Origin of the sequence: Bacillus sp. Marseille-Q3570, assembly GCF_946151055.1 — a bacterium.
Taxonomy (GTDB): Bacteria; Bacillota; Bacilli; order Bacillales; family Fictibacillaceae; genus Pseudalkalibacillus.
The window spans coordinates 346,028-461,370 of record NZ_CAMGYZ010000002.1; the positions used below are offsets into that span (position 1 = coordinate 346,028).

The 115,343-nt window shown below is 42.0% G+C and carries 105 protein-coding genes and 1 pseudogene (2 of these 106 running past the window's edge); 37 read left to right on the plus strand and 69 right to left on the minus strand.

All coding sequences use genetic code 11. The annotated features are described in order from the left end of the window. The 10 genes from N8M93_RS04990 to N8M93_RS05035 all read right to left on the minus strand — a co-directional run. A protein-coding gene (locus tag N8M93_RS04990; RefSeq protein WP_261130098.1) for an enoyl-CoA hydratase/isomerase family protein crosses the window boundary here: on the minus strand, window positions 1–699 show its 5' portion. Its footprint begins 78 nt before the window's first position; only the first 699 of its 777 coding nucleotides appear in the window; the start codon lies at window positions 697–699; its stop codon lies beyond the left edge, outside the window. Continuing rightward, window positions 692–1,000, minus strand: a complete 309-nt coding sequence (locus N8M93_RS04995) for an EthD family reductase (protein WP_221568215.1) — start codon at window positions 998–1,000, stop codon at window positions 692–694. The genes N8M93_RS04990 and N8M93_RS04995 overlap by 8 nt, the downstream gene beginning before the upstream one ends. Window positions 1,001–1,017: 17 nt before the next feature. Next, window positions 1,018–1,527 carry a 1,2-phenylacetyl-CoA epoxidase subunit PaaD gene (paaD, locus tag N8M93_RS05000; RefSeq protein ID WP_261130100.1) on the minus strand — a complete coding sequence of 170 codons (510 nt, stop codon included), beginning with the start codon at window positions 1,525–1,527 and terminating at the stop codon, window positions 1,018–1,020. Window positions 1,528–1,576: 49 nt separating this feature from the next. Continuing rightward, window positions 1,577–2,362, minus strand: coding sequence for a 1,2-phenylacetyl-CoA epoxidase subunit PaaC (gene paaC, locus N8M93_RS05005; RefSeq protein ID WP_261130101.1), 786 nt, complete (start codon window positions 2,360–2,362; stop codon window positions 1,577–1,579). Then, a complete protein-coding gene (gene paaB / locus N8M93_RS05010) occupies window positions 2,362–2,715 on the minus strand; it encodes a 1,2-phenylacetyl-CoA epoxidase subunit PaaB (RefSeq protein ID WP_221568218.1) in 354 nt (117 codons plus the stop codon). Before paaB ends, paaC begins: the two co-directional genes overlap by 1 nt. A gap of 21 nt (window positions 2,716–2,736) precedes the next feature. Continuing rightward, the gene (gene paaA, locus N8M93_RS05015; RefSeq protein WP_261130102.1) at window positions 2,737–3,705 is read right to left on the minus strand and encodes a 1,2-phenylacetyl-CoA epoxidase subunit PaaA; all 969 of its coding nucleotides are present in this window, start codon (window positions 3,703–3,705) and stop codon (window positions 2,737–2,739) included. A gap of 81 nt (window positions 3,706–3,786) precedes the next feature. Then, entirely contained in the window at window positions 3,787–5,121 is a 1,335-nt protein-coding gene (gene paaK, locus N8M93_RS05020) for a phenylacetate--CoA ligase PaaK (protein WP_261130103.1), read from the minus strand. Between the two features lie 397 nt (window positions 5,122–5,518). After that, window positions 5,519–5,842: a hypothetical protein gene (locus tag N8M93_RS05025; RefSeq protein WP_261130104.1), complete on the minus strand. Its 324-nt coding sequence runs from the start codon at window positions 5,840–5,842 to the stop codon at window positions 5,519–5,521. A 469-nt stretch (window positions 5,843–6,311) separates the two neighbouring features. Further along, window positions 6,312–7,307, minus strand: a complete 996-nt coding sequence (locus tag N8M93_RS05030; RefSeq protein ID WP_261130105.1) for a lipoate--protein ligase — start codon at window positions 7,305–7,307, stop codon at window positions 6,312–6,314. A gap of 62 nt (window positions 7,308–7,369) precedes the next feature. Then, complete coding sequence (locus tag N8M93_RS05035) at window positions 7,370–8,107, minus strand: MBL fold metallo-hydrolase (protein ID WP_261130283.1); 738 nt, start codon at window positions 8,105–8,107, stop codon at window positions 7,370–7,372. 151 nt (window positions 8,108–8,258) lie between these two features. Between N8M93_RS05035 and N8M93_RS05040 the strand changes: the two genes are divergently transcribed. Next, complete coding sequence (locus N8M93_RS05040; protein WP_261130106.1) at window positions 8,259–8,903, plus strand: SDR family oxidoreductase; 645 nt, start codon at window positions 8,259–8,261, stop codon at window positions 8,901–8,903. Between the two features lie 70 nt (window positions 8,904–8,973). Here N8M93_RS05040 and N8M93_RS05045 read toward each other — a convergent pair whose 3' ends face one another. The 5 genes from N8M93_RS05045 to N8M93_RS05065 all read right to left on the minus strand — a co-directional run bounded on the left by N8M93_RS05045 (window position 8,974) and on the right by N8M93_RS05065 (window position 15,316). Then, window positions 8,974–9,798 carry a carbohydrate ABC transporter permease gene (locus N8M93_RS05045; RefSeq protein WP_261130107.1) on the minus strand — a complete coding sequence of 275 codons (825 nt, stop codon included), beginning with the start codon at window positions 9,796–9,798 and terminating at the stop codon, window positions 8,974–8,976. A gap of 12 nt (window positions 9,799–9,810) precedes the next feature. After that, window positions 9,811–10,713 (minus strand): carbohydrate ABC transporter permease, encoded by a 903-nt coding sequence (locus N8M93_RS05050; RefSeq protein WP_261130109.1) that lies wholly within the window; start codon window positions 10,711–10,713, stop codon window positions 9,811–9,813. A gap of 13 nt (window positions 10,714–10,726) precedes the next feature. Next, a complete protein-coding gene (locus N8M93_RS05055; protein WP_261130110.1) occupies window positions 10,727–11,980 on the minus strand; it encodes an ABC transporter substrate-binding protein in 1,254 nt (417 codons plus the stop codon). Window positions 11,981–12,005: 25 nt separating this feature from the next. Continuing rightward, window positions 12,006–14,108: an amylo-alpha-1,6-glucosidase gene (locus N8M93_RS05060; protein ID WP_261130111.1), complete on the minus strand. Its 2,103-nt coding sequence runs from the start codon at window positions 14,106–14,108 to the stop codon at window positions 12,006–12,008. Between the two features lie 191 nt (window positions 14,109–14,299). Beyond that, a complete protein-coding gene (locus N8M93_RS05065) occupies window positions 14,300–15,316 on the minus strand; it encodes a LacI family DNA-binding transcriptional regulator (RefSeq protein ID WP_261130112.1) in 1,017 nt (338 codons plus the stop codon). Between the two features lie 476 nt (window positions 15,317–15,792). Here N8M93_RS05065 and N8M93_RS05070 point away from each other — a divergent pair, with 476 nt between their 5' ends. From N8M93_RS05070 to mraY, 6 genes are all read left to right on the plus strand, one after another. Then, window positions 15,793–17,067: an ABC transporter substrate-binding protein gene (locus N8M93_RS05070; RefSeq protein WP_261130113.1), complete on the plus strand. Its 1,275-nt coding sequence runs from the start codon at window positions 15,793–15,795 to the stop codon at window positions 17,065–17,067. A gap of 118 nt (window positions 17,068–17,185) precedes the next feature. Next, window positions 17,186–18,088, plus strand: coding sequence for a carbohydrate ABC transporter permease (locus tag N8M93_RS05075; protein ID WP_261130284.1), 903 nt, complete (start codon window positions 17,186–17,188; stop codon window positions 18,086–18,088). A 14-nt stretch (window positions 18,089–18,102) separates the two neighbouring features. Then, window positions 18,103–18,915, plus strand: coding sequence for a carbohydrate ABC transporter permease (locus N8M93_RS05080; RefSeq protein WP_261130114.1), 813 nt, complete (start codon window positions 18,103–18,105; stop codon window positions 18,913–18,915). Window positions 18,916–18,926: 11 nt separating this feature from the next. Then, window positions 18,927–19,670: an MBL fold metallo-hydrolase gene (locus N8M93_RS05085; protein ID WP_261130115.1), complete on the plus strand. Its 744-nt coding sequence runs from the start codon at window positions 18,927–18,929 to the stop codon at window positions 19,668–19,670. Window positions 19,671–19,867: 197 nt separating this feature from the next. Beyond that, window positions 19,868–20,653 carry an HAD-IIA family hydrolase gene (locus N8M93_RS05090; RefSeq protein ID WP_261130116.1) on the plus strand — a complete coding sequence of 262 codons (786 nt, stop codon included), beginning with the start codon at window positions 19,868–19,870 and terminating at the stop codon, window positions 20,651–20,653. A gap of 280 nt (window positions 20,654–20,933) precedes the next feature. Next, window positions 20,934–21,890 (plus strand): phospho-N-acetylmuramoyl-pentapeptide-transferase, encoded by a 957-nt coding sequence (gene mraY / locus N8M93_RS05095; protein WP_261130117.1) that lies wholly within the window; start codon window positions 20,934–20,936, stop codon window positions 21,888–21,890. Between the two features lie 83 nt (window positions 21,891–21,973). Here the strand turns inward: mraY and N8M93_RS05100 are convergent, their stop codons facing one another. From N8M93_RS05100 to gnd, 6 genes are all read right to left on the minus strand, one after another. Further along, on the minus strand, window positions 21,974–22,708 hold the full coding sequence (locus N8M93_RS05100; RefSeq protein WP_261130118.1) for an SDR family NAD(P)-dependent oxidoreductase: 735 nt from the start codon (window positions 22,706–22,708) through the stop codon (window positions 21,974–21,976). A gap of 477 nt (window positions 22,709–23,185) precedes the next feature. Continuing rightward, the gene (locus N8M93_RS05105) at window positions 23,186–25,132 is read right to left on the minus strand and encodes a lamin tail domain-containing protein (RefSeq protein WP_261130119.1); all 1,947 of its coding nucleotides are present in this window, start codon (window positions 25,130–25,132) and stop codon (window positions 23,186–23,188) included. Window positions 25,133–25,371: 239 nt separating this feature from the next. Continuing rightward, entirely contained in the window at window positions 25,372–25,938 is a 567-nt protein-coding gene (locus N8M93_RS05110; protein ID WP_261130121.1) for a glycerol-3-phosphate responsive antiterminator, read from the minus strand. Between the two features lie 200 nt (window positions 25,939–26,138). After that, entirely contained in the window at window positions 26,139–27,686 is a 1,548-nt protein-coding gene (gntK, locus tag N8M93_RS05115; RefSeq protein ID WP_261130122.1) for a gluconokinase, read from the minus strand. 25 nt (window positions 27,687–27,711) lie between these two features. Continuing rightward, a complete protein-coding gene (locus N8M93_RS05120) occupies window positions 27,712–29,052 on the minus strand; it encodes a GntP family permease (RefSeq protein WP_261130124.1) in 1,341 nt (446 codons plus the stop codon). A 23-nt stretch (window positions 29,053–29,075) separates the two neighbouring features. After that, window positions 29,076–29,972 carry a phosphogluconate dehydrogenase (NAD(+)-dependent, decarboxylating) gene (gnd, locus tag N8M93_RS05125; protein ID WP_261130126.1) on the minus strand — a complete coding sequence of 299 codons (897 nt, stop codon included), beginning with the start codon at window positions 29,970–29,972 and terminating at the stop codon, window positions 29,076–29,078. Between the two features lie 166 nt (window positions 29,973–30,138). Between gnd and N8M93_RS05130 the strand changes: the two genes are divergently transcribed. Continuing rightward, on the plus strand, window positions 30,139–30,999 hold the full coding sequence (locus tag N8M93_RS05130) for a MurR/RpiR family transcriptional regulator (protein WP_261130127.1): 861 nt from the start codon (window positions 30,139–30,141) through the stop codon (window positions 30,997–30,999). 206 nt (window positions 31,000–31,205) lie between these two features. On the opposite strand, the gene N8M93_RS05135 is transcribed toward N8M93_RS05130, so the two are convergent. Then, window positions 31,206–31,400, minus strand: a complete 195-nt coding sequence (locus N8M93_RS05135; RefSeq protein WP_261130128.1) for a hypothetical protein — start codon at window positions 31,398–31,400, stop codon at window positions 31,206–31,208. Between the two features lie 91 nt (window positions 31,401–31,491). Beyond that, entirely contained in the window at window positions 31,492–32,031 is a 540-nt protein-coding gene (locus N8M93_RS05140; RefSeq protein ID WP_261130129.1) for a helix-turn-helix domain-containing protein, read from the minus strand. Between the two features lie 305 nt (window positions 32,032–32,336). Between N8M93_RS05140 and N8M93_RS05145 the strand changes: the two genes are divergently transcribed. Both N8M93_RS05145 and N8M93_RS05150 read left to right on the plus strand, forming a co-directional pair. After that, complete coding sequence (locus N8M93_RS05145) at window positions 32,337–33,128, plus strand: dioxygenase (RefSeq protein WP_261130130.1); 792 nt, start codon at window positions 32,337–32,339, stop codon at window positions 33,126–33,128. Window positions 33,129–33,156: 28 nt separating this feature from the next. Next, the gene (locus tag N8M93_RS05150; RefSeq protein ID WP_261130131.1) at window positions 33,157–33,585 is read left to right on the plus strand and encodes a DoxX family protein; all 429 of its coding nucleotides are present in this window, start codon (window positions 33,157–33,159) and stop codon (window positions 33,583–33,585) included. A gap of 230 nt (window positions 33,586–33,815) precedes the next feature. On the opposite strand, the gene N8M93_RS05155 is transcribed toward N8M93_RS05150, so the two are convergent. The 4 genes from N8M93_RS05155 to N8M93_RS05170 all read right to left on the minus strand — a co-directional run bounded on the left by N8M93_RS05155 (window position 33,816) and on the right by N8M93_RS05170 (window position 38,566). Beyond that, on the minus strand, window positions 33,816–34,643 hold the full coding sequence (locus tag N8M93_RS05155) for a carbohydrate ABC transporter permease (protein WP_261130132.1): 828 nt from the start codon (window positions 34,641–34,643) through the stop codon (window positions 33,816–33,818). Window positions 34,644–34,665: 22 nt separating this feature from the next. Then, a complete protein-coding gene (locus N8M93_RS05160) occupies window positions 34,666–35,979 on the minus strand; it encodes a carbohydrate ABC transporter permease (RefSeq protein ID WP_261130133.1) in 1,314 nt (437 codons plus the stop codon). A 114-nt stretch (window positions 35,980–36,093) separates the two neighbouring features. Then, entirely contained in the window at window positions 36,094–37,392 is a 1,299-nt protein-coding gene (locus N8M93_RS05165; RefSeq protein ID WP_261130134.1) for an ABC transporter substrate-binding protein, read from the minus strand. A gap of 187 nt (window positions 37,393–37,579) precedes the next feature. Beyond that, window positions 37,580–38,566, minus strand: a complete 987-nt coding sequence (locus tag N8M93_RS05170) for a LacI family DNA-binding transcriptional regulator (protein WP_261130135.1) — start codon at window positions 38,564–38,566, stop codon at window positions 37,580–37,582. 417 nt (window positions 38,567–38,983) lie between these two features. On the opposite strand from N8M93_RS05170, the gene N8M93_RS05175 reads away from it, so the two are divergent. Genes N8M93_RS05175 through N8M93_RS05190 form a run of 4 tightly spaced genes read left to right on the plus strand, consistent with a single transcriptional unit; the run spans window position 38,984 to window position 43,484 of the window. After that, a complete protein-coding gene (locus N8M93_RS05175) occupies window positions 38,984–39,754 on the plus strand; it encodes a DeoR/GlpR family DNA-binding transcription regulator (protein WP_261130138.1) in 771 nt (256 codons plus the stop codon). 1 nt (window position 39,755) lies between these two features. Then, window positions 39,756–41,066 (plus strand): four-carbon acid sugar kinase family protein, encoded by a 1,311-nt coding sequence (locus N8M93_RS05180; protein WP_261130140.1) that lies wholly within the window; start codon window positions 39,756–39,758, stop codon window positions 41,064–41,066. Then, window positions 41,063–42,082, plus strand: a complete 1,020-nt coding sequence (gene pdxA / locus N8M93_RS05185) for a 4-hydroxythreonine-4-phosphate dehydrogenase PdxA (protein ID WP_261130142.1) — start codon at window positions 41,063–41,065, stop codon at window positions 42,080–42,082. Before N8M93_RS05180 ends, pdxA begins: the two co-directional genes overlap by 4 nt. A 31-nt stretch (window positions 42,083–42,113) precedes the next feature. Continuing rightward, window positions 42,114–43,484 (plus strand): GntP family permease, encoded by a 1,371-nt coding sequence (locus N8M93_RS05190; protein ID WP_261130143.1) that lies wholly within the window; start codon window positions 42,114–42,116, stop codon window positions 43,482–43,484. A 149-nt stretch (window positions 43,485–43,633) separates the two neighbouring features. On the opposite strand, the gene N8M93_RS05195 is transcribed toward N8M93_RS05190, so the two are convergent. The 11 genes from N8M93_RS05195 to N8M93_RS05245 all read right to left on the minus strand — a co-directional run bounded on the left by N8M93_RS05195 (window position 43,634) and on the right by N8M93_RS05245 (window position 57,093). Next, window positions 43,634–45,748 (minus strand): 3'-5' exonuclease, encoded by a 2,115-nt coding sequence (locus tag N8M93_RS05195; protein ID WP_261130285.1) that lies wholly within the window; start codon window positions 45,746–45,748, stop codon window positions 43,634–43,636. A 281-nt stretch (window positions 45,749–46,029) separates the two neighbouring features. Beyond that, complete coding sequence (locus tag N8M93_RS05200; RefSeq protein ID WP_261130145.1) at window positions 46,030–46,974, minus strand: ArsA family ATPase; 945 nt, start codon at window positions 46,972–46,974, stop codon at window positions 46,030–46,032. An 18-nt stretch (window positions 46,975–46,992) separates the two neighbouring features. Further along, on the minus strand, window positions 46,993–47,259 hold the full coding sequence (locus N8M93_RS05205) for a cory-CC-star protein (RefSeq protein WP_221568885.1): 267 nt from the start codon (window positions 47,257–47,259) through the stop codon (window positions 46,993–46,995). Window positions 47,260–47,273: 14 nt separating this feature from the next. Then, complete coding sequence (locus tag N8M93_RS05210; RefSeq protein WP_261130152.1) at window positions 47,274–47,579, minus strand: hypothetical protein; 306 nt, start codon at window positions 47,577–47,579, stop codon at window positions 47,274–47,276. Between the two features lie 157 nt (window positions 47,580–47,736). Then, a complete protein-coding gene (locus N8M93_RS05215) occupies window positions 47,737–49,479 on the minus strand; it encodes a carbon starvation protein A (RefSeq protein WP_261130153.1) in 1,743 nt (580 codons plus the stop codon). A 474-nt stretch (window positions 49,480–49,953) separates the two neighbouring features. After that, window positions 49,954–50,934, minus strand: coding sequence for a hypothetical protein (locus tag N8M93_RS05220; RefSeq protein WP_261130154.1), 981 nt, complete (start codon window positions 50,932–50,934; stop codon window positions 49,954–49,956). A gap of 48 nt (window positions 50,935–50,982) precedes the next feature. Beyond that, window positions 50,983–51,831: a hypothetical protein gene (locus N8M93_RS05225; protein WP_261130155.1), complete on the minus strand. Its 849-nt coding sequence runs from the start codon at window positions 51,829–51,831 to the stop codon at window positions 50,983–50,985. 625 nt (window positions 51,832–52,456) lie between these two features. Beyond that, complete coding sequence (locus N8M93_RS05230; RefSeq protein ID WP_261130156.1) at window positions 52,457–53,794, minus strand: S8 family serine peptidase; 1,338 nt, start codon at window positions 53,792–53,794, stop codon at window positions 52,457–52,459. Between the two features lie 608 nt (window positions 53,795–54,402). Continuing rightward, window positions 54,403–55,299 (minus strand): glycine betaine ABC transporter substrate-binding protein, encoded by an 897-nt coding sequence (locus tag N8M93_RS05235; protein WP_261130157.1) that lies wholly within the window; start codon window positions 55,297–55,299, stop codon window positions 54,403–54,405. 9 nt (window positions 55,300–55,308) lie between these two features. After that, window positions 55,309–55,959, minus strand: a complete 651-nt coding sequence (locus tag N8M93_RS05240; RefSeq protein ID WP_314728263.1) for an ABC transporter permease — start codon at window positions 55,957–55,959, stop codon at window positions 55,309–55,311. Window positions 55,960–55,974: 15 nt separating this feature from the next. Continuing rightward, on the minus strand, window positions 55,975–57,093 hold the full coding sequence (locus N8M93_RS05245; RefSeq protein ID WP_261130158.1) for an ABC transporter ATP-binding protein: 1,119 nt from the start codon (window positions 57,091–57,093) through the stop codon (window positions 55,975–55,977). Between the two features lie 341 nt (window positions 57,094–57,434). Here N8M93_RS05245 and N8M93_RS05250 point away from each other — a divergent pair, with 341 nt between their 5' ends. Beyond that, window positions 57,435–59,942: a transglycosylase domain-containing protein gene (locus tag N8M93_RS05250; RefSeq protein ID WP_261130159.1), complete on the plus strand. Its 2,508-nt coding sequence runs from the start codon at window positions 57,435–57,437 to the stop codon at window positions 59,940–59,942. Window positions 59,943–60,036: 94 nt separating this feature from the next. Here the strand turns inward: N8M93_RS05250 and N8M93_RS05255 are convergent, their stop codons facing one another. The 5 genes from N8M93_RS05255 to hemE form a co-directional block, all read right to left on the minus strand. Then, entirely contained in the window at window positions 60,037–61,173 is a 1,137-nt protein-coding gene (locus N8M93_RS05255; RefSeq protein ID WP_261130160.1) for a CapA family protein, read from the minus strand. 459 nt (window positions 61,174–61,632) lie between these two features. Next, the gene (locus N8M93_RS05260; protein WP_261130161.1) at window positions 61,633–62,889 is read right to left on the minus strand and encodes an ATP-binding protein; all 1,257 of its coding nucleotides are present in this window, start codon (window positions 62,887–62,889) and stop codon (window positions 61,633–61,635) included. Window positions 62,890–63,042: 153 nt separating this feature from the next. Beyond that, window positions 63,043–64,437 carry a protoporphyrinogen oxidase gene (gene hemY / locus N8M93_RS05265; protein WP_261130162.1) on the minus strand — a complete coding sequence of 465 codons (1,395 nt, stop codon included), beginning with the start codon at window positions 64,435–64,437 and terminating at the stop codon, window positions 63,043–63,045. Window positions 64,438–64,439: 2 nt separating this feature from the next. Next, entirely contained in the window at window positions 64,440–65,378 is a 939-nt protein-coding gene (gene hemH, locus N8M93_RS05270) for a ferrochelatase (protein WP_261130163.1), read from the minus strand. Window positions 65,379–65,399: 21 nt separating this feature from the next. Then, window positions 65,400–66,431, minus strand: a complete 1,032-nt coding sequence (hemE, locus tag N8M93_RS05275) for a uroporphyrinogen decarboxylase (protein WP_396125369.1) — start codon at window positions 66,429–66,431, stop codon at window positions 65,400–65,402. 307 nt (window positions 66,432–66,738) lie between these two features. On the opposite strand from hemE, the gene N8M93_RS05280 reads away from it, so the two are divergent. Further along, window positions 66,739–67,443 carry a hypothetical protein gene (locus N8M93_RS05280; protein ID WP_261130165.1) on the plus strand — a complete coding sequence of 235 codons (705 nt, stop codon included), beginning with the start codon at window positions 66,739–66,741 and terminating at the stop codon, window positions 67,441–67,443. Window positions 67,444–67,936: 493 nt separating this feature from the next. Here the strand turns inward: N8M93_RS05280 and N8M93_RS22850 are convergent, their stop codons facing one another. Continuing rightward, on the minus strand, window positions 67,937–68,902 hold the full coding sequence (locus N8M93_RS22850) for a methyl-accepting chemotaxis protein (protein ID WP_396125374.1): 966 nt from the start codon (window positions 68,900–68,902) through the stop codon (window positions 67,937–67,939). After that, a pseudogene (locus N8M93_RS22855) lies at window positions 68,894–69,955 on the minus strand (cache and HAMP domain-containing protein); the annotation flags it as partial. The pseudogene N8M93_RS22855 and the gene N8M93_RS22850, both read right to left, overlap by 9 nt. 170 nt (window positions 69,956–70,125) lie before the next feature. Between N8M93_RS22855 and N8M93_RS05290 the strand changes: the two are divergent. Further along, entirely contained in the window at window positions 70,126–70,383 is a 258-nt protein-coding gene (locus N8M93_RS05290; RefSeq protein WP_261130167.1) for a hypothetical protein, read from the plus strand. Between the two features lie 225 nt (window positions 70,384–70,608). Here N8M93_RS05290 and N8M93_RS05295 read toward each other — a convergent pair whose 3' ends face one another. After that, window positions 70,609–72,744: a transglycosylase domain-containing protein gene (locus N8M93_RS05295; protein ID WP_396125370.1), complete on the minus strand. Its 2,136-nt coding sequence runs from the start codon at window positions 72,742–72,744 to the stop codon at window positions 70,609–70,611. Window positions 72,745–72,914: 170 nt separating this feature from the next. Here N8M93_RS05295 and N8M93_RS05300 point away from each other — a divergent pair, with 170 nt between their 5' ends. Together N8M93_RS05300 and N8M93_RS05305 are read left to right on the plus strand one after the other, a co-directional pair. Next, entirely contained in the window at window positions 72,915–73,424 is a 510-nt protein-coding gene (locus tag N8M93_RS05300) for an antibiotic biosynthesis monooxygenase (protein ID WP_261130168.1), read from the plus strand. Window positions 73,425–73,489: 65 nt separating this feature from the next. Beyond that, window positions 73,490–74,395, plus strand: a complete 906-nt coding sequence (locus N8M93_RS05305; RefSeq protein ID WP_261130169.1) for a diacylglycerol kinase family protein — start codon at window positions 73,490–73,492, stop codon at window positions 74,393–74,395. A 55-nt stretch (window positions 74,396–74,450) separates the two neighbouring features. On the opposite strand, the gene N8M93_RS05310 is transcribed toward N8M93_RS05305, so the two are convergent. Both N8M93_RS05310 and N8M93_RS05315 read right to left on the minus strand, forming a co-directional pair. Continuing rightward, complete coding sequence (locus N8M93_RS05310; protein ID WP_261130170.1) at window positions 74,451–74,786, minus strand: DUF3243 domain-containing protein; 336 nt, start codon at window positions 74,784–74,786, stop codon at window positions 74,451–74,453. Then, complete coding sequence (locus tag N8M93_RS05315) at window positions 74,779–75,306, minus strand: type 1 glutamine amidotransferase domain-containing protein (protein ID WP_261130172.1); 528 nt, start codon at window positions 75,304–75,306, stop codon at window positions 74,779–74,781. The genes N8M93_RS05310 and N8M93_RS05315 overlap by 8 nt, the downstream gene beginning before the upstream one ends. A gap of 163 nt (window positions 75,307–75,469) precedes the next feature. Between N8M93_RS05315 and N8M93_RS05320 the strand changes: the two genes are divergently transcribed. Next, window positions 75,470–75,904, plus strand: coding sequence for a ferritin-like domain-containing protein (locus N8M93_RS05320; protein WP_261130174.1), 435 nt, complete (start codon window positions 75,470–75,472; stop codon window positions 75,902–75,904). A gap of 214 nt (window positions 75,905–76,118) precedes the next feature. Beyond that, entirely contained in the window at window positions 76,119–77,318 is a 1,200-nt protein-coding gene (locus N8M93_RS05325; protein ID WP_261130175.1) for a M20 family metallopeptidase, read from the plus strand. Between the two features lie 203 nt (window positions 77,319–77,521). Here N8M93_RS05325 and N8M93_RS05330 read toward each other — a convergent pair whose 3' ends face one another. The 3 genes from N8M93_RS05330 to N8M93_RS05340 are packed head-to-tail and all read right to left on the minus strand — an operon-like array spanning window position 77,522 to window position 80,259. Beyond that, on the minus strand, window positions 77,522–78,262 hold the full coding sequence (locus N8M93_RS05330; protein ID WP_261130176.1) for an EcsC family protein: 741 nt from the start codon (window positions 78,260–78,262) through the stop codon (window positions 77,522–77,524). An 18-nt stretch (window positions 78,263–78,280) separates the two neighbouring features. Further along, window positions 78,281–79,519: an ABC transporter permease gene (locus N8M93_RS05335; RefSeq protein WP_261130177.1), complete on the minus strand. Its 1,239-nt coding sequence runs from the start codon at window positions 79,517–79,519 to the stop codon at window positions 78,281–78,283. A gap of 2 nt (window positions 79,520–79,521) precedes the next feature. Beyond that, entirely contained in the window at window positions 79,522–80,259 is a 738-nt protein-coding gene (locus tag N8M93_RS05340) for an ABC transporter ATP-binding protein (RefSeq protein WP_261130178.1), read from the minus strand. Between the two features lie 784 nt (window positions 80,260–81,043). Here N8M93_RS05340 and N8M93_RS05345 point away from each other — a divergent pair. Beyond that, window positions 81,044–81,466: an HIT family protein gene (locus N8M93_RS05345; RefSeq protein ID WP_261130179.1), complete on the plus strand. Its 423-nt coding sequence runs from the start codon at window positions 81,044–81,046 to the stop codon at window positions 81,464–81,466. Window positions 81,467–82,142: 676 nt separating this feature from the next. Here the strand turns inward: N8M93_RS05345 and N8M93_RS05350 are convergent. Further along, the gene (locus tag N8M93_RS05350; RefSeq protein WP_261130180.1) at window positions 82,143–83,084 is read right to left on the minus strand and encodes a hypothetical protein; all 942 of its coding nucleotides are present in this window, start codon (window positions 83,082–83,084) and stop codon (window positions 82,143–82,145) included. Between the two features lie 92 nt (window positions 83,085–83,176). Between N8M93_RS05350 and serC the strand changes: the two genes are divergently transcribed. Then, the gene (gene serC, locus N8M93_RS05355) at window positions 83,177–84,262 is read left to right on the plus strand and encodes a 3-phosphoserine/phosphohydroxythreonine transaminase (RefSeq protein WP_261130181.1); all 1,086 of its coding nucleotides are present in this window, start codon (window positions 83,177–83,179) and stop codon (window positions 84,260–84,262) included. Between the two features lie 173 nt (window positions 84,263–84,435). After that, complete coding sequence (locus tag N8M93_RS05360) at window positions 84,436–84,957, plus strand: tryptophan transporter (protein ID WP_261130182.1); 522 nt, start codon at window positions 84,436–84,438, stop codon at window positions 84,955–84,957. 34 nt (window positions 84,958–84,991) lie between these two features. On the opposite strand, the gene N8M93_RS05365 is transcribed toward N8M93_RS05360, so the two are convergent. Then, window positions 84,992–85,411, minus strand: coding sequence for a YkvA family protein (locus N8M93_RS05365; protein ID WP_261130183.1), 420 nt, complete (start codon window positions 85,409–85,411; stop codon window positions 84,992–84,994). Between the two features lie 557 nt (window positions 85,412–85,968). Here N8M93_RS05365 and N8M93_RS05370 point away from each other — a divergent pair. From N8M93_RS05370 to N8M93_RS05380, 3 genes are all read left to right on the plus strand, one after another. Further along, window positions 85,969–86,361 carry a YtxH domain-containing protein gene (locus tag N8M93_RS05370; protein WP_261130184.1) on the plus strand — a complete coding sequence of 131 codons (393 nt, stop codon included), beginning with the start codon at window positions 85,969–85,971 and terminating at the stop codon, window positions 86,359–86,361. 458 nt (window positions 86,362–86,819) lie between these two features. Next, on the plus strand, window positions 86,820–87,452 hold the full coding sequence (locus N8M93_RS05375; protein ID WP_261130185.1) for an HTH-type transcriptional regulator Hpr: 633 nt from the start codon (window positions 86,820–86,822) through the stop codon (window positions 87,450–87,452). 439 nt (window positions 87,453–87,891) lie between these two features. Beyond that, entirely contained in the window at window positions 87,892–88,428 is a 537-nt protein-coding gene (locus tag N8M93_RS05380) for a DUF3267 domain-containing protein (RefSeq protein WP_261130186.1), read from the plus strand. Window positions 88,429–89,016: 588 nt separating this feature from the next. Here N8M93_RS05380 and N8M93_RS05385 read toward each other — a convergent pair. Then, window positions 89,017–89,604: a YpmS family protein gene (locus N8M93_RS05385; protein ID WP_261130187.1), complete on the minus strand. Its 588-nt coding sequence runs from the start codon at window positions 89,602–89,604 to the stop codon at window positions 89,017–89,019. A gap of 113 nt (window positions 89,605–89,717) precedes the next feature. Between N8M93_RS05385 and N8M93_RS05390 the strand changes: the two genes are divergently transcribed. Next, entirely contained in the window at window positions 89,718–89,903 is a 186-nt protein-coding gene (locus tag N8M93_RS05390) for a hypothetical protein (RefSeq protein WP_260412613.1), read from the plus strand. A 235-nt stretch (window positions 89,904–90,138) separates the two neighbouring features. On the opposite strand, the gene N8M93_RS05395 is transcribed toward N8M93_RS05390, so the two are convergent. Continuing rightward, a complete protein-coding gene (locus N8M93_RS05395; protein WP_221568841.1) occupies window positions 90,139–90,228 on the minus strand; it encodes a YjcZ family sporulation protein in 90 nt (29 codons plus the stop codon). 96 nt (window positions 90,229–90,324) lie between these two features. After that, window positions 90,325–90,411 carry a YjcZ family sporulation protein gene (locus tag N8M93_RS05400; protein ID WP_221568917.1) on the minus strand — a complete coding sequence of 29 codons (87 nt, stop codon included), beginning with the start codon at window positions 90,409–90,411 and terminating at the stop codon, window positions 90,325–90,327. A gap of 215 nt (window positions 90,412–90,626) precedes the next feature. Between N8M93_RS05400 and N8M93_RS05405 the strand changes: the two genes are divergently transcribed. Continuing rightward, the gene (locus N8M93_RS05405) at window positions 90,627–91,535 is read left to right on the plus strand and encodes a peptidylprolyl isomerase (protein ID WP_261130189.1); all 909 of its coding nucleotides are present in this window, start codon (window positions 90,627–90,629) and stop codon (window positions 91,533–91,535) included. A gap of 370 nt (window positions 91,536–91,905) precedes the next feature. Here the strand turns inward: N8M93_RS05405 and N8M93_RS05410 are convergent, their stop codons facing one another. The 8 genes from N8M93_RS05410 to N8M93_RS05445 all read right to left on the minus strand — a co-directional run bounded on the left by N8M93_RS05410 (window position 91,906) and on the right by N8M93_RS05445 (window position 102,516). Beyond that, complete coding sequence (locus N8M93_RS05410; protein ID WP_261130190.1) at window positions 91,906–92,178, minus strand: sporulation YhaL family protein; 273 nt, start codon at window positions 92,176–92,178, stop codon at window positions 91,906–91,908. Window positions 92,179–92,248: 70 nt separating this feature from the next. Beyond that, window positions 92,249–93,217, minus strand: coding sequence for a 3'-5' exoribonuclease YhaM (yhaM, locus tag N8M93_RS05415; RefSeq protein WP_261130191.1), 969 nt, complete (start codon window positions 93,215–93,217; stop codon window positions 92,249–92,251). A 307-nt stretch (window positions 93,218–93,524) separates the two neighbouring features. Further along, a complete protein-coding gene (locus N8M93_RS05420; RefSeq protein WP_261130193.1) occupies window positions 93,525–94,862 on the minus strand; it encodes a cell wall metabolism sensor histidine kinase WalK in 1,338 nt (445 codons plus the stop codon). Continuing rightward, the gene (locus N8M93_RS05425; RefSeq protein ID WP_261130194.1) at window positions 94,859–95,530 is read right to left on the minus strand and encodes a response regulator transcription factor; all 672 of its coding nucleotides are present in this window, start codon (window positions 95,528–95,530) and stop codon (window positions 94,859–94,861) included. Before N8M93_RS05425 ends, N8M93_RS05420 begins: the two co-directional genes overlap by 4 nt. A gap of 6 nt (window positions 95,531–95,536) precedes the next feature. After that, the gene (locus N8M93_RS05430; RefSeq protein ID WP_261130195.1) at window positions 95,537–98,533 is read right to left on the minus strand and encodes an AAA family ATPase; all 2,997 of its coding nucleotides are present in this window, start codon (window positions 98,531–98,533) and stop codon (window positions 95,537–95,539) included. An 8-nt stretch (window positions 98,534–98,541) separates the two neighbouring features. After that, the gene (locus tag N8M93_RS05435; protein WP_261130196.1) at window positions 98,542–99,771 is read right to left on the minus strand and encodes a DNA repair exonuclease; all 1,230 of its coding nucleotides are present in this window, start codon (window positions 99,769–99,771) and stop codon (window positions 98,542–98,544) included. A gap of 581 nt (window positions 99,772–100,352) precedes the next feature. Further along, window positions 100,353–101,624 (minus strand): ABC transporter permease, encoded by a 1,272-nt coding sequence (locus N8M93_RS05440; protein ID WP_261130197.1) that lies wholly within the window; start codon window positions 101,622–101,624, stop codon window positions 100,353–100,355. Next, complete coding sequence (locus tag N8M93_RS05445) at window positions 101,617–102,516, minus strand: ABC transporter ATP-binding protein (protein ID WP_261130199.1); 900 nt, start codon at window positions 102,514–102,516, stop codon at window positions 101,617–101,619. The genes N8M93_RS05440 and N8M93_RS05445 overlap by 8 nt, the downstream gene beginning before the upstream one ends. Window positions 102,517–102,656: 140 nt before the next feature. On the opposite strand from N8M93_RS05445, the gene N8M93_RS05450 reads away from it, so the two are divergent. Together N8M93_RS05450 and N8M93_RS05455 are read left to right on the plus strand one after the other, a co-directional pair. Next, entirely contained in the window at window positions 102,657–102,842 is a 186-nt protein-coding gene (locus N8M93_RS05450; RefSeq protein WP_261130201.1) for a YhzD family protein, read from the plus strand. Between the two features lie 292 nt (window positions 102,843–103,134). Beyond that, window positions 103,135–103,635: an NUDIX hydrolase gene (locus N8M93_RS05455; protein WP_261130203.1), complete on the plus strand. Its 501-nt coding sequence runs from the start codon at window positions 103,135–103,137 to the stop codon at window positions 103,633–103,635. A gap of 127 nt (window positions 103,636–103,762) precedes the next feature. Here the strand turns inward: N8M93_RS05455 and N8M93_RS05460 are convergent, their stop codons facing one another. The 3 genes from N8M93_RS05460 to N8M93_RS05470 all read right to left on the minus strand — a co-directional run bounded on the left by N8M93_RS05460 (window position 103,763) and on the right by N8M93_RS05470 (window position 107,150). Continuing rightward, window positions 103,763–104,107, minus strand: a complete 345-nt coding sequence (locus tag N8M93_RS05460; RefSeq protein ID WP_261130204.1) for a cytochrome c — start codon at window positions 104,105–104,107, stop codon at window positions 103,763–103,765. A 317-nt stretch (window positions 104,108–104,424) separates the two neighbouring features. Beyond that, complete coding sequence (locus tag N8M93_RS05465) at window positions 104,425–105,912, minus strand: aldehyde dehydrogenase family protein (RefSeq protein ID WP_261130206.1); 1,488 nt, start codon at window positions 105,910–105,912, stop codon at window positions 104,425–104,427. Window positions 105,913–106,274: 362 nt separating this feature from the next. Then, window positions 106,275–107,150, minus strand: coding sequence for a Cof-type HAD-IIB family hydrolase (locus N8M93_RS05470; RefSeq protein ID WP_261130208.1), 876 nt, complete (start codon window positions 107,148–107,150; stop codon window positions 106,275–106,277). Between the two features lie 123 nt (window positions 107,151–107,273). Between N8M93_RS05470 and N8M93_RS05475 the strand changes: the two genes are divergently transcribed. Further along, the gene (locus N8M93_RS05475; RefSeq protein ID WP_261130209.1) at window positions 107,274–108,089 is read left to right on the plus strand and encodes an aminoglycoside N(3)-acetyltransferase; all 816 of its coding nucleotides are present in this window, start codon (window positions 107,274–107,276) and stop codon (window positions 108,087–108,089) included. A 125-nt stretch (window positions 108,090–108,214) separates the two neighbouring features. Here the strand turns inward: N8M93_RS05475 and N8M93_RS05480 are convergent, their stop codons facing one another. Together N8M93_RS05480 and N8M93_RS05485 are read right to left on the minus strand one after the other, a co-directional pair. After that, on the minus strand, window positions 108,215–108,577 hold the full coding sequence (locus tag N8M93_RS05480; RefSeq protein ID WP_221568826.1) for a YlbF family regulator: 363 nt from the start codon (window positions 108,575–108,577) through the stop codon (window positions 108,215–108,217). 64 nt (window positions 108,578–108,641) lie between these two features. Continuing rightward, entirely contained in the window at window positions 108,642–109,781 is a 1,140-nt protein-coding gene (locus N8M93_RS05485) for a DUF445 domain-containing protein (RefSeq protein ID WP_261130211.1), read from the minus strand. 551 nt (window positions 109,782–110,332) lie between these two features. On the opposite strand from N8M93_RS05485, the gene N8M93_RS05490 reads away from it, so the two are divergent. From N8M93_RS05490 to N8M93_RS05510, 5 genes are all read left to right on the plus strand, one after another. Then, a complete protein-coding gene (locus N8M93_RS05490; protein ID WP_261130212.1) occupies window positions 110,333–111,718 on the plus strand; it encodes a YheC/YheD family protein in 1,386 nt (461 codons plus the stop codon). After that, window positions 111,711–113,084 carry a YheC/YheD family protein gene (locus N8M93_RS05495; protein ID WP_261130213.1) on the plus strand — a complete coding sequence of 458 codons (1,374 nt, stop codon included), beginning with the start codon at window positions 111,711–111,713 and terminating at the stop codon, window positions 113,082–113,084. The genes N8M93_RS05490 and N8M93_RS05495 overlap by 8 nt, the downstream gene beginning before the upstream one ends. Further along, window positions 113,081–114,295, plus strand: a complete 1,215-nt coding sequence (locus N8M93_RS05500; protein WP_261130214.1) for a YheC/YheD family protein — start codon at window positions 113,081–113,083, stop codon at window positions 114,293–114,295. Before N8M93_RS05495 ends, N8M93_RS05500 begins: the two co-directional genes overlap by 4 nt. Before the next feature lie 3 nt (window positions 114,296–114,298). Continuing rightward, window positions 114,299–114,496 (plus strand): hypothetical protein, encoded by a 198-nt coding sequence (locus tag N8M93_RS05505; protein WP_261130215.1) that lies wholly within the window; start codon window positions 114,299–114,301, stop codon window positions 114,494–114,496. A 266-nt stretch (window positions 114,497–114,762) separates the two neighbouring features. After that, window positions 114,763–115,343, plus strand: partial view of a CdaR family transcriptional regulator gene (locus tag N8M93_RS05510; protein WP_261130216.1) — the 5' portion only. 313 nt of this gene lie beyond the right edge of the window; only the first 581 of its 894 coding nucleotides appear in the window; the start codon lies at window positions 114,763–114,765; the stop codon falls past the right edge of the window.

Below are 115,343 nucleotides of genomic sequence, written 5' to 3' on the forward strand. Positions count from 1 at the left end.
CATGTAAAAGTTCTTCCGTTCAAATTGCATCGCTTCATATACGGAATGGTCAACGGACTTATTGACTGATTCTTTTATCATCCGTACGGACAATGGTGCCTGTTTCGCGATCTTACGAGCCAGTTTCATCGCTTCTTCAAAAACGAGCTCTGGTGCTACCACTCGATTGACAACACCATTTTCATTCGCATACTTTGCAGTCATATATTCTCCAAGCCATAACCACTCAAGTGCTTTTGCCCGCCCCATCAATTTCGTAAGGCGTACGGTCCCCCCAGCGCCTGGCATGACACCAAGGTTCACTTCAGGAAATCCGAATTGCGCGTTCTCACCCGCGACAATCAAGTCACAGCTTAAGGCAAGTTCGAATGCCCCGCCAAGACAATAGCCGTTTACAGCAGCTATGATCGGCTTTTTGACCCAGGCTAGGCGATCCCATTCTGCGAATTGATTGAGGAGTTCCAGCGAAATTGCATCATCGTCCGCCATTTCAGCAATATCGGCTCCTGCGGCAAAGACTTTCGCGTTACCGGTAACAATCATTACCGATACGCTATCATCATGATCCCACTCCTCCATCGTTTGGAGAATTTCAATGACCATTTTTCGATTCAAGGCATTCAATACTTTTGGACGGTTCAATTGAATGACACCAACGCCATCTTCGGTCCAGGTTTGAATGGTCTCCTTATTACTCACCGTCTACTTCCTCACCAATCATCAGCGTCACCAAGTCACCTGCAAATCCCATGAGGTCCTTTCCGGAAGCCTTAGCTTCGTCTGTTTTCATTGCTGCTTTCAATGCATCATGGTCGTCGTAGTACATTTCACAAAGGAGGTGATAATCACTAGCTCCCATCGGAGATCCGACGATTTTCGTCACTTCCATTTTACGAAGTCCGGGTATCTTAGCTGTAATCGGTGAATGTGTGTTGAAGTAGTGCTCGTCAAATTCTTCTTTGTTTTCAGGATTCTTGTAAAGTGCGATCAATTTTACCATTATATAAACACCCTTTCTTATTCGTCGCCTATGTTGGCAACGGGTTTCATTGCTTCGAATGGATTTTTGCAGCTTCTGCAATAAAGAATGCAGCGGCACGCAGTCGGTCCAAAAAGATTTTCCATTGTCGTGTATACAGAACCGCAATACGGGCATGGGATTTCCCATGGTTCTCCTGGTGTGTGATTTGCCGGAGGAGGCGATATTCCGAATTCTTTCAGTTGTTCTTTCCCCTGGACAGTGATCCGGTCCGTCGTCCAGATCGGTTTGGATAAAAAGGTTACTTCGACTTCAGAAATCCCTTCCACTTCGATGATGGCATTGCTGATATCCCTTTTGATGATGTCGAGTGCAGGACATCCAGTGAAGGTGGGGAGCACGCCAACTTTTGCTTTTGACCCTTCCACTTCGACACCTTCTACCATTCCGAGATCCAAAATACTGACAGAGTCGATTTCAGGGTCTGTAACATCTTGGAGCACGTCAGTAATCGTGTCTACCAATTGTTTTGTTTCAATTCCGGTCATCGTAACCCTCCTCTCAGGTTGAAATTTAGTTGTTTCGTAGTGATAGAATCTACCAGCCAGCAGCTGGATTCGTCTCATAAACTTCAGAAAGTGTAGCTAAGGCTTGGTCAAGGTCTTCTGTATGTTCTCCCTGGCGGCCGTTTCCTTTTGTCATGCCAAGTTCACCAGGTAAAGATGCACCGATTTGTTCGAATGTCTTATCCATATGTGCGAGCCATTTGCTGCGCATTTCCTCTTCACTCGCGATGTATCCTTTGCCTACCATTTCTTCAGCAAGATGCCCTAGCGTAAGGACTCCGTCCATTTCGTTCCAGCATCTCTCAATCGCTGCTGTCATACGCTTTTTCGCTTCATCTGTACTTGTCATCAATTGCTTGAACCAGGTTTCCCAGTGCATCAAGTGATATTGAAGCTCGATCAGTGCTTTGGATGCAGCATCTGTTAGAGGTTCATAGCTTGATTGTTTCAAAGATTGCATGCGGATCTTTTTATGGACGGAATAGAAATAGTTGCGTACGACCGCAAAAGCCCAGTCGAAATTCGGCTGTTCAAGGTAGGTCCCTTCGCCGTTCTTCTCTTCTAAAAGGACTGCGTTCCTGAATTTATCAGTTGTTCTCAAATGGGAGAGCTCATCCGCTTTCCCCTCACCTAATTCTTCAAGCAGACTGTAAAACTTCACCGCGTGCCCCATCATGTCCTGGTTGATCGATGAATAGGCGACATCTTCTTCGATGTGCGGTGCAAGTCCGAGCCACTCTGAACCGCGATACGCTAAGATGAAATCATCATCTGCTAAGGAGTAGAGCAGTTCCACTAGTGCTTTATCCTGTGCCATCACTCTTTTCCTCCCTTGCTGTTGCTAAGTAAACTTTGTTCTGTGAATTGTTCTTGTTGATATTTACGCCATTTTTTCTTCAAATAGCCGTAACCTTTCGTTTCGCGGTACTCTTTATTATTCAGCCGCTTCAACATTTCACGTTCTTCCTGGGTCATCGTACGGATGTTGTCTCTCTTTGCTACCCAGATATCAGCTACTGGTTCACGACGGAAGAAGTTTTCCCTCGCCATGATCAATGCCATTTCTTCATTAGGAGCTAGAAGACTGAATTGATGTTGCAGTGGGCTTTTATCTGTTTTTTTACTGAATACTTCATACACACTGTAAAAACCGTCTTTTTCTTGGCTCAATGGTTTCCCCTCCTCGTCCGTCTATACTGCCTTCGATGTTGGGTTCAAAGCCTCGCGCACCCAGGCATTGTTATCGTAAGAAGTTTTACGAAGTTCAAGTCTCTCTTTCGATTGCGGCCCGTTACCAGTCACGATTTCTTTGAATTCGCTCCAATCAGGGTCCTGATAAATCCACAATCCTTGCTCTTCATCGAAATGGATCGTTTCATCCGGAATCGTCAGGCCGAGTGACCAGATTCTCGGTACGTATTTCGTAAAGAACTCTTGTCGCAGCTCTTCATTCGTCTTTTCACGGATTTTGTATCGGATGTTCTTATCAACGTGAGAAGTTGATGCGTTCTCTTTACTCTTCGGTCCGAAAAACATGAGAAGTGCACTCCACCAGCGGTCAAGGGCGTCTTGAAGCAATTCGCGTTGTTCCGGTGTCCCCTCTGCAAGTGCCATGATGATGCTTTCACCGTGCTGTGCATGGAAGACTTCCTCAGCGCAAATCCGTTTCAAAGCTCTTGCATATGGTCCATAAGAAGAGTTCAGCATCATGCTTTGTGAAATGATAGCTGCTCCATCTACCAACCATGCGATGATTCCAGCGTCTCCCCATGTAGGCGCTTTCATATGAAACACATTATGAAACTTCAATTTCCCTGAAAACAGGTTTTGCATGATGTCTTCACGGTTCATGTCTAGTGGTTCCATCAAATCTTCCGCTACACGAAGCAACAGCTGTCCATGCCCCATTTCATCCTGCACCTTCGCCATGATCGCTAATTTACGGTGAAGAGACGGAGCTTTGGGGACCCATTCCTTTTCTGGAAGCGCTCCCATAATTTCGCTGATTCCATGCATAGAAATCAAACGAATCAAAGATTGACGGTAGTCATCAGGCATCCAATCGTTAGGTTCGATCTTCTCTCCGGCGTCAATCCGGTTCAGGAAGTGTTCGTACTTCTCATCTTCTGTCAACTGATCGAATGATTTCTCGATAGTCATCTATTATCACCTTCCGTATATTACGTTTATTTAACGTCATTATAGAATATCGTCATAATTAATTCAATGCTTTTATTTGATTTACTTCTTCTGTAATACTTTCTCTTCTCTAAGATCTACGATTCTGACAGCCTTTCCTTCAGAGCGTGGGATTGAATCGGGCTCCATGATCTGTATGTGAATGGAAACGAGACAATTCGATTTGATCTGGTACTCGATCCGTCTTTTCAACTCATCCATATCAAGGTGCTTCATGTCTCCGCCGCATTTTTTAAACGTCGATTCATTGACCTCGACCTGAAGTTCGATCATATCCATCGTCCCGTTTTTCTTCAATAAAATTTGATAGTGCGGAACAAGTTCTTCCACCTGCAATAAGCAGTTTTCGATTTCAGAAGGAAAGACGTTCACGCCCCGGATGATCAGCATGTCATCAATACGGCCTTTCACCCTCGACATCCGGACAGAGGTTCTGCCGCATTTACATGTCGTTCGATCGATCGCCGCAATGTCACCTGTACGATAACGAATGATCGGGAATGCTTCCTTTGTCAGACTCGTAAAGACAAGCTCGCCATATTCTCCATCTTTCACAGGTTCAAGTGTCTCTGGATCGATCACCTCGACATAGAAGTGATCGTCAGCTATATGTAACCCGTCTTGTGCTTGATGGCACTCGATCGATACTCCTGGTCCCATGATTTCACTGAGCCCATAAATGTCGATCGCTTTAATATCCATCTTCTCTTCAAGTGTCTGACGCATTTCTTCAGACCACGGCTCTGCACCGAAAATGCCATACTTCAGGCTTGTCTGCCTTGGGTCCTTCCCCATCTTTTCCATGGTTTCTGCGATATTGAGCACATAAGATGGTGTTCCGCAAATGACTTGTGGCTGGAAATCTTCAATAAGGAGAATTTGACGTGTCGTATTCCCTCCGGAAACCGGAACCGTCACCATCCCAAGCTGTTCAGATCCATAATGGAGTCCCAAGCCACCTGTGAACAGTCCGTACCCATAAGCATTATGCAATACATGACCAGGTTCTCCCCCCGCAGCAGCAATCGCACGAGCTACAACTTCGCTCCAGACCTCGATGTCACCTCTCGTATATCCTACGACAGTCGGTTTCCCGCTTGTCCCAGAGGATGCATGTACACGGACCATGTCTTTCTGATCGACAGCAAAAAGACCGAATGGATAATGATCACGGAGATCTTGTTTCTTCGTAAAAGGCAGCTTCTTTAAATCTTCAAGACTTCTAATCTGCTCTGGTGTAATGTTATTCTCAGCAAACTTTTCTTTGTAGAAAGGAACGTTTTCATAGACAACCTGGACGGTTTTTTGCAGCCTATCAAGCTGCAGTTTTTCTTTGTCTTGCGTATTCATCGTTTCTTTTTCAACATTGTAAATCATATTACCCCTCCTTATATATAACGAAAATATCTCGACACATAATATATACGGTATATAAAAATAGTATAAGGAAAGCGTTTTCTTGTGTCAATTTTCAGACAATAGCCTTTTTATCAAATTCACGAGTTATTTCGGATAAACATCAATATATCTCTGAATTGCATCCGTTTCGTCCAGATTATTGCTGAAAACGAACCATTCCTGCCAACATAAAGAAAACTTGGCAAAGACAAGCCCTAGCGCAGACTTAGCCTTAGTTCCTCGAAAAAGCAATCGCTTTTACTTCGTGCGGTGTATTGCTTCCGAAGCCACCAGCTTGTGCGCTTATATTGAAGAACATCTTATACTTTCTTTAAAATATAAAAAAACTCCCTTTCATTAAAAAGGGAGGCTGATATTAAAAATAATAGGGATATGGATAAGGCGCGAAGTAAGGAACCAGTGATAAGGCTGCTAGACCAGCTAACGGTAATAATAACCCGCCAAACCTCCTGAATCTTGGTTGTCGATAGTCTTCCCGGTCATAAGATTCTGGTTCCATCATTTGTGGTACAAGGAGTTCCACCTTATCCTTCTTCATCCCCATGATGATTGCGTCGAATTTCTTTCCGTCCTTCGTTTCAACAATCACATGGTAGTTTTTATATTGCTTACATTTGTCGTACATGTATTTCGCCCGTTCGTCGTCTCGGATTGATTCATCATAATGATGTTCTGCCATCATTCATCATCTCCTTTCTCACAATGTCATGATATTCACCCAGAAGAATGATGTGCCTAATTTTTTCTAGACGTTCCGATTTTTGCGGGATCACTCTCGAAGAAAACCTTTGCCAAGACTTAATGATAAAATTGCAGAGTTTTAAATCAAATAGTTTACGAACCAATTATTAAAGGACACCAAAGACCTTATTAGCCCCATAAACCCCCTCTTCAGAAAATTAGTGGACACCAGGGACCTTATTCGCCTAAAACCTGAGAAAATCATGATCGTTTTCGGCAATTAACGGAACAGTTGTCCTCTAATTTTGGAAATCAATCCTTTATGCCACAGATAGCGGAACAGATGTCCTCTAATTTCAGCAGATTGCCCAAAACTTGGACAGTACTCCTCTGCCTCGTATTCGTGTTCTTGAAGTCCTCGAACAACGCAAATTAAAAAGCACCTGCTCAAGACAGATGCTTTATCATTAATGGATCAGGTCCAAAAACTGTTCCCTCGTTATTTTTCCTAAGTAATGACTGATATCAAGGTCAGCTAATGCTTTTTCGATTTCAGCGTAGTCGTATCGCACACCAGTGATACGTTTTTCGATATCTTCAACATCCCCGACACCAAAGAAATCGCCATAAATTTTACAGGCTTGAATCATGTTCTTCTCCACGTCCAGGCGGACATCAAGTTGTCCTGCTCCCTCGAAACGATGAGAATGTTTCACATTGAATTTAGGAGATTTACCGTAATTCCAGTCCCAATTCTGATATCGGTCTGCCGAAATCTCATTGATGACTTTCCAATCCTCTTCAGTCAGGTGATATTGTGGGATTTCTTCTTCCCCTTCAAAAAGATAACGGAGCAATGTTACCTTGAATTGCTCGGTCGTCATGTCTTGATCAAGATGGTCACGAATATTGGCGACACGGCTTCGGATCGATTTGATCCCCTTCGATTTGATCTTATCCATATTCACATTCAGAGCAGAAACGACATTCTCGATCTGTGAATCGAACATAAGTGTCCCATGGCTGAACATACGGCCCTTTGTTGAAAATTGCGCATTCCCTGAAATTTTCTTGCCTTCGACGAGGATATCATTGCGCCCGCTCAATTCAGCCGGAACGCCAAGTTTATGGAGTGCTTTGATCACTGGTTCGGTAAACTTTTTAAAATCATGAAAGCTGTTTCCATCATCCTTTGTGATGAAGCTGAAGTTCAAATTCCCATGATCATGATAAACCGCTCCTCCGCCAGAAAGCCTGCGAACAACATGTATTCCGTTTTCACGTACATACTCCGAATTGATTTCTTCCACCGTATTCTGGTTCTTTCCGATGATGATCGAAGGTTCATTGATATAAAACAAGAGGTATGTATCGTTGATATGCAAATGTTTCAGTGCGTATTCCTCAATCGCAAGGTTGATCCTCGGATCGGTAATATTTTCATTATCGATAAATAGTAACATGCTTGTCCTCCCATATTTACTTAATATCTAGCTATACAAAAGAAATGAATGCCAGCTTGCATCTAGTCGCCTTCCCACACCAGACCTTCCTCTGCTAAAACGACATCGCCATTGAACTGTGCCTGTGCTTCCGGAACAAGCTGATCGATTTCACCGAAATGAGGCAGGTGGGTCAAGATCAATTTTCCCACACTGGATTCACGGGCGATTTGGCCAGCCTCTTCACTCGTCATATGCCCTACATTCGCCCCATCCATCCCCTTATAAAGATTGGATTCACATAGTAGAAGATCCACTCCTCGAAAAAAAGGATAGAAGGATTCTTGAAAACTCGAGTCAGCGGTGTAACCAATCATGTGCCGTATCCCTTCTATACGCATCGCATAACATGGAACAGCGTGCTTCGTTTGTAAAAATGTGATTTTGAACGGACCCACTGAAATCGGCAGTGCCGGGTTATATTCCTTTGAAGCAGTAAACGTTTTGTATGCAAGTCTATTGAATTCTGTTTCATTAAAACGATGACCGTAAATCGGGAGTTCCGGCAATGTTGTTCCAGTATGTGATTTGACAAGCCTTGCAAATTGCAACGGGCCGATATCTGCAATGTGGTCCGCATGATAATGGGAGATGACAACTGCATCCAGATCTTCTACATTTATATAAGATTGAACTTTCGAAAGGACGCCACTTCCACAATCGACCAATAAATTGAATCCATCTTCCTGTACCAAATACCCTGAGGTTGCTTCACCCGATTTGGGAAAACCACCCCAGCAGCCGACAACAGTTACCTTCAATAAACTCACCCCATTCACTTTTCTACCTATAATTGTATATAACATAAGTATTTACTTCTAGTATACCGCTATGACTCATAACGAACCGTTTATATTCCCGTGTTTTGTGGTAAATAATAATTATGTTTTCACTGAAAGGAGTTTTGATAGGATGAAAGTACTTGTAGTTGGAGCAAACGGCGGTACTGGCCGTCATATACTTAGTATGTTAGGTGAAAGTAATGACCATCAAGCTGTAGCGATGATCCGTGATATTACACAGTCTGCTGAATTGGAGAAGCTCGGAATCAGTGAAACTGTACTAGCTGATTTAGAAGATGAGGTGGATCATGCTGTAGAAGGCTGTGATGCCATCCTCTTTGCAGCCGGGTCTGGTTCGAAGACAGGTCCTGATAAAACAATCACCGTTGATCAGGAAGGTGCGATCAAGCTGGTGCAAGCTGCTGAAAAGCATGGTGTGAAACGATTTGTCATGCTGAGCACAGTCGGAGCTGATAACCCAGAATATGGTTCAGAAGGTATGAAGCATTATTTTGAGGCAAAGAAAAAAGCTGATGATGCATTAAGGGAAAGCTCTCTCTCTTACACAATCGTAAGACCAGGTAGACTCTCTTACGACGCTGGAACTGGTAAAATCAGAGCAGCAACACAACTTGACGACTATTCAGGTGAGATTTCACGTGAAGATGTTGCAAAAGTGATGATCGAATCGCTCAATGTTGAAAATACAAAAGGTAAAACCTTCGAATTCCTCTCAGGCGATACTGAGATCGTCGAAGCTTTGAAGTCGTTGTAAGAAAACGGGGCTTCCCAATATTGGGAAGCCCCTTCCTTTTTATATTGGTTTTGTCCAGATAAACGGATGCTTACTTATCACCCGTAAGCTTGAGCCCTTTTACAAAATACCTGTTGAAGAATGCATAAATGATAAGGACTGGCAGGGTAAACACCATTGATGCCGCCATGATATAGTTCCAGTAACTGATGAATTGGCCTTTGAAGGAATTCAGACCAAGCGGAAGCGTAAACATATCAGGGCTCGACAATATGACGAGCGGTCTGAAAAAATCGTTCCAAAAGGCCATGAAAACGAAAATCGTCTGCGCAGCAAGCGCTGGCTTCGCTAAAGGAAGGACGATTCGGAAAAACGTGCCGAATTTACCAAGTCCATCAATTGCCGCTGCTTCCTCAACCTCTTTCGGAAAATTGATGAAGAACTGTCTCATCATGAAGATGAATGTCGCGTTGACAGCCCCCGGGATGATCATTCCTTGATACGAATCCAGCCATCCGAGCTCCTTCAATATTAAAAAGTTCGGAATCAATGTAACCTGGAATGGAATCATCAATACTGCCAAAACGATCAAGAAAATGCTTTTCCGCCCTGGAAAGCTCAGTCGTGCAAGCGCATATCCTGCCATCGAATTGAAAAGCAGATTCAACAACGTGCCCACGCCTGCAATAACAACGCTGTTGAACAACCATTTCAAAAATAAAGGTTGTCTTGCAAAGATTTCTTTATAATTTTCAAATGTAAATTCTTTCGGAATGAAGTTGATGGAACCGCTGACGATTTCCCCCAATGATTTGAAAGAAGAAGACAGGGCCCATAAAAACGGAATGAGAGTTATGATCGCGTATACGATGAGAACCGTATACAGAAAGATCCTTCCGAATGATCGCTTTTTCATGGTATCCCTCCTTTAGTAAAGTGATTCTTCTTTAGAAAATTTCCTTTGCAGCAACGTAGCGGCAAGGATGACGATCGCCAGCATGAATGCGAGTGCAGTAGCATATCCCATCGTACCTAAAGTTTTAAATGCATATTGATAGATCAAGAGGACGACAGTCAAAGTCGAATTGTTCGGGCCACCTGACCCTCCTGAAAAGATATAGGACTGGTCAAACAACTGGAACGTCCCGATCAATCCCATGATGACTACGAATGAAGTCACTGGTCGAAGGTTCGGTACGGTGATATTCCAGAATTTCTGGATCCCGCTTGCGCCATCCAACTCTGCTGCCTCATACTGACTGTCAGGAATATCCTGGAGTGCTGCTAAATAGATGACCATGAAAAATGGTGCTGTTGCCCAGATATTCATGATCATGATCGCAGTAAGTGCCACATCGGGGTCACCAATCCAGTTATAAGTTGGAAGATTGAAAAACTTCAGTATATGGTTGATCAAACCGTTCTGGTTGTACATCCACATGAATATCAAGGTCAAAACGGCAGAAGAAGTCAACGTCGGGAGAAAATAGATCACCCTGAAAAACTTTTGTCCTTTTAGGCCTGCATTTAACGTAGCTGCAAGGACTAAAGCGAGAAAAGTCTGTGCAGGGACCACGATCGCTACATATAATGCGGTGTTTTTCAACGCGATGATTGCACGATCATCGAAAGTCACCTTCAGATAGTTATCCAAACCACGGAATTCATAAGCAGCACCCCCTATCAATTCCACTTTGTGCAATGAAAGAAATATTGAATAGAGGATCGGTGCAATGACAAATAACCCGAGGATTACGAGTGCTGGTGCCAGGAAAGCATATCCCTGCCCTGCTTCCCGCCATCCCCTTTTTGATAGACTACTCTTTTTCATGGAATTTCACCTCTCATTCTGTCACTTTGATTTCTTTGTTTGCTTGTCTTTGTGCATCCTTTAATGCTTCATCCAATGGTCGATCACCTAAATACGCGCTTAAAAACTGGTTGTTGAAGTTGTTCATGACAATCGGGAGGGATGGACCATCTTGCCATACTGTCGCATATTCAGCACCTTGTACAAGCGGAGCTCTGAGTTCATCCTCATCATACCCGAGTTCTTCTGCGACAGATTTCCTGGTTGGAAGAGCGAATCCCTTGCTCGTCCATTTCTTCATCCCTTTTTTACTGGTCAAATAAGAAATGAGTTCCCAGGATTCTTTCTTGTGTTCAGATTCAGCGTTCATCGCATAGCCGACAGTGAATGCCATCGTGCCTTTTTTACCATTGATGGTCGGAAGCTCCGCGGTTCCATATTCAAGCTCTGGAAAGGTCTCTTCAAGAAATGGAATATTCCAGTTCCCCTCCATCACCATCGCAGCCTTTCCTTGTCCGAACATCTCACCAGCATCACCAGCACCGACTTCGGACGGCTGCACGGCCGTCTTCTCCTTCAAATGCATATCAATGATCGGCTGTATTCCATCGACAACCTTTTCTTCTGCAAATGTTGCACGGCCATCCTTAATAACTTGTCCGCCCTGGGACTCAGCCATATAATACAGACGTGCAAGCTCAGGCATGACGCCCAGACCATAAACACCATCTTCCGCCCTGGTCAGTTTTTCTGCTGCATCTTCCATCTCCCCCCATGTTTGTGGAGGGCCATCAATTCCTGCTTTCTTGAACATTTTTTTATTGTAGAAAAGTGCTAATGTGGAATAATCCTTCGGTAGACCATATATCTTCCCATCAGCTTTAAAAGCATCCAGCATCGGTTCTTCGAAATCTCCAAGGTCGAAATCCTCTGTAATATACTTATCAAGTGGTGCGACCGCCCCTGTTTCGATCAGTGCGGGTGCTTCAAAAGCATCCAGATAGAAAACGTCAGCGGCAGTCCCTCCAATAAGGCGGGTCTTCAGGACATCCATGTATTGATCGCTGATCACATTCAGTTTGACATCAATATGAGGGTGTTCTTTTTCAAAATCCGCAATCACTTCGTTGAGCAATTTTTGCTCGACTGGATTCCCTCCCCAGCCACTTAATACGATTTCAGTCTTTCCTCCACCTGAAGTACTGTCCTTACTACATCCTGCAAGAAGGAAAAAAAGCAATAACGTAGTCAGTCCAATGACAGATATCCATTTTTTATGACTGTTCATGTTTACACTCCTCTTAGTTTTTCTACTAAGCCTGATGATGTTGAATCACTTCATATCCCGTCGTATTTTCCAAAATATCTACCGTAAGAGCTTCATTTTCACGGCGGACATGAACGGATAGGCACCCTTGTCCAACTCGTAAATACTCTACCTTCAACTCATTCATTCCTTCCAGCAGATATGGTGATAAATCGATGCGCTCATTAAGGCTGTCCGGAAATAATCCGAGCAACGTCTGGACGAAGACGAGCGGTGTTCCTGCTGCCCACGCCTGTGGTGAACAAGCTACCGGATACTTCACCGTCCTGCCAAGTGATTGATCATAACCGCAGAAGAGCTCTGGCAATCTGTCATATTCAAAGTCTTTTGAGGCGGTGATCAACCCGGTTATGATGTTATTAGCAAAGGACTGTCGTTTCACTTTGCTCATGCCGAGAAGGATCATACTGTTATCGTGAGGCCAAACGCTTCCGTCATGATAGCTCATCGGATTATAACCTGCTTCTCCTTCTGCCATCGTACGGATTCCATATCCAGAGAAGAAGCTCGGTGAGACCAGTTTCTCGATGACAGCATCGGCTTTCTCATCCTCAAGCATCTCTGCAAACAGGACGTGTCCGGGATTCGATGTCAATGTACCCACCTGTTTTTTATCATTATCAAGGGCAATGGCATGGAAACCCAGATCTGCCATCCAAAAGCTTTCATCATACTTTTCTTTCAGCTGTTGAGCTTGTTTCTTAAGTGTTGCAGCTTCCTTTCCTTTTCCTTGCTTTTCATATATCGCAGCAATCCCCATTTTCGCTTGATAGACATATCCTTGGACTTCTGATAAGGCAATCGGGGTTTCCGCATAATCTCCGTTCCGATGGACGACCGAGTCTGCGGAATCCTTCCAGCCCTGGTTTGCGATTCCTTTGCTGGACTCCTGGTGGTACTCGACGAACCCGTCCCCATCCCGGTCTCCATATTCATCAATCCACTTCAATGCGGCTTTGATGTTCGGAGCCAATTCTTCGACAAGCCGGAGGTCGCCTGTCCATTTCACATATTCCGTAAGTAAAACTAAATACAATGGTGTAGCATCTATCGTCCCGTAGTATGGGGTGAATGGAATTTGGTCGGTTGCAGCGAGCTCTCCATATCGGATTTCATGCATGATCTTTCCAGGCTGTTCATCACGCCAGCTATTCACCTCTTTCCCTTGATAGGCAGCCAATGTCCGGAGTGTACCTTTCGCGATATCCGGGTTGATTGAAAGCATTTGTAATGCGGCGATGAGGCTGTCTCTTCCGAACGGAACGCCGAACCACGGCAAACCTGCCACTGGAAATCTACCAAAACCGATATCCGTCAACAGCACCCGTAGGTCCCCGACTCCCTGATCGACAAGTCTTTGAAGCGGCAGATGATCTGTGGTGATGTTCGTAGTTTCAGAGTTCCATTGTTCGTAGGACTTTTTCAGTTTTTCAAGCGCTTTTTCGGCGGAGATGATTTGTCCCGAATCCCCGTCGATTTCCGGTACGACAGTGAATGTGATCGCATGGGCTTCACCATGCTCCAACTTGCACTTGAAAGAAATGCTCCCTTCTTCCGTCACTTCAGCAGCTTTATGATCCCAACCAATATTTGTGGTCCGCTGGACCTGATCGGCTCCTTCGTAATGGTAAGTGAGCCTTGTTTCGTCATAATCCACTCCTGTCCGTTTTCCAACATTTCCGGTCTGGAAACCGCGGACGATGAACATATCTGCAAAATCTACATCCACATGTAGGCTGAAATAAAATTCAACTGGTTTAGGATAGTAGTTTTTCAGTTGGATGGTTTCATAGAGTACCCCATCATAGATGAAGCGTGTCCGTTCAATTTCTACAGATTCCCTCCATAAGATGAGTTTTCCATCCCCTTCCATGTGTGGATTGGTCAAAAGGATTTTCGCCATATAGTTTTCATCTGCCGAGGATGACAGAAGGATGGGATCCTCGCCATTGATTTTCACATCAAATTTGTTCAAAAACCGGGTATCCTTCGTATATAGTCCAAGACCATACTCGTTTTCGACTGGAATGTTACCTTTATCATCTGTTAATAAAAATAAATCGTTTTCTTTGATTACTCTATAATCCATTGTTGATTCCCCCATTTTGATCAATGCGTAATCCGAAACGTTTTGGAAATTATGTGTAAAAAAACCTTAGCATAGCTATAGTTGTTTATTTTCGTAATACATAATCTGAAATTATATGAGCTCTACTAAAAGGAAATATTGTCTTTTTATGTCACCCGAAACGTTTCGGTAAATGTTGTAATGAAAAACCACTAATTGTGGTTTTTACCTGTCGATTCTCTTTTAATCAGTCTCGTATCCAAGATTTTTTTCTGGTATCCGTCTTTTCCTTCCAGCATATTTGTCAATAAAATTGCGGATTCATAACCTAGCTGATAGCGGTTTTGAGCGATTGTCGTCAGGCTTGGAGTTGTATAAGCAGACAAAATGATGTTATCGAATCCAATGATGGATAGATCCTCAGGCATGTTCTTGCCTGATTTTCTTGCTCCTCTCATTGCACCGATCGCCATCAGGTCACTCGCACAAAATAATGCTGTCATATCCGGAAATTTACTGAGCAATTCTCCCGCTTTTTGTTCAGCCGTCTCTTCAAGAAAGTCTCCGTTCACCACATAATCTTCAACGAAAGGAATGTTCTTTTTCGAAAGTGCCTGCTTATATCCTTCCAGTCTCTCTTTACTGACGAACGCCTGGCCATGGCCGTTTATCATACCAATATGCCTGTGTCCTTGTTCGAGAAGATGATCGACCGCTTTAAAAGCACCTTCTTTGTTATCGACCGACACATAACCGACGGTTTCACTTTCAATCGGAATATCAATCAGTACACAAGGAATATCACTCTCCAGCACTTCCTCTAAATAAGGATCATCTGTTTTGATTCCTTGCAGGATGAGTCCATCTACCTTTCTTTCCTGACAAAGCTGGGTATATGTTTTTTCATGCTGCTTTTCCGAACTCGTACTTAACAACACAAGATCGTAATCTGACTGGGCAGCATAATCGTTTATTCCGCATAAGACCTCGTAGGTGAAATTATCTTTACTCCCCTCGATTCTCATGCCAGAAACCAACAATCCTATGGTCTTTGTCTTATTCATGACCAGGCTTCTTGCCAGAAGATTAGGACTGTACTTCAATTCTTTTGCAACTTGTTTGATTTTTTCTCTAGTCTTTTCGCTTACATCCGAGTATCCATTTAAAGCCCTTGAGACGGTTGTAACTGATACACCAGCATGCTTTGCGATATCTTTGATCGTTGCCAAAACTCTTCCTCCAAAACGTTTCGGATTCTTTCTTTCACTCATCTTACTCTTTATTGGATACGCTTTCAACCCCTCATTTTCAGAAAAATCATTTTTATATGACAGGGATTGGTTACGGCCAACATAATTATGGAAGCTAATCCAAAAAATGATTGCCATTAGACTTGAATTGTTTTATTATTATAAATAATCAAACAATTTAATAGGACATTTATTGTCTTTGGGTAGAGATGAGGAGAACCCTGTGAGCAATAAAGTGTATTACATCTTTATGTAGTACTTTTTATTGTTCATGGGGATTTATTTATTTAAATGATGGCTTTGTTATTCTTATTTGTTGATTTTAACGAAATCCCCCTCCCTTTATGCGGGCGATACATAGTGTCCTCACGCTTATCCGTAGGAGTGCCGGAAATTTCGACTTGTAAATCAACAACTAAGACTAAATTATAAAAGCAATTAAAGGAGGAGTATGAATGAGGGTCAAGTATTTGTCATTACTCACTGCATTGCTCATTGTTCTGGCAGCTTGCAGCAGTGGAGGATCGCAGGATGAAGTTACAGAGATCGACTTTTGGTTCCCCGTTGCTGTCGGAGGTGATGTAGCCAAGATCGTCGATGGTTTGGTTGCCGACTTTGAAAAGGAGAATCCTGATATCAAAGTCAATCCGAGATACGGTGGTAGCTATGCCGAGACGATGACACAGGTAATGGCCTCCGTACAAGGAGGAAATCCCCCTGAGTTAGCGGTATTATTTTCAATCGATTTATTTACATTGCTTGAAAATGATGTCATCGAAGAGATGACACCATTGTTTGATGAAGAATATTTCAATGACTTCTATGATGCCTTTATGGCGAACTCGAAGATCGGCGACCAGGTTTGGAGTCTACCATTCCAGAGAAGCACCATCGTCCTTTATTACAATAAAGATGCTTTTGAAGAGGCTGCTCTTGACCCCGAAGCTCCACCTGAAACATGGGATGATCTAGTTGAATATAGTAAAAAGTTGACTATTAATGGCGGTAAGGATCAATGGGGTCTCGAAATCCCGAGTACCGGTTATCAATATTGGATGTTCCAGGCACTCGCTTTACAGACAGAGAGTAATATCATGTCAGAAGACGGAAAAGAAACCTATTTTGAAGCACCCTACGCTAAAGAAGCAATGCAATTCTATCTCGACTTAAGTAAAGAACATAAGGTCATGCCTGAAGGTACGATTGAATGGGCGACTGTTCCATCTGACTTCTTAAGCGGAAGAACAGCAATGATGTACCACACTACTGGCAACTTGACCAATGTCAAACAAAATGCAGAATTCGATTTCGGCGTGGCATACTTACCGGCGAATAACCAGTATGGTTCTCCAACTGGAGGCGGGAACATCTATTTGTTCAAGGACCTGCCGGAAGAAAATAAAGAGGCTGCGATCAAGTTCATGAAGTTTTTGACTGAACCTGAACGTGTAGCTCAATGGTCCATCGACACCGGTTATGTGGCTACAAGGGAATCTGCTTACGAGACTGATAAATTGAAAGATTATGTTGAGGAGTTCCCTCAGGCGATCATTGCACGTGAACAGCTTGAGTATGCGGATAGTGAATTGGCGACTTACCAGAACGGTGAAGTGCAGAAAATCTTCAACGATGCCATACAGTCGATCCTGACTGGAAAAAACAGTGTTGACGAAGGTATGGAAAAAGCTCAACAAGAAGCAGAAAAAGTTTTGGAACCTTTCCAGGACTAGAATAGAAAACTAAGGGGAGCTCAAATTAGAGTTGAATATTTTGGGCTTCTCTTTACTAAAGATTGGAGGTTTCAGAGGGCTAATGGCTAACAAACAATATACACCTTTAGGTAAACCGATGGCTATCAAACAAAAGACGCCCAGAAGAAAACTCAGTTTCAGTTTCAAGCAGAATATGTTCGCCTATTTACTTTTGTTCCCATCGTTTATCTTCCTATCATTATTCACCTTTTATCCGACGCTTAAATCGATACATCTAAGTTTTTACAGCGGTCCGATGACACGTTTGCAATATTCTGGTCTGGAGCAATATAAAGAGGTTTTCACAGATGATATTTTCAGGAAGGTCATGTTGAATAACATCATTTTCGTGATTGGAACTGTTCCAACAAGTTTATTCCTGGCCATGTATTTAGCGGTTTGGCTGAACAAAAAGATGGCCGGCAGTGCCTTGCTGAGAACATCATTTTTTTACCCTACCGTAATCCCGCTGATCGCTGTGGCGAATATCTGGCTATTCATCTACACCCCACAATACGGCCTATTGGAAAAGTTCTTGAATGCCGTTGGTGCGGATGGACCTAATTGGTTAGGAAGCCAAAGTACAGTCATGATAGCGATGATCATCATGATCATATGGAAAGATACCGGGTTCTTTATGATTTTTTATTTAGCTGGTTTGCAAAATTTGCCGAAAGATGTTTATGAAGCTGCCATGATTGAAGGTGCAAAACCATTTCAAATATTCCGGCATATCACCTTCCCTTTACTGATGCCGACAACATTGTTTGTCATGATCGTGGCGATCACAAATGCGTTCAAAAACGTTGATCATCTCTATATCATGACCAAAGGCGGGCCTGATAATGCCAGTAATCTGTTACTCTACCATATTTACGAAGTCGCCTTTACGAATTGGGATCTTGGTAAAGCTGCGGTCTTGACAGTGGTACTGATTCTCGTCCTTTTAGGCATAACTGCTTTCAATTATTTATTCCTGGACAAGAAAATCCATTACTGAGGGGAGGGCTTCCATTGTATAAAAGAATCAATTATTCAATCATCATCATTTTAGGCATCGTTTTCTTCATTCCGTTGTTATGGGTTTTCATAACCTCATTTTCTACGAGTAAGGAAGTGATCGGCAGCTCTTTCCCTCTCTGGGTGTCCAATCCTACTCTACAGAATTACATAGATGCGTGGAATACTGCTCCATTTCTCACGTATTATTTCAATACGTTCGTCATCGTCTTCGGCATCTTGATTGTTCAGTTATTTACAATCACCCTGGCCGCTTATGCATTTGCGCGAGTGAATTTCAGAGGGAAGAATCTGTTGTTCATCCTTTTCTTACTCCAATTGATGATTCAGCCTGAGATTCTGTTATTTCCAAACTATCAAGTTATGAGTCAACTAGGGTTGGTCGATTCGAAACTAGCTGTGATGCTCCCATACTGGGCTTCAGCCTTTGGTGTGTTTTTATTAAGACAAACCTTCAAACAGGTTCCATTCGATCTGGATGAAGCATCAAAAATCGATGGATGCAAATGGTGGCAAACGTTATGGCATGTTTATGTCCCCTCGGCAAAACCGACCTATATCGCCTTTGCACTGGTTTCTGTCAGCCACCACTGGAGTAACTTCATGTGGCCGTTGATCATTACAAACTCTGATGAAAATCGTCCCTTGACCGTAGGGCTGGCTAAATTCGCCCAATCCTATGAAACAGGAGCTCAGTGGGGGATGGTGACTGCAGGGACAGTCATGGTCATTTTCCCTTTATTAATTGCATTTTTCATCTTCCAAAAGCAATTCGTGTCCAGTTTCATGCACTCTGGAATCAAATAGGTGGTGTTTAAATGGAGATTTATTTTCTAGGGACCGGGAGTGCCTATCCTGGCAAGGGACGGGACAATACCTCCCTTTGCCTTTCTGATAAGGATCACCAGGTGTTGATTGATGTTAGTGGCAATCCGTGTAGGAAGTTGAAAGAAATGAATATCGGATTACAAGACCTTGATTCTGTCATATTCACGCATTTTCATATCGACCATATCTATGGCCTCCCTTCTCTATTATGGGGAATGTGGCTGGATGGACGTCAGAAGCCATTGTCGATTTATTGCGATGATAGGAATGAGGCAAAGCTTAACCAGTGGTTGGACACAATAGCTGTCGATGATTGGGGGATCAATTTTCCGATACATGTAAAAACCTTCAATGGCGATCATGTTGAAGAGCTGATCAAGGTTGAAAATTTGCATATTTCCTGTTTCCCAGCACTTCACTCTGTTCCCACCATCGGATTAGAAATAAAATCTGCGGGAAAAACAATCGTTTATTCAGGAGACAGTGAGGTAAATTCACACATCCAGGCATATGAATATATCGATGTGTTGATTCATGAAACGACATCCGCTAAAGAGATCGATCCAAACCATACGAGCTTACCAGAAATCGTGGATTACTACAATCTAGATTCAATTGGTAGAGTGGTTTTAGTTCATCTTAGCGATGGAGAACCGTATGATGATGAGCTCTCACGACTGAAAATTAGAAGCAAGGTCGAAAAAGCTGAAGAGATGATGTGTATTGAATTATAAGTTGTCTTATCATTGATTGATCCGCGAGCTTTCACGCTTGAGTATCGATCGAACAAAGTCTTTAACAGGGCTTATAAAAAAGAATACCATGCAAGGTTAGAGAACTGGAGAATCCCTTGGGCAATGAATGATCCAATTTTTGAATTGGGTTATTTTGTGAAGCTCAAGGGATTATTTTATTGATAATGGAGGAAGAGATGAGAGAAATCAAAGGATATATTTTTGATTTGGATGGAACGATCTACCTTGGTAATCAGTTGATAAAAGGCGCTGATAAAGTAATTAACACCCTTCAACAAGAAGGAAAGCAAATCTTGTTTCTCACCAATAAAACTATCGAATCCAGAAAGAAGTACGTAGAAAAGCTGAAAAACTTCAATATTGATGTGACGATCGACAATATTTTGAACCCTACCGTTACATTGATCAACTACTTGAATAACAACCACCCAGCCTCGAAACTTTATATCATAGGTGAACAGATCATCAAGGATGAAATCCAGCTTGCAGGGTTTCCAATCGCACTTTCACCTGAAGAAACAGATATTGTGATCCTTTCTTGGGATCGGGATTTTCATTATGATCATTTGAACTTTGCTTATCAGGCCGTAAAAAATGGCGCAAAGACCATTGCCACCAACCCTGATCGAACGTGTCCAGTTGAATTTGGTGAGGTGCCGGATTGCGCAGGAATGATCGGAGCTTTGGAAAGCGTCACAGGAAAGAAAATTGATTTACAGATAGGGAAACCATCTATAATAACCGTTGAAGCTGCAATCGATATTCTCAAGTTATCTCCGGATCAGTGTGTTATGATCGGAGACCGGATTGAAACAGATATCCGGATGGGAATCGAGGCTGGGATGAAAACCGTACTAGTCCTTTCTGGCGTTACTCGTGCACAAGATGTACCACGTGCTGATTGGCAGCCGGATCATGTATTTTCATCAGTGAAAGGGCTATTGTTCAATAAAGTGCTTTAAGCGAAAAGCGGACGTGGTGGGTTTTAGTCGAAGATCCTTATTAAAGTCGATGAACCTTTTAAAACCCGTTTCGATGTGGTCTCGCTTGGCTCGCTTTTCCCGCAGGAGTGTCGTAACTTTCGCTTAAAATCAACGAAATATAGTTATACAGAAAAAGAGCTCAGGTTTGAGGGCTCGGGGTCTCCATTCAACTTCTTTCTTATATTTTGTATGGATTAGAGGAAATGAGTAGTCTTCTTAGAACTTATTATAGATAAAAAGAGAAAAGGAGAAATAAAAAGTGAGTGATCAACTAATCCCGGCTATCATTGCTTTTGTACTAGTCGCTGTTTTATCCCCGCTATTCATTTCTATCTTAAGAAAATTAAAGCTCCTTCAACCGATAAGGAAAGAACTTCCTTCCAATCATCAATTAAAAAAAGGTACTCCGTTAATGTTTGGGATGATTCTTTTTGTAGGAATTATCGTATCCATATTTTTTTCACCAACGCCATTAATGTATTTCTTGTCAATTACTTACATTCTATTTAGTTTTATTGGTTTTTTGGATGATTTTTGGAAAGCTTCACGCCAAGATCCTTTAGGGGTATCGGGAAAGACCAAGCTTATTTTGCAATTTCTTTTTACTGGTGCTTTGCTTTTCTACGTGATTAACGAACTAGGTGTAAACACCGTGATTCGTATTCATAAAAATTTCTCCTTTGATTTTCCCATGGTGCTATATATCATTGTGATCACATTATTTGTTGTTGGTTCTGCAAATGCTATTAATTTTACGGATGGCTTGGACGGTCTTTTGGGAGTTGTTGCAATCCCTACATATTTTTTCTTTTTTATGATTTCAGACAAATCAGAGGTGCAACTTTTTTGTTTGATCATGATTGGATGCTTACTCGGTTTTCTCATTTATAATTTATATCCTGCCAAAGCTTTTATGGGGGATACAGGATCATTAGCGATAGGGGGATCACTTTCATTTCTTGCCATTATTGAGAAAGTGGAGATTCTAATTCCGATTTTATTCTTTATATATTTTGCTGAACAACTTTCGGTTATATTACAAGTTACTTCATTTAAACTTACACGTAAACGTATTTTCAGAATGACCCCGATTCACTTTCACTATGGCTTAAAATATGGGTGGTCTGAAAATACGATTGTCACGGTTTTTGGATTTATTTCTTGGTTTGGGGCTTTTATCTGTTTAGCTTATTGGAAATTCATTCTCCACCCATAAAAAAAGTGAGGGCGTAAACCTTCTTATACAAACGCCCCCGACTCTGGAATAAATCAGCTGGTACAATTGAACAAAAACAAGGACTATCTTATATATCCTCCATTATTCAAATCAAATGTCGCCCCTGTGTAATGCTTAGATTTATCTGATAATAAGAAGATAACTGTATCAGCAACATCTTTAGGCGTTACTGGTGTATCGAGGAGTTGGTGATTTAAATACTCCTCTTTTCTCCAATCAGGTATTGTACCCATCATATCAGTATTAACCATGGTAGGCGCAACAGCATTAACGCGGATATAAGGCGAGAAATTCATTGCATTACTCTTAGTTAAACCAAGTATGGCAGCTTTTGATACCCCATAAATTGCATCAGAACTGCCTTCTATACCTGACACTGAAGACATATTCACTACCACTCCCTTACGTTGGTTTTGAAGTAATTTACTCCCGAACATTTGTGAGAAATAGACACATCCCTTAACGTTTATATCAAGGACTTCATCAATTTCGTCTACTTTATAATCAAGTATATTCTTTGCCAAATAAATCCCTGCATTATTTACTAAACTATCAACATCAGAATGTTCTGTTTTAACATATTCAAAAAATTCGGCAACCTCTTCATATTCACTTACATCTACCTGATATGTATGCAGAACATACTGGTCATCTGTTGACCGTTTTAACTCATGTAAGGAGGATTCATTAATATCACATGCAATTACTGAAGCTCCTTCAAGTAAACATTGTTTAACAGTTTCCTTTCCAATTCCAGAAGCTGCACCCGTTATTATTACTTTTCGATTTTTAAGCACTAATAAAATCCTCTCACCTTTTTACTTCCTCATTTAAATTGTATCATGAGTGTCACCCATTTCTCATTTCAACTAACCCACTGATTTTAAATATTTGACGTGAAGATCGTTCAAGAACATAGACCTATTTAAAAAGAACACCTTCTTATAAAAGAACAGCGCCCGAAAAAGGAGGATCGATCTAATTTCTGATTAATAATCTTCAAGAAAAAGTCCCCGATTGAGGAAGAATGACTCATTTATAAAACCTAACGGACACAGGAGACCTTATTTGCTCCAAAATCATCAAATACAATCGACTTTTTTACGAATAACGTCTCTGGTGTCCGTTAGCATACTGAAATTGGCTTTTTTGTCACAAATAACGGCTCTCCTGTCCGTTAAGCCCCATCTGCATTCCTTCTTCAACAATCCTGCCCTTCGTTTTATAAGGTCAGACCTCGTCGTTAGTTACACCCGTTTTTTTTATATCATCAATTAGTCGCTTGTCCTATCGTCTTTCATTAATTTCTTCATATCGATTTTCAGCATCCGATCCATCTGGTAAGTGGTTGTATAGCGATATTTATTGGCGCCTGATTCAAAAAGGACATATAACTCTTTTTGAATCTCGACTATTCCCTCAGGCATCGGAATCGCCTCTATACTTTCCCTTGGCTTCGATGATGCGCCATCCAAGAACCATAAAGGAATTTCCTTTCCATTCACCTCAACATAATCATGGGGATCTTCTTTCAATGGATGTTCATATCGATAGAGGACGCTGTCATTTCCTCTCCCATAAGAAGTACTGAGTACAATCCCTTTTTGCCCTGTTTTCTGCACGATTGCACCTTGCACTTTCTCAGTAGTAGACAAAACATAATCTGGTGTTGCTGATTGCTCAGGATCACCATTCCAATGTTCATCTGACAAGTTATCGTTATTCCGTTCCAAATCATAGCCTACCATCCAAGCATAATGCATCTCGCCTTCACGATTCTCGATGTGATGAGATGGATCAGTTGGATAGGAGGTTGATTGGTAGAATTCGCCGACCCAAAGAATTCCCTCATCATAAACATTATAAGCAGCCTCCACGGGGACTGGGATTTGATTGATGAATTGGATTTCATCATTGTTTTCAGCGGCTACAAGATCACTGATTTTCAATTGAAACAGAAGCTGTTCTGATGCAATCCAAACATGATCCCGACTGACTGTTACTCCACCAGCGTGTCCCGTGTATAGGGTACCATCTGTATTGTAAAGTAATACGGATTTAATGTATTCTCCACTAGTCCGATCTGACACAGTCAGTGTTCCAGGTCTTCCATCGTCTAAATAATTCACGGTCAGAAGCCAATCTTTTTTCTTATAATACGACAGCCCCTGCGGTACTAGATCCTGGACCAGTCCAGGTATTACAGGACCCTCTTCACTGATATCCCATAGTCCTTGATACTTAGGATCTTTATAGTGTGGAGAACGTTCTACTTGAGTGATGATTTGGTGGGACGGCGTTACAGTGAGCACATTGGATTTTCCCGAAACATTTCCCGAAGTATCCTCTGCTGAGATTTCGATTGCATAATCTCTATTCCCGATTAAGGAAGATAATGTGAAGTCATGCTTAGATGGATCTACGGAAAACTCTAAGTTTCCATCCTTATAGATATGGTAACGGTATAAATCGGATTCAGAGCTTTCAGTCCATGATAGTGTAGCTTCACCGTGGCCAGCTTCCAATGTGATATTTTCTGGTAAATTTGGAGGAACATCATCTTCTACTGGACGTAAAGGAGCTTGTCCAGGAACTACCCATCCAGGCGTTGGCTCTTGATGGCCACCTATCGTTTCCATCGTCAAACTACCGTCTTGAGGGTAACCGAACGTGACTGAATTTTTCAAGGATACGTCACCCCCGGTATAATTTGCCCTGACCACTTCTTGTTCTTGTGGATCATAAACTGTTACACTCCTGTTACCACTGTTGACCAAACCAGCAATATCCTCTAATCGATGAACCTGATCTTCATCAATGTACTTGCTTTTGTAGGACATAAAGTAATTGTGGTTGAAACCTTCTAAAGTAATCGGTTCAACATCATCAGTCCTTGTCCAAAAAAGCTGCGTTTCCCAAGGATCAATCATTAAAGGTTCATTAATTACCACATTCCAGTTATAAGATTGGATCCGATATCCTTCCAAGTTGATCGACTCTCCACTATTATTGTAGATTTCCAGGTACTCGAACGCGTCATATCCAGCATAATTGTCTGTGTTGGGAACTACCTCAGTGATAAGCAAGTACGGTATCGGATCATTCTCATTATTCATTGCTGATGCTGAGGACTTTTCGGTTGGAACAAATGAAAAGAAACCACCAATCACCAATAGCATCGCAACTGAATACAACAACCATTTGCGGAACTTCTCCTCCATAAACATCCTCCTTGTTTAATGTTTTCATCCACTTCTTTTCTGAAAGTCACCCATACACACATAAAACCCCATGACGGTTAATGTATTACAATAGGTTGTAATACTAATTAACGTCACAGGGTTCTCCTCTTCTCTACCTGAAGACTGTCCTCTCTATTCAATTACCTATAATTTTACAATATGGATCGTTTTACCGCAACGAATATACGGAATTTTCAGAATAAAACTATTCTAAAGTCCTATAGTTCCAGATTCCACAATTTCGGATCTCCAGAGGATATAGCGAGTGCTCCCGCCCTCAATCCGTTCAGAATTTCTTCTTTATTGCTTACTAATCCGCCGGCGATGATCGGCAGGTCAGTCTGTCTTGTCAATTCATCGATTACTGTTGGCATCAACCCAGGTAAAACTTCTATTGCGTCAGGCTTACAATTATGGGCAATTTCGATTCCTTTTTTCAACGCATTCCGGTCTATGAGGAACAAGCGTTGAATCGTCATCAAACCTTCCTCTTTCGCATACTTGATGAGGTTGCTCTTCGTCGTGATAATCCCCATAGGCTTCCAGATTCTCGCTATATATGTAACCGCACTCCTCGTATTCGAAAGACCTTCGATAAAATCGGTATGTACAAACGTCATTTTCCCTGCTTCCTTCAATTGATCGATATACCTTTTTGTGGTGATGATATCCCCAGTCAGCAAGAATGATATGTTTGAATTAGAATTGATTGCACTCTTTAAATCTTCTTCTTTCTTTATTGAGGAAATAACTTGTGATTGGACGATATCTACTATGTTAGGCAACCTTCTTCCCCCTTATGGTATTGCTTTTATTGTTGATCTTCATGAAATACATAGAAAAGGATTGTATTAAGAAAATTATGAAATCTATTCGATTATAACATATACAATTCTACAGTATTTTCTAGAACTGGGATTCTGGAATTCGTATATCTATCAAAAAGACCTGCTGTATTGAACGACAGCAGGTCTCAATATTATGCTTATTTAGGTTTCACATGTTTGTTTTGAAAAACGGCTATCGCATCATATTCATCCGTCAGCTTTCTCGAGACACGGATGAAAATCGGCATCAGCTCATTATAGATTTCTGCATGTTCAGGGTCAGGTGTATGCTGATGCACCGAGCCGACCATTGTTTTCACATGCTCTAAGGAATCGATTTTCCCTTGTGCATACATACCTAGAATCACTGCACCAAGACAAGAGCTTTCATGGCTTTCAGGGACGAAGACTTCCTGGTCGAAAATGTCAGCAAGCATTTGTCTCCATAACGGTGAACGTGCGAAGCCCCCTGTCGCCTGGATCCTTTTCGGCATGCCGATCAATTCTTTCAAGGCAAGCATCACAGAGTGCAGATTGAACACGATTCCCTCTAATACAGCTCGAATCATGTGTTCTTTTCCGTGATGTAAAGCAAGCCCGAAGAATGAACCTCTTGCATTCGCATTCCATAACGGTGCCCGTTCTCCACTCAAATAGGGATGGAACAATAATCCATCAGCTCCCGGCTTCACATTCGCCGCAATTCCAGTCAACACTTCGTATGGATCCACGCCAAGGCGTCTTGCTGATTCGATCTCCGCTCCACATATTTCATCTTTCAACCAACGGAACGTCATTCCTCCGTTATTGACTGGCCCACCGATTATCCATAGATCTTCAGTAAGCGCATAACAGAATGTACGTCCTTTTGGATCGGTCACTGGCGCTTTTGCTGCCGTTCTGATCGCTCCACTTGTCCCGATCGTAACCGCTACAGCTCCTGGCTCGATCGCATTAACTCCCAGATTGGATAACACGCCGTCACTGGCTCCGACAATGAATGGAGTGGATGGACCGATGCCGAGAACCTCTGCATATTTTCCATCAAGCCCATCGATCGCCTTTGTAGTCGGTACTGGTTCAGATAGCTGAACTGCTGTTATACCAGCAACTTCAAGGGCCTCAGCATCCCATGCCAGACTTTCCAGATTGAAAAGACCAGTAGCGGAGGCAACGGAATGGTCAACAACGAATATATTGAATAACTTTTTAAATACATATTCTTTGATTGAAATGAATTTTGAAGTTTTCTCAAATAGCTCTGGATATTCCTCTTTCAGCCACATAAGCTTCACAAGAGGCGACATAGGATGGATCGGTGTACCTGTCCTTCTGTAAATGTCATGCCCTGTAGAGCTCGACTTCAATTTTTCCGCCCATTTTGAACTTCGGGTATCTGCCCATGTAATGCATTCCGTAAGCGGTGATCCAACTTCATCGACAGCAATCAAACTATGCATGGCGGAACTGAACGAAATGAATCCAATCTTATTCCCATCTATTTCACTTTTTTCTATAGCTGTTCGGATGCTCATCAACACAGCCTGAAAGATTTCTTCAGGATCCTGTACGGCGGCCGATACCTCAGGTGTGTGTAAAGGATATTCCACATTGTGCAATCCCTTTACCTCACCTTCTGCATCATATACGACTGCTTTTGTACTGGTTGTACCTATGTCGACTCCTACATACCATTCTTGTTGCATGATTAATAACGTCCTTTCAGTTCCATTAAATGAAGATTCCGATTGTGAAGGCGACTGCAAATCCGACAAGTGCAATAAGAGTCTCCATCACTGTCCATGAGCGTAATGTATCTTTCACATCCAGACCGAAATAGCGATTGACGAGCCAGAAACCACTGTCATTTACATGGGATAGAATCGTGGCACCAGCTGCAATGGAGATGACCATAAGTCCAAGCACCGGCCCTCCCAATCCTAGTGAATCGATGATCGGTGACATGATTCCTGCCGCGGTGATCATTGAGACAGTAGCAGAACCTTGTGCAACACGGACAAATGCAGCGATCAGGAATGCTAGCAGTAACGGTGGTAATGATGATCCAGCCATCATTTCACCCAATACATCACCTACACCTGAATCAATCAGGATTTGTTTGAAAACTCCACCTGCACCGGTTACAAGAATGATGATACCAGCTGGTTCAAGTGCTTTGGTAGCAATCTGTTGCACTTCATCCTTCGAATACCCTTTTCGGATCCCAAGAATATAAAACGCAAGAACTGTTGCGATGATCAGTGCGACAAATGGATGCCCTAAGAACGTCAAGAATTCACGGATGTTATTTCCTTCTGGAAGCAGTACCCCTGAAAACGTATTCAAAAGGATCAATACGAGTGGAATCAGAATCAGACTTGCTACTGTTCCAAAACCAGGGAGCTCCCGATCATAGTGTCTTTCTTCAAGTTCAATATATTCTGGAACTTTGACATGGATCTTTTTCGCTATATATTTACCGAAGATCGGTCCAGCAATGATCATAGCAGGAAGACCTGCCAGGATACCGAATAAGATGACCCAACCGATATCTGCTCCGACTAGTTCAGCAACCGCAATCGGTCCTGGAGTCGGTGGGACAAAGCTATGTGTAACCGCAAGACCGGCAAGCAATGGAATTCCATAGAATAAGAGCGATTTCCCTGTTTTTTTGGCCAATCCGTATACAATTGGAACTAAGATGATGAAACCGACATCAAAAAATACGGGTATGGCGACAATGAAGCCTGTGACACTCAATGCCCATTGCGCTCTGCTCTCACCAAACTTTTTAATAAGCGTTTGAGCTAGTCGTTCTGCTCCACCGGAAACCTCGAGCATCTGTCCGAACATCGCTCCAAGCCCGACGACGACGGCTACGAAACCTAACGTACCGCCCATCCCTTCTTGAATCGAACCGATTATATCACTTAATTTCATGTCAGCGCCGATTCCGACAAGAATACTGACGATCAATAGCGCGACAAATGCTTGAAGCTTCGTTCTCATGACTAAGAATAGTAAAACGATGATCCCTAATAATGCGACTAAAATCAATCCTGCTCCTGACATCTCCATTTCCCCCAATCGAAAATTTATTTCTTCACGACATCGTGTCCGCCAAACTCGTTTCGTAGAGCAGCGACAACTTTACCTGCAAATGTATCTTCTTCTAAAGAACGGTAACGCATCATCAATGAAAGTGCGATGACCGGTGCAGCTGTTTGAAGGTCAAGTGCTGTTTCCACCGTCCATTTCCCTTCACCGGAGGAGTGCATGACACCACGGATGTCATCCAGCTTTTCGTCTTTCGAAAATGCATTTTCCGTAAGTTCCATGAGCCAGGAACGAATGACGGATCCGTTGTTCCAAACTCTTGATACACCTTCGTAATCGTAATCGAATGGACTTTTTTCAAGGATATCGAACCCTTCAGCGATCGCTTGCATCATGCCGTATTCGATTCCGTTATGAATCATCTTCAAGAAGTGGCCGCTCCCTGATTTCCCTGTGTAAAGAAAGCCATTTTCAACTGTCACTTCATCAAAGACAGATTCTAATCGTTTGAACGCAGTTTCATTCCCGCCGACCATCATGCATGCGCCGTTTCTTGCTCCGCCGACACCACCGCTTGTTCCGACATCCAAGAAATGGATACCCTTCTCACTTAATGCTTCAGCCCTTTTTACAGATTCCTTGTAATTCGTGTTTCCACCATCAATGATGATGTCTTCTGGGTCCAGCAATTCACCTAATTCAGAAATGACAGATTCCGTAATTTCTCCAGCTGGAACCATGATCCAGACCGCTCGTGGTTTTACAAGGTTTTCAACCAGTTCCTTTATGGAAGCATGTCCTTGACCACCTTCTGCTTCAAATGAATCACGAGTCGATGCGTTCACATCAAAAGCATGTACATGATGGTTGTGGTCAATCAAATTCAAACCGAGGTTGTACCCCATTTTTCCTAGACCAATTAAACCTATTTGCATATTAAAACCTCCAGTGATGATAATGATGAATGACTTGTTGTGAAAAATTATTTCTTTTGTCACCAATTATACAAAAATATTTTTTCTTTTCAACCGCTTTCATGAAATTTTTTTTCGTATTACAATGGTATATAATAGTAATAGCAGTTTTGAAAGGAGAACGACTTTGAGTAAAGATCAACAGCAACAACATTGTATTCCGCGAATCCGTTCGTTTTATAACAGGTTCAGTGAAAAAGAAAAGATGATCGCTGATTATATTTTGAACAATCCAGAGCACATCATCCATTCGACGATCAGTCAAATAGCCGATGATCTGCAAGTTGCTGAAGCGACCGTATTCCGCTTTTGCAAACGGATCGGGTTCAAAGGCTATCAAGCCATGAAGATCGCACTGGCTTCTGAAATCGTGAACCCTGTCAAGGATATTCATGAAACCATTAACGAAACAGATAATGAGAAAGAGGTTGCGCAAAAAATTTTTCGGTCAAATATAAGGACGCTTGAGGAAACCACTCACATATTGGAACAGGAACAATATCAAAAGGCGGTTGAACTGATTATTGGAGCTAACAAAGTGGAATTCTACGGAAATGGAGGTTCAGGGATCGTTGCCATGGATGCTCATCACAAGTTTTTACGCAGCGGCATCCCATCTGCCGCCTATTCGGATTCACACTTACAGCTGATGGCGGCGTCCCAACTGACTGACAAGGACGTCATCATGTTCATTTCCCATTCCGGAACGAATAAGGATTTGTTGGATGTATTGGAGGTTGCCCAACAGAACAAGGTGAAGATGATCGGGATCACTACACTTGCTAAATCTCCTTTAGGACAGAAAGTCGATGTCCCTCTTTTTACGACATCAGAGGAAACCGACTACCGATCTGAGGCATTGGCATCGAGGATTGCACAGTTGAGCATCATTGACGCCTTATTTGTGAATGTGATGATGAAAACAAAGGAAACGTCACAGGAATCATTGAACAAGATGAGGAAAGCGATTTCGTTGAAAAGGATTTGAATCTGGAGGTTGTTGAAATCGGAGGACATGTGAGGGAAAAAACTATTCAGATCAAAAATTAGAGGACATCTGTTCCGTTATCTCTGAAAAATAGTTATGATTTGAAAATTAGAGGACAACCGTTCCGCTATTTGGGTGAAAATACAGCTTTTTAGGAGCGTATTACCCAAATAAGGTCTCTGGTGTCCTCTAAATCGAATCAAGCTTCATTCATTCTTCCGATAGTGTTTTTCACTTGATGAATCATCTTTTGATTTATGCTTCTTCTTTTCTTCTCTTATTTCTTGTTTCTGATCTTCTACAGGCATCGGATCTACTGTTTCATCTTCATGAAGCGTGTGATCCGGTTCCTTTTTATTCGGACTCTTTCTATTCTTTCTATTCTTTTTATCAGTACTCATAGGATTACCTCCTTTTAGCACTACATTTCCGTTCTGCCGATGTTTCAAACGTCCACAATCATTTTATCCATGTAATTAAATTTAATACTTTTTATAATATATCAGTTAGTTCGGTATCGGAATAAATCGAAATCAAGACAATCGCTTTCTTATCTCCGGTGTTTTTCACGAAATGCGGAACACTTGCATTCCAGCTGAATGAATCACCTTCTTCTACAATGACGGAATCTTCCCCTTGTTCAGCCAGAACCTTTCCTTCCAATACAAGATGGCATTCTTCTCCTTCATGAGAATGAGGTTCTCCGATGGAGGCACCCGGCGGAAATTCTACAATCATCATCCTAAGTCCGCCCTTTGAAGTCAAATGTTCAATCTTCAAGTTATTGAAAGAAGAGCTGTTTCTTCCATTTTTCCGTACAACACGCATATGTTGTTTTTTCTCTAGCAGCAAGTAAGGTAGAGGAACACTCAGAAACCCAGCGATTGTACTGAGTGTACTGATGGATGGTGATGTGTTATTGTTTTCAACATTGCTTAAGAACCCTTTTGAGAGGCCTGTCCCCTCGGACATTTGAGCAATTGTGATTTTCTTTCTGTTTCTTATTGAGCGGATCTTTGTACCAATATCCAACTTAATCACCCCTGAAGTTTCCATTTAAAAAACTTATTTCTATATTAGCAAAAAAAGGTTTGACAATCCACTACAGCTATTGTTATCTTATAAGTAACTATTATTCATATTAATAAACTATTAAACATTCTTTTTTACCCCCTTGTTTACCAATAAGGATATTTTATATTTATATGAATATCCCCGCTATGCACAAGTACCTAATTTTGATCTCCTAGCAGGTCATATTATTTCATTGAAGAAGCCACAAGGTAATACACAAGGCTATGCACTGTGGGAAAAATGGAAAAAGGAGGAATGTTACGATGATGCCATCTTTATTTATTGCTCATGGAGCACCTCTTCTGGCGATTGAAAATAATGCGTATACACAGTTTTTACAAGAATTAGGTAAGACGATGGCAAAACCGAAAGCTATTATATTGTTTTCAGCACACTGGGAATCATCTATTCAAAAAGTTAGTAAGGTAGATAAGTTTGAGACGATATATGACTTCAATGGATTTCCTGAAGCGTTATATCGCATCAATTATCCTGCTGAAGGAAGCGAGGATGTTACACAGGAAATCATAGAATCCTTCGCTAGAGAGGGAGTTCCTTTTGATGTTGAAGAAAAACGCGGGTTGGATCATGGAGCTTGGGTTGTCCTCAAGATACTTTATCCTGATGCAGATATTCCCGTCATCTCAATGTCGGTAAACCCACGCCTTACACCTGGACAACAATATGAAATCGGTAGGACACTATCACAATTAAGAGAAAAAGATATTTTGATCATCGCGAGTGGAGGTACGGTCCATAATCTCCGGGTATTGAAGATGACAAGCGATGATGGATCTGTGGATCAGTGGGCGTTTGATTTTGATGAGTGGCTTGAACGTCATCTGAAAAGTTGGGACCTGGAATCACTGTTCAACTACAACTCGTTAGCGCCTGCTGCTGATTCCGCTGTACCACCATACGGGAACGAACACTTTATCCCACTCTTTTATGCCATGGGTGCAGCAGATCACGAGAAGAGTGCCGAATTATTACATCGAAGTTATCGGTATGGAAACCTTAGTCATAGTGTATGGCAATTCGGAGAATCAAAATAGTTTCATAAAAAAATGGAGGGAAGAAATAATGGAAAATAAATATGAAGTGAGTAGTTTGATTTTGAGGGTCATCTTAGGATTGACATTCTTCATTCATGGGCTGGCGAAATTTCAAGGCGGGATCGAAAATACAGTCGGTTGGTTCGGCAGCATCGGACTTCCTGGATTTCTGGCTTACGGTGTCGCATTATTAGAACTTGTCGGTGGAATCGCATTGGTCCTTGGGTTATTCAGCCGAGTTATTTCTGTCTTATTTGCTTTATTGATGGTTGGAGCAATCTTCAAAGTGAAATTGGCTGCAGGCTTTTTAGGAAATGGTCAGATGGCTGGGTATGAATTAGATCTAGCACTCTTAGCGATGGCAGTGGCTGTTGCAATCAATCACTCCAAAGCTTACTCACTTGATCAATTCATATTCAAAGGGAAAGAGACTGAAAACACAAGATCGATGAATTGATTCGACAAAATGATAACTAATAAAGAAAACTAAGGCAAAGCCAAGCCTTGGCGCAGGCTTTGCCTTAGTTGCGCTTATACTGAAGAAGTATTTGATACTTTCTTTAAGTATAAAAGAAAGGAACAGGTATCAGAACCCGTTCCTTCTTTAGTTTTTATCCCATGAGCCTGACTCGCTTTTCCTGCACGACTGTCGCGAATTTCTTTCAAAGAAGCCTACCTAAAGAACTATTATTCTTTCACTGCACCAGAAGTCAGTCCTGAAACGATGCGGCGTTGGAATAAGAGGACCATGATGACTAACGGTACTGTGACCACAACTGTAGCTGCAGATATTTCACCCCATGGAATCGTGAATTGCCCCTGGAACATCGCAATCCCTACTGGTACTGTTTTATAAGCTTCCTGTGTATTTAAAACAAGGGCAAACAGGAACTCATTCCAGGCAGCAATGAAGACGAGGATCGCCGTTGTAAAAATCCCTGGAATCGCCAGTGGCAGAATGACGCGCCAGTACGTCTGCATGATTGATGCCCCGTCGATTTTCGCGGCTTCTTCCAGATCGAACGGAATTTTTCGGAAGAAGGTTACGAGAATCCAAATCGAGAGAGGTAATGTAATCGTCGTATACGGAATGATCAATCCAAGATAACTGTTGGTCAGCCCCAGGTTTTTCAAAATGATATAGATCGGGGAGATTGTCGCGATCTGCGGAAACATCGAAACAGACAGTACAAGCCCGAGTATGACCGTTTTTCCTTTGAACTTCATACGCGCTATGGCATACGCTGCAAATGAAGCTACGAGGACTGTATAGATCGTTGTCACTCCAGAAACAATCAAACTATTTTTCAAGTAGGTCAAGAACGGATGGTTCACGAATACGGATCGATAGTTTTCAAGCGTCGGATCTGAAGTAAAAGGAATGAATGCCTTCTCTCCAAACAATTCAGATACAGGCTTCAATGAACTGACCAGAATCCATAAGAACGGGAACATGACCAGGAAAATAAAAACGAATAAACCTATATAAAACATTGGTCCAGCTTTCTTCTGCATTCAACTCACCCTCCCCTTTTCCTTATTTTTTATCATCTAACAGGTCTCTGCCTAATAAAGAGATGTAAATCATCGAGATGATCGCAACACAAATGAAGACGACAACGGATAGTGCAGAACCTTCCCCGAAGTTTGATTGTGCAATCATCACTTTATAGGCGAGCAAGGATATGGTTTCTGTTGAATTAGCAGGTCCCCCGCCGGTCAATACGTAAATGAGATCGAACACTCGGAAAGCATCGAGTGTGCGGAATAACAGCGCGACTAGAATACTAGTTTTCAATAAAGGAAGTGTAATTGTAATGAATTGTTTCCATTTATTCGCTCCATCGATGGCTGCTGCTTCATACATGCTTTTGGGTATCGTCTGTAAACCAGCAAGCAGTAACAACGCCATATAAGGAGTCGTTTTCCATACATCGGCAAAAATGACGGAGAACATAGCGCCTGAATCGGTTGTCAGAAGTGTCGCCATCCGGTCGATGAGTCCGATTTCTTCAAATATTTTTGAGACGACTCCATTCTGCCCGTCATAAAGGAATTTCCACATTAGAGCTGCTACAACCGTAGGTATTGCCCATGGTATCAGGATGGAAGCACGGACTAGTCCTCTTCCGAAGAATGCTTTATTGATAAGCAAGGCGATCATCAGACCGATGACTAATTCAATTGCAACAGACACGACTGTGAACACGACGGTATTCCAAATTGACATCCACATTCTCTTGTCCGTCAAATTTTTGGCATAATGATCGAATCCGATGAAATTAGGTTTTATGATCGAATCAGCTAGTGCATTGCTCAATCCTTTGACAGTCTTTGGGTCCTCCAGTTCATCAAGACCGTTCACTTTCTCCTTGATATCATTGAGCGTAACCTGAATTTCTTCGGCTCGGTCTTTTTCAACCTCGACAAGCTTCTCCTTGGAACCTACTTTTTCAAATTTCATCAATTTTTCATCGATGATTTCATATCGTTCTTTGATTTTTTCATCTTCTAATAATGATGAATCAAGTGTTGATAAATCTTGTTTCACAGAATTCAGTGTTTCCTCGTTTCCTCCGCTAGCTTTATCTAATTCTTTATCAATCGCACCTTCCAAAAGAAAATAGTTATCCAAATAACGGTGCAGATCGATCATATGGCTCGTATGAACCTCAGATTTAGTCGGATTGTTCAGCCTCATATCGAACAATGAAAAATAAAAGGATTGGATAACCGGCCATATGGCAATAACGAGAATCAAAAGTAGTGAAGGCGCAATCAATAAGTATGCAACGGAGCTTTCAGAAAGTTTTTTTCGTTTCTTCTTAGGTTTTGATGTACGATCACTCAATCCATCTTCACACCTTTCAAATGATAGAAGCTGACCCCATCGTGTCTTACCCTGGGTTGCATTTCGAGGCAACCCTGAGTAACATATGTTAGAGCCAGCCCTATCTGATTTTCGTTATTTCATGGCACTCTCAATTTTTGATTGCATTGCTTTAGCTGCTTCTTCTGGTGTACTTTGTCCTGCGATCGCTTTAGAGACTTCAATCTGAATGATTTCTGAAATCTCAGGATAATTCGCTACGACTGGACGTGAAACAGCAGATTCAAGTGCGTTTACGAATCCTTCTTCTTTAAAGAACGGATTTGCTTCCAGGACTTCTTCATCCTCATATAAAGAAGAAATCGTCGGCGCTTTACCGCCATGGATCGCTGAAATTTTCTGTCCTTCAGGCCCAGTCATGAATTTCAAGAACTCCCATGCTTCTTCTGGGTGCTCAGAATAAGCACTGATCGCCGCCATCCATCCACCTAAGGCTGCAGCTGTTCCAGCATCACCTTCCGGAAGTGGTGCAACTCCGACTTTGTCAACAATTTTAGATTGTTCTTCGTCATTCGCCAATGCATATTGGTAAGGCCAGTTACGGATGAAAGGAGATTCACCTTCAATGAAAGAGGTGTGGGACTCAGGCTCCGTGAAGTTGGTGATGTTTTCAGGGACGATCTCTGAGTTCATTATTTCAACCATTTTGGTAAGGCCTTTAATCGATTCTTCACTGTCTACAACCACTTCACCGTCTTCATTGACAATTGCTCCACCATAACTAGCAATGAACTCAACAGCATTACATACTAACCCTTCGTATTGCTTTCCTTGCATAAGGTAACCGAACTTCGTACCCTCTTGACCTTGGAGCTCACCAGCTTTTGTCATCAATTCATCCCAGGTTTTAGGTGGTTCTTCAACCATATCCTTACGATAGAAAAGCATACCAGCGTCAATGTATTTAGGCATCGCCCATTGTCTTCCTTCAAAATTCGCAGCACTTAAAGCGCCTTCGTTGTAAGACTCCATATCGATTTTGTCTTTTTTGATAAAACGATCCAACGGCATGACATACCCAGCTTGAGCAAATTCAGCCGGCCATATAACATCTAATTCCAGGACATCAATTTCACTTGATTTTCCATTTAGAGCAGTGACGTAAGCATTGTGTTGAGCACCTGTATCCGATGGCATTTCCCGGAATTCGACCTCGATGTTCGGATGTTCTTTTTCAAATGCTTCGATTACCTTTTCTGTCCCTTTAGTTGCATCTTGTCCTTTTGCATAAACGATCGTCACTTTTTCGCCATCTGATTTGTTTTCACCCTCTTCGCCACCGCTGCCATCCTCACCGTCTGAGCTGCAGGCAGCCAAGATCAGACTAAGAGCAAGAAAGAGTGAAAACAGGCTTGTCCATTTTGATTTTTTCATTAGAAATCCTCCCCTTATACTTTTTGAATTTGGAATCGATTTCACAAACTTTAAAGAAAACTTGGCAAAGCCAAGCCGTTGGCGCAGGCTGAGCTTTAGTTGCGCTTATATTGAAGAAACTATTTTATACTTTCTTTAAATGTAAAAAAATAAATCAAGCATGAAAATCATCATCAATCATTTTGTTTTACGTCGACTCTCGAATGATAAGTTCAAAAGGTAATTCAACACGATTGGAACTGGTTTTTTCCGGTGATTGAATCTGTCCGACCATCAATTCCATTGCTGCCCTTCCCAACTGATGAACAGGTTGTTTAACAGTTGTGAGCCCCAACAATTCAGCAATTGGTTGATCATCGAATCCGATGACTGCGAGATCTTCAGGAATCTTGTAACCATTTTTCCTTGCTTCGAATATCAACCCCGAAGCAACTTCATCACTTCCTGTAAAAACAGCTGTGGGTGTATTTTTTAGATTGTGGAGCCGATAGAATAATCGTTTACCGCCTTCAATCGTAAATTGATCGGTGTACATCCAGTCCGGATCAATTGAGATGCCAGCCTGTTGCATGGCTTTTATGTAGCCTTCTTGCCTGCTTTTTGATACCCGGCTGCCACCTGGCTCTGAACTGCAGTAAACAATTGCCTTATGCCCACGATCAAGTAAATGTTTCGTACCGATATAGCCTCCCATCACCTGGTCCAGATGTGCCATGGGAACTTTGGCATCGTAATCATATTCATTACAGAGGACGATAGGCCCATACGATAGATAATTTTCGATTTCAGACCAGGGATTTTCCATTGACGTGAGAATCAACCCATCAATCTGCTTTCCTCGGAGCAATTGCAAATAATTCAATTCTTGTTGTTTGTTATATCTGGTCTGACAAAATAAGAGTTGGTATCCTTTTTCTGCAGCGACCTCCTCCATCGTTTCAACAAGCTGGCTGAAAAATGGATTCGTCAGACGTGGTACATATACTGCAATCGTCTCGGTTTTTTGTTTCCTTAATTTCTGTGCACTGGAATTCGGTACATACTGTAACTCCCTCATCGCCTGTTCTACGAGCTTCTTCTTTTCCTCACTGACATAAGGATGTTGATTGATCACTCTGGAAACAGTTGTACGTGATAACCCAGCACGTTTCGCTACATCCGATATCGTGGTCATTCAAATCTCCTACGTATAGGATTCCCCTCCTTCCAGAACTTGTATATACATGAAATCGTTTTCATGATTGATTATATTGAAAAGTCTGAATAATTACAAGACTTTTTTCGACTAAATTTTTTTTGAGCTTTTTCTTAGTGCCTGGCACCGTTCCAAACCCCCTGGTATCACTAGGATGTAGAACAGTGCCAGGTACACTTTTGAAACCCTTGATATCATTGGATTCCTGGTCGGTGCCAGGCACCATTTAAAAACCGTTGGGGCTCAAGGGGGAAATTGTCGTGCCAGGCACTGGATGTTAAATTCAAACATTAAACCGATAAAAATAAACATAATTGTTGACATTAGTGTTCGTTTTTAACATAATTGATAGTAATTCATGATAAAAATGAACAAACCAGTAAAGGAATGAACACAATGTCCCCATCACAGCGAAGGGAAAAAATTATTACCCATGTGAATGAAACTGGAAAAGTTGATATTGAGCAGTTAAGTGAAATGTTCAAAGTTTCGCAAATGACTATTCGAAGGGATCTTGTTCAATTAGAACAGGACGGGAAATTGATCAGAACTCATGGTGGAGCCGTCTCCCCTCGCTCCCTGACCCTGGAAACACCATATTTAAATAAAGAAACAAAAAATGTGATTGAAAAGAGATCCATATCAAAGAAGGCTTTGGAATTCATCCCTGATGGAGCAAGTATTTTACTTGATTCAGGGACAACCACCTTAGAATTGGCTCGACAATTAGCAAACCGGGAAGACCTCACGATCATCACGAATGATATCAAAATCGCAAGTGAACTTGTTGACTCATCATTGAAAGTGATCGTGACCGGAGGAAATCTTCAAAACAATGTAGGTGCGTTATTCGGTGCTCAAACCCAAGAATTTTTAAGAGGAATCCACGTCGATTTGTTTTTCCTCGGTGCCCATGCGATCGATATTCAGGCAGGGGTTACAGCACCTACCTTAGAAAAGGCTCTGGTCAAAAAGCTGATGATGGAAGCTGCTGAAGAAACCTGGCTGCTGGCGGATTCGAGCAAAATAAACCATAAAGCGTTCAGTAAAGTATGTTCTTTAGCTGACCTGAAAGGCTTCATCACAGATAACCAGGGCAAAAAAGAAGATTACACACTCATTGCGCAGCAAGTAAAGACTTATCAGGTAGAAAGTGAGGGGCATTGATATGATTGGAGTTATTGCAGATGATCTGACCGGTGCTAATGCAACAGGAGTCAGATTGACAAAGCAAGGGTTCAAGACAGCTACGGTGGTCCGGGACGCCCCACTCCCTGAAAAAAATCGATATGATGCCATTTGTATTGATACGGATAGTCGATATTCACCCGTCAATGTTTGCAAGCAGCGTGTCAAAACGGCAATCAATAAATTCCAAGCACAAGATGTCTCTATCTTCTGTAAGAGAATCGATAGTACAGTCAGGGGGCATTTCGGTTATGAAATTGATGCCATGCTTGGTGAGCTTGGAGATGAATCCATCGCGATCGTCTGTCCCTCCTTTCCAAAGTCAGGGCGGGTCACCACAGGGGGCTACCTGCTTGTAGAAGGGGTGCCCTTACAAGAAACAGATGTGGCAAGGGATCCTATCAAACCTTTAACTGAATCATACGTTCCGAATATCATTCGATCCCAGAGCGTATACCCTGTAGAACATATCCCATTATCAACCGTTCTGGAAGGTGGGGAATCAATCGCGGCAAAGATCAAAAATCTCAGCGAAAATGGAATAAGGATCATTTCCATCGATGCTGTTACAGATGAAGAAATCGATGAGATCGCAAAAGCGATGACTTCTATAGGCGACAAGCAGTTCATTCCTTGTGATCCTGGACCACTGACTGCCTCCTATTGCCGTGATTATATCCAGCAACAAGTCAATCCAAGCAAGATCCTTGTAACAGTAGGAAGTGCAACTGCGATGACCGGAAGGCAACTTGAATATCTGTACTCTAAGACACAAATTACACCGATCATTGTAGACGCTGAAAAGCTGGCAACCTTCAACGGAAGATGGGAAGAAGAGATCCAACGTTCTGTTGATGAGGCACTTAAGATGGTACAAACCAATGACCTCATTGTTGTCACAACCTATCATCCTGGTGCAAAACGGGTGAATTTGAAAGAAAAAGCCATTGTTGAAAAGTCTTCTGAAGATGCCCTGGCCAAACGGATAACAGATGGACTTGCAAAAATATCAAGGAAACTGATCGAACAATCGCCAGATAAAATCGAAGGTTGTTTTTCAAGCGGTGGGGATGTAACAGCTTCTATTTGTGCTGTTAGTGGAGCATCCGGCATCCACCTTGACGACGAAGTCATTCCATTGGCAGCATACGGCCAGTTCATCGGCGGCCATTTTGATGGCATTTCAGTAGTGACCAAAGGCGGACTTGTCGGTGATAAGAAAGCCATTTATGATTGCGTACAACTTTTAAAAAATAAACTTTCCCAATACAGAAAGGAGAAAAACGTATGACAACACAAATCGAAAGACCAATCATCGCTATTCCTATGGGGGACCCTGCAGGGATCGGACCAGAAATAACTGTTGGAGCTTTAAGCAAGAAAGAAATCTATGAACAGTCCCGCCCAATTGTAATCGGCCATACAGAAGTTTTGGAAAAAGCAATCGGGATCATGGATGTAAACCTTTCTATAAATAAAGTGGACACACCCGAACAAGGAAAATACGAGTTTGGAACTGTTGATGTCATCCATCTTCCGAACTTGAAAGTAGATGAACTGAAATTCGGAGAGGTACAAGCTCAATGCGGCCAGGCTGCGTTCGATTATATCGAGAAAACGGTTGAACTTGCGAATGCTGGTGACGTCCATGTCATGGCAACGACTCCGATCAACAAAGAATCGTTGAAAGCTGCTGAAGTGCCATATATCGGCCATACAGAAATGCTCGCTGCCCTTACAAATACCGATGACCCATTAACGATGTTTGAAGTCCGTAATATGAGGATCTTCTTTTTGACTCGCCACCTAAGTGTCAAGGATGCCATCGATCAAATGACAAAAGAGCGTGTCCGTGATTACTTGAACCGATGTGATAAAGCACTTCAGCGTTTAGGAGTTGAAAAACGCAAATTTGCTGTAGCAGGTTTGAACCCGCATGCAGGTGAAGGCGGTTTATTCGGACGTGAAGAACTTGATGAACTGACACCTGGAATTGAACTAGCAAAACAAGATGGAATCGAAGCTGTTGGACCGGTTCCTGCGGATTCCGTTTTCCATCATGCGTTAAATGGAAAGTTCGATGCAGTGCTTTCCCTTTATCATGACCAGGGGCATATTGCTGCAAAAATGACTGACTTTGAAAGAACCATTTCAATTACGAATGGTCTTCCGTTCTTGAGAACATCTGTTGACCATGGCACAGCGTTTGATATAGCTGGTAAAGGGATTGCTAGTACTGTCAGTATGGAAGAGTGCATTAAGTTAGCAGCGAAATACGCATCCAAGTTCACACGGGAAAATATTTAAGTACAGTTATTAATCGATAGGAGGCAATAATATGGAAGCATCAGGAGCACAAATGATTTTAGGATTAGTTCTCGGAGTATTCTTACTGATTTTCCTGGTTTTACGTACAAAAATCCATGCCTTTCTAGCATTGATCATCGCAGCATCCATTACTGGAATCGTCGGGGGGATGAAAGCCCCTGACGTGGTCGATGCCATCACCACCGGCTTTGGCACCACCCTCGGCTCTATCGGTATTGTCATCGGTTTCGGTGTAATGATGGGACGAATATTAGAAGTTTCAGGGGCTGCGGAAAGGCTAGCCTATAGTTTTATAAAATGGTTAGGAAAGCGAAAAGAAGAATGGGCGATGGCTGTGACAGGGTATGTCGTTTCCATACCTATCTTTGTAGACTCCGCTTTCGTCATTTTAGCCCCTCTTGCGAAAGCGCTATCAAAAAAGACTGGGAAATCTGTTGTAGCGTTAGGTGTGGCACTTGGTGTCGGTCTAGCTGTCACACACCATGCTGTACCCCCTACTCCTGGACCGTTAGGCGTTGCGGGAATCTTCGGTGTTGATGTAGGATGGATGATCCTTACCGGTTTGATTTTTGCAGTACCTCTGATCATCGTCGGAGTTTATTACGCAAAATGGATCGGTAAAAAAATCTACCAGCTTCCAGATGAAGATGGCCTCGGGTTTGTAAGACCTGATATGCCCCAAACGTTAGAAGAATACTATGAAATGCAAGAGAATAAAAACTTACCGTCCTTATTACGATCATCTTTACCGATTCTGGTACCGATCATTTTGATCTTCTTGAATACAACGGTTGCAGCAATTGGACTTGAAGGTGGGATTTATGGGATTATCACATTCCTCGGAGCTCCAATCATTGCAGTTGGAATTGGTCTTATCTTTGCAATCTACGGATTATACAATCATGTGAAACAATCGACTGCAATTGACCGTATGGAGGAAGGAATAAAAGATGCGGGTATCATTTTACTCGTGACTGGTGCAGGTGGAGCTTTAGGTAACGTACTGAGAGAAAGCGGTGCAGGAGATTATATCGCGGAACAGATCGCGCAAACCGCCCTGCCGGCTATACTGCTGCCATTCGTCATCGCTAGTATCGTCCGATTGATTCAAGGAAGTGGTACCGTAGCGATGATTACGGGTGCATCCATCTCAGCACCAATATTGGCAGGCCTTGATGTCAATATGGTACTGGCTGCCCAGGCAGCAACCCTTGGTGCAATGGTATTCTCTTATTTCAACGACAGCTTATTCTGGGTTGTGAACCGTATGTTGGGAATTAAAAATGTGAAAGAACAGATCCTGACATGGTCTATTCCTACAACCGTTGTATGGGCAGCTTCCCTTGTATTGTTACTCGTTGCAAACCTGATCGTAGGCTAAGCATAGAACAAAAGTTTAATAGAATCATTTAAAATACAAAGGGACTGACACTTTCAATTAGGTCAGTCCCTTTGTATTTGGTGCCAGGCACGGTTTCAGAAGCCTTGATAGTATTGACATTTAAATCTGTGCCTGGCACCCAATCTAATTCATAAATTCAGTTTTGTACGGACCAGAGGGGTTAGTTCATTTTCATACAACACCCAGAGTTGGTGAAGGGCTCTTGTACATCCTACGTATAACAGCTTTGCATCCTCATCGTTGAATTGGTAATTGCTTGGATCTGTATCGAGTATCAACACCGCATCGAATTCCAATCCTTTCGTGAGATAGACTGGTATGACGGAGATCCCTCCTTGATAGCCAGTCTGGTCTGCTGTAATCAAAGATGCCTTTATCCCTTCATCCATCAACCTTTCATGGATCTCTGCACAAATTTTAGCTGTCCTTCCAACAATGGCAATGCTTTGTGCTCCTGAGCTTTGTATCCGTTCCAAGATGGATAGAACCTTTTTCATTCGTTCAGTCTTAGTCACCTTTATCTCCCTGACAGGTTCACCGCTTCGGAAAACAGGCTTCGCAAGCCCGCTTGTATGACGCATGTTTTGTAAGATCCGGTTGGCATATTCGATGATCTCCAATGTAGATCGGTAACTCCTCTCCATTTGGACATAGTTCGAATTACCTTCCCCGAATACATCGATGAATTCTTGCCATTTTTCAATCCCTCTGTATGAGTGGATTCCCTGTGAAACATCACCGAGAATTGTGAACGAATCCTCACGTACATTTGATTTCAACACCTCGATATGAAAAGGCGAGAAATCCTGTGCCTCATCAATGACCAGATGCTGATAGATGAACTGTTTATCCATACCCGATAGTTTTTGGTGGATCCAAATGAGTGCAGGTAAGTCTTCTGCACTAACTTCCCTTTTGTTCATCCGCTTCCTTGTATCTTCAATGATTTCAGCAGAAAGAAAGTCTTGAAAAGGGCGAGCAAAATCTTGTATCGTCTTTTTCTTGTACAGCTCTTTATAAAATGTGAAAGCACTGTGATCCGGCCAGGCTTTCATATATGTTTTAATTTGTTTATCCGCTGTTTTCTTTCGTTCTTTACGTTCATGAGGCAACATCTCTTCTACCTGTTGCTTCGCCCATGACTTCAACCGGTTCAATATCCGGTTCCTGCGCATGGCAATCGGAAAATGCCTCTGTTCCTCATTCCATTTTTTTATAAAAGATACTGACAACACACAACCATCCCAGAGCTTCAAATCTGAATCCGGAATCATTTTCTTCTCAAAATCATCCAGCGCTTCCTCGATCACATCTTTATAAGCCAATGACCCTTTTAATCTACCTGATTCCCGGGCAATGATGGCCACTGTCGACCTGCTGGAGAAAATGCTTTCCAATTCACCGCTACCATCAGAAACCGTCATCTGTTCTCCCAGGACCTCTACCGCCCATTCATTGAATGTATTCTGTTGGATCCCACCTACCCCAAGTTCAGGTAGGACATTTGAGATATAGTCCAGAAACATTCGGTTTGGCGCGAATATGATCATCCGATTGGCACTGAGGTGATCTCTGTAATGGTATAAAAGATAGGCCAGTCGATGGAGGGCGACTGTCGTTTTTCCCGAACCTGCAACCCCCTGGATAATAAGCGGTTGGTTCTTTTCAGCTCGGATGATATGATTTTGCTCGGCCTGGATGGTAGAAACGATATCACGTAACCGGTTGTCTTTCCGATCACCTAACCGGTAAAGTAAAAATTCATCTGTGCCACCAGCTTCTGTACTGCCTTTTACATAGGTATCGACAACACGTTGGAGCTGCTGTTTACGGATGACCACATTCCGTTTCAGTTGGATATCACCTTCAACTTTGCCTTCTGGCGATATATAGTAGATTTCCTCTTCACCACCACTATACGAATAAAAAAGGCTGGCAACAGGAGCACGCCAGTCAATAACCATAAGATCGTTCGACGCTTCCTTCGAAACACCAACCTTCCCTATGTAGATTTCATCTGGTTGGTCATTTCCTTCTACATTGAAGTCGAGTCGTCCGAAAAAGGGCTCCTCCTCCGCTATCCGAAGGTTCTTTCGAGCTTGTTCCCGCCGCTCATCGAGAGCCTGCTCCGTTATATCCTCCCCGAAATACCTGGGGACTTCCTCCAACTTCTTTATCTGACTTTCGATCTCTGCAGCAATTTTTTCGAGTTGCTGCTTCTCCATATCAAAGGCACTTTGAATCTTATTCTTCACGTTCAGTTACCTCCTTAGCGTTTTCGTCTGAAAAGTCAGACGGAAAAATCATTTTACCAGAGTTTGGAACCCTCAACAAGGTAAACTTACAAGACAACCCAATAAAGAACATGCCGAATGTAAAGAAAACTTGGCTCAGCCAAGCAATTCTGCAGGCTGAGCCTTAGTTGCGCTTATATTGACGAAAAAATATTCTTTAAGTGCAAAAATGCCTGGACCTCCCATAAGAGACCCAGACATTTCTTTTTTCGCATCTTACATAATTTATCTTATTGAAACAGTTCTTCTTGCATTGCTTCACTGATTCGGTCTAACGCTTCTAGCGTGGAAACGTCACCATCGAGGAGTGGAATGAAAATTTTCTCTAGCTGATTGAATTTCGTATCGATCATTTGGAGATATTCCTTTTCCTGTTCCTTTCGATTGCGGAGGAAAGAACTGTCTTCCACATCAGGTAAGAGCTTGTTGACTACGAGTGTATTGACGAGCAAATCGTGTTTTCTCAACATTTCGACTGCTTTTTCCGTTTCTAAAATCGGAAGCCGTTCTGCGTTCAATACAAATACATACTCCGTCAGTGAATCATCTAATAATATTTTCCGTACTTCAGCGAAACGCTCTTTCCTTTTATCAAGGATGTCATAGATCGGGTCCTCTACCGGTTCCCCGTCTCCCATCCATGCAGAAAAATTTTTATTCAAGTTTTCACGTCTTTTCAGCATCCCGTCGATCCAGGCCCCCATCAACTCCGGCAGGGTCAACAGCCTGATCGTATGCCCGGTTGGAGCTGTATCGAAAACGATCGTATCGAACGAACCTTTTTCATCTAAAATGATTGATACAAGTCGATCGAACATTGCTGCTTCATCGGCTCCCGGAGAACTTCCAGCAAGGTCGATCTGACGATGGACTTCCTCTACCATTTTCGCTTTGACAAGACCTTTGAGGTTATCTTTTACGCCATCAAGATAACGTTTTGTTTCTTCATTCGGGTCGATTTCGATTGCAAAAAGGTTCTCCGATAATAGCTTTGGCTTTCCAGATAATCGTTTATGGAAAATGTCCCCTACATTATGAGCCGGGTCAGTCGAAACCAACAACGTTTTCTGCCCTTTTCTTGCTGACGTCAATGCAAATGCTGAGGCTGACGTCGATTTCCCCACTCCACCTTTTCCACCAAAAAATACGATTTGTTTATTTACAATCTTCTTCACACACCTCACAACCTCTCATCAACAACAACGAATTCCTTCCAATGGTGACTTTTCCATTCCCATCCGTAGATGCCAATCATGGAACTTCTCCAGAATCGATGGATACAGTTCAAGTGTATAATATGAAACTGGATTCGGAATTCCGAGTAATTCTGAAAAGCATAACAATAAAAACAGATCATCCTCATCGCGAAGCTCCCGCTTGATCTCTGTTTTATGATTATGGCTTAATATTTCATCATATAATTCGATCAGTCTTTTAAAAGACCACTTCGCTTCAGTCATCATCACTCACCCCGCTAGTTCATTTCTTGTTGTATACGTTTTAATAGTTCCTTATTCGACTGGCTATGATTATTATTAATCCACCGTCCGTTCATGAAAACCGCTCCACGGCGGGCTCTCCAAAAAAGATTCTTGAGAACATCAAGTAATCCTATTCTACCATGTCGGACCTGACTAAACATATAAACCGCAATGGAAATCAGATTTCGTGGATCTGCATAAACAAGGTTCACCTGATCCCCATATTCTTTTACAATTTGCTGATACAATACACCGATTTCCTGCATCTCTTTCCGATCATCTTCAAATTGATCTGACATACTGATGAACCCTTCACCAGAAACACCACCGCATCAGCCTCCGCCTATCTCAGGCAATACACGTATGACAAGGATTTCGTGTTTCATCATCGATTCCCCTTTTCAATTCATTCAAAAAGGGGAGCAGTTTCCCGCCCCCCCTCAAGCCATCAATTTATCAAGCCGTTTTATCCATATCAGATGGATCTTGTTTTTTACTCAAAACTTGGAAAGCTTCTATGATGATCCATAGAGCGAATCCAAGAATCAATGCACCGAAGATGAACAACAAGACATTCGTATCCGCTGCTCCTGCACCAGACCATTCGAAAATGACCTGTTTACCCATCGCCCAGACAGTCATGAAGAGGACGAACACCATGGGTATGAATGTTGGCATGAAATTCCGCCCTTGCTTTTTCAACCAGATCGAGACAAGAAGCAAACTGATTCCTGCTAATAGCTGGTTGGATGTACCGAATAACGGCCATAGCAAGTATCCGCCAGAGCCGAATCCATTCGGTCCTTCTGGAAGCAGAACCAACATAGCACTTGTACCAACAGCGATCGATGTTGCAACATGTGCCTTCGTCAATGCTGGAAGCTTGTACTCAGTTCCAAGCTCTGAAATGATGTAACGCATCAAACGAACTGAAGTATCAAGAGAGGTTGCCGCAAAACTGATGACGATGACGGCTACGATCGTCGATGCGATATTAGCAGGAATTCCTACACCTGATGCAAGTACCCCTGCACCGCCGATGAAGTTTCCTAGACCTCCAGCACTTGCTGCAGCGAAACTGCTATAAGCTGCTGTGAAGTCAGCTCCAGTTGCAAAGAACGTCGTTACAGCAATGATTGCAAGTAACGCGAGCATCCCTTCCCCAACAGCACCAAGATAACCTACGAATTTAGCATCCGTTTCCTTATCAAGCTGTTTAGAGGAAGTTCCAGATGCGACTAGACCATGGAAGCCTGAAATCGCACCGCAGGCAATCGTGATGAATAAGAGCGGCCACATCGATATATCAGTACCTGAATTTACCGCTGGTGCAGTGATTTCCGGGTTTGTGAAGAGTACACCCAAGTAAAGGATGACCAAACCAAGGACAAGTTGATGAGAGTTGATATAATCCCTTGGCTGCAATAGCTTCCATACAGGTAGAGTAGAAGCGATATACACATAAACCATCAATACAATGATCCAGACTAAGAACGCCATCGAGACGCCGTTCAATCCGAACATGACAGTGTTTTCTTCTCCGCCGAACCATTTGACTAGGTCGATTTTAAGGACGTCGAATTGAGAAGCGAGAACTGCAGCACCATACATGAATGCAAGTGCGACAATGGATGGCAACAACATGCTCCGACTTTTTTTATAAACTGCATACCCGATCCAGATCGCCAATGGAATCTGGATGAAAATCGATAATACCGTAGCTGGGAAGTTAACGAACAGGTTGGCGATGACCCATGCAAACACTGCGTTAACCATCAATACGAGAATCAATATGATGAATAAGAACAAAATCTTTGCTCGATGACCGATCAATTTGTTTGCAATGGTACCAACAGATTGACCTTTGTTACGTACAGATAATACGAGTGCTCCGAAATCATGCACACCGGCTGCGAATACGGTTCCAAGAATGACCCATATCACTGCCGGAAGCCAGCCCCAATAAACAGCTATTGCCGGCCCCACAATCGGTGCCGCTCCTGCTACCGAGCTGTAATGATGCCCCCACAATACAAATCGATTTGTAGGAACAAAGTCGACCCCATCTTTGTATTTATGTGCTGGAGTCTCAAAATTCGCGTCAAGCTTGTAAATCTTTTCAGCTATGAATTTTGCATAATAGCGATAGCCTAGTAAAAAGATCGCTATTCCAATTACTGCCAAAAGCAAACTACTCATTACCTACCCCTCCCTTGTCTCATTACTACTATCGTAGGCAAAGACGTAACCGCTGTCAATATAATTAAAGAAAATTCAGAATGTTGGTATTTATAGGATAATTGGAATAAGACTGATTTACCTCTTAAATACACATTGTAGAGAATGCTTTTTGCTGGAAATCGATATTTGTTTATCATGTCGTTTGGCCGATAGTTGCTTCTTTTTGATCATATAAGTCCCATTTTCTTTTAGCGGTATAAATGTCAAATCTGGCCACATAGTGTACGAGTACGATTTGGGTCGTTATGAAAACTTGGCAAAGCCAAGCCTATGCGTAGGCTGAGCTATTGGTTCCTCGAAAAAGCAATTGCTTTTCCTTCGTGCGGTGTATTGCTTCCAAAGTTACCAGCTTGTGCACTGTGAAGAAAGTACTTTATTCTTTCTTCAACTGAAAAAAGACCGGGATTTCTCCCGGTCTTCCTAAGCTTAACGTTATGGTAGTGTGACTGTTTTTGTTTCAGTTCCTGTAGTAACTTCTGTTTCAAGATCAGTATCTACTTCAGTTCCTTCGTCGGTTTCTTCAGTAGTATCTTCATCAGTTTCAGAAGTGGTGTCCTCAGTAGTACCAGCAAGAACAGCAGAACCTTCAGCTGCATGTTCTTTTGCAATTTCACTAGCGTTTACATGTCCTTGTGCATTTGCTTTGTTTTCTGCAGAAATGTTAACTTCTTCAGTGTCATCAGTGTCTTCTTCTGTTTCTGCATCTTCGTCAGTTGCTTCCTCTTCTTCTTTTGCTTCTTCATCAGTATCTCTATTAGAATCTTCATCTTCATCTGTTTCTTCGTCTGCATCCTCGTCATCTTCAGTTTTAGCTTGGACATCTGTCTCGACAGTCAGCTCTTCTTCAGAGTTTGTATCTTCATCTGATTCAGGTGCAACCGAAAGATGAACTGCAGAGTTCTCAGCTGCATGTTCTTTGGCTACGTCACTTGCATGATAAGCACTGGATTTCGCCTTATTTTCTACAGAAGGATTGACTTTCTCTTCTTTCGGTCCTTCCATTTCTTCTTGTGCTGCATCCTCTTCTACTTCAGTTCCTGTTGTTTCTTCTGTTTTTACATCAGATCCAGTTGGCTCTTCAACTGGCACGTCTTCATTAGGTGTTTCTACATCAGTATCTGTCTCTGTTTCAGAACCAGCTTGTACTGCAGAATTAGGGGCTGCATTTTCTTTTGCTTTTTCACTGGCATTGACGTGCCCTTGAGATTCAGCCTTGTTTTCAGCAGATGGATTGGTCTTAGCTTTCGATTTAGATTCTGCTCTTACTTCGTCATCTAATGCTTGGACTTTTACCTCAGCCTTTTTCCCATTACCTGCTGCTTCAACTGAATCAATACCTACAAAAGTTCCAAATGCAAGCGCTCCCGCAAATACCAAAGATTTCACTACCATTTTTCTGTTAACTCGTACCATTAAAAATCTCTCCTTCTTCTTCTCATTTTTCGTTTTGTCGTTTTTTTATCAAACAGCATGAGGAAGAAGGCTGGATTTTGGCGGTGGTGAAGGCGGTGCATTGATCCACTGATTATGTTCTCTGCGATGTTCAGCTAAGAAATCACGATCAAGTGTGACCAATGGACCTGTCCCTGAAAAAGATAAAACATAGAAAAGAGAACCATTTCCAGATGTGTTAGAAGATCCATCTTTATGTTGATTTTGTTTGGATAGTTGATATCCGGTTTGTGAAGGTATCACAAATGGAGTATCGGCTGGACTTTCATCTTGTGGCAATGGCTGCTGATTAGATTTGGACTTTGCTGCATCTCTAACTGCAATTGTTTGTTTGTCATCAGTAGATTTGTTGCTGGAATTCAGCTTCTCTTTTAGTGGATATTGTCCATCTCCCTTCTGTATTCGTTCAGAAGAAGATGCATCTTTTAAAGGGATAAGGTCTTCACCACGGTCATTATGTACTGAGGTTCCGGGTTGATCAGTGTCCTGGCTTGGTTCATTCGTTTCTTTCTTTATCTTAGAAACACCGTTCCCATTTACTGACTTATCTCTTGCATCCTTATTCGCATGCACCGGTTTCCCTTTTTCGTGAGGTTGATCGACATTGTCAGGATCCGCTTTGGCTTGTTCTGGTAACTCCAGTTTTCCATTACGTTCTGCATTTTCATTTTGCCGATTATTATTATCAGTGTTTTTTAAAGCGTTTTCATTTTTCCGTTCTTCTGCTGGATTATCTGCCTCTACTGGAGGCTCAGATAATTCATCTGGTTTTCCATTCTCGTTCGCCAGAACTTCAGATGGAACCAACAGACATGCTCCCGCAATAAGCCCTTTAACAATCAGGGTTTGAATTCGCACATACTTCACCCCCTTTCGATTTCCACTATTAATACTTTTCTATTAAATATTGCAAATTATGTCGGGTGTTGGTGGTTTGCACTGACAAATGGATATTTAGCCCTACTGTTTTCCTTATTTTTCTAATCGAGATTTTCATAAGAAAAAGGGTCTGTCTAAAAAGAATAGTGTCAGACACCTCCAATACAACATTTTGAATCAGAACCATGATTTTTCGTGAAAAGATGTTAATTTCGGAGAGAGTCAGACACTTTTTGGACAGCCTCACTTAGATAAAGAGGAAATAGTAGGTTGATGACGCTATTTTGATCTGCCAAATACGTTTATCTCTACAACTCGGACCAAAACGCTGCAATTTTACAATTATCTCTACAACTATGAATTTATCTCTAAAACTCCGGAATTATTTCTACAACTCCTAATTTATCTCTAAATTGATGAACTAGTAGCCAGGGTTATCAAGTGGCGAATGTCCACAATCTATTGAAAGTGGCGGTGATCCGTTCCTCCACAACCAATGATTCTGATTCAACGAAAAAGCAACGAAGGAAAACGAACACCCTTTTCCTCGTTGCTTTTTCATTTAAGGAACTTATTGGACATCCTCTCAAGCAATTATCAACTATTATCTAGAAACTGAAAGAACAGCTTCATACGCGTTAACGTAACCTGCACCTACTTCATGAAGTTCGTACCCCGCCATCGGATCAGCGGTATTGATCATTACGTTGAATACTTCATCCGCTGTCAAATCCGGGTTGGCTTCAAGCATCAATGCTGCAACTCCAGAGATATGAGGCGTTGCCATGCTTGTGCCGCTTGCTGTCGTGTAATACGGAAGGTGTGCTGGGTCGATATATGTGATGTCTGTCGTCGTGCCAAGTAGGTTCATCACTAATCCTGTAGATGATTTCGCTGCAACAATATCAACACCTGGTGCTGTAATATCGGGGTGGATGAGCTCATCTCCTGGAATCCCTCTAGAAGAAAAATCAGCTAATTGTTTGTCCTTTGTTCCTGCAGCTACTGAGATGACCCAAGGTGCAGCAGAATAAGGATTCAGTGTATCGTTATCGGGGCCTTCATTTCCAGCTGCAAAAGCCACAACCATTCCAGCATCATAGGCTGCCTTACTCGCTACATTGATCGGGTCATTCGGAGAATATTCCCCTGTAGTACCCCAGCTGTTGCTGATGACATCGATCCCGTATTCATCCTGGTTTTCTAAGACATAATCAAAAGCTTCAAGCGCCCAGAGTACACTGATCGCTTCCCCAGTACCAAGTCCGACAAGCTTCGCATCAGGAGCTACACCTGTATATAGACCATCACTTGATGTACCATTCCCTGCAATCGTACCTGCAACGTGGGTTCCATGACCAGAAGATGTATCGGTATTCGCTACATTCTCTAAATAAAGTGCCTCGGATCCGTCTGAGAACAAGCTATCCCCTACTAAGAATTTTACGTTTTGGACGACCTTGTCTCCAAGTGGCAAATCAGGATGAGTCGCATCTATCCCACTATCGATGACAGCTACTGTAGTTCCTTTACCTGTATAGCCCAGGTCATTCCATACCTGTTCTGCACCAATCAATTGGCGACTATCACGGAGTTTATACTCAAGATCTTTATTATAAAAAATCGAAACCGCATCAATAGCTGATGAAAGTAATGAATCTACCTCTAATTTTGTACCTTGGATGGCGACCATCGGCAGATTCTTGAACGTTTTCGTTGTCAGACCAAAACCTTCAAGTTCTTCAATTTCTTCAGCTGACGGCATTGTGTCATACGTGATAACCGCTTCGACGATGAACTGGTTACCCGCTGCACTCAGCACATTCGCAAGAGCATCATCAACCTCGATCGAAGATGCCTGCGCCTGGTGATTGGATTGAGCTGCAAAAAACAATCCAATAATCAAAGCTGTGCTTAGAATAATTGAACTGAGTCTCTTCATACGTGTTGCCTCCCCAAAATAAAGTAATTGTCTAATTTTTCTTTCAATTACAATTTTCGAGGAATTTCTTAATCAAAACAATCAAGCAATAGATAGAAATGTTAAATAGGTCCTATTCTTAATATCATAGTACCAACGATTTACCCCATACCCTATAATCAGTAGACAAACCCCTCTTCCGCGGCACCATTCCAATGTACCACCTTTCTACAATCCAGCTGTATCAGGGGTTCCCCCTTGGTGCCTGGCACCGCTCAACAATCCAGCTGTACCAGGGGTTCTCGTTTGGTGCCTGGCACCGAACAGGAGAGAGGAGAACCTTAGCGGACACAGGAGCCCTTATTTTATGTAAAATCGGTCATTCTAAAAAATTAACGGACACCAGAGCTCTTATTTCGTTAAAATCATATGAAATCAGCTCTTTTGTTCACAAATAACACCTCTGGTGTCCGCTAAATTCTTATACACCGCATTTTTGGCCAAAATAACGGCTCTGGTGTCCGTTTTAGTGATAAAAGAAAAAACAAAAAGGCTGACCCAAACATTGATGAAAATCGTTGTTTGGGATCAGCCATTTTTCAAATGTGTTACAAGCCGTTGATGTCAGCTTAGTCAATCAACCCTTTTTGTTTCAGGAAGTCGATTGCGACTTGTTTTGGATCTTCGTTATCGATGTCTACCTTCGCATTCATTTCAGCCATTTCTTCTGAAGAAATCTTTCCTTCCAATTTCTTCATCACTTTTTCGACTTCAGGGAATTTATCCAACGCTTCCTGTCGGATCACTGGAGCAGCATAATATGGTGGGAAGAAGTTCTTGTCATCCTCCAATACTTTCAAATTAAAGCGTTCGATTCGTCCGTCTGTGGTGAACGCCGTGATGAGATCGACCTCCCCATCCTTGACTGCATTATACATCAAGTTCGGATCCAGACTTTCCTTACTTTTGAAGTTAAAATCGTAAGTTTCTACATATGGATCGTATCCATCCGGCCGTTCATAAAATTCCGGTGGTGCCGCGAAAACAAGGTCTTCAGATTTTCCCGCTAGTTCTGACGTTGTTTTAACACCTAATTGATTATAGGTTTCTTCCGTCATCGCTAACCCATAGTTGTTTTCGAACCCTAGCGGGGGCAGCCATACGATATCCTTTTCTTTCTTATATCCCTTTTTTGTCGCTTCATATACTTCCTCAGGGGATTGATCAGGATTGTACTTTTCTTTCAACACCGCCAGGTATCCAGTACCGGAGTACTCGACATACATGTCGATATCTCCGCTTTCCATCGCCTTTGTCAATACATCAACTTCACCAAGACCCTCTTTCACTTGTACATCATAATCCGTGTTGCCTTTGATATATTCAGCCATCAAATGAGGAAGGATATATTGCTCTGTCCATTTCTTACCTGAGATGACGAGGGTATCACCTCCAGCTCCTCCGCCTCCACAACCAGAAACAATCAACATCAATAGTAAAATCGGTAACAATGTCTTTTTCAACATGATATCCTCCTAGTCTTGTTTTTTAAGCCCTTTTGGCGTAACGATCCGTTCAATACCTTTCAAAATCGAATCAAAAAAGATTGCAAGCAATGCAGCTGGGATCGCACCTGCTAAAACAAGCTCGTTATTCAATGTACTTAAACCTCTGTAGATGACATCTCCTAAACCACCAGCTCCAATAAAGGTTGCCAGTGTAGCAACTCCGATCGTCAATACGGTTGCTGTTCGGATCCCTGCCATGATGACAGGCAAGGCTAAAGGAAATTCGATTTTCCATAGTATTTGCCACGATGTCATTCCCATTCCTTTACCAGCCTGGATCAAAGCATCGTCAACACCAACGATCCCTGTGTATGTATTTCTTAAAATCGGTAAAAGTGCATAGACCATCAATGCAATGATTGCCGGCGTGCTCCCTATCCCAAAAACGGGAAGGAGAAATCCGAATAAGGCTAAGCTTGGGATGGTTTGGAAAATCGCTGTGATCCCGATGACGATTTCTGCGATTTTTTTTAATCTGGAGATAATGATCCCCAATGGTACGGAAATCAAAATTCCTATCAGAATCGAAACGAACGAGAGATATAAATGTTCTTCAAGCGCCGTAAGAATAGTCGGCCATCTATTAATGAATGTGTTTATAAAACTGTTCCAGTCCAATGAAATACCTCATTTCTATACGGTTTGTTTCATTCCGGCAAGTCCTCTCATCATGCTTGATTTTGTGATCAAGCCCGCTAACTTTCCTTCTTCAAGTACTGGGATGGTCTTGACCTGATGTTTTGCGAAGATTTCTGCAATGTCAGTATAAACGGTTTCGGCTGTTACAGAATGCGAAACTTGTGACATGATGTTTTCAACCTTTTTGGTTTCATCACCATAATGCGCTTCTAAAACGGAAAGCTCCAAAACACCTTCAAGTATTCCTTTACCGCTCGTAACCATCAGACTGTCGACCGAATACGTTTTCATGATTTGCAAGGCTTCTGCAAGCCCTCTGTTCGGTTTGACAGTCGCAACTTTGGAGAGCATCAAGGATTTCGCTGTCTTCCCGCCAATTTCTTTACTCATCCGTTCTTCTCCAATAAAATCTTCCACGAATTGATTGGCAGGATGTCTCAGTATTTGATCTGGTGTATCCAATTGAATGATTTCACCACTATCCATGATCGCTATCCTATCTGCGATCTTCAGGGCTTCATCCATATCATGAGTGACAAATACGATCGTCTTGTGGATGTTATCCTGTAACGCTACAAGTTCATCCTGCAATTGCTCCCGACTGATAGGGTCCAATGCACTGAACGGTTCATCCATGAGTACGACAGGCGGTTCAGCAGCCAAGGCTCTTATTACCCCGATACGCTGTTGTTGGCCACCGCTCAATTCAGAAGGATAGCGTTTTTTAAATACCTTGGGCTCAAGTCCGACAAGGTCCAAAAGTTCATCTACTCGATGTATGTATTTATCCTTAGACCATCCTTTCATTTTCGGTACAAGTGCCACATTATCTTCTATGGTCATATGAGGAAATAGACCGATTTGCTGGATAACATAGCCGATATTTCTTCTAAGTTGGACAGGATTTTGATCTTTGATATTCTTTCCATCCACATGGATCTCCCCGCTGCTTGGTTCCAATAAGCGATTGATCATTTTCATTGTTGTCGTTTTTCCGCACCCACTCGGGCCGATCAACGTCACCAGCTCTCCCTTATTGATATGAAGGTTGATGTTTTTCAACGCTTGGAATCCATCTGGGAAGGTCTTACTGACTTGTTTGAACTCGATCATGCATGTTCCCCCTTCTAACGATCATCATTTTAGATTACCCTCTCTTCTCATAAATAAACACGATTCTCACTTTAATCATCGGTTTTTCTTCGCAATATTCCACTCCAGAAAAACCTTCAGAGGAGATCAGGGACACCATATCATAAAAAAAAAATGCAGAACTGCTTCTGTCTCTCGTGGCCGTCACCTTTCACCGGGATGCTTGAAAATCAACTTTGAAAACGAACAAGGCTTTTTCTTCAAAACAATCAGACAATTTCCACCAATGTTTATAATTGGAATTTGACGGGTACTTTCAAATCAATACTTTTATTTTTTCAAAAAGAAAGGTCGTGTCAATCATGTCCCGTTTTCAAAACAAGAAAGAAGCAAGACAATCGAAGAATCAAAAAGGATATTTTAAAGTATTTCTAGCGACCTTCCTCGTCTTTTTACTTATATTAGTCGCAGGCGGAGTGACTGGGCTCGCCTTTATTCAAGATGCTCCGGATTTAACAGAAAAAGAATTGAAGTATGCCAACTCCTCTACGATTTACGATATGAATGGAGAGAAAATCACAGAGCTTGCAGGTAGTGAGCATCGAATTCCAATCAACATCGAGAATGTACCCCAACACGTCAAGCAAGCATTCATCGCAATAGAGGATACACGATTTAGAGAGCACTTCGGGTTGGATCTCAAGAGGATCGGCGGTGCAGCTCTAGCTAACCTGAAAGAAGGCTGGGGTTCTGAAGGTGGTAGTACAATCACCCAACAAGTCGTGAAAAATACATATTTATCTCCGGAAAAGACGATCAAGCGAAAGATTCAAGAAGCCTATTTAGCTGTAAAATTGGAACGGAAGTACTCAAAAGATCAGATTTTGGAAATGTACCTCAACCGGATCTACTTCGGAAATGGTGCCTATGGTCTAGGAGCGGCTGCAGATGTATATTTCGGTAAAAGTGTCGAAGAATTGACCGTCGCAGAAGCTGCCCTTCTTGCTGGACTGCCCCAAAGACCTAATGGGTATGACCCGATCAAACATCCAGAAAATGCACTTGAGAGAAGAAGTATCGTACTTTCATCAATGAAAAAACAAGGATACATCTCAAAAACAGAAGAAAAAAAGGCGAACGCCACAAAGTTAGAAGAAATCCTCTATAAGAAACCTGAAAATAAAGGATACCAGGCTTTTGTCGACCATGTCATCGAAGAATTACTCAAAAAAGGATACAATGAAAGCGAACTCTATACAGGCGGTTTGAAGATTTATACGACTCTTGATCCTGAAGCTCAATCCTATACTGAAAAAATGATGACTGGAAATGATGTGATCCCTTATCCGAATGAAGATTTCAAAGCCGGGATCGTGCTCCTGGATACGAAGACAGGAGCAATCCGGGCAATCGGTGGTAATCGAAATCCTGAGGAACAAGATATCAAACGCGGGTACAACTATGCGACCGATATCAAACGTCAACCTGGTTCAACGATCAAGCCGATTTTAGACTATGGACCCGCAATTGAATTTGAAAAATGGTCAACGTATCATCAGATTGAAGATGATGAACTCGAAATCAATGGCAAAGAATTCAAGAACTATGACGATAAGTTCCATGGCATGTTATCGATGAGGGAGGCACTCGTAAAGTCGTATAATATCCCTGCAATCAAAGCCTTCATGGAGGTTGGCGGAGATCGCGCCAAGAAATTCGCTGAGAATGTCGGCGTTACTCTTGAACATGCCTATCCTTCCTATGCAATTGGCGGATTCGGCGATAACGATGGTGTGTCACCTCTTCAAATGGCCGGTGCATATGCTGCCTTCGGAAACCAGGGGATGTACAATCAACCGTACACTGTGACAAAAATCACCTATCCGACAGGTGAAACGAAAGAGTTCGAAACAAAAGCACAAAAGGCTATGAATCAATACACCGCATACATGGTCACGGATATGTTGAAGGATGTAGTCCGTGAAGGAACCGGTACCCTCGCTAACATCGAAGGGTTGCCGTTAGCTGGTAAAACCGGCACTACCAATCCTCCTGAGGGAATTAAAGAGGGTTCCACAGATTCATGGTTTGTCGGCTACACAACACAATATACCGCTGCAGTATGGACCGGTTATGAACAAACATCAGCTGAACAATATGTAACAAAGAGAGACTCGGATATTGCCAAACTACTGTTCAAACAAGTCGTGTCCCATGTTTCAAAGAATACTACAACAGAGGATTTTGTAAAGCCTTCAACTGTAGAGGAAGTGAAGATCGATGAACGGAATGGACAAAAAGCTTCAAGCCATACACCTTCATCAAGTACCACTACAGAACTGTTCGTAAAAGGAACCGACATCCCAAGTGCATACAAACCGCCTAAGAAAGACGATGATAGTAAAGAAGATAAAGATAAGAAAAAGGAAGACTCCGATGAAGACCCCTCAGAGGGAAATGAAGATGAGGATTCAGAAGAAGGGTCCGGCGGTGATGACGGGTCCGGTGATGACGACGGGTCCGGTGGTGATGATGGATCTGGTGGTGACGACGGATCCGGTGATGATGATGGATCCGGTGGTGACGACGGCTCCGGTGATGATGATGGATCCGGTGGTGACGACGGCTCCGGTGATGACGATGGATCGGGTGATGACGATGGATCCGGTGGTGATGACGGATCCGGTGGTGATGACGGGTCCGGGGGTGACGACGGATCCGGGGGTGACGACGGATCCGGGGGTGACGACGGCTCCGGGGGTGATGACGGGTCCAGTGGTGATGATGACACTAGTGATGACAGTTCTGAAGATACCTCTGCCTCCAGCAGCTCCAGCAACAGTTCAGATGAAACTGAAGATAACGATTAAACTAAAATAGTAGATTTGTATGATTAGAGGAAAGAAAGTATTTAATACTTTCTTAAATATAAAAGAGGGGCTGACTCAATGTCAGTCCCTCCTTCTATTCCTCAGATTCAACTTTTCCATTTTGATCGATGCGAGCATTATAAGATAGTTGGTTAAGTTTATTGATAATCGATTGGTTATATGCATCATCCATCAACGTTGGTTGATAGTTGATGATTTTAGCTGGAATAATATGAGGCTTAACCTCGTCATCGTCAAAAGAGAGATTGACAATCATCGTCTCTTGACCTTTAGGGCTTTTAGATTGAGTAAAGACAAAGTTCCCTAGACTATAAAAAATCGGAGCCCCATCATAGTATTCGATCCCCATTAATGAATGGCTATGGCTGCCGATTATTGCAGAAACACCTGCATCGATGAACTTCCGAGCCATTTCTCGGGCATAGTCTTCAGGGTAATCTGCTCTTTCTTTATTCCAATGGATATATACAATCGCATGGTCGGAATTTTCAACAGCTTTCTTTACATATTTCATCATCGGCTCATATGTATATGCAGAAGCGATTCCGGGTCGATTGGGTTGGGCAGCCCAATCCGCATATGGTAGTACCCTGCTAAGGCCAAGAATGGCGACTTTCTTTCCATTCACTGTCTTGTAATAAGCTGTAAAGGCTTCTTCTTCGTTCTTTCCTGCACCGCTATACCCTATCCCATAATTTTTCAAATGATCCATCGTATCAAATAAGGCTTCTGTACCGTAATCAAGGGTATGGTTGTTAGCGATGCTTACCATATCATATCCTGCATCTGCAAGACCTTTCAGTGTTTCCGGCTTCGAACGGAAAGCAAATAGTTTTTCTTCAGGGGTTCCTCGTGTCGATACGGAAGTTTCAAGATTCCCTATTGTAATATCTGATTTCTGAAGTATGTGTTTTACAGATTGATAGGGATAATCTACACCATGTTGATCGATTGCTGCTCCAACTCGACTATCCAAAAGGATGTCGCCTGTAAAGGAAATTGTGATTGGGTTGACTATTGCTTCAGCTGTTTTTATAGATTTTTCGGATATTTTAGTAGTAGGTTGGTTAGTGGATTTATCATTCGTCTGTTTCTGGGATTGTCTCTTGGTAGGAGGATCAACTTCAACCTCTATTGGTGCAACAGAATGAAGTGAGCAACTTGTGAGTAAAAGGACTAAAGAAACACATAAACCAAAAAATACTTTCATCCATCATTACCTTTCCTAACAAAAATTCTCAATCTATAATAATACTATATTACCGTATTTTGTAAAAATAAAGGCTTGACATTTTTGTGTTTTTGTTATTTTAGGAAAGTTTTTTAGACAAGTATTGTTATGTTTCATAAGTCCATTATTATGATGGTGGAAATATAGTTGTTTAGTATTGGGTAAGTAGCTGGGGAGACTTGCAGATTGCTCCTACTTTTCTCTTTTGTTTTCTTAATTTAAGCTCGTTTCGGGACAGGTCCGCGGCTTTTTCAGTCTTGTGTTGTCCCGTAAATGCTCGTTTCGGGACAGGTTCGTCGTTTTTTCCTGCTTTACTGTCCCAATGAAGCCTGCATAGGAACAGATGAAACAAAAAAGAATTGTTTCCATGAATGGTGATAATAACAGAGTCCTATTTTCAAAAAAGAAACGAGCTTCAATGGCTCGTTCCCTGGCTTATCATTTCTTACTTTCTGTAGCAAGAGGAAGTTTGACGGTAACAGTTGTCCCTTCATCCGGAACACTGGTGTAAAAAATCGATCCCTTCATATTATTGACTAAACGATAGGTAATCATCGTCCCTAACCCTGTTCCTTTAGTTTTTGTCGTATAGAATGGGAGGCCCACCTTTTCCAGTTCTTCCTGGGTCATTCCTTTACCGGTATCTACTATCATCAGATCGACGTAATCGGAAGTATTCTGTTGGCATCTTACATAAATCATGCCGCCCCCATCGATTGCCTCAATCCCATTTTTTATCAAGTTGATCAAGCATTGTTTCAACTGTTGTTCATCGGCTTTCACATAAAACGGTTTCGAAAGTTCTGATTTGATAATTACATTATTGAAAGCACCTAACGGAGATAGCAAGTGGGTAATATTCTCAACAACTTCTTTCAAGTTGACCTCACTTAGTTTCATTTCACTCGGTTTCACTAATGAAAGATAATCTGAAATGATTGTATTGCTCCTGTCCAGTTCATCAATCATCAAAGGAGCATGCTGTTTCAACTGCCGGTCTTCCGTATGAAGGGATAGGAATTGGATCATTCCGCGGACAGTCGTAAGAGGGTTACGAATTTCATGTGCAATTGACGCTGCCATTTGACCGACTACTGAAAGCTTTCCCAAATATATCGTCTCTTCCAACTGAAAATTGATCCTTATCAACCTGTCAATTAAGAAAATCAATAGAAAATAAGTCGAATAGAAAGCAATGAAATAAATCAGATAGAACCGGCCGGGTAAAAAATCGACATAAATAGTAAGGATGAGAACATAAAAAAGAAAGAATAAAAACCCAGCAAGCAATCCAGGCTTCCATTTCTTAAGTGCTTCATTGAACAATTGCGAGTAAGCGAAGCCGGTCAAAAGCGCAACCATCGTAATCAGCACACCGACCCAGGCGTATTCACCACCGATGCTTAGACGGCTAAAAATGATCACCAGACTGCACATCGCACCGGGAACCAGCCCCGCATAAAGGGTCACGACGATCAAAGGTACTGTCCGTAGGTCGAAAACGGTCGACCTAAAGCCATCAATCGGGTAATACATGCAGCTAAGTGCAGCTATTGAACTGATGATCCCGAAGAACAACTTTTGTTTAAAAGACGTCCCACCTTTTGCATTGAACGGATAGATTAGATTCGCAATGAAGGTTAATGAAACAATAATTGAAATGTTAACAAAGATCGGTTTTAGTAATTCGGCCATTCTATTTCCCTCTAATTAAGACGTTACGACGTTTCTTTGTCATTATAGCAGAGAACCCGTCTGACACCAAAAAAGGCTGACATCATTACGTCAGCCTTCTTTTTATAAACTTTTGTTTTTCTTGTTGAAGCATCTATACAGTGAATTATAGCCTTAATCCTTTTCTGTCAAAGACTTGATCACTTTGTCTGCTGCATTTTCTCCAGCGATTACACAATCCGGCAGCCCGATTCCATCCAGAGATGCTCCGGTGATCTGTATTCCGGGATAGTGTTTTTCCATTCGTTCATGCAATTGTTTTTTCCGTTCAAGATGCCCGACAAGATATTGCGGCATCGCTTTCTTCCATCGAGTGACGTAATAAAACTCCGGTTTCGCCTCGATCTTCATGATTTTTTGCAAGTCTGTCAATGTTTTCGAAAGGATGGTTTCATCAGATTCATCTACTATCGCTTGATCATGCTCCCTACCCACATAACACCTTAACAAGATGTATCCTGCTGGTGTGGTATGCGGCCATTTCAGGTTTGTCCATGTACAGGCCGTAATTGTAAACGGTGATTTCTTGGATATGACAAACCCTGTTCCATCAAACGACCCAGGGATTGCTGACTCAGGAAAAGCCATCGCAATTGTCGCTACTGACGTAGCAGGAACTTCACCGATCAGTTCTTTAATTTCATCGTTGAAAAATTCAGCTGCTTTCCTAGCCGGCACCGTCATGATGACTTCATCAGCCTCAATTTGTGACCCATCAGAAAGTTGCAGTGAGTATCCACTACCGGATTTGTTCAACCTATCCACTGTTTTGCCGATTTTCAACTCCACTCGACTCGTAATGGAATCTTCCAGTGCTTTCACTAAAGAAGACAGCCCCTTTTTCAAAGTCAAGAAGGCACCCTTAGAAGATTTTTCACTTTTCTTTGGCTTGGTTTGCTTCATTCCCAATATCAAGCTTCGGTACTGTGATTCGATATCCTGAAATTGAGGGAATGTCGACTCTAAACTGATTTTATCGATATTTCCTGCATAAACACCAGACAAGAGAGGTTCAATCAAGTTTTCAACTACCTCATCACCAAGTCGTCGTTTGAAGAAGGCACCAACAGACTGATCACCTTTGTGACGGCTTTTAGGTAAGACAAGATCCATCCCGGCGCGTGCTTTTCCTTTTAATGAGAACAATCCACTCGATAAGAATGGACTGATTTCCGTCGGTACGCCCATTACTGCCCCTTCCGGCATCGGATGGAGGTTTGTACCGTGAAGAATGTATGCTTGCCCTGCATGATTGTTTACAAGATCATAGTCGAGCCCGAGGCTTTCAATAAGATCCGTCATCGCTTTTTTTCGGCTCAAATAAGAATCTGGACCGCGTTCGATCACGAAATCATCATGATACTCGGTGCGTATTTTTCCGCCTAAACGGTTTTCTGCTTCGATTAGAGTCACCCTGATTGGAAGATTCTTATCTTCTATTTGGTTTTGTAAAGAAAAAGCGGCGGAAAGGCCTGTAATCCCCCCACCGACTATAACAACGTGTTTCATGCTCAATCCCGGCTTTCCAGCTTTTTCGTCACTACTCTTGCTAAGGTCTCTATGAATTCTGGTTTTGCATTCGGCATTTCAGGTCGATAATAGGATGCACCTAGTTTATCTGTCACGACTTTACATTCGTAGTCGTTATCGTACAATACCTCTAAATGCTCTGCTACAAATCCTACAGGACAGTAAATGAAATGCTTATATCCTTCCTGTTCGAATAAATCTTGCGTAAGATCCTGAACATCCGGACCGATCCATGGTTCTGGCGTGTTACCTGCACTCTGCCAGCCGATCGTGTAATGTTGAAGTCCTGCTTCTTTCGCAACCAGGTCAGCTGTTTCTTGCAGCTGCTCAGGATAAGGATCACCGATTTGGGTGATCCGCTGTGGTAAACTGTGTGCAGAAAAAATGACAATTGATCGATTGTGTTCATTTTCTGGAATCTGTTTAAAGGTTTCTTTGATATGTTCTGCCCAATAGTTGATATAACCGGGCTCGGCATACCAATCATCTACAGGTGAGATTTTCGGTCCGCCGATTCGTTCTGCCTCTTCAATTGCTCGGCCATTATAGGATTTTACAGAAAATGTTGAATAATGAGGTGCCAGGACGATGCTGATCGCTTCCTGGATCCCGTCCCTCTTCATCCCTTGAACTGCATCTTCCACAAACGGATCGATATGTTTCAATCCCAGATAAGCTTTGAACTCAATATCATCATGCATTTCATTCAGTTCGTGTTCTAATTTCTGTTTCTGTTCATCTGTTATTTTCGCAAGCGGAGAAACACCACCGATTGCTTCATAACGATCGGTCAAATCCTGAAGGTCTTCTTGGGGTGGTTTCTTCCCTCTTCTTATATGAGTATAGTATGATTCGATTTCTTCTGGGCTTCTTGGTGTGCCATAGGCCATCACCAGAACTCCTATTTTTCGATTCGTCAAAACTTTCACCCCATCTATCGGTTATTTCGAAGTATATTCGTGAACAAAAGCTGTCAGTCTTTTTAGTGTATCTGGATTAACCTCTGGGAAAACACCGTGCCCCAGATTGAAAATGAATTTGGATGATTCTGTCCCTTGATCAAGGATTTCCTTCGTTCTTTCCTCAATCACATCCCAAGGAGCTAACAGTAATGCTGGCTCAAGATTACCCTGGACAGTTTTGTCGACGCCGCGTGCACGTGCCTCTTTTATCGGCAGTCTCCAATCTAGACCAACGACATCAAGAGGAAGGTCATTCCATTCGTTTGCCAAATGGCTTGCACCGACTCCGAACATGATGAGTGGTACATTTTCCTCTTTAAGCTCTGTAAAGATCTTTTCCATCACAGGCTTAATAAACGTGCGGTAATCTGCGACATTCAATGTACCCACCCATGAATCGAAAATCTGGATTGCTTGGGCTCCCGCAGCGATTTGTGATTTTACATAACGGATCGCTGTTTCACCAAGCTTGTCCATCAATTTGAACCACGCTTCCGGTTCAGAATACATGAATGCTTTCGTTTTATAGTAGTTTTTTGATGGTCCGCCTTCAATCATATAGCTTGCAAGTGTAAAAGGTGCCCCACTGAAGCTGATCAATGGTACCGAAAGTTGTTCACGGAGTAATTTGATTGTATCTAATACATATGGGACATCTTGTGCAGGATCGATTTCCCCAAGACGTTCCACATCAGCCAAAGAGCGGATCGGATTGTCGATGACTGGACCAATTCCCGACTTGATTTCTACATCAACACCGATTGCAGGCAGTGGTGTCATAATATCTTTATACAAAATTGCCGCATCGACATTGTACTGTTCGACAGGAAGACGGGTCACTTCAGCACATAATTCAGGACGGTGCGTAATTTCAAACAGAGAATACTTTTCTTTGATTTTCCGGTATTCAGGCTGTGAACGTCCCGCCTGTCTCATGTACCAGACAGGAACATGAGATATTTCTGCTCCTCTGCATGCTTTTAAAAACTGGTCGTTAAAAACTTTTGTCATCATCAATCACCTTTCATCAGCAAAGCCTAGTGTAGCTCCGTTACATTGTTTTCATACTTATCATTGTAAAAGAAAATAAAATCAATGTCATATTATAACCATTATCACTATACTTGTTCTGCTAATCGTTGTATACTATCTCAAGCGAACTGTCATAAATTAGTCGCAAAATATATCCCTGTTTCATATGGAACGTTGTTGGGTATACTTTGAACGCTGAATGTTTTAATGGTAAGGCTAGTTACAAAAAAGCCTTATTGTAAAATTCTTTTCGTATGTTCGAAATGTTGAAAGCGAGGATCCTGAGATGACTTCATTACGTCAGGAGAGAAAGAATCGAAAAAAGAAAGTGAAAGAAACAACTGGGCCCCAGTGGTTCAAGTTAGCCTCTATTTTCTTTATTGGATACGGAATGGTATATCTGCTGGTATTCATCCGCAGATTATTCTTTTCTGATCTCACCATCGAAGACATATCAAGTCTCTATCTTTATGATTTAGAGTCTTCCTATATATTCGGTATCATAGCTGGAACGATCGTCTTCATGTTCGTTTATGGAAAGCTCCAGCTGCGCTATAAAGAGCGTCTATTGTTTGATCAGCTCCCGAATTTATTCATGATCCGTATGATTCTATATATTTGTATCTATTTCATGATCATTCTGACATTGTTAGGCATACACCTGATTTTCTCGACGTTGTTCGTTCAAACGACTGGTGGTTCATTGAGCTTATCCTATTCATTATTTTATTGGGCAGTTGTCATCCTTTTATACGAACGGTTGAAGAATTTTTTCATAATTGATAAGAAAAGTACGAAACGACTGATCATCGTACCATTCATCGTCTTCTATATAGGAGTATTGATATTTTTCAAGTTTAAACCCTCCTATCAGCTTGTTTTTCAATTCATCGGAAACGGGTTGGTCCTATTGATGTTCGGGCTTTATCTTGTTGAGAAACATCTAACAAGGCGGAAAAAGTTACAAACAGATGCACCAGAGGAAGAGTGATGATTTAATGTTTTCGTGGAAAAGTAAATACAAGAGGCTTTCCCGGGAATCAGGTAATGATACCCGGGCTTTTTTTCGTATTTTTTGTGAATTTCGCTCAATTATTATCCTTCCTCAAGTGCAAATAAAGAAAACTTGGTAAAAATGCTTTCTTCAGTATAGACGAACAATAAAATAGAATGATAGACGAAAAGCGTAGGCAACATCCGTAGACTCCTGCGGGAACAACACCAGTCGAAGACCCCGGAAGAAAGCGGTCTGTGCTTTCTGAGGAGGCTGAGGCCGTGCCCGCGGAAAGCGAAGGATGTTGGACGAAGCGGAACCTTCAAATATTGCTCAATAAAGAAAATCCGGACAAATTGTTCGGATTTTCTATTGAACAAAGTTCATTTGTCACAGCCTCCTTTGGCTTTAGCTGCACTTATACTGAAGAAAGTATTTTTTCTTCAAATGAGATAAAGGCTGCCCTAAAAAGAGTCAGCCCGATTCATATTTATTGATTTTCTTCTTGTTCTACTTTGAATTGTTTGATCAATTCAATGAGTTCACCACTTGCGGCATTCAATGCTTCCGCTGATTCCCCGACCGTATTAAGTGCACGTTGTTGTTCGTCTGTGGAAGCACTCACCTCTTCTGATGATGCAGCTGCCTGTTGAGCTACGGCTGAGATATTCTGGATTGCTTCCATTACCGAGTCTTTGTGCTCGTTCAAGCTCTTGACGTCATTTCCAATCTCAGAAATGAATTCAAGCATTTGACCTAGCGACTCCCCTAATAAAGTAAAGGCCACTTCGGTACCTTCAACAACTTTACTTTGCTCTCCAGAAATGACCTTTGTCTGGTTCATTTCCTTTCCAACACGCTTGGATTCAGTCTCAATCCCTTTCAGAATGGTTTTTACGCGTTCGGTTGCCACTGATGATTGTTCTGCCAGCTTCCGTACTTCGTTCGCTACAACAGCAAATCCCTTTCCGCTTTCCCCTGCTCTTGCTGCTTCAATGCCAGCATTCAGGGCCAATAGGTTTGTTTTCTCAGAGATTTCTGTAATGGTGGCAATGACTTCTTCTACTTCTTTTACTTTATTGTTCAAATCATTGATGACCGTTTCGACTGCTGTCAACACGTGATTGGATTCATCATTTTTCAAGCGCAGGGTCTTGATCTGATCAATTCCGTTCTTGCTTGCTGCCTCGGCATTTTTGGATATATTCATCATGGAATTGACCTGCTCGTTGATCTTTTCAATATCATCCGATAAGTCTACTGCACGTATATGTGTCGATTCGACATCAGAGGCTTGCTGGGATGAACCTTTGGCAATATCAGTCACAGCCCGGGTAACTTCCTCATTTGAAGCGATAGTTTCTTCAGCTACGGCACTGAGCCCTTCAGCTGATTCAGTTACTTGATAGGAAGAGGTTTTGACTGCTCTGATCAATTCACGCATTCGATCAATCATCGAGTTGAAATGCCTGGTCAAATCACCTAATTCGTCTTGACTGTCATTTTGTACCTTGACCGTCAGATCACCCGATTCCACCTTATTCAATTCGTCTCGCAAGCTCCGTACAGGTCTTGTAATACTTTTAGCTACAAAATAACTGGCTGCGATCGATACGAGGATAATGATCAAAGCTATGAACAAAATCGTATTGCGGATCTCTCCTGCTTCCTTCGTCAATGCAGCTTCCGGCGTGGAAGTCCCGACCTTCCATCCTGTCAGATCAATGGTGTTGAAATTGACGAAACGCTCCCCTTCCTTATCTTCCACCGTGTTCTTCTTTGAAGTGAACATCGCTTTTACATGTTCCTCTTTTTCAAGAAGATTATTCCCCTTTGAATCTGGATGGACCATTGCCAGTCCGGATTTATCAAATAGGAACGGGTAGCCGTCATAGTCGAGTTTCGTATTCGAAACGACATTCGCTAGATTTTGAAGGTTCATATCCATAGCTACCGCCCCGAGGACATTCCCTGAACTCGGATCCTTTACAATTTTTGCAGAAGTCAAAACATAGTCACCTGTTGCAGCATCCTCATATGGGTCTGTCCAGATCACTTTTGAAGTGTCTTCGAGTGCATTTTCGTACCAAGGTCTTGACGTCGGATCATAATCATCCGGAAGGTCGATTTTTGGAGTGATTTTCATTTTCTTGCTTTCACTAGCTATGTATAGGTACGCGATATTTTCATTCATCCCTAAATATTGATCGAAATCCCGTTTGACGGTCTCCCATGCCGCTTGTTCATTATCTGAATCGGCATTAGAAGACTTAAGAGCCGAAATGACCCTTTCATCGTGACTGTACCTTTCCATCGTTTGTTCGATACTGGTTAGATAAAGGCTGATGTGGTTGGACATCTGATCCACTTTCGCCTGTGTCTGAGCTTGGACATTATTCTCCATCGTACCGCTTACACGATCATATGTAAGAAAAGCTACAGATAGCAAAGATATAGATAAAATAAGAGCCATTACAAGCATAAGCTTGCTTTGTAATTTCTTGAACATATTCCCTATCCCCCTCGGTCAGTTATAAACGATCTGTCCACCTTTGTATCGACGAAACCTACTTAATCTTTAATTTGAAACCTTAAGCCAAATTTCCTATTTATCATTCAGTGCCATATCATTCGGTGCCTGGCACCATCTGAGAACCCTTGGGAGAGAAGGACTATGATTTGGTGCCTGGCACCATCCCAGAACCCTTGGGAGAGAAGGACTTTGATTTGGTGCCTGGCACCATCTGGGAACCCTTGGGAGAGAAGGGCTTTGATTTGGTGCCTGGCACAAGCGAAGCTAGAAGGGTTGATGGTAGAAAATTAGAGAACATGAGAGACCTTATTCGTCCCAAAAGCCCGTTCTTTAGAAAATTAGTGGACACCAGAGACCTTATTTGCCTAAAACCAAAGAAAATCAGCAGCGTCTTCCTCGATTAACGGAACAGTTGTCCTATAATTTTCAAGACCGGCCATTTTTGCCGCAGATAGCGGAACAGTTGTCCTCTAATTTCCAACAGGGTACTCAATTCGGCTAATTTACAGTTTTCAGACAAAAACTGGGGCTGCCCTGAAAGAAAAGCGTCAGAACCTTTCTCTCAGGACAGCCCCAGGACTCGATTTAATACATTTTGACCTTTCGTTTCACCGATAAATGCTTGTCATTTAAAATAGCGAGGATGAGACGGTGTTGGATGGTTCTCCGTCTTGTTTGGTTAGTGGATCGTATGGAACGATGAAGAAGTCTGGAAAGGTGAAGAGCTTTGGTGAGACGACTGTGTACGAGCCTTTTCCTTCTACCGTATCGATCTTCACAGCCCCTTGATCCGTGCGTATATAGATTTTATACATGAGCCGCTTATCATCCGACGGTGTCCAGTTCAGCTGGATCCCCGGGACTCCGAATCGTCCGAATGCGTATTGTGCGCTAAGATCGTCCACTTCGATCAATTCGATCGGTGGTTCCAGATCTTTGACGCCTTTTGGTTTTTTAAACGCCATGTTCTTTTGGTCCGGAATTTCATTGATGATGTTTTTGAACATGAGAGTTGCATCTGAGCTTGTCCCTGTCATGTAACGATCCTTGGTCGTCCGGTCGTAACCGATCCATACGGCTCCGACCGCATTTGGGGTATAGCCTGCAAACCAGAGATCCTTGTTCCCTCCTTCGGCTTCATCCAATGTTGTCGTTCCAGTTTTTCCAGCAAGAGAAGTGTTTACATGTCCTCTTTTACCGGTTCCTTCTTTAATAACTGACTCTAACATTTTCGTCATGAACCATGCATTCTGCTTTGAAAAGACTTTTTTCGTCTCAACCTCCGCTTTCCCGATCAATTTGCCATCACGATCGTAGATTTCTTTTACGAAAAACGGTTCAACCATTTCTCCACCATTGGCGAAGGCTGAAAATCCTCTGGTGATTTGGAGAGGGGTGACGCCTTCATCCAAACCACCTAATGCAACACCGAGTTTCCGCTCCTCAACATCCATTCCCATCTCCTGAATGTACTTCAAGGATTTTGTCAGTCCAATTTCATTTAAAAGCCAGACTGCAGGTGCATTCAAGGAGTCCTCGATCGCCTTATACATTGAGACGGATCCTTGATACTTATCATTATAATTTTCAGGTTCATACCCGTTGTATTTCAAAGGTTCGTCTTTCAATAATGAATAAGGTTCCCAATTATTCGTTTCCATCGCAGGTCCATAAACCGCCAACGGCTTGAACGTCGAACCTGGCTGACGTCTTGCATTCACCCGATTGAAACCTTGTGCAACGTAATTACGTCCACCCTGGACAGCCATTACTCCACCGGTATGTGAATCCATCAGAACAAACGCACCTTGAGGTGATTCCTTCGGATCTGAACCTCGGAAATATTTGTCCTCCTGCATCGCTTTATAGGAAGCCTGCTGAGCTTCAGGACTCATCGGAACGACGATCTTATAACCGCCTTGTAATACTTCAGTCGTCGATAGCGCATATTTTTCCTTCACTTCTTTTAGAACCATATCAATATAAGTCAGGTATGCAGGGTCTTTCTCGATACGGGATAGATCAAGCGCTACGGTCTTTCCTTGAGCCCTGACTGCTTCTTCCGCTGTAATGTAATCAAGCCTTTCCATAAGGGAAAGTACTGTATTTCTTCTATCCTTGCTTTTTTCTGGATGGGCTATCGGTGAGTACCCATTCGGCGCCTTCGGAAGTCCCGCTAACAAAGCACCCTCTTCCAAGCTCAATTCACTGACATCTTTATTGAAAAACAACTTAGAAGCTGCCTGTATACCGTATGCTCCATGACCGAAATAAATCTGGTTCAAATACATTTCAAGGATTTTCTTTTTCGTATATTTCCGCTCCAAATTAATGGCAATCGTTGCTTCTTTCGTTTTCCTCAATAACGTCTTTTCATGTGATAAAAAGATATTCTTCGCAAGCTGTTGGGTGATTGTACTGCCGCCTTCCACTCTGCTGCCTGATAGAATATCCTTGTACAAAGCACGGCTGATCGCTTGAAAATCGATTCCAGGGTGATCATAGAAACGTCTGTCTTCAACTGCGATGAACGCTTCCTGTACATGCTCAGGAACGTCTTCAATCTTAATAAGATCACGATTTTGATCATAAAGTCTTGTGATCGTGTCCCCGTCTTCATCGACGAGTGTGGAAGCTGAACTCATCACAAGATCTTTTTCATCAATTACATAGTTACCGGCAAACACAATCGCTACATAAACGAGCAAGGAACAAAGGATGACCGCCATTGCCCAGAGCGATATGCGCGTTGCTTTTTTTAACACAACGCATCAACTCCTTAAAGGGATAGGTAAGATACTTTTACCACTTTACTCAATATTTACTCGTCTTTCCATACTTTTGTTTCGTTTAGTATTTCACTTGTAAGGGTAAATCATGAATAAATCTCTCTTTGTGTATACTAAAAACGGAATAGAGAAAGGAAGATCGATTAATGAACTATCATATCACCTATGGTACTAGTGATTATTTGAAAACACTTGCAGAAAATTTCGAGGGTGAAGACGGCAGTTTCTATCTTCTTGAGGGTGCTGAAGATGCGGCGCTAATACATAAAACGGAGAAGGAAAACTTGTTTGAATCCGGCCATACCTATGAAGCGATTGAAGAAGCTGGCGGATTTGAAGGAGCGGAGTACATCGTCTTCAACAATATCCCTGTGTCTTCTGAAGGACGTCCATTATTCGAGGACCGATTCAAACAACGTGCTGGAAAGATTGAACATGAGCCTGGCTGTACTGGTATCATTATTTTGCGGCCGAAAGATTCGGAAACCTATCTCGTCTCGAGCATGTGGAAAGATGAAAGTGATTTCGAAGCTTGGAGGCAATCGTCCTCCTTCGAGAAAGCTCACAAACAAAAAGATACAAGTGAAGCCCTTCCACAAACGGTCTTCACCGGCAAACCATACATCAAATCATACAGAATCATAGATACGCCTTAAAAGGGGGCAGACCTTCATCCCCTTTTAAAATAGTTTTTAGCTATGGAAGAAAGGGGGTTTGGATTTTGAAAATAAATCGAGTCGACCTGATTGTGAATCCTAAAGCCGGAGATGAACGCCTTCATGAACAGATGGACCAGATCATCACAAGGCTCGAACATCATTTTCCGACCGTTAATGTGTTCCATACCAATAAATCGGGAGACGCAGGTCAATACATAAACGAATATGGAAAAGATGCTGATTTCATCATTGGTGCAGGTGGCGATGGGACGATCTATGAAATCATCAATGCGATAAGTCCGCTGGAAAACCGTCCTGCTTTCGGAATCATACCCGGGGGAACGTGTAATGATTTTTCCAGGGCCCTTGGATTGTCTCAAGACCCATTGATTGCAGCAGAACAACTGTGTATTCAAAAATTCAGAGAAATCGATGTCGGTAAATGCAACCACCAATACTTCCTGAACTTTTGGGGAATCGGTCTTATCACTGAAGTATCGACAAACATCAATCCTATAATGAAAGAGAATTTCGGGAGGCTGTCCTACTATTTGAGTACGCTTCAAACGCTCAGTCAAGAATACACCTTCAACTTGAAGCTCGAATCTGACCAATGTGCTTTTGAAGGGGACGCTGCCATGGTGCTCATTGGAAATGGTCCTTTTACCGGTGGGATCCGGGCATTTTTCCCTGGTTCAGATATAGAAGATGGAAAACTTGAAGTATTGATCATCGAGTCCAATCGCTTCCAAACATTTTTTGATATGCTGCGTGCCAAAGTCATGAACGAGGTACCGAACAGTGAAGACATCTTATATTTTCAAACCGACTCCCTTTCTATCGAGACGGCGCCGGTCCAGACCATCGATTGTGATGGAGAACGAGAGTATCATACTCCTTCCACGATTACGGTTTTACCCCGCCATATCCAGATGGCTGTCGGAGAATACCCTATTGAAGCCCAGTGACTATAATTTTGACACAATGAAAAAGCAGCCCACAAAGGCTGCTTTTTATCATCTATTATTCAACCATCCTCACAAGCATGTGTGCGAGCATATGCTGTTGCTCTTTATCCCCGACACTCCAAAGCTCTTTGAGTAATTTCTCTTCACGGTTCCTCGGTTCTTCATTTTCAGCCAGGTAATCAGCGACTTTTTCCGCTGTTTTCGCTAACTGCTCTTCAGACATCCCGAGCTTTTCACCGACTCTTACACGTTTTCCGAGATATTCTTTAAAGACATCGAAGTTCTGTAGGATTTGATCACGTTCTTCCTCAGGAATCCGAGCCACGGTCGATCGAACTTCACTTTCATTCAGGTTCTCATTTTTATCAACCATATGATTTCGTTCAGACATACTCTTCCACTCCTTGTTTCAAGACTTTTTTCGATTGTTCTATAAATACCGGAATGTCATCTGGTTGTCTGCTCGTAACGAGTGTGCCGCATACGACTACCGGCTCGTCAAATACATTGGCTCCGGCATGCTGCAGATCCATTTGAATTGATTTGAACCCAGTCACACTGCGGCCTTTCAATACGTTTGCTGTGATAAGGATTTGTGGACCATGGCAGATAGCAAACACAGGCTTACGTTGATAAACCATTTTCCCGGTAAACTCGACGATTCGATCATCGGCTCTTAAAATATCAGGAGAAAAGCCCCCTGGTATGAAAAGTGCGTCAAATTCGTCCGGGTCAACTTGATCGACCGTTCTATCGATGTGAACAGACACATCTCCTTGCTTGCCTTTCACTTCCTTCTTTTCAGTGCCGATGACGGTAAGCTCGTGGCCATCATCAATAAACGCTTGTGCAGGGTCTGTATACTCTACATCCTCAAACATATCGGTCATTAATACTGCGATTTTACTCATTCGTATTCACAACCTTTCCAAATCTTTGACAGTTAAATAATTCCCGAAAATAACCTGATTAAACATTCCACAATTTTGAAAACAAGTTTATTATTTCGAATCAAAGGGTACATTATATCCGTAGCTGAAAGTTGGATTATTTTTTAGAAAGGATGATCAACCAATGGATAAAGAACTACAAGAACTTATCGATGGACTAAATGAGGACCTGGCAAACGAATACGCTGCAGTCATCATGTACACATACAATGCAGCTGTCGTTTCTGGTATGTATCGTCAGGTTTTAAAACCTTTCTTTGAAGGCGAAATTTCAGATGAACAAGGTCACGCAATGTACCTTTCAGAGAAAATCAGTACATTAGGGGGCACTCCGACAACGAAGCCGGCTGAAGTGAAGCAGTTGACGGATGTCCAAGAAATGCTGAAAGAAGCACGTAAAGCTGAGAAAGAAACAATCGATCGCTATGAACAGCGTAAAAAACAAGCAGCAAATCTGAACATGACAGAACTAGTCGTCAAGCTTGAGGATCTTATCGCAGATGAAACACATCATATGGAAGAGATGGACCGTCTGTTAAGTGATCCGCGACTCTCATAATACATTTGAATTGTTTGAAAGTGATGCAAGAAGTCGGACATTGCCCCCTCGGGCAGTGTCCTTTTTTGTTTTGTTGCGGATTGCCGTCGGAAAGCGAATCTTTTAAAATCAACATTCTTAACTCCCCCTGGCAAAACCATGCATACTCAATGTTATCGTGCTATACTGTAAAAAACTGATTTTTCGTATAATTAATCCGTTGAGGAGGAGTATCATGCAACACTTTTATGAACTCGTAGATCGTCATTACAATGAGATGGTGGAGATCCGCCGCTATCTCCATGAAAATCCAGAATTGTCTTTCCAAGAGGTGAATACATCTGCTTACATAGCGAAGTTTTATGATAAACTCGGTATCCCTTATCGAGCCAATGTAGGCGGACATGGCCTCGTCGCTAAGATTGAAGGGAAAAAACCCGGTAAAACCGTTGCATTGCGTGCAGACTTTGATGCACTGCCAATCCATGAGGAGACAGACCTCCCGTTCCGTTCCAAAGTTGATGGTGTAATGCATGCATGCGGACACGATGGTCACACGGCAACTTTACTTGTTCTTGCCAAAGTCCTTAATCAATTGAAAGATGAGCTTGAAGGAAATGTCGTCCTCATCCACCAGCATGCTGAGGAATTGGTTCCTGGCGGAGCGATCACCATGATTGAAGACGGTTGCCTGGAGGATGTCGATGTCATTTACGGTGTTCATTTATGGGCGACAGATAACGTCGGTGAGGTCTATTACCGTGAAGGACCATTCATGGCGGCTGCTGATCAATTCGATGTAAAAATAATCGGCCGAGGCGGCCACGGTGCTCAGCCTCACAAGACAAAAGATTCGGTCCTGGCTGCTTCGCAATTGGTCGTTGCACTTCAGCAGATCGTTAGCCGTAATGTGGACCCTTTGGAATCCGCCGTTGTTTCAATCGGATCGTTCATCGCTGAAAATGCCTTCAATGTCATTGCTGACAGTGCTTCATTAAAAGGAACCGTACGTACATTCAGTGAAAGTGTGCGTGGAAATATTGAAGCAAGGATGGAAGAAGTGATCAAAGGAATCTGTATGTCGAGCGGAACAGACTACGAGTTCAAATACACAAGAGGCTATCCAGCTCTCGTGAACCATAAGGAACCGACAGAGCATTTGAAAAAGGTTGCCTCAGGTCTCCCTGGTGTCCTTCGTGTCAGTGAAAAAGCTGCTCAAATGGGCGGGGAAGATTTCGCGTACTACCTCGAGCACGTTCCTGGAAGCTTTGCTTATGTAGGTGCCAAAGACCCTGACGCAGTAGATGTTGCCCCTCATCATCACCCGAAATTCATGATCGATGAGCGCTCATTGCCGATTGCTGCTAAACTATTAGGCGAAGCCGCTTTAAGCCACTTGAACTACGCACCAGCAGGGAAAGTGAAAACGAACTAGATAAGTAAGGACCGATTCGCCAAGTTCATTGAGGTTGGCGGCTCGGTCTTTTTTGGAGCTAACGGACACCAGGGACCTTATTTGCTTAAATCTAACCAAAATCAGCCTTGATTTTCACAAATAGCGTCTCTCATGTCCGTTAGAATACAATAGTCTTCTTTTTCCATAACGGCTCTCATGTCCGTTACGAAAGAATCCGCAAATCACCTTTCCTCCACTTCATTCAAATACCTCATCCGATAGCAGTTCATGGCTGTATCGCCGAGTTGATCCAGAAAATTATAATTGGCGTACGCTCCGACAATTGCTCCGAAACCGGGTACCACTTGCAGCATCTTCACAAGATCGATGTGATCGCGATAGGTGATTTGGAACGTTTTCCAATCATAATCGTCATCCATTGAGGCTTTGGACGGCCACTTGTTCTTTGTCTCTTCCCAGTTTTTGATTGCCATATATGTTTCACGTCGGACCTCATCACTTGAAAAAGCAAGCAAAAACACGTGCAGCAGGAAGATCCGCTCGTGGTAATTTCGGGTATCAAATCCATAGATCCTCGCTGCTTCAAACAAAAATCTCATCTTGATACCAAGCAGCAACGGAAAATCCGCCAACCCGAGCAGAATTCCGCCCGCACCTGTCCCCGCTCCTTCAACCATTGCAGTTTTCTTGTAAGCTTTTTTCCGTTCTTGAAGCAATTCATCACGCTTTTCAAGCGCCATTCCTTCGACCGTCGGTTTTTTCGTCGTATATTCATTACCGAACAATGTCGCCTTCACCATGCTTCGGATCGCATTCGTCACAGCATTATGGACTTTTTCAGGGATCTTTTTATTGATTTGTCCCTGAACTCTCTTTGCTGCTCGCTTATATAAAGGGGACCGTTTTAAGATCATCTTTTCCCATTCTTGTAATTCCTGTTCGATCGTCTCTTTCCCGCTCATTTTCTATGCCTCATTTCATCAACGTCCCATTTCAGTAAGGATGAATCGTTTATCAAGCTGTTTGAAAAGCAAAACTCGGGTAAAAGCAAGCACCAATGTAACCCCTGTAATAAGGATGATCCCTGTCTCCACAATTGATAAATGATTGATGAAACTGCTTACTGTAAATAAAATCACTTGCGAAATCATGATACGGAAAATCAGCCGTTGGAACGTTTCGTACCGTTCCTTTTTAGAAACCGGATAGAGGTCGACCCACACTTTCATATCAAAGTGCGGCCATAATGTCGTCAATTGGATCGCTGTCATGTAAATCAAAAGTAAACTGACGCCCCATAGCAAAAATCCTGGAGGCATGATTAGCATCAGTATGATTCCGATCATGGTCAGCCGGGCATAAATGCCGAAATAGTCATTCGATCGGATAAAGGCTTTCGTATACATATAACCGTAAACCGTCTCACCTTTTCCACTCAACACTTTCAGCAACGGAGCCGCCCATGTCCGTTTACGTACCTTTCGGCTGATTTCAGGAACATCGACAAACATGTTTGCAATCCGATAAAAAAGCATGAGCGCATTTGCTTCAAGTTCTATCAAGCGATCCCATTTCAGGGTATGCTTTTGGGAGAGCGGGCGATACACTGCGACATAAAGGATCGCCATGCCAATGATCAGCACCGCCGTAATCAACCATGCTTCTCTGAAAATCGCATAGAGCGTGAATAGCACCATAAGTAGCCTGATGATGGGAAGCATTTTACGTTTCGTTCCATCTGGCACCCGTAATTCTTCCCATTTTGAAATGATATTCCATCCCGTCAAAAGCAGGATCAAGGCTAGACTTCCAAAATAGACAGCACGTTCAGAAGTGATCCGATTGAAATATAACGGTCCTAATACAAGTAATAGTACAAGAACGTTGAACGCTTGCATGACGAAGCTGTATCGTAATGATTTTTGTAGATAAGGCTTAAAACGACCTTCAACCGGAAGAAGAAAATTCGCATCTGCCGTTTTTAAAAAGGTACGGATCTTCCCTCTGCTTACAATCAGGAATACAAGAATCGTCGAAAATTCAGCAGCAGGGAAGGTTTCAGGTAAAACCTTCAGTACCTGGCCATAGTAATAGCTTCCAAGGATGATCCCGACATAGACCGAAAAAAGGAACCCGCTGTTCCCGATATAACGCAGATAGCGTACAGCCATACTCCAAAAATTGTTGGCGCGTTCCCTCCAGAGCGTTTTTACATCCATACTCAGGCACCTCTTGTTATTTGAACATATATTTCATCCAACGTCGCATTTTGCATGTTCATTTCCGACTGGATTTCCGAAAGCGTTCCATCCGCTAAAAGCTTTCCTTCATGCAAGATGATGAAACGGTCGCAATACCGCTCAGCTGTTGAAAGGATGTGTGTGGATAATAGAATTCCCGTACCGCTTTCTTTCACTTGCACAATGAGATCCAGAAAAGACTGGATACCTAGAGGGTCAAGACCTACGAATGGTTCATCGACAACAAATAATGCCGGTCGGACCAGGAATGCACACATGATCATCACTTTCTGCTTCATCCCTTTAGAAAACTGGTTCGGATACCACTTCAATTTGTTTTCCATCCGAAATTCTTTCAAAAGCGGTTCGACCCGATTCTTCAATTCCTCTTTATCGATGTCATAGGCCATCGCTGTGAGTTCAAGATGCTCCCATAACGTTAGTTCATCATATAACACCGGAGTTTCCGGAATATACGCAATCTGGGACCGGTAATGATCCGGACCTTCATTGATTGTACTGTCATTCACTTTGATCGTTCCTGCTATCGGCTCCATCAAGCCCAAAACATGCTTGATCGTCGTACTTTTACCTGCACCATTCAGTCCGATCAGTCCTACGATTTCTTTGGACTTGACATGGAAATTGAGATTATGTAGAACAGGCTGCTGCTGGCTGTAACCACCTGTCAATTGTTCGACGTACAAGACATTATTCATACTTGACCCCTTCCATGGTTCGGTTGTTATTATATTAGGCTGTTTCCTGATTGTAAAAATCGAAACAGCTTTATGCTATTTTATCAAATAAAAACGTTCCATGCTTATTGTATCAAGAATCGCTTGTATTAACTTGGACAAATTTGGAAAAGATATGAATGAAGAAGGTATCCCCCCTTCTTCAAAAGAAAAGAGAAAGAGATTGCTGTTGTGTAATCCAACTTCTATGGAGAGTGTACAAACGGCGTGATGCCATTTGTATCGTTTACGGACAACTCTTCTAAACAATGACCACTTTCCCAAGCCATTGTTCATTATCTCTTGTTTCTCTTTTCTTCTCTGACCTCTCCGGAGAGCTCTATCAATAGGATAGGGCTCTTCATTTATTTAGGCTATTTTCGCAACTTTGGTGCTCTTGCACTTAAAGAAAGTATAAAATACTTTCTTCAGTATAAGGGCAACTAAGGCTCGACCTACAAAAGACTTGGTCTCGCCAAGTTTTCTTTAAAAGTTGTTAATTTCCGCTCCAGGATGCTCGCTTTCCGCGGGACAAGGAAAGCTTCGGCAGCGGTACATCGCACGAAGAAAATGCGCTTTTCATTTTCGATGAGTCTCGCACCTTGCTCTCCAATCAACTTGTACAAGGTGTTTTTTTAAAATGACTCAATAGCAAACAATCTTTTAGAAAAGAGCCTTTAGATAAAACCCTCCTTTTTTATGTTAAGTTCACCCTATGATACAATTACGACATAGAAAACAATACTTTTGAAAGGTGTGAATTAGTTTGGAAGATTGTATCTTTTGTAAAATCATCAACGGTGACATCCCTGCTTCAAAGGTATATGAAGATGAGCATGTATTTGCATTCCTCGATATCAGCCAGGTCACGAAAGGTCATACGCTTGTGATCCCGAAAGAGCACCATAAAAATCTTTATGAGCTTCCTGCCCAAGTTGCTGAACAAGTTTTCTCAGTCGTTCCTAAGATTGCGAATTCAATCAAGGAACGCTTCCAACCGATCGGCATGAATCTATTGAATAATAATGAAGAACCTGCAGGCCAATCCGTATTCCATTACCATGTACATATCATCCCACGGTATGGTGAAGGGGATGGGTTCGGCGCTGTCTGGAAGCCCCATTCAGACGATTACACCTCAGAAGACCTTCAACAGATTGCACAAGAAATATCTGAATCTATCAACTAAAGAAAACTTGGGACAGCCAAGCACTGGTGCAGGCTGAGCCTTAGTTGCCCTTATTATTGAAGTGGCTGTCCAAAAAGAATAGTGTCAGACACCTCCAACACAACATTTTGAATCAAAACCATGATTTTTCGTAAAATGTTGTTAAATTCAGAGAGAGTCAGACACTTTTTGGACAGCTTCCCTTAGGTAAAGAGGAGAAAGTAGGTTGATGAAGCTATTTTGACCTGCCAAAAACGTTTATCTCTACAACTAGGACCAAAACGCTGCAATTTTACAATTATCTCTACAACTCTGAATTTATCTCTAAAACTCCGGAATTATCTCTACAACTCCGAAGTTACCTCTAAATTGATGAACTAGTAGCCAGGGGCTATCGGTCGTACCACAGGTTTTCCTTGCGGGTGCCAGATAAAGTCCTAATCAAGTGGCGAATGCCCACATCTATTGAAAGTGGCGGTGATCCGTTCCGCCACCACCAATGATTCTGATTCAGCGAATAAGCAACGACGGAAAACGGACAACCTTTTCCTCGTTGCTTTTTCATTTTAGGAACTTATTGGACAGCCCCTATAAATGTAAAGAAAACTTGGTAAAGCCAAGCCTTAGTTGCGCTGATACGGAAGCTATAAGTGTAAAAAAGAGGCTCTGCTTAAGTGGCAGAGGCCTCATCGCTTTTTTACTTATAAATCGATAACATCCGCTCAACTTCTTGCGATTTAGAAGGCAGAATCGACCGTCTCAGCTCACCAACTGGTTCAATCAACTTCGGTTCTTCCCAATCTGGGTGATTGAAATGGGTATCGAATTGCTTCAACCAGTTTTGTATTTCGCGATAAAATGGGATATTCCACCGGAGTTGGTGGATGAACTCTTCTCTTGTTCCCTCGAATCCAAATTCATTTTTCATGATATCCAGCATCTCCGCTTGCCATTTTGCCTCTAAAGTGGATTTTCCTTTTATATCCTTGAACCGGTACCATTGCCGATCAAATTCAAAGGCATGCGGATAATAATACGCATAAATCGATTCAAACTGTTCACCGTTGATGGTTATGAACTTCTTTCCCCTGTGTTCACGCAGGACATACCCGCCTTCTGTCCGATTCATATGCTCAAGCTGTGCAGGTTCGACGAATGTCAGCCATACTTCAGTCGTCGCATTCTGGACGGGAGCGATGATAGCTGGTAAAGATCCATACGGCGCTAAAAAGGAACCGTAAATGATGTCTGAATCCAGCATGGAGGAACGAAGACATAACACGAAGTCATTCAAATCTTTATTCAAATTGAATTTATACCGTAACTGCGCTAAACAAATGTTCGAACCATATGCTACAAGAGGAACTCTTTCCTCAATCGGCGGCAATTCCTGTTCATGCAGGAAATCTCCGATTGAAAATTTATAATCCGAACCGTCTTGAAAGGACCCCAACAAGTTGTCTGAGTCGGAATATTCGACCATCAAATCTTCAATGGATACCCCTTTCTTTTCAATGATCCTGTGGGCTTTGCCTTCATAATAAATAAAGGAAGAGTCCGGACGCGGTCCTGGATATATATCCGGGTGATCATATGGACTGAGATCAATCGGTTTATTTTCTCTATACAATTTCTTCATCCCCCTTATATCTATGGTGTGATTCAAGTATAATGAATTTTCAGAAGTCTTACTATAACCAATCTTAACTTTGGACAAAGGAGTCGAGCTTCATGGAAACATTCAATTTCAATCCTGGGCCTACAGCTCTTCCGAAAGAGGTCCTCACACATGCACAGCAAGAATTGCTCAATTATCAGAACACAGGTTTGTCTATTCTAGAAATGAGCCACCGGAGTAAAGCATATCAATCGATCCATGAAAATGCACAGCATTCAATGCGATCTTTTTTAAATATTCCGGACACACATGAGATACTATTTTTACAGGGTGGAGCTAGCCTCCAGTTCACGATGGTCCCGATGAACCTGCTGAAGGAAAATCAATCCGCTGCTCATATCGTCACAGGATCCTGGGGCCAAAAGGCATATAATGAGTCCTTGAAGATCGGTGCGACTGAAATCACAGCGAGCAGCAAAGAGTCTGGTTTCACACATATCCCTCAAAAATCCGAGTGGAATGACTTGAGTGAGAATACCGGTTATTTGCATCTTACAAGTAACAACACGATCTATGGTACCCAGTGGCCATCATTTGATGAGCTTCCCGATGTTCCGCTTGTCATCGACATGTCGAGTGATATCGGCTCAAGATCGGTCCCATGGGAAAAAGTCGCGCTCGCATATGCAGGCGCTCAGAAAAATATCGGTCCATCCGGCGTCACAGTCGTGATCATCCGCAAAGATGTCCTTGCTGATACAAATGAAAATCTTCCGGCTATGCTTGATTACAAAATCCATGCAAACAAAAATTCGTTGTATAACACCCCGCCGACCTACACGATCTACATACTTGGGTTGATGGTGGAATGGATGATCGGACAAGGCGGATTAACTGAGTTCACAAAACGTAGTGAAGAAAAGGCGTCCCTTATCTATAGAACAATCGATCACAGCGGCGGATTCTATACAGGACATGCCGAAAAATCGAGCCGTTCCAAGATGAACATCACTTTCAACCTGCCTTCCGATGAGCTTAGCAAAGCTTTTTTACAAGGAGCTGAGGAAAGAGGATTTGTAGGTCTTAATGGACACCGTTCAGTCGGAGGCTGTCGTGCATCCATCTATAATGGAATCGGAATCGAGTCCTGCGAGCGTCTGGTCGATTACATGGAATATTTCAAGCATAAACATGCATGAATGATTCTAGAGTAAGTCTTACCATAAACTGTCACCCATAATGTCAGTGAAAATCCTTTTCTTTTTCTGCTCAATGCTGGTAAAATGAAGGCATCCGTTTTACTCGCAATAGGCATCAGCGCACTATTGGAGTTAACGAGAACAGCCTGAGTTGAGAAGAGGAGAGGATAAGTATGAAATCCATTCAATTAGCATTGATTGGAGTATTATTATCAGTTGGATTTGTGCTTCACGCAGTCATACCCGGAATTTTAGGGTCGATGAAAATCGATATGCTATTGACGATGATGTTTCTAGCGATCATTTTATTCCCTGACAAAAAAAGCGTCGGGGTGACAGCACTCGCTACAGGAGTCATATCAGCTTTGACGACAAGCTTTCCAGGAGGTCAGCTTGCAAACTTGATTGACAAACCAGTAACGGCATTCGTCATTTTTATATTATATATAAGCTTGAAAAAATATCATGGCAGTGTAATTCTTGCCGCTTCTATAACTGCTGTAGGAACGTTGGTCAGCGGAGCGATTTTCTTATCATCTGCTGCTATCCTGACGAGTCTGCCAGCACCATTCATCGCCTTATTCGTTACTGTGGTACTCCCGACAGCATTCGTCAACACAATTGCAATGACAGTTCTGTTTCCAATCATGCAGACAATTACAAAACGTTCGACCTTTAACTATCAGACACAATAAATGCAAAAATAAAAGCGTAAAAAAACCGATACCATCAAATGGTGTCGGTTTTATCTGTTTTTTCCTGTTCCCAATTCAGGAACTGCTCGATTTCTTCGTTGACGGTTTTCCATACATAACTGATGATCGCAATATCATCGACAAGTCCTAATCCTGCGATGATGTCTGGAATTGCATCGAGTGGACTCAAGAAATAAAGAAGCCCTGCAACCACCAAAACCATTGATTTTTTGGAGATGTCACGGTAATTTCCTAGACGATACTGATCAGCGAGACGAATGAGTGCCTGTATTTTATCCAAAAAACCTCTTAAGGCCTCTTGTATATCATTCTTTTGAAGTTTTGCACGTACGTTTTGAACCATTTGGCCGCTTTCTTCACGATTCTCGATTAACGTACGTGCATGTCTTAACATTTTTCGAAAGTACATGAACAGTTTGATTTTTTTCCACATCTCTAACGCCTCCTTCTCTCATATCTTCCACATCTTTCTTCATATTAATCCGAGAAGAAGAGTTTGCCAAGATGTATTTGGAGTTGTAGGATACAGAATGAACGATTTACATAAGCTAAATTCAGTATTGATTAAAATTTGATGACAAAGAAAAGAACAACTAGTAATAGACAAACACTTCCGATGATACCAAGCATACGGCCAATGCTCTGTTTTTTGTGAACCTGGACATTTCTGAATGAATAACGTTTTGTGTCCAGAAACATCCTTATCATGAAATAAAATAAAAGCAGGCCAAGAATGGCAAGTACAATAATTCCATAGATCATCACTCATCACCCCATACCATCCTATGAATGAGATGAGTAGTTTATTCCCCGAGAATTGTTTAAGATTGTCGATATCGTGGGATAGTTTTGTAGAAATGGTCGAACGATTTATGAAGGTTTCTAAAAGGCGTTCTCGAATAATGTAACAAAGACTTATCTTGTTTGGACGGGACCCCACACCCTCGGCCCTCGACAGATGAGAAAGATCACGAAAGGAGAAAAGGAATCATGAAAAAAGAGCAAAAATCGGTACTAATTGGCTTTGCGGTTGGAAGTATTGTCACTGCGGCAGCAACATTGTTATCAACACCAAAATCAGGTCGGGAAATCCGTAAAGACATTAAGGATTCGACCTATAAATTGAAGCAAACAATGACAGATGTCAAAAAAGAAGGCATCAGCTTGAAGGAACAGATCATTCAGGTTTCAAAAGAAGGTGTAGATGCTTTCAAGGAAGTTGCGACGGATTTGAAGGAAGATATCAAATCCTGGAGGAAAGAAATTGAACCGAACATCGAAAATATCAAAAACGATGTAGAGGAAATCAATGAAACCGTTGCGGAGCTCCAGGAAGAATCAAAGGAATCAGCAAAAACAAAAGAAACTGCAGATACAAAATGACTTATAAAAAGACTGGCTCAAGAAAGTGTTCTTCATGTGACACTCGAGCCAGTTTTTTTATCCTTCTCTTCTTTCAAATCCCCTGAGTGAATTCGTGTCTTCCAAACCAAAAAAATGATCAAACTCACTAAAATATAAAACATGCTTACCGATATAAAGCTGTGTGATAGTTTTTTTCAATAGTATCAGCTCCAAATAAAAGTCGTACAAAAATTAGCTTTTTAAAGGCTTTGTTGATTTTACACTTAAAGAAAGTATAAACAACAAGCCTAAAAAAATATAAATTTTTGTCAAAAATAAAAAGGTATTGTCTTTTTATGTCGAAATAATACTTATATACTCACACCCACAAGATTTATCAAGCAACAATTATTGGGAAAAACTTGTGAACACTTAGATAATTGTCTTTATAAATCTAACATTTCCTGTCATAATATAAAGCAGAATGGAGGTTCATTATGGAAAATAAGAAAGATTTTTCAATGAAAGAAGCTATGATGTTCAGTCATAAAGTTGCCCAGATCAGTAAAGCCATGTGGAAATGCGTCGAGAAGGATTGGCAAGGATGGATTAAACCATTTGGTCTTAACATCAACGAACACCACATCCTCTGGATTGCTTTCCATCTTGAGGGAGCTTCGATCTCTGATATCTCCAAGTTCGGTGTTATGCACGTGTCAACAGCATTTAACTTTTCCAAAAAGCTTGAAGAGCAAGGCTATTTAACCTTCTCAAAGAAAGAAAATGATAAACGTAACACGTACGTAAAACTTACCGATACGGGAAGAGATCTGTTATTGAGGACGATCGAAGATTACCAGCCGGAAAATTACGGGATATTCAGTGCTTCACTCAAGATTCGTGATCTTTATGGTAAATTTCCTGAGTTCGATGAATTGATGGCAGTGATTCGAAGTGTGTACGGGGATGACTTCATGTCGATCCTTGATACAACTGTCACTAAAATAGATAGTGAATTTGAAGAAACTGATCGTCAACTCGTACCTGTAAAGCGCGAAGCAGAAATTACCGACGGACTTGTATCTGAAAAACAAGAAAATGAAATCGAAAAAGTACCAACCACAACTTGATCAAGGTTGGGTAGTTTTAATCACTACACCAACTCATGGCTCGCCTTTCGGATTGAGTATACTTGCAAAGTGAATGAATAGAGGAGTCATATCAACCATACCGGCTTCTCTTAATTCATCTTTCTGAGCATTTAATTTTCTACATTGTTCATGAATTTCCTCCGACTTTATTTAATGTACTTCGATAGGCGCAATTTCCACCTTCTTTATCTGGCATCACGAGCCTTTCCATCCCTGAAGTACCTGCACTCCATGATCCTTCTTCCCTATTTATTTCACCTATTGCATCGCTTTCTGACACCCTTCCATAAACGTTTCTAATTTTTTTGTAAAACCTATTGATTTTTCGTTCGAAACATCGTACTGTATGGGAGTGGTTTTTAAAGCAAGGTTCTCACCTTTCCCCACATATTTTACTTCCTAAAGAAGGTGATGCATCATGAACTGTTACAAGTCTATAAATTTAACAAGAGATTACGGTAAACTGCGTCTTTTGCTGATTTCAACACTTTTCAGCTTAACGTATTTTATCGTTTATTTTATGGTTTTCAGTATGTTCCACCCAGAAACGATCTATTATCAAACCGGATTGATGCCATTAATGTTGGTGTTCATACTGATTATTCCCATTCATATATTTTTGCATTGTCTGCCGATATGGATCTCGGGTCACAGAGCGTGTATGGCTTTTGGGGAAAATCGTTTTTCACTCTTTTGCCGTATACCAGAAGTCCTGTCTAGAAGAGTTGCCTTGTTTGGCGTTTCATTTCCACTGATTCTCATAACGTCGGTTTCGTTGATCGGTGGCTATATGTTGCCCGAATTTTTACATCTATTTGCGATTGTATCGACTTTGAATATTTTCCTGTGCGTAAAAGATATGATTTATATCATCCATCTATGGAAAGCACCGAAAGATTCATTTCTTGAAGACGGTGCTACAGGATTCCAAATCATCGTCAAACGTACATTTTAATAAATGGCTGTTTTTCCAAACTTCGTTGCTCTTGCACTTAAAGAAAGTATAAAATACTTTCTTCAGTATAAGGGCAACTAAGGCTCGACCTACAAAAGGCTTGGTCTCGCCAAGTTTTCTTTAAATGTCGTTGATTTCCGCTCCAGGATGCTCGCTTTCCGCGGGGCGTGCGGTGAGCCCACTCGTCGCCTTGCTACCCTTTTCAAGGAAGCATTTTTGCTCCTGCGTCTACAAGAAAGTCCTGTCGAAGCGAGCTTCCTCGTCGCATGCCTTGCGAGGAGATTATTCAGGTAGTAGGCACGCTGATCCCGCAGGACAAGGAAAGCTTCGGCAGCGGTCCATCGCACGAAGAAAATGCGATTTTCATTTTCGAGGAATCTCGCACCTTGCTCTCCAATCAACTTGCACAAGGTGATTTTTTTAAAATAACTCAAAAACAACAATCTTTTAGAAAAGAGCATAATAAATAAAGCCAAATATAAAACTAAAAGACTGACCCTGAACATCGATGTGATGTTACATGGACAGTCTTTTTTAATGGCGTTAATGTATGGATTTGCTCAGTCATGAGACTTTTCATCCTGAAACTCACTCTTCTGTAATATAGTAAACCTTGAATCGGATGTTATCTTTTTCAAGATCAAAGGATTCGGCTTTCAAGAACAGTTGATCCTTTAATTTTATCTGATTAAGCTTCAAAAGAATCGTTTCTTCTTTATCATTGATCTCAACCCACGGGGGCAAATCTGTACTCCCTTTGATAAACTCCAAAATTTTCGAGCCTGGCAGTTTCAGTTCCCCGAGCTTGATCGATTCTTCTTTTAACAAAAGATTTCCATTGTCTAATACTTGAGGTTCGAAATCCATGGTAAATTGGACTTCATTCGAAAAAAAAGTGAAGTATCCTTTCACCTGGACATTATCTTTAAGTTCGACATTATAATCGAACTTCGGATTTCTGCCGGATTTTAATTGTTCTAGTTGTTCTTTGATCAGAAAATTCAATTGATCCTTTGACGATTCGATATCAAATATCGGTTCTCCCTGCTTAGGTACATCGCGCATGGACTTCTCTTCTTGTCTATCCCCCATGAATACCAATGTTCCGACGATGATTGGAACAATGATCATGATTGTAAGTAAAATGAAAAAAGCATATTTCCATCTGAATTTCAAAGCGTTCTCCTCCCGTCCCCTTATAATCTATAATAGTTGATACTGTTCATTCTTTTAATATTTTGGTATGTTAGTAATACAATCTCTTAGTTTCGGAGGTTCAACCTATGACAATGATCGCAATTTATTATATAGCATTCGCATGTATCATTCTTTTCTTGTTTAATACACTTACGAATCGCTTATGTATTCAAAAGAATATCCCTGCAGAGAAACAGGTGAATGTATTCCGGTGGATCAACATCATGATCACGATCCTGTTAGTAAGCTCGTACATTGAAGTAATTTTTGTGCATTGACGCAATTTATATTCCATAATATTTCATTATTACCCAGACAGGTATATGTACAAACATAAAACTGTCCCTTTGTTTAGAGAGTTCGAACGTTCATAGGCATTTTGAACAGTACAAATGAAAACTTGATAAAATCAAGAACGTTCCTTAGTCTGGATAATACTCTTAAGGAGTTACACAGATACTAAAAAAGAGGCTGACAGCAATGGTCAGCCTCTTCCTCATTCAAAAATACGTATTAGCAAATCCAAGCTGCGCCTACGATAATCAATAGGATGAACAATACAACGATCAACGCAAATCCTTTTCCATACCCGTATCCACCCATGATGTCACCCCCTATTCCGGTGTTATGTTATCCTATGCATTGAGGTAAGCCAAAGCATAGGCTGCTATCCTTTCGCTCGGAAATTTCTCTAATTTTTTAGCAGATATAGCATGCTCCAATAATGATCAACAAAAGGAACAGTACTACAATCAAGGCAAAGCTGCCTCCATGTCCGTAACCCATTGCAATCCCTCCTTTGGTGTACACTTATAGTGTATAAGTCCAATGTCAATCTTGATTAGACCAATGCCCTTATTTTTAAAAACGGGCGGATGCACAAGCAATTCCAATAAATGTGTATTTTTTCTCATATTTGGTGTGTAGTGTGTATTTTTAACAGGTGGATATGCTATAGTAGGAGATGTGAAAAAATTTCTACATCATAGGAGTGTATGTCGATGAAAAAGTGGGTCCTGACGGTTGCTGCAGCAACGACGATTTTTGGTACCGCTGCATGCAGTAATAATGGCGATTCCGGTGATAGTAAAGTAATTGTCGAAACCAGTGCCGGAGATGTCACACAACAAGATTTCTATAATGAAATGAAAAAACAGCCTCAATCAGAACAAATTCTACAAGAACTCGTACAATACAAGGTTCTTTCTGAAAAATATGAAGTCAGTGATAAAGAACTTGATAAAGAGATCGATTACCTCAAAAGTCAATTTGGCGGAGATGAAGGTTTTGAAAATGCGCTTAAACAAAGCGGTATTGAAGGAGAGGACGAGCTTCGGGACGTGGTAAAACGTAACCTCGTATTCTTCAAAGCTCAGACTGAAGGTATCAAAGTTTCTGAAGATGAAATGAAGAAGAAATATGAAGAAGAATACAAAGTTAAAGAAGTTGAAGCACGCCACATTCTAGTAGAAGATGAAAAGACAGCTAAAGAAGTTAAAAAGAAGCTTGACGAAGGTGGAGACTTTGCAGAACTTGCGAAAGAATACTCTACTGACCCTGGTTCGAAAGACAAAGGCGGAGAGCTAGGTTCATTCCCACGCGGTCAAATGGTCCCTGAGTTCGATGAGGTGGCTTTTACACTTGAAAAAGGTAAAATTTCAGACCCAGTCAAGTCTCAGTATGGATTCCACATCATTGAAGTATTAGACCAAAAAACACAATCATTTGAAGAAGCAGAGTACCAAATCAAGAAAACATTGCTTCAAGAGAAAGCTCAAGAGAAAGCTCAAAAGGATCCAAAAGCCAACCCGATCGATAAAGCTATGAAAGATGCTAAAATCGACGTGAAAGATAAGGAATACAAGGACCTATTCAAGAAAGATGACGCAGAAGAACAAAAACAAGAATAAGTTGAGAAGGACTGACAATCGTCAGTCCTTTTTTGCATTTAAAGAAAGTATAAGTGAAGCTAGGGCCAGGCCATCGCCAATGGCTTAGGTCTGCCAAGTTCTCTTTATTGATCTGGAAGCTTTTTAGATCGAATTTTTAGATGTTTGAGCAAGAAAGTCGATCAAACTCGTTGATTTTTCCAATTCAAGGGTAACGATTTGGTTTTTCCAGGAGCCAAAAGAAATTTATTTACAACTGAGGACCCAATTGCCAAAAATCTGGAATTATCACTACAACAAGAAAATTATCTCTATAACTTTATTATGCGTAAGTAAATCCGCCCCATAGCAAAAAAAGCTGTCTCGCAATATTCGAGACAACCCTCATGCTCTATTCCCCAGATGCCTGGTTTCGCCGTTGCTTTTCTTCTTCAATCCGGTCCATGTAGATTTTGCCTTCCTCTTCGATATGGACTCGATCCAGCTTCCTATCCTCAACTGTATGAAACCATGCTCGATAGCCGGAGTACCCTATTCCTGCTAATACGAAGTACATCCACCAGGGGACACTTGAAAGAACCGGTTTAAGATTGCTGTATACACCTGTGAATTGTAACAATGCAAAAAATAAAACAACCGTAGCGACAACGTATAGGCGACGCATCGACTTTCCTCCTTTGTAGACAAGCTTTGTTATTACAAAGGTATGTAGGAAAACGGTTGTTTATGACTATTTAAAGATTGGTAGGGACAGACTTTTTTTGCTCGGTCAAAGGTTTATAGAATGAACGGTTATCAAGTGCAAAAACACGCTCTGTGAACTCACCTGGGTTCACTTTGCTTAGAGCACGGTCCATCATATTCATTTTCGCATCAATATTATCGATATAATGGAGAATTTCAGCTTCACGTACCAATGGAGGCTTAGGACTCCCCCACTCTGCTTTCGAATGGTGACTCAATACCATGTGCTGGAGGATCAATACTTCTTCTCCATCTATTTCTAATTCGCGTGCAGCCTCACCAATTTCTTCAACCATCATCGTTATATGTCCTAACAAATTACCTTCAAGGGTATAACTTGGTGCAACCGGCCCAGACAACTCCTTTGTTTTGCCAAGATCATGCAGGATGACACCCGCATATAACAAGTCCGTGTCTAACGATGGATACAGATGAGCGATTGACTTGGCAAGCTTAAGCATCGACACCACATGAAAGGCTAATCCTGAAACGAATTCATGGTGGTTCTTCGTTGCAGCCGGGAACTCGAGAAACGCCTTCTGATGTTTCTTCACAAGATGTCGGGTGATCCGTTGGATATTGGGATTTTTCATTTCAAAAATAGCTTGTGTGATCACTTCGGTCATTTCGTCCTGTGGAAGCGGTGCTGTCTCTACAAAGTCATGGACGCTAACGCCATCTTGTGTCGAAGTCAACCTGATCTGTTTCACCTTGAGCTGCGCTTTGCCGCGATAGCTGGTGATATCTCCCATCACTTTGACGATGGATTCGGGAACAAATTGCTGCTCGTCTCCAGGACTGGAATCCCACAGCTTTCCCTCAATATCCCCTGTATGATCTTGCAAAATAAGGGTCAGAAATGGTTTTCCAGTACTTGTGGTACCTTTAGCTGCCGATTTGATCAGCAAATAATCATCAAAAATATCTCCTACCTGGTATTGTTGGATTCCTCTTTTCATCCCTCTTACCTCCTCTTTTTTCAGCTGGATATGACCTGTCCAAAATGTGTCTGAATCTCTCCGAACTTAACAACATTTGAGAAAAGTGTCTGACACAAAGACAGCTCTGTGCATATTTTCATGGCGAATATAAAATATGTATATTGATAAAATCCTGCAGGGACTGGGTAGACCTGCAGGGTAACATTGCGAAGTTGAATACAAATCGGGTAAAGGAGGCCGATACGAACCATGATGAATGGGTGCATCAGACCTTGTTTCTTTTCTTTACATCTCATAAAACATCATTCTATTCACGCGCGGTACGCTATATGTTGATCACGATTGAAACACCATTTTTTTCATTTTGAACCTCTACAGTTCCATTATGAAGTTCTACGATACGTTTGACAATAGCCAGGCCAAGACCGAATTGTCCTTTATGGCTTTTTTCGAAAGGTTCAAAAAGGCGATCCAGTTTTTCTTCAGGTATAGTTTCGCCATCATTATGCACCTTCATTGTCGTTTGTCCATTTTCTCTTTCACATGAGATATCAATATAAGATTCCGCATAACGCAAAGCATTCTGGATCATATTTTCAAATACGACCTCCCATTGGCTGCGATCTCCTTTGAACTCGATATCTTCACCACTCACTTTTATCACAATTTCTTCCCGCTGGTACAGAAATCGATCAAGGACTTCCTGAATCAATGAACCGAATCGGATCTTTTCTTTTCGTGGCTCGTTGTCTTGCAAGGTATCAAGCTTTGAAAAATAAATCATATCTTTTACCCGTTCTTCCATCCGCCCAGTTTGATTGATGATCACATCCATCATTTCTTCAAGGTCTTTCTCTGGAAAAACACCGTCCTTGACGGATTGTGCATAGCTCTGGATCGTCATGATCGGTGTCTTTAATTCATGGGAGGCGTGCTGTATGAACCGTTTTTGGGACTGATCATTTCGTATCAAATTTTGTCGCATCCGTTCAAACTGTACCGAGAGCTGTTGGAAATCCTGGTCTCCTTTCAGCTCGAAGGGTTCGCGCCAGTTTCGATTACCAATCTGCTCAAACCGTGCACCAAGAGCCTTTAATGGCTTCCTTAAATAATTGGACAGCCAAATCGCAGGAATGATACTGATGACGATCCCGATGACAAAGATCCAGATCAGCCTTTCCCATAAACGCTGTACGAGCTGATCACGATATGTATCCCACATATACGATACCATGAATGCCTCATTTCCGTTCACTTCAATCGGCCTGATGACGTAAAAGAGTGTGGCATCCCTGTAGGAAAGCTGAAAATCACCTTCATCCTCTTCAAGCAATATCGCTTTTTCCCACATATGCCTCAATACCGTTTCGGGGACGGAATCCCCCTTTATAACAAAGGATTGATTACCGAGGAGAAGGTGGCCGACTGATCTCGCTGCCTCTCGTCGTTCTACGAAATTGAGGTTCGTATCCGGCAGTTCCTGTTCTGGTCCAGTCGGGCCTTCAAGAATGAGATCCTGTTGTTCCTTAATGATCCGGTATGATTCTTCGGTAAGTGCTTCACGCATGGATAACGGATAAATGACGACGACACATAATCCGACGACAAAAACCAATAGGAAAAAGGAAAGCCAGATTCGCTGTGCTATGCTAAGCTTTTTCACGATGTCTCAATCCTATAGCCACCGCCGTATAGTGTTTCAAGATTCAGACGTGGCATCTTCTTGCGGATACGGCGGACTACATCATCCACAGCACGCTCCGACCCGACGTAATCCTTTCCCCATACACCTTCAAGGATATCCAGCCTCGATTTGGTTTCATTGAGATGTTCCGTAAGGTAAAGGACGACCTCGAACTCTTTCGTAGTAAGGTCCACCTCTTCATTTCGATAAGTGATTTTACGATCAAGCGGCTGAATACAATATTCATTGACCCATCTGCTTTGATACTTTCCTCCTGGACCTTCATAAATTCGCTGCATGAGCTTTTTAGCCCGGATGATCAGCTCTTTCGGTAAGAACGGCTTTGTAATATAATCGTCGCTTCCCAATTCAAGACCAAGCACTCGATCGAGATCCTGATCTCTGGCAGATGTGAAGATGACTGGAACGTCCGTACGTTCCTTTATTTGTTTCAAAAGCTCATATCCATCCACGCCGGGAAGCATGATATCGAGAACCCATAGGTGTGGTGGCTTTTCGATGTATTCCAGGGCACTCGTCCCCTCATGAAAGACCTTTACCTTCCATCCCTCTTTTTCCATATACGCTTTCAGTACAGCTGATAAATCCTGTTCATCTTCTACTAGATAAATCATGTAGCCTTCCATATCTTCTCAACTCCTGGAAAACGAATAGGTTTGGACTTCAAGTGATGCTCTATCTGGTAACTGTAGTGGCTTCTCAGTCAAATAGGAAGCTGCATTTCCGTGACACGTAAAATAGAGCACCTGTCGATCTTGTGCAATGGATCGGATGAGCTCAAATGCAAGATTACGACGTTTTTCATCGAAGTTTACGAGAATATCATCCATGATCAAAGGGAAATCCCCCTGATTTTCATATTCTTCTGCCAATGCAAACCTTAAAGATAAATAAAGTTGCTCCATCGTAGCCCTGCTCAACTCTTCTGGCTTGAAAACCACTCTATCTTTACGTTCGATAAGGAAACTTTCTTCTCCTTTCGGGGCGATGATCCGGTTGTACTCCCCTTCTGTCAGTGCTTTATAATAACCTGCCGCCCGCTTGATCACACGCGGTTGTCTTTCAGATTGATAGTTTTGCTTCGCCCGATCCAGGACATATTGTGCTGTCCTGTAAACAGCCCATTTCTTAGCTTCTTCAATGAATTCACTCTTGGCCAGATGATAGGAATGAAGTTGATTCGAATATGTGCCATCTTCCTCTAAATGTGTTACCGTAGCTTGCAGTTGCGAGCAATCGTCACGTAACATGTCGATATCTCTGCTGGTTGTTTCATAAGCCTTGTCCAGTTTTTCTATACGAGCATTGAGATTGCTCAATTTTGAAGGATCGTTCCCCAGGTGTTCAATGGTTTTCAAATCTGTCGAAGCCTTCAGCTGAGCATCTACCATTTGCAGTTGTTCTGTCCATTTTTCATATTTTTCATTCGCTTTTCCTTTTTCGCGGAAAGCTTCTTCATCTTGTACCTCAGCTAATGCAAACAAGGTTTCGATTTCATCTGTATAATGTGTATACTTTTTCAACAATCCTTCATACCGTTCCTGAAGCTGTTCAATAGAAGCAGCTAGGCTGTCCTTTTCTTCACGCTTTTCCATCTCCTCCTTCAACTGTTTCGATAGATGCGATAGGTTCTGCTCTATCCCGTGTGTGAAGTCAATTTGACAGGCACGGGAGGTATCCAGAACGGTGCTCTCAAATTTGGAAAGTTCCGTTTGAAGCTGAGCTAGATTCTTTTTCAAATGACTCCGCTCGGTCAATCTTTTCTTCAGTTGATCGATCCGTTCAAAAATTTCAAGGAGCATTTCGTCCGGGACATTTTTTGGTATATGCGCCATACCTCTCCATCTGGACAGTTCTTCTTCGGTCTGGTGGTGCTCAATCTCCCACTCGTCATAACGACGGGCAACATTCTGGTATTTCTTTTCAAGGGCTTGTTCATGATCTTTCAAATGATCAAATTGGACTGCCAGCTGCTGTTGTTCGTGTAACAAGTGATTCAGATGATCCAGTTCTGACATATCATTGCTGTCCTGGTGATTATGAAGCTCAGCCTCAAGTTCGGTGATTTGCCGGTCAAGATCTTGCTCATTATCCAAGCCGCCTCTTTTATTGAGGAGAATACCTGTGCCTGCCATACTGATCCCGATGATGAGACCCGCAATATAATCGCCTTGCATCATCCAAATTCCCGTCAGCACGATCCCAAGACCGATCATCGTCCAAATGATGATGGGGTTGATCGAGTTTCTTTTTGAAGCGCTTTGGAGACTTTTCAGTGTTTCAATTCTTCCTTTCAATAGTTCCGGTGATTGACTATTCAAGTCCTTCACCTTTCCACGATAGGATTGAATCGTTTCATCTTGAAGCATCTGCTCGTCTAACCGGGTTCTCTTCGCTTCATTTTCCTCTAAATCACCTCGAGCATGCAAAAGGTCCTCATCGAGCCTTTTTTGCTCCTCTTTCGATTGTTCGAGCCTTTTCAATTTGCTGATCAACTGCTGTTTCGTAACAAGATCCGTGTTGATCGAACGGATTGTCCCTTCTGTCCATTCTTGACCAATTACCTGCATTTCATTATCAATTTCTTGCTGAAGATAATCGATCCGTACCTTCAGTTTGCTATAGTCTTCCTGTCTCCCTTTGTACAAACGGAAGTTGCTCTCCAGCTCATTGATCCGGGTTCCCTGATCGAGCATTTCATCGTTAAGGTGTATCCTATCATAAGCCTCTTTATTTTTTCGCATCAAATCTTCCACATGTTTTCGATCACTGTGCAACTCGATTTGCCGTTCTTTAAGATTTTGAAATCGATCCAATCCATCCTCGGGGAATGGCGTAGCGGCAGGAAGCATCTCCAGCTGGTTCTCGATTGTGTTTTTCTGTTCAAGAAGCGGATTGATTGATTGGAGATGCTTAAGTTCCGCTCTTTTTTGATCGAGATCATTTTTCGCTCTTTCTGATTTTGATAACGCCTCTCTTTTTCCCTCTAATTCGGATTTCATTCGATTATACTCATCAAGTTTCTTGCTCCATTGCTTCACATTTTGTTCCAGCTCATGGAGATTGTTCAGTTTCTGATTCAAAACGGGATTCTTGCCATTGGGTTTGAATAGTCGGTTTTGTTGATCTTCTAATGATTTCGAAATCTGGTTCAGCTGTTGGGCACCGGTCAACCCTGCATTGAAAAGATATTCTCCTAACTGCTCTGATTTGATTTCATTCACTTTTTGCAATCCGTCAAGGTTGAAAGAAAAGACATCACGGAAGGTTTGTTGGTTCACTTCCCCTAGGACCTGATGCAGGAAATCTTCTCCTTCATTACTTCCATCTTCTTTTACAATGGTGACCGTTCCAGAAGCGCCACCTTTCCGTTCAATGGTAAGGGTGCCATGTTCTGCTGTTTCGATACGTAATTTTCCGCCGTAGGCCTGGGTTGTCTTCGGCTCATATCTCAGCCGTTTTTCACTACGCTTCGGAAACCCGAACAACATATATTCGATAAAGGCCATCACAGTGGATTTTCCTGATTCATTTTCCCCATATATGACCTGGACTTCAGTCTCTTCAAATTGAATGAATTCATTCTCGAATCGCCCGAATCCGTATATATGTAAATCTATGATCCTCATCACCAACCCTACCTTTCTGATTGTAATGCTATCGATTCAATCAACAGCCTCTTGGCTTCTTCTACAATCTCCCTGTCTTCCAAACTTACATCATCTAAAAATTTCTTCGCTTTCTTATGCTTCAGAAGAGTGTCCAGAACGGGATCGCTCTTGTCCATTTGCTCGAATACGTTGAAAATTTCTTTCATGAAATGAGATTCTCCAAGTTCATTGATGTATTCTGTGTAAACGGGCTCAACGGCTAGACGATTCACCCATACAAACGGTTCTTCCGTATCCTCTCCTTCATGCAAATGATCCATCAGATCATCAAGTATGTCATTTTCGTTCAGTGATTTAAGAGCTGGACTTTCCCCCGAAAGCTCAATGGATAAAATCGTATTCATTCCGGTAGTGCGTAGCTTCTCTTTTACAAGGTTTATTTGAAGGATCAGATCATCCATCATGTCGGTTTTTGCAATTGAAAGACTTTCAGACTCCCATCGAACTGTTGAAGTTTCGAGAAATTCCAATGACGCGTCCACTTCGTTCATTTCGACCAGATAACAACCTTTTGGGCCACTCTCTTTCCGATTCAACCCTTGTATGTTACCTGGATAGATGACGTAGGGATGGTGGGAAAGTTCCTCTCTTTTATGGATGTGCCCTAACGCCCAATAATCGAACGGTTGAGCCTGCAACTCCTGCAGTATGAAAGGAGCATAAGTCTGATGATCGGTATTTCCACCGATCGTTCCATGGAGTAAAGCGATATGAAACGGGGGACCATCCTGCTTTTGATACTTTGATGATATATTTTCCGTCACCGCTTGCTTTGGATAGCTATAGCCATAAAGATGCGCATGGACTTCCCCTTCTTTTTCAAAGGGAAGCATTTCCGGTTCTTTGCTGCTGAAGAAATGGACATTGTCTGGCCATTTAAGTTTGATATACTTGCCGCCTAAATGATCATGGTTTCCATGTATGACAAAAATGTCAATCCTGTGATCATGAAGTCTTTGAAACTGGTTTTTCAAAAACAATTGTGCCTTCAAACTCCGATTCGCACCGTCATACAAGTCCCCTGAAATGACAAGGAAATCGACCTGTTTTTCAATAGCAAGCGTAACCAGGCGTTCAAAGGATCGGAACGTACTATCTTTGACGATATTGAAGATGGCCTCTGGCAGGTGCCCCAAACCCTTGAATGGTGTATCGATATGTAAATCTGCAGTATGTATGAATCTGATTTTCCACATGGTCATCTCATCCTTCCTCCAAGTGAGATACTTATTGCTATTTTACCACATCCATACGAGCGTTTGTTCGTTATACGATGATATAGAAAGGCTGTTTTCTAAAAGATTGTTTATAAAAAAAAACACCTTGTGCAACTTGATTGGAGAGCAAGGTGCGAGACTCCTCGAAAAGGAAAATCGCATTTTCTTCGTGCGATGTAACGCTGCTGAAGCTTTCCTTGTCCTGCGGGATCAGCGTGCCTACTACCTGAATAATCTCCTCGCAAGGCATGCGACGAGGAAGCTCGCTTCGACAGGACATTCTTGTAGACGCAGGAGCACAAATGCTTCCTTGAAAAGGAGACTCCTGAGGTCGTTAGGAGACGCCGCACGCCCCGCAGAAAGCGAGCATCCTGGATCGGAAATCAACGACTTTTAAAGAAAACTTGGCGAGACCAAGCCTTTTGTAGGTCTAGCCTTAGTTGCACTTATACTGAAGAAAGTATTTTATACTTTCTTTAAGTGCAAGAGCAACAAAGTTTGCGAAAACAGCCTATAAAAAAGACCCTATCACCATGAAGCGATAGAGTCTTTGGATGTTTCTATTTTCTTGTCAATTGTATTGCTTTCTTGAAATTCTTAAAACTGGTTGCATTGCCATACATGAGCACACCACCGCGATAGACTTTGGCAGCTATGACTGCGAAAATGCCAATCGTTACGATCAAGATGAGAATACCAAGTATAACTTCCCATGCAGGGATATTGAGCATCTCTACTCTTAAGAACATGATCATCGGTGTGAAGAATGGGATATATGACATGATGGCAACAAAACCGGCCTCAGGATTCCCGAGCCCCGACATCGCACCCATGAATGCGACGACAATAATCAAAATGACTGGTGTAATCACCTGATTCGCTTCTTCCACCTTATTCACTAAGGAACCGAGCATCGCAAGGAGTGTTGCATATAACAGGAAGCCTAACAGGAAGAATATGATTGCATAGACGACTGTAGAAATCGGCAGCTGGTCGATCTGGATGAAGGACGTGAAATCTGTCGGAGACTGTGTTGATTCCTCCCCACTGGAGGGTCCATATTTAATCGACAAGAATCCAACCAGAAAGATCAGAAAAAACTGTGTCATTCCTAAAAGCGCAATCCCGAAAATTTTTCCAAACATCTGTTTGACCGGTGAAACGCTTGAAATCAGTATCTCCATCACTCTTGATGATTTTTCAGTCGCCACTTCTGTCGCGATCATGCTTCCATAGAAAATAACCGCAAAATAGATGACAAATAAAAGCACATAAACGATTGATCGCGCTTGATTCAGTTCTTCTTCAGTTTTTGCTCCTTCTGCCAGGGACGCTTTTTCAAAAGAAACAGGCTCATATAAACTGGTCAATTCGGCAGGATCTACACCTAACTGCTGTGTAGCCATCATCACCTTCGTCTGTTGAAGGTTACTTTCGATCGTACTGATCCACCCCGCCTCAGGGACGCCTGCTGTCTTCAGTACCCCTTCCGGCAGACCTTCTTCGTTCTTTTCTAGGTATAAAAGCGCATCATAATCACCATCCAGGACACTTTCTTCTACTTCTTTTTCACTCTGATTTGTTTTGGTCATCTCGATGTTATCAGACGTAGCATCAACTTGTTGCTTTAATAACTCATAAAAGCTGCCTGACTCATCAAGGATTGCGACTTGTTTCTTATCTTCGTCATCTCCATTGAACGTATTGACGATTGTCTGCATGTTCGTAAGGCCAAGTATAAGCAAAAGTGAAGCAACTGTTGTCAAAATAAACGCTTTTGAGCGAATTCTCGTCTTATACGTATGTAACATCACGATCCAAAGTTTATTCATAAGAAGCACCTACTTTTTCGATAAAGATGTCATTCAACGATGGTTCCTCCAGCTCGAATTTACGGACGAATCCTTTACTGTTGATGCTATCGAAAATCTTTTGTGAAACATCTTCATTTTCGACCTGAAGATGTACACCTTCTGTCACCTGTTTATACCGGACAACACCTGGAATGTCCTTAAGATAGCTTAGATCAAAGTCCGCATAGACAGTCACATTCTTTTTACCGAAAGACCGTTTCACTTCCTTCAATGACCCATGCACGACCGGACTTCCTTTATGAAGGATGCATAGATGTTCACAAAGTTCCTCCACATGCTCCATCCTATGGCTTGAAAACACAATCGTCGTCCCTTCCTTTTTCAACTCAAGAACAGCTTCCTTCAACATCTCGACATTCACCGGATCAAGTCCACTGAACGGTTCATCGAGGATCAGGATCTTCGGCTTGTGGAGAACAGCAGCTATGAACTGGATCTTTTGCTGATTACCCTTTGACAGCTCTTCAACTTTTTTATTTTCATATTCAGGAACCTTGAATCGTTCAAGCCACTTTTTCATTTGCGGCACGATTTCGGATTTCTTCATCCCTTTCAGACGGCCTAAATATAGTAATTGATCGGAAACTTTCAGACTTGGATAAAGTCCTCGTTCTTCCGGCAAATAACCGATCAGGTGCGAATCCTTTTGGGATAAAGGTTGATCATTCCATGTGATTTCCCCGGCTGTCGGTGTCAATAATCCGATCACCATTCTGAACGTGGTCGTTTTCCCTGCACCATTCGCCCCTAACAAGCCGAAAATTTGATGTTCAGGTATATGAAATGAGACATTATCAACAGCGGTGAAGCCAGCGAAATTTTTCGTTACGTTTTCAATATGTAAACTCACGGTTTCATTCCCCCTCACCTATATAACGGTTGCCCGGTAAAAAAGTTTCATCGTTTTTGCGGGCTTGCCAAATAATTAACAAGAAGGAGATTCGGAAAGTATCTAGAATATAAGCAGGAAAAGGAGGTTGGGATATCCACATGAAAATGTACATCATAACCGTTTTTGATAACAAAGGTGAAAAGATTTATGAAGAATCCTTTGAAGCAGCTGACAACAACGAGGCTAAAAGAATTGGGCAAGATATACTGGCAGACAATGATTATGAGAACCACACAAGCCGAGTGACCTCCCCTTCAGGAGAACTTGTTTTATTCCATCGATGAAACGTACGAAGGCGGCATCTATTCAAGGTGCCGTTTTTCTAATATTTGAAGAAAGTATAAATACTTTCTTCTATATAGGGGCAACTAAGGCTCAGGCTACGATAAGGCTTAGCATTACGCCAAGTTTTCTTTATCCGATATTAGAATTAAGGGTGGTTGACAGTCAATATGAGCGTGACGGGTTTTTGTAAAATAGTGTCGTCCAACTGATAAACCGCTTGCTTTGGCCGTAAGAAGTTATTTTTGAGTCGTTAAAACGTCAATTTTTGGCCATATCGGAGGGAGGTAGGATATGAATTTTCGTAGAGCATTACTTGAACATCGAGATTCTACTGTATTTGAGACAAAGTCAGGATCTCTTTTTATTGAAGAATCGGAAGCCGCTTCTGTTGCAGTTGTTGTATTCCACGAAGGCAACCTTACCCTTGTAAGGCAATTCAGACACCAAATGGATCAACAGACATTCGAGTTGCCCGGGGGCGGTCTCAATCCCGGAGAGCAACCTGAAAATGGAGCAAAACGAGAATTGGATGAAGAAACAGGGTTAACCGTCGATAACCTTACATATTTAGGGACCTATCATCCTCAATCCTATTTCACTAATCGATTTTCACATCTGTTTTTCACAAATTCGATCAAGAGCTTTGGCAATCAAAAGCTCGATGAAGATGAGGAAATCGAAGTCATTCAGATGCCGCTCATGGATGTTTTAAAATCAATACGGGATGGAAAGATTCAAGATGGGGAACTAGGATATGCGCTCTTTCTATGTCAATTGAACGGATACATATAGTACGAGCTGATCTCCCCATGGAAAGCGAGTATATTTCAACAGCACTTATGGAACGATTTATTAAAAAACAATGACCTATGGAGGGTGGTTTCGTTCCTACTAGGTCATTGTGGATTTAAGTATGTGGTTATTCCATTGTTGTAAGCCAAGCGGCAACATTTTCAGCTTCTTCTCCTTCAATCAAACCTGCAGGCATTCCACCGCCGCCGTTTTTGATTTTTTGAAGAATTTCATCCTGATTCATGTCTTTTCCAACTGTTTCAAGAGATGGAGCATTCCCCCTACCTTCAAGGTTTTGCCCATGACAGGAAGCGCAATTTTGGTTAAAAGTTTTCTCAGCAGCTGCAACATCAACAGAATCGCCTCCGCCGTCTCCTTCATCAGCTCCGTTCTCATCTCCTCCACCACCACACGCAACTAGTCCGGCTACAAGCAATAATGAAAAGGCAAGAATTGATAAGAATCGCAACATTTGAACACCCCACTAGTATTTTGATGTTTTCATTTTTCCCTAAATCCTATATATAAAACATGATTTTTCCATTGAAGTGGTAATTAGCTGATTTGAGCTCAAGTTGAGCAAAAATCAGCCCAGCTTGAGCATTTTCCCCGTTAGCTTGAGCAAAAACCAAGTCAGCTTGTACAATTTCACCCCCAACTTGAACAAAAATCAGGTCCGCTTGTGCAAATTACTACTTTAGACCTACAAATCGAGTCCCTGATTTGTTCAATCTCTAAGAAAAAAAACGGACTGGTCAATAGACCAGCCCGTATCTTTTTGGAGTTGCCTTAGCTCATGCCGATCCATACACTCTTGACTTCAGTGTAGTTATCAAGTGCATAGGAGCCCATTTCACGGCCGATACCAGATTGCTTGTATCCTCCGAATGGAGATGCTGCATCAAACGCGTTATAGCAGTTCACCCAAACCGTTCCTGCTTTTAAGCGGTTTGCAACATAGTGTGCACTCTTGACATTTTCAGTCCACAATCCAGCAGCAAGGCCGTAACTAGAGTCATTAGCACGATCGATAACCTCATCCAAATCTTCAAATGGCATAGCAGCAACAACTGGACCGAAGATTTCTTCCTTCGCAATCGTCATCGTGTCATTGACGTCTGCAAAGATTGTCGGCGAAACGAAGTAACCTTGATCATAAGGCTTCGTACCACCAGTCAGCAGCTCTGCACCTTCTGACTTACCTTTATCAATATAGCCTAATACACGATTATGCTGCTCTTCGGAAACAAGAGGCCCCATCTCCGTATCAGGATCAAGTCCCATACCTTGTTTGATTTTCTCGGAATGTGATACAAGGTCTGCTACGACATTATCAAATGACTTCTTCTGAATGAAAAGGCGGGATCCTGCACAGCACACCTGACCTTGATTGAACATGATACCGGACAAAGCACCTGGAACCGCCTTCGACATATCCGCATCTGGAAGGATGATGTTCGGTGATTTACCGCCAAGTTCAAGTGTTACACGCTTAAGGTCATTTGCTGCTGTTCGCATGATATGCTTTCCGACTTCAGTAGAACCTGTAAAGGCGATCTTGTCGACCATCTCATGCTCAAGGATTGGTCCACCAGTCGTTTCACCATAACCAGTGACGATGTTCACGACACCTTCAGGGAATCCAGCTTCTTGCATGAGTTCAGCTAAGTAGAGTGCTGAAAGCGGTGTTTGTTCAGCAGGCTTCAATACGATCGTACATCCACTTGCCAATGCTGCTCCCATTTTCCATGCTGCCATCAATAATGGGAAGTTCCATGGGATGATCTGCCCCACTACCCCTAACGGCTCATGGCGTGTATAGTTGAAAAACTTACCGGAAACCGGGATCGTCTGTCCGACAATTTTAGTAGCCCATCCAGCATAATAACGGAAATGCTCGATTGCGAGCGGTACATCCGCATTTGTCGTTTCACGGATTGGTTTACCGTTATCAAGTGTGTCCAGCTGTGCTAATTCTTCTTTATTTTCTTCCATCAAATCTGCTAGCTTATAAATCAGTCGGCTTCTTGATGCAGCACTCATCTTTGACCAAGGACCTTCGTCAAAAGCTTTCCGCGCAGCACGTACAGCTCGATCGACATCTTCTTTTTCCGCTTCACTTACGACAGCGAGAACTTCACCGTTGGAAGGATTTAATGTTTTGAATGTTTTACCTGAGGCAGAAGGAACCCATTCCCCATTGATAAACAATTTTTTCGTCCCGTTCAGAAATTCAGCGACTTTCGGCTTCAATTGAGCGTCTAATACTTTTTCCATCATAATCCTCCTTCAAAATTTAAGATGCACCTCACTATTTCTTGAAAAGCGATGAAAACCCTTTCAATTTATGATTTTTTAACAATTTTAATGTCGAGATATATCGTCAAAATACGCGAATTCAATATGTGCAAATATATTAATTGAGGTGAAAAGCACTACCATTGGAGGATTATAGACTTTTGTTACAATGTCGAAATATGAGAGAAATAAAGCTGAGAATAAGATCCGCACCTATAAGAATATCCACTTTGTAATATTTGTAATGTTATATTAACATTGCTTGTCCAAAAGGGGGTTGTCGATATTTCCTCAACAATCTAAAAAGAGGCTGAGTTCCTTCTCAGCCTCTACATCATACGTCAATTTTCGATCGGTTGTTCGATTTGCATCTTCATTTGTCTACGGAAGACTTCCCGGACCAAATAGCCGACACCGTGCTGCTCATTCGTGCGTGTCACCCAATCTGCTGCATTTTTCACATCCTGGGATGATTGACCCATCGCAACGCCAAGTCCAGCCATCTGGATCATTTCTATATCATTCGTAAAGTCACCGACAGCGACCATTTCATCCATCGAAACCCCAAGATGCTTACCAAGGATCTGTAAACCTACAGCCTTGTTGATCGACTTGGGAATCACTTCAAAATCGCATCTTGTTGAAGCAGTGATCTGGACGCCATCAATTTTTTCTTTCAATTCTTGATACGCCGCTTCCTTTTCTTCTTCATCGAAAAATTGAACATCAATCTTTGGCACTGACATCGGTTTTTCCTCTAAATGATCACTCAATTTTTCAGTAAAGGTTACCGGATAGAATAACGGATCTCCGATTCCCATTGTCATTTTTGCAACGATATGCGATTTCTGTTGTACTTGGTTCCCTAAAGAATACCGTTCATGAAGCAGTCGGATATGAGCGTCATACTTTTCTAAAATTCGCACGATCTTCCGTACATCATAGGCTGATATCCGTTCTTCATGGAGCGGTTCATCAATTGACGAAGCAATCAAAGCACCATTATGGGTAATGAGAATGCTATCAAGCTTCAATGCCTTGGCGATTTTTTGAGCGGACGGAAAGTTCCTTCCTGTTGCCAGGGTGACATACACCCCCTTGTTTCTCACATAATCAATCGCTTCTTTCGTCGAACGATCGATTCTGAAATTACTCCTGAGCAGGGTACCGTCGATGTCTAAAGCAAGCAGTCGATAAACCAGGATAATCCCCTCCAATCTATACTTCTCCTCTTCTCATCTCTATGACAAACTGAAAATGAATAGAACTGAAGGATAAAAACAGGATTTGAAGGTTCCGTACCGAAATAGTGGGATGGCGAAAAATTTAGGGGGAACGTCATGGAACAGAAACAGATACAAACTACAGAAAAACCAAGGACTAGACAGAGTCTGAAGGAGGATCTCCATACACTAGGGGTAAAAGAAGGTATGATTTTGATGGTTCATACGTCATTAAAACCTTTAGGGTGGGTTTGTGGTGGATCGCAAACCGTCATTCAAGCTTTGATGGACGCGGTCACTCCGGAAGGGACCTTGATCATGCAAGCCCATTCGGCAGATCTATCGGATCCAGCGTATTGGTCCAACCCTCCTGTGCCAAAAGATTGGTGGGAAACGATCAGGGAGACAATGCCTGCATTCGAACCAAGAATGACGAAAACAAGAGGTTTAGGGATCATTCCTGAACAATTCAGGACGTATCCAGATGTTTATCGAAGCTATCATCCGACTATGTCTGCTGCAGCATGGGGAAAACATGCTGAAGAAATCACCAACAACCATACGCTTGATAATGGATTGGGTGAGCAATCGCCCATTGCAAAAGCTTACGAGCTTGATGCATATGTGTTGTTTTTAGGAACTGACTTCGATACACATACATCCTTTCACCTTGCTGAGCATCGGTCCGGTATTCGAAAGACCGTTTCAAGAGGCGCGCCGATCATCGAAAATGGAAAACGTCTATGGAAGAATTATCTGGAGATTGATTACGATGATGATCCATTTGCGGAAGTCGGAAAAGCATTCGAGAAGGAAAATGAAAGTATCCTGAAAGGCAAGGTCGGCTCTGCAGACTGCAAATTATTTAAACAGAGAGATTCTGTCGATTTTGCAGAAAAATGGTTTGAAGAGCAGAAAAGGGATGAAGGTTGAATTGGATTCTAGTGATATCGTCCCGAATCACAAAATTACACGCACGATTTATAAAGAAAACTTCCTTATAATTAAGAAAATGTAAAAACGAACGGCTGACACCTAATGTCAGCCGCTCCATTTTATTACTGTTCAGGTTGCTCTGGAGTTCCGTACAATTCTTCCAAAGGCTTTGTTACGATTTTATTGATGTCCTGGATAAGCATGCTTACGCGTTGCTCTGCGCTCATCAATTTAGAAATAACTTCGTTTTGTTGTACAAGCTCGAAAGTTTGTTGAGCTTTCTGTGCCTCTTCTTCAGTGATTTGCTGTCCTTGCATTTGCTTTTGCTGAAGCTCTACTTGCAAGTTACGAAAGTTTTCGAACATGTTCTTGACGCTTTCGTCTGCATTCACTTGATCATATAAGCTTTGAAGCTCCTTGAAGTCATCACTTTCACGTAATGCATTTTCTAAATTGTATGCCGCATCATGGACATTTTTACTCATAGTTAGCCTCCTAATAATTAATAAATGCCGTTACTATTAAGCACCGTTACCACTATAACAGGCTTCAGGTCATAAAGTAAACCAAAAGACCCTGTATGAAGCCGATGATCCCTCCAAGTAGTGCGCCAAGGTAGGTAATCATCTTCAATTCTCTTCTGGAAATCGATAGTACCATTTCTTCCAAGCGTTGGACAGAAAATGTTTGAACCTGTTGACGGACCAATTCTGATAACTGCAGTTTCTCCATGATTTTTTCCATATTGTTCCCAATCCAGCCTAACGAACGATCGACCAGCTCAGGGATGACTTTCTTCCCAATCGTAGGACGATATGGGTGGATCAATTCATGCAGGGGTTTTGAAAAAATCGTTTTCGTATCAATCTGACCGATGACCCAATCCATAGCCTTATCCTGAGAATCCCTCAGTTTCAATAGCCCGATGACATCAGATACGGGACGTTCCTTGAATGCATTCCATTCATTTGAGATTACACGCTCCATCATGTAGGCAACTGTTTCTTTCCTGAGAATTTTGATCAGTTCGGTTTGTACTTTATCAATCAAGCTCTCATTCCCAAGGAACATATTGATCATATTCCCAAGCATTCCTCTTCCGGCTAGAAATTCATCAATCAATTGTTTCAGCTGACGTTTTCCTTCAACACTTGTGACAAAATCAATCAGCTTTTTTTGGATGAACCTAGTGGTTTCTGGTATGTACGCTTCCATCCGTCGATTCATCGATTCCGTTAGGAGAGATTTGATTGGTTTTTCTTCCAGACGGTCGATCGTATCTTCAATTCGGTCATGTAAAAAGGTTTTCAGTTTATCGTCGAACTGTTCATTGAACTGAGCTTGGTTCAGCAGTTCTGCAGCAACCTCATTGATCGATTTATCGGTTTCCAGCTGTTTGCCGATTTCGTTTTGTGCCCAATGTACAAGCTCTTTTTTAAAATGGGATTGTGCTAATTTTTGTTGCAATCCTTCTTTTGTAATCAAGTGGTTGACGACCATCTGACCTAGTTGGACAGCAAGTTCTTCTCGCCGTTTCGGTATCAGACCGGGAGTGAATGGGAGTTTGAATCGCCCGATATAGATCGCTTTATAAGGGCGGAACAGCATTTTGATCGCGAGTGAATTGGTGAATCCCCCAATTGCAGCTCCAATAACGACCATCATCAATATTATCCATATGAATTCCATCAAAACCAACCTTCCGTACTTATGTCACCGTTTATCATTTCTTACCATAGTATACGATATCCACACCCGCCTATAAAACAACTAATAAAAAAGGCTCTTTTCGCGTATGTTGTTGCTCTTGCACTTAAAGAAAGTATAAAATACTTTCTTCAGTATAAGGTCAACTAAGGCTCGACCTACAATAAGCTTGGTCTCGCCAAGTTTTCTTTAAATGTCGTTGATTTCCGCTCCAGGATGCTCGCTTTCCGCGGGCGTACGGTGAGTCCACTCGTCGCTTTGCGACCTCATGCCTCCTTTTCAAGGAAGCATTTGTGCTCCTGCGTCTACAAGAAAGTCCTGTCGAAGCGGGCTTCCTCGTCGCATGCTTTGCGAGAAGATTATTCAGGTAGTAGGCACGCTGATCCCGCAGGACAAGGAAAGCTTCGGCAGCGTTACATCGCACGAAAAAAATGCGATTTTCATTTTCGAGGAGTCTCGCACCTTGCGTTTTTTAAAAATAACTCAAAAGCAACAATCTTTTTAGAAAAAGCCTAAATGAATGAGGGAGTATCATGACCAGGAAATTCAAGATTTTTTTTACGTACACAGAAACATCTTCCTCAAATCCGTATAAAATTTGGCTCAGCAATCATCTTCTCACTTATTTTGACATCCAATTAAACGAGAGACTTTGGCTCCGCTTCGGCAGTGAACGAATATTAGTGACTTGTTTAATAAAATTGGATGATTCCTATTTTACATTATCCGTGCCGAAAGAAATCCAGAAAGATCATTATCTTCCCGTTCCTGATCGATACTATACTTTGACCTACAATCCGCTTTTAAAAGAATTACGGATCGGCCCTGTCATAGCAGTGTTGGCTGATAAGACACCTTTCGGAAATATCACTACGTTTTCAAAGGAAATCGCTTCTTTATGTGAGGATCACCTCGCAACGTTTTATCTGTTTTCATTAGAAGATATCCATTCCAATTGGATACATGGCTATACGATGAAAGGGGATACTTTCACTCAAAATGTCTTTCCATATCCAGATATCATCTATAATCGAATATCCAGCCGTACATCTGAGCGGTCAGAGGCATGTTTACAATTTTTCAAACATTGTCAGGATTTTGGAATTCCATATTTTAATGATCATTTCATCTCTAAGTGGGATGTTTTTCACATATTAGTAGAAAGTGACGCTTTAGCTGCATACTTACCTGAAACACATAAAAAAATCGATGAGGAAACTTTGATGAATTTAATGACAAAACACGCTTCATTGTTTTTAAAACCAGATCATGGTTCAGAAGGGAGAGGTATCATCCGGATTACAAAAGAACCTGAAGGGAAATTCAAACTGGAATCATCCAAAGAAATTGATCCTCCACTCCCCTCTTTATCCATTAAGGGTGTATTGAATTTCATCAAACAATTCGTACCATTGGAGAATTATATCATTCAGCAAGGTATTCCTCTGATGACCCATGCGAACGGGAATGTCGATTTTCGAATCCTGTGTAACCGGAACGAAAAGGGCGATTGGTGCATCACCTCAAGTGTTGCAAGAGTGAGTGATTCGAATCCGATCGTAACGAATATGGCGTATGGTGCCAAATCTTATCCTTTGACTGAACTTTTGTCCGGATCGTTTGAAACAGCAAAAGCCAGGTCAATCAAAGCTCTACTTTATGAACTGTCCTTGGAAGTATCGAAAAGTCTTCATCTGATTGCGGATGGTATCTTCGGTGAATTCGGCATCGATTTCGGTATCGATAAGAGCGGACACCCATGGATATTGGAAGTGAACTCAAAACCTTCCAAGCACTATACGACTGCTCTAAAGCAAGGAGAGATACGCCCATCAGCCTTAGGTGTTTTCCTGTTTGCACACTATTTATATACACATGATTTGAGTAACGAGTTTCGAAAGGAGTATGATCATGCTTAACCCTCAATCGATTCCCATTGTCGAGACAAAGGAAGATGTCATCTACACACCATTCAGCCTCTTTCAACAATGGGTGCAGAACCGGTCCTTCCCTTCAAAAGTCATGTATGGACAACGAGAAGTGCCCGTTGCCATACAGCCCCATCCAGATCGTAAGGAACAATATATGTTATCAACAGCACTCTGTACTAAATTGAATCTCTTAAAAGATCAGCAACACCATATTCATGAATGGAATGGCACCTTGTACATTGGTCCAGTAGTCGGTATATTTACCGCCGGATTTACTGGGGGCACGTATAAGCCGATTGGAGAACGTTCCACCATGTTCGCAAAACTCCTTTTTGAAGCTATGGAAGTAGGTGTGACTGCTTATATATTCGGCACACATCATGTCGACTGGAATGAAAAAAAGATCAATGGTTATATATATGGCAAGTCAGGGTGGAGCCAGTATCCGCTCCCATTTCCAAATATCGTTTATGATCGTCTTCCAAACCGGCGTATTGAAAGGTTACCAGTCACCTCAGAAACGAAAATGAAACTCGAACAGGAAACGAATATGCTCTGGTTCAATCCTGGATTCTTTAATAAATGGTCGGTCCATGAACTCTTATACGATAATAGACAGATCCGCAATTATTTGCCCGAAACCTTGAATTCACCTGAAGCTTCACAAATCGAAGAAATGCTTCACCGTTACAAAAATGTCTATGTAAAACCTACAAACGGAAGCCTCGGAATCGGCATTCAACAAATCATCAAAAGAAGAAAGGATCCTTTCTACTATTGTAAATTCCGGACCAATGGTCAAAATCGCTTAAGGCGTTACACGTCTTTAAAAAGGTTACTGCGCCAACAATTCCCGAAAGGACTTGAAGGGTACATGGCACAACGCGGCATTCATCTGCTCAGTTGTAACGGAAAACCGATCGATTTCAGAGTCCATACGAACCGGAACCTGGATGGGGATTGGGAAGTCAGCGCAATCGCTGTAAAACTCGCGGGAACAGGAAGCGTCACCACACACGTAACCAGCGGAGGAAAAATCCTTACCCTGCAAGATATTGTGAATGAAATGGGGAAATCCAAATCCATCACACAAGATATTAAAATAGCAGCGTTGGAACTTAGTGATTCACTAACTGAAAAAATGGAAGGGGTCATCGGAGAGATCGGCTTTGATTTAGGAGTCGACCATGAAGGTGCAGTCTGGTTATTTGAAGCGAACGCCAAACCAGGGCGAGGGATTTTCAGCCATCCGAATTTGAGTGCATCCGATAAAAGAACTTCTAGACTTCCTTTCGAATTCTCGATTTATTTATATGAACAACTGATAAAAAGACCGGTTGCGGTGAAAAGATGATTTCGATCAGCTGGGACGTGGAGTCTGAAAAGTGGCATCACCATGAAAAGGGTCAAACACTCATATGGGGAGCGGCTGATGATCCCCTCCCCTTTTCCGCGTATAGGAACAGCAGTCTCAATCTTACGCTGATAAAGAAAGAGGGTAGTAAGGCCGGACCTATTGTCGGGATTCTTACATCTGCAAAAGCCAGTCTCCCGTTCATCGGAAATATCGATACGTTCATCCGTTTGATCAGTTGTGTCCATGAAAACGGCGGGCTTGCAGTGGTTTTTTCATCAAAGGACATATCGTCCACCTCGATTTCCGGCTATACCTACGACCTAAATACACTGATGTGGAAACGCGTGAGAACTCCTCCTCCTGATTTCGTCTATAACAGGATTCCATATAAAAAGGACGAGAACAAAGAATTCCATCGTTTACTATCCTGGCTGGACGATTTTTCTATCCCATACTTCAACCTGTGCTTTTTTCAGAAATGGGACACTTATTTGATCTTGAATGATAACACGAATTTGCAGCCGTTTTTACCTGAAACGAAATTGATACACTCAAAAAAGCAGTTGGAAGACTTTTTGATTAAGCATGGCCAGATTCTTATAAAACCAAGTGCAAGTTCCAAAGGAAAAGGGATTTTCACTATAGAACAAAAAAAGAGCGGAGGTCTTCTCTATCACTCGAATAATAGAAGAATACGGATCGATCTCAGTCAAATATGGAAAATCCTACAGTATGAAAAGAACTTCATCATGCAGCCATTCATCCAGCGAAAAACGTATCAAGGTAGACCATTCGACTATCGTATCCTTGTCCAAAAAATCGAAAATAAGTGGCATGTGACAGGGTATGGTATACGATGTGCAGGGGTAAACCGTCTGACGACCCACGTCCCCGCAGGCGGAGCACTTTTGTCTTCAGATTTCGCCCCTCTTCATTTAGACACTATTCGGAACATCGCATCTGAAACAGGTTCTTCTCTTGACCGATCCTTAGGTCCTGTCGGGGAGTTTTCAATTGATCTAGGTGTAGATACTGAGCAGCAGTCTTGGATATTTGAAATCAATTCAAAACCGATGATCTTTGATGAGATTGAAATACAAATGCAAGCCCTGAGAAATTGGTATCAGCAAATATTAGAAATGTCAGGATTTCCCCGTTTGGACATAAAAGATCCTCCCCTCACTCATACTAGTGAAAAAGGAGGATGAACGATGACCAATAAAGATGAAAAAGGATCGGAACATGAAGGACGAGATCGTTATTTCATGGATATCGATCGTATGATCAACGAAGGAATGGCTGGAGGAACAGTTTCCAGACCCGACACTCAAGCTCAAATCGACGAGAGCCGACCACTTTATGAAGAAGAACCGCCTGTTGAATATAAAAACAAAAAAAACGATAAGTAAAGAAAACTTGGCCAAAGTTGCTCTTACATTTTTATGAAAGGCTCTTTTCTAAAAGAATGTTTCTTTTGAGTTATTTTTAATAAATCACCTTGTGCAAGTTGATTGGAGAGCAAAGCCTTAGGGATAGAAAGCTTTGTTTTAGCGGAAAGTGACCCCAGAGTGATGAATCTTTGGAGGTCCTTTTTCAATGAACCTTGCTAGTTTCCCCTGATTACGAACGTTCTTGTTATAATAGAGTTACAATTATGCTGAAGGGGTTTTCGTTCATGTCTGAAATCAAGAAATTGCAGAAAATATTTGGCAGAAATGCGTTTGTTCATATAACTGATGCTGATGAAACAAAAAGTTACACATGGTACCGCACCCCGGATGGTGAAGAAATCGGTGTGGATCTGGATGTGCTTTCCAGTGATTCAGAAAAATTACTTGGGGTTTTTCTGACCCCCTTATCGAACCGACCTGTTCAGGAAGATGAAAGCCAGCATGCCTGGTATGAGCTTCTATATAACAACCGGACCCCGGAATCCGCCCTAACATTTGAGCAAGGGCGTTTTTTGCATTTCAGTATCCATAGCCAGGATGTTGAGCATGAGTTATTCATTGAATCGTTCCAAAACATGTTATCTGAAGATGTCGTTCCTGTTTGGAAGGATCGATATACAGGAGTTTTTGTTGAACCGCAAACAGAGCACCCAACTTCAATGGAGCAATTACTTGAATTACTCCATACGATTGAAAGTGATTTCTATATGAAAACATCACTTTTCATCGGTTCAACCTTCTCTTCCATTACTGAAGCGAAACATCAATTTGATAAGGAATCTTCTTTTTATAAAATTACAACAGA

Coding starts and splice junctions, on each gene's coding strand:
- N8M93_RS04995 (WP_221568215.1), bottom strand. CDS start 1,000: ATGGTAAAATTGATCGCACTTTACAAGAATCCTGAAAACAAAGAAGAA.
- paaD (WP_261130100.1), bottom strand. CDS start 1,527: ATGACCGGAATTGAAACAAAACAATTGGTAGACACGATTACTGACGTG.
- paaC (WP_261130101.1), bottom strand. CDS start 2,362: ATGGCACAGGATAAAGCACTAGTGGAACTGCTCTACTCCTTAGCAGAT.
- paaA (WP_261130102.1), bottom strand. CDS start 3,705: ATGACTATCGAGAAATCATTCGATCAGTTGACAGAAGATGAGAAGTAC.
- paaK (WP_261130103.1), bottom strand. CDS start 5,121: ATGATTTACAATGTTGAAAAAGAAACGATGAATACGCAAGACAAAGAA.
- N8M93_RS05025 (WP_261130104.1), bottom strand. CDS start 5,842: ATGGCAGAACATCATTATGATGAATCAATCCGAGACGACGAACGGGCG.
- N8M93_RS05030 (WP_261130105.1), bottom strand. CDS start 7,307: ATGTTACTATTTATCGATAATGAAAATATTACCGATCCGAGGATCAAC.
- N8M93_RS05040 (WP_261130106.1), top strand. CDS start 8,259: ATGAAAGTACTTGTAGTTGGAGCAAACGGCGGTACTGGCCGTCATATA.
- N8M93_RS05045 (WP_261130107.1), bottom strand. CDS start 9,798: ATGAAAAAGCGATCATTCGGAAGGATCTTTCTGTATACGGTTCTCATC.
- N8M93_RS05050 (WP_261130109.1), bottom strand. CDS start 10,713: ATGAAAAAGAGTAGTCTATCAAAAAGGGGATGGCGGGAAGCAGGGCAG.
- N8M93_RS05055 (WP_261130110.1), bottom strand. CDS start 11,980: ATGAACAGTCATAAAAAATGGATATCTGTCATTGGACTGACTACGTTA.
- N8M93_RS05060 (WP_261130111.1), bottom strand. CDS start 14,108: ATGGATTATAGAGTAATCAAAGAAAACGATTTATTTTTATTAACAGAT.
- N8M93_RS05070 (WP_261130113.1), top strand. CDS start 15,793: ATGAGGGTCAAGTATTTGTCATTACTCACTGCATTGCTCATTGTTCTG.
- N8M93_RS05075 (WP_261130284.1), top strand. CDS start 17,186: ATGGCTATCAAACAAAAGACGCCCAGAAGAAAACTCAGTTTCAGTTTC.
- N8M93_RS05085 (WP_261130115.1), top strand. CDS start 18,927: ATGGAGATTTATTTTCTAGGGACCGGGAGTGCCTATCCTGGCAAGGGA.
- N8M93_RS05090 (WP_261130116.1), top strand. CDS start 19,868: ATGAGAGAAATCAAAGGATATATTTTTGATTTGGATGGAACGATCTAC.
- N8M93_RS05105 (WP_261130119.1), bottom strand. CDS start 25,132: ATGGAGGAGAAGTTCCGCAAATGGTTGTTGTATTCAGTTGCGATGCTA.
- gntK (WP_261130122.1), bottom strand. CDS start 27,686: ATGCAACAAGAATGGTATGTAGGAGTCGACATAGGTACAACCAGTACA.
- N8M93_RS05120 (WP_261130124.1), bottom strand. CDS start 29,052: ATGTCAGGAGCAGGATTGATTTTAGTCGCATTATTAGGGATCATCGTT.
- gnd (WP_261130126.1), bottom strand. CDS start 29,972: ATGCAAATAGGTTTAATTGGTCTAGGAAAAATGGGGTACAACCTCGGT.
- N8M93_RS05135 (WP_261130128.1), bottom strand. CDS start 31,400: ATGAGTACTGATAAAAAGAATAGAAAGAATAGAAAGAGTCCGAATAAA.
- N8M93_RS05145 (WP_261130130.1), top strand. CDS start 32,337: ATGATGCCATCTTTATTTATTGCTCATGGAGCACCTCTTCTGGCGATT.
- N8M93_RS05150 (WP_261130131.1), top strand. CDS start 33,157: ATGGAAAATAAATATGAAGTGAGTAGTTTGATTTTGAGGGTCATCTTA.
- N8M93_RS05155 (WP_261130132.1), bottom strand. CDS start 34,643: ATGCAGAAGAAAGCTGGACCAATGTTTTATATAGGTTTATTCGTTTTT.
- N8M93_RS05165 (WP_261130134.1), bottom strand. CDS start 37,392: ATGAAAAAATCAAAATGGACAAGCCTGTTTTCACTCTTTCTTGCTCTT.
- N8M93_RS05170 (WP_261130135.1), bottom strand. CDS start 38,566: ATGACCACGATATCGGATGTAGCGAAACGTGCTGGGTTATCACGTACA.
- N8M93_RS05175 (WP_261130138.1), top strand. CDS start 38,984: ATGTCCCCATCACAGCGAAGGGAAAAAATTATTACCCATGTGAATGAA.
- N8M93_RS05180 (WP_261130140.1), top strand. CDS start 39,756: ATGATTGGAGTTATTGCAGATGATCTGACCGGTGCTAATGCAACAGGA.
- pdxA (WP_261130142.1), top strand. CDS start 41,063: ATGACAACACAAATCGAAAGACCAATCATCGCTATTCCTATGGGGGAC.
- N8M93_RS05190 (WP_261130143.1), top strand. CDS start 42,114: ATGGAAGCATCAGGAGCACAAATGATTTTAGGATTAGTTCTCGGAGTA.
- N8M93_RS05205 (WP_221568885.1), bottom strand. CDS start 47,259: ATGACTGAAGCGAAGTGGTCTTTTAAAAGACTGATCGAATTATATGAT.
- N8M93_RS05210 (WP_261130152.1), bottom strand. CDS start 47,579: ATGTCAGATCAATTTGAAGATGATCGGAAAGAGATGCAGGAAATCGGT.
- N8M93_RS05215 (WP_261130153.1), bottom strand. CDS start 49,479: ATGAGTAGTTTGCTTTTGGCAGTAATTGGAATAGCGATCTTTTTACTA.
- N8M93_RS05220 (WP_261130154.1), bottom strand. CDS start 50,934: ATGGTACGAGTTAACAGAAAAATGGTAGTGAAATCTTTGGTATTTGCG.
- N8M93_RS05230 (WP_261130156.1), bottom strand. CDS start 53,794: ATGAAGAGACTCAGTTCAATTATTCTAAGCACAGCTTTGATTATTGGA.
- N8M93_RS05235 (WP_261130157.1), bottom strand. CDS start 55,299: ATGTTGAAAAAGACATTGTTACCGATTTTACTATTGATGTTGATTGTT.
- N8M93_RS05245 (WP_261130158.1), bottom strand. CDS start 57,093: ATGATCGAGTTCAAACAAGTCAGTAAGACCTTCCCAGATGGATTCCAA.
- N8M93_RS05250 (WP_261130159.1), top strand. CDS start 57,435: ATGTCCCGTTTTCAAAACAAGAAAGAAGCAAGACAATCGAAGAATCAA.
- N8M93_RS05255 (WP_261130160.1), bottom strand. CDS start 61,173: ATGAAAGTATTTTTTGGTTTATGTGTTTCTTTAGTCCTTTTACTCACA.
- N8M93_RS05260 (WP_261130161.1), bottom strand. CDS start 62,889: ATGGCCGAATTACTAAAACCGATCTTTGTTAACATTTCAATTATTGTT.
- hemY (WP_261130162.1), bottom strand. CDS start 64,437: ATGAAACACGTTGTTATAGTCGGTGGGGGGATTACAGGCCTTTCCGCC.
- hemE (WP_396125369.1), bottom strand. CDS start 66,431: ATGACAAAAGTTTTTAACGACCAGTTTTTAAAAGCATGCAGAGGAGCA.
- N8M93_RS05280 (WP_261130165.1), top strand. CDS start 66,739: ATGACTTCATTACGTCAGGAGAGAAAGAATCGAAAAAAGAAAGTGAAA.
- N8M93_RS22850 (WP_396125374.1), bottom strand. CDS start 68,902: ATGATTGATCGAATGCGTGAATTGATCAGAGCAGTCAAAACCTCTTCC.
- N8M93_RS05300 (WP_261130168.1), top strand. CDS start 72,915: ATGAACTATCATATCACCTATGGTACTAGTGATTATTTGAAAACACTT.
- N8M93_RS05310 (WP_261130170.1), bottom strand. CDS start 74,786: ATGTCTGAACGAAATCATATGGTTGATAAAAATGAGAACCTGAATGAA.
- N8M93_RS05315 (WP_261130172.1), bottom strand. CDS start 75,306: ATGAGTAAAATCGCAGTATTAATGACCGATATGTTTGAGGATGTAGAG.
- N8M93_RS05320 (WP_261130174.1), top strand. CDS start 75,470: ATGGATAAAGAACTACAAGAACTTATCGATGGACTAAATGAGGACCTG.
- N8M93_RS05325 (WP_261130175.1), top strand. CDS start 76,119: ATGCAACACTTTTATGAACTCGTAGATCGTCATTACAATGAGATGGTG.
- N8M93_RS05330 (WP_261130176.1), bottom strand. CDS start 78,262: ATGAGCGGGAAAGAGACGATCGAACAGGAATTACAAGAATGGGAAAAG.
- N8M93_RS05335 (WP_261130177.1), bottom strand. CDS start 79,519: ATGGATGTAAAAACGCTCTGGAGGGAACGCGCCAACAATTTTTGGAGT.
- N8M93_RS05340 (WP_261130178.1), bottom strand. CDS start 80,259: ATGAATAATGTCTTGTACGTCGAACAATTGACAGGTGGTTACAGCCAG.
- N8M93_RS05350 (WP_261130180.1), bottom strand. CDS start 83,084: ATGAAGAAATTGTATAGAGAAAATAAACCGATTGATCTCAGTCCATAT.
- serC (WP_261130181.1), top strand. CDS start 83,177: ATGGAAACATTCAATTTCAATCCTGGGCCTACAGCTCTTCCGAAAGAG.
- N8M93_RS05360 (WP_261130182.1), top strand. CDS start 84,436: ATGAAATCCATTCAATTAGCATTGATTGGAGTATTATTATCAGTTGGA.
- N8M93_RS05365 (WP_261130183.1), bottom strand. CDS start 85,411: ATGTGGAAAAAAATCAAACTGTTCATGTACTTTCGAAAAATGTTAAGA.
- N8M93_RS05370 (WP_261130184.1), top strand. CDS start 85,969: ATGAAAAAAGAGCAAAAATCGGTACTAATTGGCTTTGCGGTTGGAAGT.
- N8M93_RS05375 (WP_261130185.1), top strand. CDS start 86,820: ATGGAAAATAAGAAAGATTTTTCAATGAAAGAAGCTATGATGTTCAGT.
- N8M93_RS05380 (WP_261130186.1), top strand. CDS start 87,892: ATGAACTGTTACAAGTCTATAAATTTAACAAGAGATTACGGTAAACTG.
- N8M93_RS05390 (WP_260412613.1), top strand. CDS start 89,718: ATGATCGCAATTTATTATATAGCATTCGCATGTATCATTCTTTTCTTG.
- N8M93_RS05395 (WP_221568841.1), bottom strand. CDS start 90,228: ATGGGTGGATACGGGTATGGAAAAGGATTTGCGTTGATCGTTGTATTG.
- N8M93_RS05400 (WP_221568917.1), bottom strand. CDS start 90,411: ATGGGTTACGGACATGGAGGCAGCTTTGCCTTGATTGTAGTACTGTTC.
- N8M93_RS05405 (WP_261130189.1), top strand. CDS start 90,627: ATGAAAAAGTGGGTCCTGACGGTTGCTGCAGCAACGACGATTTTTGGT.
- N8M93_RS05410 (WP_261130190.1), bottom strand. CDS start 92,178: ATGCGTCGCCTATACGTTGTCGCTACGGTTGTTTTATTTTTTGCATTG.
- yhaM (WP_261130191.1), bottom strand. CDS start 93,217: ATGAAAAGAGGAATCCAACAATACCAGGTAGGAGATATTTTTGATGAT.
- N8M93_RS05425 (WP_261130194.1), bottom strand. CDS start 95,530: ATGGAAGGCTACATGATTTATCTAGTAGAAGATGAACAGGATTTATCA.
- N8M93_RS05430 (WP_261130195.1), bottom strand. CDS start 98,533: ATGAGGATCATAGATTTACATATATACGGATTCGGGCGATTCGAGAAT.
- N8M93_RS05435 (WP_261130196.1), bottom strand. CDS start 99,771: ATGTGGAAAATCAGATTCATACATACTGCAGATTTACATATCGATACA.
- N8M93_RS05440 (WP_261130197.1), bottom strand. CDS start 101,624: ATGAATAAACTTTGGATCGTGATGTTACATACGTATAAGACGAGAATT.
- N8M93_RS05450 (WP_261130201.1), top strand. CDS start 102,657: ATGAAAATGTACATCATAACCGTTTTTGATAACAAAGGTGAAAAGATT.
- N8M93_RS05455 (WP_261130203.1), top strand. CDS start 103,135: ATGAATTTTCGTAGAGCATTACTTGAACATCGAGATTCTACTGTATTT.
- N8M93_RS05460 (WP_261130204.1), bottom strand. CDS start 104,107: ATGTTGCGATTCTTATCAATTCTTGCCTTTTCATTATTGCTTGTAGCC.
- N8M93_RS05465 (WP_261130206.1), bottom strand. CDS start 105,912: ATGGAAAAAGTATTAGACGCTCAATTGAAGCCGAAAGTCGCTGAATTT.
- N8M93_RS05475 (WP_261130209.1), top strand. CDS start 107,274: ATGGAACAGAAACAGATACAAACTACAGAAAAACCAAGGACTAGACAG.
- N8M93_RS05480 (WP_221568826.1), bottom strand. CDS start 108,577: ATGAGTAAAAATGTCCATGATGCGGCATACAATTTAGAAAATGCATTA.
- N8M93_RS05485 (WP_261130211.1), bottom strand. CDS start 109,781: ATGGAATTCATATGGATAATATTGATGATGGTCGTTATTGGAGCTGCA.
- N8M93_RS05490 (WP_261130212.1), top strand. CDS start 110,333: ATGACCAGGAAATTCAAGATTTTTTTTACGTACACAGAAACATCTTCC.
- N8M93_RS05495 (WP_261130213.1), top strand. CDS start 111,711: ATGCTTAACCCTCAATCGATTCCCATTGTCGAGACAAAGGAAGATGTC.
- N8M93_RS05500 (WP_261130214.1), top strand. CDS start 113,081: ATGATTTCGATCAGCTGGGACGTGGAGTCTGAAAAGTGGCATCACCAT.
- N8M93_RS05505 (WP_261130215.1), top strand. CDS start 114,299: ATGACCAATAAAGATGAAAAAGGATCGGAACATGAAGGACGAGATCGT.